This is a genomic window from Bradyrhizobium sp. 159, from assembly GCF_023073795.1.
Lineage (GTDB): Bacteria > Pseudomonadota > Alphaproteobacteria > Rhizobiales > Xanthobacteraceae > Bradyrhizobium.
Map to the genome: position 1 here is coordinate 1 of NZ_JADPKE010000018.1, position 113,991 is coordinate 113,991.

General features: G+C 63.2%; 111 protein-coding genes and 3 pseudogenes. 43 read left to right on the forward strand and 71 right to left on the reverse strand.

Annotated features, from left to right (window positions below; translation table 11 throughout):
- Positions 1-126: 126 nt before the first annotated feature.
- Positions 127-1,464 carry an ATP-binding protein gene (locus tag IVA96_RS02390; protein ID WP_247281424.1) on the reverse strand — a complete coding sequence of 446 codons (1,338 nt, stop codon included), beginning with the start codon at positions 1,462-1,464 and terminating at the stop codon, positions 127-129.
- 1 nt (position 1,465) lies between these two features.
- A complete protein-coding gene (locus IVA96_RS02395) occupies positions 1,466-2,140 on the reverse strand; it encodes a response regulator transcription factor (RefSeq protein WP_247281423.1) in 675 nt (224 codons plus the stop codon).
- Positions 2,141-2,364: 224 nt separating this feature from the next.
- Between IVA96_RS02395 and IVA96_RS02400 the strand changes: the two genes are divergently transcribed.
- Positions 2,365-2,601 (forward strand): hypothetical protein, encoded by a 237-nt coding sequence (locus IVA96_RS02400; RefSeq protein ID WP_247281422.1) that lies wholly within the window; start codon positions 2,365-2,367, stop codon positions 2,599-2,601.
- A gap of 38 nt (positions 2,602-2,639) precedes the next feature.
- Here the strand turns inward: IVA96_RS02400 and IVA96_RS35540 are convergent, their stop codons facing one another.
- Positions 2,640-2,762: a hypothetical protein gene (locus IVA96_RS35540; protein WP_256464563.1), complete on the reverse strand. Its 123-nt coding sequence runs from the start codon at positions 2,760-2,762 to the stop codon at positions 2,640-2,642.
- 165 nt (positions 2,763-2,927) lie between these two features.
- Here IVA96_RS35540 and IVA96_RS02405 point away from each other — a divergent pair, with 165 nt between their 5' ends.
- Both IVA96_RS02405 and IVA96_RS02410 read left to right on the forward strand, forming a co-directional pair.
- Positions 2,928-3,467 carry a TRAP transporter small permease subunit gene (locus tag IVA96_RS02405; RefSeq protein WP_247281431.1) on the forward strand — a complete coding sequence of 180 codons (540 nt, stop codon included), beginning with the start codon at positions 2,928-2,930 and terminating at the stop codon, positions 3,465-3,467.
- Positions 3,464-5,068, forward strand: a complete 1,605-nt coding sequence (locus tag IVA96_RS02410; protein ID WP_247281421.1) for a TRAP transporter large permease subunit — start codon at positions 3,464-3,466, stop codon at positions 5,066-5,068. Before IVA96_RS02405 ends, IVA96_RS02410 begins: the two co-directional genes overlap by 4 nt.
- Before the next feature lie 590 nt (positions 5,069-5,658).
- Here IVA96_RS02410 and IVA96_RS02415 read toward each other — a convergent pair.
- The 4 genes from IVA96_RS02415 to IVA96_RS02430 all read right to left on the reverse strand — a co-directional run bounded on the left by IVA96_RS02415 (position 5,659) and on the right by IVA96_RS02430 (position 7,539).
- Complete coding sequence (locus IVA96_RS02415) at positions 5,659-5,880, reverse strand: hypothetical protein (protein ID WP_247281420.1); 222 nt, start codon at positions 5,878-5,880, stop codon at positions 5,659-5,661.
- A gap of 167 nt (positions 5,881-6,047) precedes the next feature.
- A complete protein-coding gene (locus tag IVA96_RS02420) occupies positions 6,048-6,410 on the reverse strand; it encodes an SPW repeat protein (protein ID WP_247281419.1) in 363 nt (120 codons plus the stop codon).
- Between the two features lie 92 nt (positions 6,411-6,502).
- Positions 6,503-6,988 carry an Hsp20/alpha crystallin family protein gene (locus tag IVA96_RS02425; RefSeq protein WP_247281418.1) on the reverse strand — a complete coding sequence of 162 codons (486 nt, stop codon included), beginning with the start codon at positions 6,986-6,988 and terminating at the stop codon, positions 6,503-6,505.
- Between the two features lie 98 nt (positions 6,989-7,086).
- Complete coding sequence (locus IVA96_RS02430; RefSeq protein WP_247281417.1) at positions 7,087-7,539, reverse strand: Hsp20 family protein; 453 nt, start codon at positions 7,537-7,539, stop codon at positions 7,087-7,089.
- Between the two features lie 494 nt (positions 7,540-8,033).
- Between IVA96_RS02430 and IVA96_RS02435 the strand changes: the two genes are divergently transcribed.
- From IVA96_RS02435 to IVA96_RS02455, 5 genes are all read left to right on the forward strand, one after another.
- Positions 8,034-8,513 (forward strand): sigma factor-like helix-turn-helix DNA-binding protein, encoded by a 480-nt coding sequence (locus IVA96_RS02435; protein ID WP_247281416.1) that lies wholly within the window; start codon positions 8,034-8,036, stop codon positions 8,511-8,513.
- A gap of 16 nt (positions 8,514-8,529) precedes the next feature.
- Positions 8,530-9,645 carry a glycosyltransferase family 4 protein gene (locus IVA96_RS02440; RefSeq protein ID WP_247281415.1) on the forward strand — a complete coding sequence of 372 codons (1,116 nt, stop codon included), beginning with the start codon at positions 8,530-8,532 and terminating at the stop codon, positions 9,643-9,645.
- 227 nt (positions 9,646-9,872) lie between these two features.
- Positions 9,873-10,187 carry a co-chaperone GroES gene (gene groES / locus IVA96_RS02445; RefSeq protein ID WP_247281414.1) on the forward strand — a complete coding sequence of 105 codons (315 nt, stop codon included), beginning with the start codon at positions 9,873-9,875 and terminating at the stop codon, positions 10,185-10,187.
- A gap of 38 nt (positions 10,188-10,225) precedes the next feature.
- On the forward strand, positions 10,226-11,845 hold the full coding sequence (groL, locus tag IVA96_RS02450) for a chaperonin GroEL (RefSeq protein WP_247281413.1): 1,620 nt from the start codon (positions 10,226-10,228) through the stop codon (positions 11,843-11,845).
- A gap of 241 nt (positions 11,846-12,086) precedes the next feature.
- Entirely contained in the window at positions 12,087-12,377 is a 291-nt protein-coding gene (locus IVA96_RS02455; protein ID WP_247281412.1) for a hypothetical protein, read from the forward strand.
- A gap of 226 nt (positions 12,378-12,603) precedes the next feature.
- On the opposite strand, the gene IVA96_RS02460 is transcribed toward IVA96_RS02455, so the two are convergent.
- From IVA96_RS02460 to IVA96_RS02480, 5 genes are all read right to left on the reverse strand, one after another.
- Entirely contained in the window at positions 12,604-12,969 is a 366-nt protein-coding gene (locus IVA96_RS02460; RefSeq protein ID WP_247281411.1) for a hypothetical protein, read from the reverse strand.
- Positions 12,970-13,353: 384 nt separating this feature from the next.
- On the reverse strand, positions 13,354-14,442 hold the full coding sequence (locus IVA96_RS02465; protein WP_247281410.1) for a TRAP transporter substrate-binding protein: 1,089 nt from the start codon (positions 14,440-14,442) through the stop codon (positions 13,354-13,356).
- Between the two features lie 163 nt (positions 14,443-14,605).
- Positions 14,606-15,694, reverse strand: coding sequence for a TRAP transporter substrate-binding protein (locus IVA96_RS02470; RefSeq protein ID WP_247281430.1), 1,089 nt, complete (start codon positions 15,692-15,694; stop codon positions 14,606-14,608).
- A 203-nt stretch (positions 15,695-15,897) separates the two neighbouring features.
- Positions 15,898-17,034 (reverse strand): Mrp/NBP35 family ATP-binding protein, encoded by a 1,137-nt coding sequence (locus tag IVA96_RS02475; RefSeq protein ID WP_247415267.1) that lies wholly within the window; start codon positions 17,032-17,034, stop codon positions 15,898-15,900.
- Between the two features lie 52 nt (positions 17,035-17,086).
- Positions 17,087-17,524 carry a VOC family protein gene (locus IVA96_RS02480; RefSeq protein ID WP_247281429.1) on the reverse strand — a complete coding sequence of 146 codons (438 nt, stop codon included), beginning with the start codon at positions 17,522-17,524 and terminating at the stop codon, positions 17,087-17,089.
- A 196-nt stretch (positions 17,525-17,720) separates the two neighbouring features.
- On the opposite strand from IVA96_RS02480, the gene IVA96_RS02485 reads away from it, so the two are divergent.
- The 5 genes from IVA96_RS02485 to IVA96_RS02505 all read left to right on the forward strand — a co-directional run bounded on the left by IVA96_RS02485 (position 17,721) and on the right by IVA96_RS02505 (position 22,594).
- Positions 17,721-18,593: an NAD(P)-dependent oxidoreductase gene (locus IVA96_RS02485; protein WP_247281408.1), complete on the forward strand. Its 873-nt coding sequence runs from the start codon at positions 17,721-17,723 to the stop codon at positions 18,591-18,593.
- A 122-nt stretch (positions 18,594-18,715) separates the two neighbouring features.
- Positions 18,716-19,996: a sodium:proton antiporter NhaD gene (gene nhaD, locus IVA96_RS02490; protein WP_247281407.1), complete on the forward strand. Its 1,281-nt coding sequence runs from the start codon at positions 18,716-18,718 to the stop codon at positions 19,994-19,996.
- Positions 19,997-20,167: 171 nt separating this feature from the next.
- Positions 20,168-21,763, forward strand: coding sequence for a HAMP domain-containing sensor histidine kinase (locus IVA96_RS02495; protein WP_247281406.1), 1,596 nt, complete (start codon positions 20,168-20,170; stop codon positions 21,761-21,763).
- 44 nt (positions 21,764-21,807) lie between these two features.
- Entirely contained in the window at positions 21,808-22,011 is a 204-nt protein-coding gene (locus IVA96_RS02500) for a DUF1289 domain-containing protein (RefSeq protein ID WP_247281405.1), read from the forward strand.
- A gap of 28 nt (positions 22,012-22,039) precedes the next feature.
- On the forward strand, positions 22,040-22,594 hold the full coding sequence (locus IVA96_RS02505) for a TIGR02281 family clan AA aspartic protease (protein ID WP_247281404.1): 555 nt from the start codon (positions 22,040-22,042) through the stop codon (positions 22,592-22,594).
- 6 nt (positions 22,595-22,600) lie between these two features.
- Here the strand turns inward: IVA96_RS02505 and dusA are convergent, their stop codons facing one another.
- On the reverse strand, positions 22,601-23,593 hold the full coding sequence (gene dusA, locus IVA96_RS02510; RefSeq protein WP_256464562.1) for a tRNA dihydrouridine(20/20a) synthase DusA: 993 nt from the start codon (positions 23,591-23,593) through the stop codon (positions 22,601-22,603).
- A gap of 274 nt (positions 23,594-23,867) precedes the next feature.
- Between dusA and IVA96_RS02515 the strand changes: the two genes are divergently transcribed.
- Positions 23,868-24,728 carry an alpha/beta hydrolase gene (locus IVA96_RS02515; RefSeq protein ID WP_247281402.1) on the forward strand — a complete coding sequence of 287 codons (861 nt, stop codon included), beginning with the start codon at positions 23,868-23,870 and terminating at the stop codon, positions 24,726-24,728.
- Positions 24,729-24,834: 106 nt separating this feature from the next.
- Here IVA96_RS02515 and IVA96_RS02520 read toward each other — a convergent pair whose 3' ends face one another.
- The 10 genes from IVA96_RS02520 to IVA96_RS02565 all read right to left on the reverse strand — a co-directional run bounded on the left by IVA96_RS02520 (position 24,835) and on the right by IVA96_RS02565 (position 35,635).
- Positions 24,835-25,140 (reverse strand): Rieske (2Fe-2S) protein, encoded by a 306-nt coding sequence (locus IVA96_RS02520; protein ID WP_247281401.1) that lies wholly within the window; start codon positions 25,138-25,140, stop codon positions 24,835-24,837.
- Positions 25,141-25,177: 37 nt separating this feature from the next.
- Positions 25,178-25,882 (reverse strand): ABC transporter ATP-binding protein, encoded by a 705-nt coding sequence (locus IVA96_RS02525; RefSeq protein ID WP_247281400.1) that lies wholly within the window; start codon positions 25,880-25,882, stop codon positions 25,178-25,180.
- Complete coding sequence (locus IVA96_RS02530) at positions 25,875-26,657, reverse strand: ABC transporter ATP-binding protein (RefSeq protein WP_247281399.1); 783 nt, start codon at positions 26,655-26,657, stop codon at positions 25,875-25,877. Before IVA96_RS02530 ends, IVA96_RS02525 begins: the two co-directional genes overlap by 8 nt.
- Positions 26,657-27,703 carry a branched-chain amino acid ABC transporter permease gene (locus IVA96_RS02535; RefSeq protein ID WP_247281398.1) on the reverse strand — a complete coding sequence of 349 codons (1,047 nt, stop codon included), beginning with the start codon at positions 27,701-27,703 and terminating at the stop codon, positions 26,657-26,659. Before IVA96_RS02535 ends, IVA96_RS02530 begins: the two co-directional genes overlap by 1 nt.
- Positions 27,700-28,572 carry a branched-chain amino acid ABC transporter permease gene (locus tag IVA96_RS02540; RefSeq protein WP_247415273.1) on the reverse strand — a complete coding sequence of 291 codons (873 nt, stop codon included), beginning with the start codon at positions 28,570-28,572 and terminating at the stop codon, positions 27,700-27,702. The genes IVA96_RS02535 and IVA96_RS02540 overlap by 4 nt, the downstream gene beginning before the upstream one ends.
- Before the next feature lie 125 nt (positions 28,573-28,697).
- On the reverse strand, positions 28,698-29,852 hold the full coding sequence (locus IVA96_RS02545; protein ID WP_247281396.1) for an ABC transporter substrate-binding protein: 1,155 nt from the start codon (positions 29,850-29,852) through the stop codon (positions 28,698-28,700).
- Positions 29,853-29,929: 77 nt separating this feature from the next.
- On the reverse strand, positions 29,930-31,129 hold the full coding sequence (locus IVA96_RS02550; protein WP_247281395.1) for a 2Fe-2S iron-sulfur cluster-binding protein: 1,200 nt from the start codon (positions 31,127-31,129) through the stop codon (positions 29,930-29,932).
- Entirely contained in the window at positions 31,126-31,962 is an 837-nt protein-coding gene (locus IVA96_RS02555; RefSeq protein ID WP_247281394.1) for an FAD binding domain-containing protein, read from the reverse strand. Before IVA96_RS02555 ends, IVA96_RS02550 begins: the two co-directional genes overlap by 4 nt.
- The gene (locus IVA96_RS02560; RefSeq protein ID WP_247415276.1) at positions 31,959-34,349 is read right to left on the reverse strand and encodes a xanthine dehydrogenase family protein molybdopterin-binding subunit; all 2,391 of its coding nucleotides are present in this window, start codon (positions 34,347-34,349) and stop codon (positions 31,959-31,961) included. Before IVA96_RS02560 ends, IVA96_RS02555 begins: the two co-directional genes overlap by 4 nt.
- Positions 34,350-34,357: 8 nt before the next feature.
- Positions 34,358-35,635, reverse strand: a complete 1,278-nt coding sequence (locus IVA96_RS02565) for an amidohydrolase/deacetylase family metallohydrolase (RefSeq protein WP_247281392.1) — start codon at positions 35,633-35,635, stop codon at positions 34,358-34,360.
- Between the two features lie 156 nt (positions 35,636-35,791).
- On the opposite strand from IVA96_RS02565, the gene IVA96_RS02570 reads away from it, so the two are divergent.
- The 3 genes from IVA96_RS02570 (at position 35,792) to IVA96_RS02580 (ending at position 38,609) form a co-directional block, all read left to right on the forward strand.
- On the forward strand, positions 35,792-36,286 hold the full coding sequence (locus IVA96_RS02570; protein ID WP_247281391.1) for a MarR family transcriptional regulator: 495 nt from the start codon (positions 35,792-35,794) through the stop codon (positions 36,284-36,286).
- A 289-nt stretch (positions 36,287-36,575) separates the two neighbouring features.
- Positions 36,576-37,994 (forward strand): cytosine permease, encoded by a 1,419-nt coding sequence (locus IVA96_RS02575; RefSeq protein ID WP_247281390.1) that lies wholly within the window; start codon positions 36,576-36,578, stop codon positions 37,992-37,994.
- Positions 37,995-38,156: 162 nt separating this feature from the next.
- Positions 38,157-38,609, forward strand: a complete 453-nt coding sequence (locus IVA96_RS02580; RefSeq protein WP_247281389.1) for an acetamidase/formamidase family protein — start codon at positions 38,157-38,159, stop codon at positions 38,607-38,609.
- A gap of 42 nt (positions 38,610-38,651) precedes the next feature.
- On the opposite strand, the gene hydA (IVA96_RS02585) is transcribed toward IVA96_RS02580, so the two are convergent.
- Genes hydA (IVA96_RS02585) through IVA96_RS02605 form a run of 5 tightly spaced genes read right to left on the reverse strand, consistent with a single transcriptional unit; the run spans position 38,652 to position 43,429 of the window.
- Positions 38,652-40,061 carry a dihydropyrimidinase gene (hydA, locus tag IVA96_RS02585; protein ID WP_247281388.1) on the reverse strand — a complete coding sequence of 470 codons (1,410 nt, stop codon included), beginning with the start codon at positions 40,059-40,061 and terminating at the stop codon, positions 38,652-38,654.
- 11 nt (positions 40,062-40,072) lie between these two features.
- Positions 40,073-40,804, reverse strand: coding sequence for an aspartate/glutamate racemase family protein (locus tag IVA96_RS02590; RefSeq protein WP_247415280.1), 732 nt, complete (start codon positions 40,802-40,804; stop codon positions 40,073-40,075).
- A 9-nt stretch (positions 40,805-40,813) separates the two neighbouring features.
- A complete protein-coding gene (locus IVA96_RS02595) occupies positions 40,814-41,590 on the reverse strand; it encodes an ABC transporter ATP-binding protein (RefSeq protein WP_247281386.1) in 777 nt (258 codons plus the stop codon).
- Positions 41,590-42,441, reverse strand: a complete 852-nt coding sequence (locus IVA96_RS02600; RefSeq protein ID WP_247281385.1) for an ABC transporter permease — start codon at positions 42,439-42,441, stop codon at positions 41,590-41,592. Before IVA96_RS02600 ends, IVA96_RS02595 begins: the two co-directional genes overlap by 1 nt.
- Positions 42,425-43,429: an ABC transporter substrate-binding protein gene (locus IVA96_RS02605; protein ID WP_247415283.1), complete on the reverse strand. Its 1,005-nt coding sequence runs from the start codon at positions 43,427-43,429 to the stop codon at positions 42,425-42,427. The genes IVA96_RS02600 and IVA96_RS02605 overlap by 17 nt, the downstream gene beginning before the upstream one ends.
- Before the next feature lie 198 nt (positions 43,430-43,627).
- On the opposite strand from IVA96_RS02605, the gene IVA96_RS02610 reads away from it, so the two are divergent.
- Together IVA96_RS02610 and IVA96_RS02615 are read left to right on the forward strand one after the other, a co-directional pair.
- Entirely contained in the window at positions 43,628-44,338 is a 711-nt protein-coding gene (locus IVA96_RS02610; RefSeq protein WP_247281383.1) for a GntR family transcriptional regulator, read from the forward strand.
- A gap of 2 nt (positions 44,339-44,340) precedes the next feature.
- Entirely contained in the window at positions 44,341-45,090 is a 750-nt protein-coding gene (locus IVA96_RS02615) for an aspartate/glutamate racemase family protein (RefSeq protein ID WP_247281382.1), read from the forward strand.
- 95 nt (positions 45,091-45,185) lie between these two features.
- Here the strand turns inward: IVA96_RS02615 and IVA96_RS02620 are convergent.
- The 9 genes and pseudogenes from IVA96_RS02620 to hydA (IVA96_RS02660) form a co-directional block, all read right to left on the reverse strand.
- A pseudogene (locus IVA96_RS02620) lies at positions 45,186-45,278 on the reverse strand (ABC transporter permease); the annotation flags it as partial.
- A 215-nt stretch (positions 45,279-45,493) separates the two neighbouring features.
- Positions 45,494-47,155, reverse strand: a complete 1,662-nt coding sequence (locus tag IVA96_RS02625; RefSeq protein WP_247281381.1) for an ABC transporter ATP-binding protein — start codon at positions 47,153-47,155, stop codon at positions 45,494-45,496.
- Positions 47,152-48,012, reverse strand: a complete 861-nt coding sequence (locus IVA96_RS02630) for an ABC transporter permease (protein WP_247281380.1) — start codon at positions 48,010-48,012, stop codon at positions 47,152-47,154. The genes IVA96_RS02625 and IVA96_RS02630 overlap by 4 nt, the downstream gene beginning before the upstream one ends.
- A complete protein-coding gene (locus IVA96_RS02635) occupies positions 48,009-49,040 on the reverse strand; it encodes an ABC transporter permease (protein ID WP_247281379.1) in 1,032 nt (343 codons plus the stop codon). Before IVA96_RS02635 ends, IVA96_RS02630 begins: the two co-directional genes overlap by 4 nt.
- Positions 49,041-49,068: 28 nt before the next feature.
- Entirely contained in the window at positions 49,069-50,688 is a 1,620-nt protein-coding gene (locus IVA96_RS02640) for an ABC transporter substrate-binding protein (RefSeq protein WP_247281378.1), read from the reverse strand.
- 115 nt (positions 50,689-50,803) lie between these two features.
- Positions 50,804-52,240 carry an NAD(P)/FAD-dependent oxidoreductase gene (locus IVA96_RS02645; protein WP_247281377.1) on the reverse strand — a complete coding sequence of 479 codons (1,437 nt, stop codon included), beginning with the start codon at positions 52,238-52,240 and terminating at the stop codon, positions 50,804-50,806.
- Positions 52,237-52,998, reverse strand: a complete 762-nt coding sequence (locus tag IVA96_RS02650; protein ID WP_346347879.1) for an SDR family oxidoreductase — start codon at positions 52,996-52,998, stop codon at positions 52,237-52,239. The genes IVA96_RS02645 and IVA96_RS02650 overlap by 4 nt, the downstream gene beginning before the upstream one ends.
- Position 52,999: 1 nt before the next feature.
- On the reverse strand, positions 53,000-53,992 hold the full coding sequence (locus IVA96_RS02655; RefSeq protein WP_247281375.1) for an NAD(P)-dependent oxidoreductase: 993 nt from the start codon (positions 53,990-53,992) through the stop codon (positions 53,000-53,002).
- A gap of 12 nt (positions 53,993-54,004) precedes the next feature.
- On the reverse strand, positions 54,005-55,474 hold the full coding sequence (gene hydA, locus IVA96_RS02660; protein ID WP_247415289.1) for a dihydropyrimidinase: 1,470 nt from the start codon (positions 55,472-55,474) through the stop codon (positions 54,005-54,007).
- 168 nt (positions 55,475-55,642) lie between these two features.
- On the opposite strand from hydA (IVA96_RS02660), the gene IVA96_RS02665 reads away from it, so the two are divergent.
- A complete protein-coding gene (locus IVA96_RS02665; protein ID WP_247281373.1) occupies positions 55,643-56,305 on the forward strand; it encodes an aspartate/glutamate racemase family protein in 663 nt (220 codons plus the stop codon).
- A gap of 16 nt (positions 56,306-56,321) precedes the next feature.
- On the opposite strand, the gene IVA96_RS02670 is transcribed toward IVA96_RS02665, so the two are convergent.
- From IVA96_RS02670 to IVA96_RS02715, 10 genes are read right to left on the reverse strand one after another with little or no spacing between them, the layout of a single operon-like run.
- Entirely contained in the window at positions 56,322-56,966 is a 645-nt protein-coding gene (locus tag IVA96_RS02670) for a flavin reductase family protein (protein ID WP_247281372.1), read from the reverse strand.
- Positions 56,967-56,985: 19 nt separating this feature from the next.
- Positions 56,986-57,912, reverse strand: a complete 927-nt coding sequence (locus IVA96_RS02675; protein ID WP_247415291.1) for an N-carbamoyl-D-amino-acid hydrolase — start codon at positions 57,910-57,912, stop codon at positions 56,986-56,988.
- 22 nt (positions 57,913-57,934) lie between these two features.
- Positions 57,935-59,308 carry an amidohydrolase family protein gene (locus IVA96_RS02680; protein ID WP_247281370.1) on the reverse strand — a complete coding sequence of 458 codons (1,374 nt, stop codon included), beginning with the start codon at positions 59,306-59,308 and terminating at the stop codon, positions 57,935-57,937.
- Positions 59,305-60,888 carry an ABC transporter substrate-binding protein gene (locus tag IVA96_RS02685; protein WP_247281369.1) on the reverse strand — a complete coding sequence of 528 codons (1,584 nt, stop codon included), beginning with the start codon at positions 60,886-60,888 and terminating at the stop codon, positions 59,305-59,307. Before IVA96_RS02685 ends, IVA96_RS02680 begins: the two co-directional genes overlap by 4 nt.
- A gap of 20 nt (positions 60,889-60,908) precedes the next feature.
- Positions 60,909-61,799 carry a polysaccharide deacetylase gene (locus IVA96_RS02690; protein WP_247281368.1) on the reverse strand — a complete coding sequence of 297 codons (891 nt, stop codon included), beginning with the start codon at positions 61,797-61,799 and terminating at the stop codon, positions 60,909-60,911.
- Positions 61,786-62,601, reverse strand: coding sequence for an ABC transporter substrate-binding protein (locus IVA96_RS02695; RefSeq protein WP_247281367.1), 816 nt, complete (start codon positions 62,599-62,601; stop codon positions 61,786-61,788). Before IVA96_RS02695 ends, IVA96_RS02690 begins: the two co-directional genes overlap by 14 nt.
- 14 nt (positions 62,602-62,615) lie before the next feature.
- Positions 62,616-63,380, reverse strand: coding sequence for an amino acid ABC transporter ATP-binding protein (locus tag IVA96_RS02700; RefSeq protein WP_247281366.1), 765 nt, complete (start codon positions 63,378-63,380; stop codon positions 62,616-62,618).
- Entirely contained in the window at positions 63,377-64,234 is an 858-nt protein-coding gene (locus IVA96_RS02705; protein ID WP_247281365.1) for an amino acid ABC transporter permease, read from the reverse strand. Before IVA96_RS02705 ends, IVA96_RS02700 begins: the two co-directional genes overlap by 4 nt.
- Positions 64,231-65,055, reverse strand: a complete 825-nt coding sequence (locus tag IVA96_RS02710; RefSeq protein WP_247281364.1) for an ABC transporter substrate-binding protein — start codon at positions 65,053-65,055, stop codon at positions 64,231-64,233. Before IVA96_RS02710 ends, IVA96_RS02705 begins: the two co-directional genes overlap by 4 nt.
- 36 nt (positions 65,056-65,091) lie before the next feature.
- Positions 65,092-66,048, reverse strand: coding sequence for an N-carbamoyl-D-amino-acid hydrolase (locus IVA96_RS02715; RefSeq protein ID WP_256464561.1), 957 nt, complete (start codon positions 66,046-66,048; stop codon positions 65,092-65,094).
- A 156-nt stretch (positions 66,049-66,204) separates the two neighbouring features.
- Here IVA96_RS02715 and IVA96_RS02720 point away from each other — a divergent pair, with 156 nt between their 5' ends.
- Entirely contained in the window at positions 66,205-67,092 is an 888-nt protein-coding gene (locus tag IVA96_RS02720) for a LysR family transcriptional regulator (protein WP_247281363.1), read from the forward strand.
- 89 nt (positions 67,093-67,181) lie between these two features.
- On the opposite strand, the gene IVA96_RS02725 is transcribed toward IVA96_RS02720, so the two are convergent.
- From IVA96_RS02725 to IVA96_RS02780, 12 genes are all read right to left on the reverse strand, one after another.
- On the reverse strand, positions 67,182-68,120 hold the full coding sequence (locus tag IVA96_RS02725; RefSeq protein WP_247281362.1) for a dihydrodipicolinate synthase family protein: 939 nt from the start codon (positions 68,118-68,120) through the stop codon (positions 67,182-67,184).
- Positions 68,121-68,138: 18 nt separating this feature from the next.
- Positions 68,139-68,945, reverse strand: a complete 807-nt coding sequence (locus IVA96_RS02730; protein ID WP_275974750.1) for an amino acid ABC transporter ATP-binding protein — start codon at positions 68,943-68,945, stop codon at positions 68,139-68,141.
- On the reverse strand, positions 68,942-69,673 hold the full coding sequence (locus IVA96_RS02735; protein ID WP_247281361.1) for an amino acid ABC transporter permease: 732 nt from the start codon (positions 69,671-69,673) through the stop codon (positions 68,942-68,944). The genes IVA96_RS02730 and IVA96_RS02735 overlap by 4 nt, the downstream gene beginning before the upstream one ends.
- A 19-nt stretch (positions 69,674-69,692) precedes the next feature.
- Positions 69,693-70,529, reverse strand: a complete 837-nt coding sequence (locus IVA96_RS02740; protein WP_247281360.1) for an ABC transporter substrate-binding protein — start codon at positions 70,527-70,529, stop codon at positions 69,693-69,695.
- A 121-nt stretch (positions 70,530-70,650) separates the two neighbouring features.
- Positions 70,651-70,953 (reverse strand): DUF4286 family protein, encoded by a 303-nt coding sequence (locus IVA96_RS02745; RefSeq protein WP_247281359.1) that lies wholly within the window; start codon positions 70,951-70,953, stop codon positions 70,651-70,653.
- Between the two features lie 11 nt (positions 70,954-70,964).
- Positions 70,965-71,918: a dihydrodipicolinate synthase family protein gene (locus tag IVA96_RS02750; RefSeq protein WP_247415295.1), complete on the reverse strand. Its 954-nt coding sequence runs from the start codon at positions 71,916-71,918 to the stop codon at positions 70,965-70,967.
- On the reverse strand, positions 71,915-72,346 hold the full coding sequence (locus IVA96_RS02755; protein ID WP_011086090.1) for a MaoC/PaaZ C-terminal domain-containing protein: 432 nt from the start codon (positions 72,344-72,346) through the stop codon (positions 71,915-71,917). The genes IVA96_RS02750 and IVA96_RS02755 overlap by 4 nt, the downstream gene beginning before the upstream one ends.
- A gap of 3 nt (positions 72,347-72,349) precedes the next feature.
- Positions 72,350-72,757 (reverse strand): MaoC/PaaZ C-terminal domain-containing protein, encoded by a 408-nt coding sequence (locus IVA96_RS02760; protein WP_247298328.1) that lies wholly within the window; start codon positions 72,755-72,757, stop codon positions 72,350-72,352.
- Positions 72,758-72,768: 11 nt separating this feature from the next.
- Positions 72,769-73,932, reverse strand: coding sequence for an acyl-CoA dehydrogenase family protein (locus IVA96_RS02765; protein WP_247281356.1), 1,164 nt, complete (start codon positions 73,930-73,932; stop codon positions 72,769-72,771).
- Positions 73,929-75,119, reverse strand: coding sequence for a CoA transferase (locus IVA96_RS02770; protein ID WP_247415298.1), 1,191 nt, complete (start codon positions 75,117-75,119; stop codon positions 73,929-73,931). Before IVA96_RS02770 ends, IVA96_RS02765 begins: the two co-directional genes overlap by 4 nt.
- Before the next feature lie 14 nt (positions 75,120-75,133).
- The gene (dapA, locus tag IVA96_RS02775; protein ID WP_247281426.1) at positions 75,134-76,042 is read right to left on the reverse strand and encodes a 4-hydroxy-tetrahydrodipicolinate synthase; all 909 of its coding nucleotides are present in this window, start codon (positions 76,040-76,042) and stop codon (positions 75,134-75,136) included.
- Between the two features lie 63 nt (positions 76,043-76,105).
- Positions 76,106-76,345: a hypothetical protein gene (locus IVA96_RS02780; RefSeq protein WP_247281432.1), complete on the reverse strand. Its 240-nt coding sequence runs from the start codon at positions 76,343-76,345 to the stop codon at positions 76,106-76,108.
- On the opposite strand from IVA96_RS02780, the gene IVA96_RS02785 reads away from it, so the two are divergent.
- The 6 genes from IVA96_RS02785 (at position 76,248) to IVA96_RS02810 (ending at position 81,849) form a co-directional block, all read left to right on the forward strand.
- A complete protein-coding gene (locus IVA96_RS02785) occupies positions 76,248-77,324 on the forward strand; it encodes a LacI family DNA-binding transcriptional regulator (RefSeq protein ID WP_247281425.1) in 1,077 nt (358 codons plus the stop codon). The genes IVA96_RS02780 and IVA96_RS02785 overlap by 98 nt on opposite strands.
- A 3-nt stretch (positions 77,325-77,327) precedes the next feature.
- Entirely contained in the window at positions 77,328-77,696 is a 369-nt protein-coding gene (locus tag IVA96_RS02790) for a hypothetical protein (protein WP_247281354.1), read from the forward strand.
- Between the two features lie 12 nt (positions 77,697-77,708).
- Positions 77,709-78,851, forward strand: a complete 1,143-nt coding sequence (locus IVA96_RS02795) for an acyl-CoA dehydrogenase family protein (protein ID WP_247415300.1) — start codon at positions 77,709-77,711, stop codon at positions 78,849-78,851.
- A gap of 16 nt (positions 78,852-78,867) precedes the next feature.
- Positions 78,868-80,451, forward strand: coding sequence for a CoA-transferase (locus IVA96_RS02800; protein ID WP_247281352.1), 1,584 nt, complete (start codon positions 78,868-78,870; stop codon positions 80,449-80,451).
- Between the two features lie 9 nt (positions 80,452-80,460).
- Positions 80,461-80,943, forward strand: a complete 483-nt coding sequence (locus tag IVA96_RS02805) for a MaoC family dehydratase (protein WP_247415303.1) — start codon at positions 80,461-80,463, stop codon at positions 80,941-80,943.
- 69 nt (positions 80,944-81,012) lie between these two features.
- Positions 81,013-81,849, forward strand: a complete 837-nt coding sequence (locus IVA96_RS02810) for a transporter substrate-binding domain-containing protein (protein ID WP_247415304.1) — start codon at positions 81,013-81,015, stop codon at positions 81,847-81,849.
- 2,586 nt (positions 81,850-84,435) lie between these two features.
- On the opposite strand, the gene IVA96_RS02815 is transcribed toward IVA96_RS02810, so the two are convergent.
- On the reverse strand, positions 84,436-84,774 hold the full coding sequence (locus IVA96_RS02815) for an H-NS histone family protein (RefSeq protein WP_247279952.1): 339 nt from the start codon (positions 84,772-84,774) through the stop codon (positions 84,436-84,438).
- 548 nt (positions 84,775-85,322) lie between these two features.
- Here IVA96_RS02815 and IVA96_RS02820 point away from each other — a divergent pair.
- The 8 genes from IVA96_RS02820 (at position 85,323) to IVA96_RS02855 (ending at position 97,957) form a co-directional block, all read left to right on the forward strand.
- On the forward strand, positions 85,323-85,520 hold the full coding sequence (locus IVA96_RS02820) for a PilZ domain-containing protein (protein WP_346015531.1): 198 nt from the start codon (positions 85,323-85,325) through the stop codon (positions 85,518-85,520).
- An 81-nt stretch (positions 85,521-85,601) separates the two neighbouring features.
- On the forward strand, positions 85,602-85,772 hold the full coding sequence (locus tag IVA96_RS02825; protein ID WP_247279951.1) for a hypothetical protein: 171 nt from the start codon (positions 85,602-85,604) through the stop codon (positions 85,770-85,772).
- Positions 85,773-86,299: 527 nt separating this feature from the next.
- The gene (locus tag IVA96_RS02830) at positions 86,300-86,575 is read left to right on the forward strand and encodes a hypothetical protein (RefSeq protein ID WP_247279950.1); all 276 of its coding nucleotides are present in this window, start codon (positions 86,300-86,302) and stop codon (positions 86,573-86,575) included.
- Positions 86,576-86,832: 257 nt separating this feature from the next.
- Positions 86,833-89,604, forward strand: a complete 2,772-nt coding sequence (locus IVA96_RS02835; protein WP_247415308.1) for an AAA family ATPase — start codon at positions 86,833-86,835, stop codon at positions 89,602-89,604.
- A gap of 1,347 nt (positions 89,605-90,951) precedes the next feature.
- Positions 90,952-93,108 (forward strand): FAD-dependent oxidoreductase, encoded by a 2,157-nt coding sequence (locus IVA96_RS02840; RefSeq protein WP_247415310.1) that lies wholly within the window; start codon positions 90,952-90,954, stop codon positions 93,106-93,108.
- Positions 93,105-94,046, forward strand: a complete 942-nt coding sequence (locus IVA96_RS02845; protein ID WP_247279947.1) for an acetoacetate decarboxylase family protein — start codon at positions 93,105-93,107, stop codon at positions 94,044-94,046. The genes IVA96_RS02840 and IVA96_RS02845 overlap by 4 nt, the downstream gene beginning before the upstream one ends.
- Before the next feature lie 57 nt (positions 94,047-94,103).
- Entirely contained in the window at positions 94,104-96,128 is a 2,025-nt protein-coding gene (locus IVA96_RS02850; protein WP_247415312.1) for an NAD(P)-binding protein, read from the forward strand.
- 1,205 nt (positions 96,129-97,333) lie between these two features.
- A complete protein-coding gene (locus IVA96_RS02855; RefSeq protein ID WP_247415314.1) occupies positions 97,334-97,957 on the forward strand; it encodes an HWE histidine kinase domain-containing protein in 624 nt (207 codons plus the stop codon).
- Here IVA96_RS02855 and IVA96_RS02860 read toward each other — a convergent pair.
- The 3 genes and pseudogenes from IVA96_RS02860 to IVA96_RS02870 all read right to left on the reverse strand — a co-directional run.
- Positions 97,863-98,765 carry a hypothetical protein gene (locus IVA96_RS02860; RefSeq protein ID WP_247415316.1) on the reverse strand — a complete coding sequence of 301 codons (903 nt, stop codon included), beginning with the start codon at positions 98,763-98,765 and terminating at the stop codon, positions 97,863-97,865. The two genes, IVA96_RS02855 and IVA96_RS02860, sit on opposite strands and share 95 nt — an antisense overlap.
- A gap of 519 nt (positions 98,766-99,284) precedes the next feature.
- On the reverse strand, positions 99,285-100,964 hold the full coding sequence (locus IVA96_RS02865; RefSeq protein WP_247415318.1) for a cytochrome b5 domain-containing protein: 1,680 nt from the start codon (positions 100,962-100,964) through the stop codon (positions 99,285-99,287).
- 196 nt (positions 100,965-101,160) lie between these two features.
- Positions 101,161-101,509 (reverse strand): annotated as a pseudogene (locus IVA96_RS02870) (transposase); the annotation flags it as partial.
- Between the two features lie 357 nt (positions 101,510-101,866).
- Between IVA96_RS02870 and IVA96_RS02875 the strand changes: the two are divergent.
- The 8 genes and pseudogenes from IVA96_RS02875 to IVA96_RS02910 all read left to right on the forward strand — a co-directional run bounded on the left by IVA96_RS02875 (position 101,867) and on the right by IVA96_RS02910 (position 106,848).
- The gene (locus tag IVA96_RS02875; RefSeq protein ID WP_247279943.1) at positions 101,867-102,148 is read left to right on the forward strand and encodes a hypothetical protein; all 282 of its coding nucleotides are present in this window, start codon (positions 101,867-101,869) and stop codon (positions 102,146-102,148) included.
- Between the two features lie 37 nt (positions 102,149-102,185).
- Complete coding sequence (locus IVA96_RS02880; protein WP_247279942.1) at positions 102,186-102,416, forward strand: hypothetical protein; 231 nt, start codon at positions 102,186-102,188, stop codon at positions 102,414-102,416.
- A gap of 144 nt (positions 102,417-102,560) precedes the next feature.
- Positions 102,561-102,800: pseudogene (locus IVA96_RS02885) on the forward strand (hypothetical protein); the annotation flags it as partial.
- 61 nt (positions 102,801-102,861) lie between these two features.
- Positions 102,862-103,041, forward strand: a complete 180-nt coding sequence (locus tag IVA96_RS02890; RefSeq protein WP_247279941.1) for a hypothetical protein — start codon at positions 102,862-102,864, stop codon at positions 103,039-103,041.
- Positions 103,042-103,082: 41 nt separating this feature from the next.
- Positions 103,083-103,253, forward strand: coding sequence for a hypothetical protein (locus IVA96_RS02895; protein ID WP_247279940.1), 171 nt, complete (start codon positions 103,083-103,085; stop codon positions 103,251-103,253).
- 815 nt (positions 103,254-104,068) lie between these two features.
- On the forward strand, positions 104,069-104,392 hold the full coding sequence (locus IVA96_RS02900; RefSeq protein ID WP_247279956.1) for a low affinity iron permease family protein: 324 nt from the start codon (positions 104,069-104,071) through the stop codon (positions 104,390-104,392).
- 1,061 nt (positions 104,393-105,453) lie between these two features.
- Complete coding sequence (locus tag IVA96_RS02905) at positions 105,454-105,888, forward strand: hypothetical protein (RefSeq protein WP_247279955.1); 435 nt, start codon at positions 105,454-105,456, stop codon at positions 105,886-105,888.
- Positions 105,889-106,557: 669 nt separating this feature from the next.
- Positions 106,558-106,848 (forward strand): hypothetical protein, encoded by a 291-nt coding sequence (locus IVA96_RS02910; protein ID WP_247279939.1) that lies wholly within the window; start codon positions 106,558-106,560, stop codon positions 106,846-106,848.
- 895 nt (positions 106,849-107,743) lie between these two features.
- Here the strand turns inward: IVA96_RS02910 and IVA96_RS02915 are convergent.
- From IVA96_RS02915 to IVA96_RS02950, 8 genes are all read right to left on the reverse strand, one after another.
- Positions 107,744-108,922, reverse strand: a complete 1,179-nt coding sequence (locus IVA96_RS02915) for an MFS transporter (protein ID WP_247279938.1) — start codon at positions 108,920-108,922, stop codon at positions 107,744-107,746.
- Between the two features lie 241 nt (positions 108,923-109,163).
- Positions 109,164-109,586: a hypothetical protein gene (locus tag IVA96_RS02920; RefSeq protein ID WP_247415321.1), complete on the reverse strand. Its 423-nt coding sequence runs from the start codon at positions 109,584-109,586 to the stop codon at positions 109,164-109,166.
- 91 nt (positions 109,587-109,677) lie between these two features.
- The gene (locus tag IVA96_RS02925; RefSeq protein ID WP_247279936.1) at positions 109,678-110,022 is read right to left on the reverse strand and encodes a DUF1236 domain-containing protein; all 345 of its coding nucleotides are present in this window, start codon (positions 110,020-110,022) and stop codon (positions 109,678-109,680) included.
- A gap of 233 nt (positions 110,023-110,255) precedes the next feature.
- A complete protein-coding gene (locus tag IVA96_RS02930) occupies positions 110,256-110,561 on the reverse strand; it encodes a hypothetical protein (RefSeq protein ID WP_247279954.1) in 306 nt (101 codons plus the stop codon).
- A gap of 285 nt (positions 110,562-110,846) precedes the next feature.
- On the reverse strand, positions 110,847-112,025 hold the full coding sequence (locus tag IVA96_RS02935) for a PHB depolymerase family esterase (RefSeq protein ID WP_247415323.1): 1,179 nt from the start codon (positions 112,023-112,025) through the stop codon (positions 110,847-110,849).
- Between the two features lie 5 nt (positions 112,026-112,030).
- Positions 112,031-112,450, reverse strand: a complete 420-nt coding sequence (locus tag IVA96_RS02940) for a CopG family transcriptional regulator (protein WP_247415325.1) — start codon at positions 112,448-112,450, stop codon at positions 112,031-112,033.
- 247 nt (positions 112,451-112,697) lie between these two features.
- Positions 112,698-112,892: a hypothetical protein gene (locus tag IVA96_RS02945; RefSeq protein ID WP_247415326.1), complete on the reverse strand. Its 195-nt coding sequence runs from the start codon at positions 112,890-112,892 to the stop codon at positions 112,698-112,700.
- Positions 112,893-112,970: 78 nt separating this feature from the next.
- Entirely contained in the window at positions 112,971-113,426 is a 456-nt protein-coding gene (locus IVA96_RS02950; RefSeq protein WP_247278115.1) for a GMC oxidoreductase, read from the reverse strand.
- Positions 113,427-113,991: the final 565 nt, after the last annotated feature.

The window sequence follows — 113,991 nt, forward strand, 5'->3', positions numbered from 1 at the left end:
TCCATCGGCCGCTCCTTCCAACTCAGGAGCCACCTTCAGAATCGATTTCTGCCCAATTCGCAATGCCTTACAGAGAACGCTCACATGCGATTCCCCTGCCCCTGAGGGGGAGGGTGAAACGTCAGTTCAGCCCGCCAACCTGAATCGCAGCGTGAACTCCGCGCCGCCGCCGGGGAGATTCTCCACCGCGACCGTCGCGGCGTGATCGTCCGCGACGCCGCGCACGATCGAGAGGCCCAGGCCTGCACCGTCGCTGCGCTGGCGGTCACGGCGCCAGAAGCGCTGGAAGATCAGCTCGCGCTCGGCCTCCGCGATGCCGGGACCGCGATCGCGCACCCGCACTGAGCCGTCCTCGCCCACCTCGACCTCGACGGCGGTGTCCCTCGCCGTGAACTTGATCGCGTTTTCGGCGAGGTTGAAGACTGCACGCTGAAGCATCTCCGAATTGCCGTGGATCATGACGGGCGCGTCGCTGCCCCGCAGGGCGATGTCCTTATGCTGCGCGATCGCAAACGGGGCGATCGAACCGACCACCTCGGCACAGACGGCGCGCAAGTCAGCGGTCTCGCCGGGGTCGAGCACCAGCGTGTCGAGCTCGGCGATCTCCAGCAGCTGGGCGACGATCCGGCTCATGGCTTCGATGTCGGCATGCAGCGCCTGACGCGCCGCGCCGTCGCCAAGCGTCTCGATCCGCGTGCGCAGGATCGTGAGCGGCGTACGCAGTTGATGAGCCGCGTCGGCCGTGAACTGCCGCTGCACCCGAAAGCCGTCCTCGAGGCGGTCGAGCGCCTGGTTCACTGCCGTGACGAGCGGCATGATCTCGCGCGGGATCTGCTTCGTCGGCAGGCGGATGTCGGTGCGCGCCGGGCCGATATTGCTGGCCTCCTCCGAGGCCTTCCACAATGGCGCGATCGCGCGGCGGAAGATGATGATGTCGGTTGCGAGCAGGACCAGAAGGATGGGGATGGTGATCCACCCGACCCGTCGGAAGAAGTTCGAGACGATGTCGTCGATGATGACGTCGCGATGCGCGAGATCCTCGGCGACCTGGATGCGCACCGTCTTGCCGTCGATGACCCGGGTGACGCCAGCGCCGGAAATCGTCTCGGGCGGCCGAAGAGCCGCGGCTGCGGCCCGCCGATGCGAGGAAAACAGCAGCCGGCCTTCGCCATCGCGAATGTCGTATTGATAGCGGCCGTAGGCGTCCGAATAGAGCCCGCGCAGACTGTCGGGCAGGTTGAACGTCAGCGAGCCGTCCGGCTGGGTGACGATGCGCTCCGCCAGCACCTCGGCCTGGGCGCGCATGCCGTCGTGGTGCAACTGGTCGATCTCGGAATTGAGCAGCCAGAACAGCACGAGCGGCAGGACGATCGCGACCATCGCGACCGCCACGATGTGCAGGAAGACGATCCGCCAGATCAGCGATTTGAACGTGAGCGATCTGACATGGCCTCCGGCAGCCACGCTATTTTTCCTCGGCCATGAGATAGCCGACGCCGCGGATGGTGTGGATCACCACCTTGGCGCCGTGTTCGGTGAGCTGCTTGCGCAGCCTGGAGACATAGACCTCGACCGCGTTGGAGGCGACCTCGCCTTCGAGCCCGAAGATGTGATCCTCGACGTTCTTCTTCGGCACCACCCGGCCCTGCCGGCGCAACAGGATCTCCAGCACCGACGTCTCGCGCGCGGAGATGATCCGCGGCTGGTCGTCGACGAAGATCTGGCGGCTCTCGGTGTCGTAGACGAGATTGGCAAGGCGGAGCGAGCGGCCGAGCAGCTGGCCCGGCCGGCGCAGGATTGCCTCCAGCCGCGCCACCAGCTCCTCCATCGCGAACGGCTTTGTGAGATAGTCGTCGGCGCCGCTGCGCAGTCCGGTGACGCGGTCTTGCACGCCCCCGCGCGCGGTCAACACCAGGACCGGCAGCGGCTCCATCTTGAGGCGCAGCTCGCGCAGCACTGCCAGGCCGTCGCCGTCGGGCAGGCCGAGATCGAGGATCATCGCGGCATAGCTGACGCTGCTCACAGCTTCGCGCGCCTCGGCTGCGCTGCCGACGATGTCGCTCTCATACCCGGCAGCCGCCAGCCCGCCGGCCACGAGCCGCGACAGCTCGGCATTGTCCTCGACGATCAGAAGGCGCATCAAATTCCCGCCGATTGTTCCGGTATCACCGCACGGCTCGCGCCGCATCTGCGTTCTTTTCCAGCATTCGCGGCGCCGCGGCCAGCGAAAAAGCACCGGGGCGGCGGGTCGGCCTTCTGTCAGGTTCGCGTAAGCTTCAATGACCGGTCCTTGCATCAAGGAGAAGGCTGTTTGCTAATTTGACAGATACCAGCAAGTTTCTCTCAGACTAAAGGATGAACTTAATGAGCAATCCTGTGAAAACCGAAAGCGAACTCATCGCCATGGCGAAGGCCGAGTTGAAGGTTCATGCCGACTGTCCCGATGGAATGACCATTTCGATCCTCCGCGATGGCAAGTCCTGGGAGTTTCGAGCCAGTGCGGACCGAGCCACCTCAGATCGGCCCGGCTACCCCGAATGCGTTGCCATGCTTGTCCAGATCGGCGATCACCTCAGCAAGCAGTACGACGTCCAGCGCTAGACGGACCTCGACGTTTCGAACACACGCGCAGGGGAATCTCAGAACACCTGTTCGATCGCCATCACCAGACCGGCCGCGAACTTTTTTAGTGGCCGCTGCGGCAAATTGTCTATTTTTCTGTTGACCGGAAAACTGCCGACGATAAAGGTGCCCTGCTTCACGCGCGCCCGCGACCTGCACAGGTCTCGCTGGAAATCGAACAACAAGAACGAGCGGAAGCATCAGGAGGGTGAACTAGCTCCGGCGCAGATGTGGAAGGCTGCTGATGCAGCACCATGATCCTGCTCGTTTGGGGTCAGCACTCAGCGAGCGGGGAAAAGATATTGATGCGCCCATTGTTGGCGATAAGTGCAGCTATCGACTGGCTGAACGAGAAGATCGGTAACGTCTGCAACGTTCTGGTGCTCGCGGCCTGTCTCGTCAGCGCTGCAAATGCGATGATCCGGTACGCCTTCAGCTACAGCTCCAACAGCTGGCTCGAAACGCAGTGGTATATGTTCGCTGTCGTCGTGATGTTCGGCGCGTCCTATACCTTCAAACGTAACGAGCATGTGCGTGTCGAAATCATGTACCTCATGCTTTCCGAGCGCGGCCAGTTATGGCTCGACCTGATCGGGACATTGGTTTTCCTCGTCCCGGCATGCCTGCTCCTCAGTTACCTGTCATGGTCGATGTTCTACAACTCGCTCGTCATCGGCGAAATGTCCAATAATGCTGGCGGCCTCCTCCGATGGCCAATCAAGCTTGCGCTGCCGGCAGGATTCTTCATGTTGGCTCTGCAAGGTGTCTCAGAAGTCATCAAACGAGCAGCGGCTCTGCGCGGCGAAGTCACCATCGATGCGAAATACGAGCGGCCGACCCAATGATCACAATTGAGATGATGCCGCCGCTGATGTTCGGCGGGCTGGTCTTGGCGATGCTGATCGGCTTCCCTGTCGCCTTCACGTTGGCCGCTCTCGGGCTTTCGTTTGGATTTCTCGCGATCCACGAAGGATTCTTCGGATTCAGCTTCCTCCAGGCAATCCCGGAGCGCATCTACGGCAGCGTGCTGGCCAACGAGCTGCTGCTGGCAATTCCATTCTTCACGTTCATGGGCGCGATCCTCGAACGATGCGGCCTCGCAGAAGATATGCTGGATTCGATGGGGCAGTTGTTCGGCCCCATTCGCGGCGGTCTCGGCTATTCCGTGATCATCGTCGGCTTCATCCTCGGTGCCATCACCGGCACGGTGGCCGCGCAGGTGATCGCAATGGCGCTGATCTCGATGCCGGTCATGATCCGCTACGGCTACAACATGCGCTACATCACCGGCGTGCTTGCAGCGTCCGGCACCATTACCCAGCTGGTGCCTCCCTCGCTGGTTCTGATCGTGCTCGCCGACCAACTCGGGAAGTCGGTCGGCGATATGTATCTGGGCGCCTGGGGGCCTTCGATCCTCCAGATCGCCCTCTTCGCGGGCTACACGTTTGCTCTGAGCCTGATCAAGCCAGGCCATGTCCCGGCCGTGCCTAAGGAAGCGAGGACGCTCAAAGGTTGGGCGCTCTGGCGCAAATGCCTGCTGGGCATCATCCCATCCGCTGTTCTGATCTTCGTGGTGCTCGGCACCATGATGCTCGGCCTCGCCACCCCGACCGAGGCGGGCGCGATGGGCGCCGTCGGCGCGATCGTCCTTGCCGTTATCCATCACAAGGATTTCAGCTCGGCCGGTCACAGGGTTTTGCTCGTCGGCGTCGCCGCTGCTGGTGTCGGCACCATCATCGGCATCTACTTCACGCCTAACCTGCCGTTCAAGATTGCCTTCGCAATTGCCTATCTGGCAGTGGCCTGGGTCTGCATCGAGGCGATCAGGATTCCCGACCTGCGCACCCTGGTTAAGCAGGGTTATGAGACCACCATGCGCATCACCTGCATGGTGACCTTCATCCTGATCGGATCGACTTGCTTCTCGATCGTTTTCTTGGGTTGCAACGGTGGTGTCTGGCTGGAGCACATGCTGACATCACTGCCGGGCGGCGTGTGGGGCTTCCTGATCTTCATCAATTTGTTCATCTTCTTTATCGCCTTCTTCCTCGATTTCTTCGAGATCGCCTTCATCATCATCCCGATGATTGCGCCGATCGCACACAAGCTGCTGACTCCCATCGTCGGTGCCGATGCTGCCTTGATCTGGTTCGGCGTCATGCTCTGCGTCAACATGCAGACCTCCTTCCTGCATCCCCCCTTCGGCTTCGCTTTGTTCTACCTCCGGGGCGTGGCGCCAAAAGAAGTCAAGAGCTCAGACATTTATTGGGGTGCAATGCCTTGGATCGGCCTGCAGGCGATCATGGTTGCCGTTGTCATCGCCTTTCCAATAACGGTGACTGGGCTGCTGGACGCGCCGACGAAGGTGGATTTGGACAAGATCAAGATCGAGATCCCGGACATCGAACTGCCACCGCCACTCGATTTCGGCCAGCCGAAGAACTGACCGGCCTCGCGCTTTGGCTAGTCTAAGGCGTCGACCTGCATCAGCATAACCAGCCAGATGCTGCTCCGGACGCGCACGGCGACGTCGGGCGAGTAGAAGAACACTGCCGCCGGTGCACGCAGGTCCAGAGCCGATCGGTCCAGATCTTGCCACTTTTCACTCCTCAGCGTTTCAATCGGCCACCAGGAGCCGAGCGCCTCGAATACCGTCGAAAATGAAAAATGAATTGGACCGCAAGAGCCGCCAGGACAACGCCGGCAAGTCTCGCCAGCACATGTTCAACGACGAAGTTCAGATCCGCAATTGGGCCTGCGGCCGGTATATTTATTGAGCGGTCCTTTGCGCGGCCTTCTCAATCCTTCTGGAAGAGAATAATCATCCTGGGGACCGTCGTGTCCCGAGGCCCCGGGCGGCGCCTTCTGCGCGACGATCGGCGGACGTGGTTGCCGCAGCGCATCCTCGTTCGCTGTGCTGAGTGAACGGCTTTTCTCGCGCAAGCCGCCGGCGAACAGGCTCCTTGCCCAAGAGACCATTCCTGCGAAGGACGCGTATTTTGGCCAACCCTCCATGATCAGCACGCGCAATCGTCTTCAGGCAGCGGTCTGCTTCCGCGCGGCCTCCATTCTTCGGAACAGCTCCAGCCACCGCTGCTCTTTCGGAGAGAGCGGTAGCTCGGAATGTCGCCAAGTCGGCTTGCCATCTAGCGGAAGCTGAGCATCCAAAAGTTCGAATTCGGTCGTCTCCTCAGGGGTAAGGCCTGCAAGGACCCGGCGACGCTTCTTGTCGAGCGTGTACAAACGCGAGGTCAGCACGATCTCTCCGCTTGGCCCAACGGTCGACGGAGACAGTATTGGCGTGTTCCCTTTCACTTCAGCACCATCATGGTTCATCTCGCGGCAACGAGCTTGGCCAGCAAAATGGCGCACTCGCGCAGGTCAGTTGCGAAGGGAGGCTGCCGCAGCATCCCCTCGCCGAGCATTCACGCTGTCACACGTGGATGGCCCTGATGCAGTTGCCAAACTCGCAGAGCCGCAACAGCGGCGACGAGGATTCCGGCGATGACGTGGAGCGGTGTCACCGTTGCCTTGGCCGAGAAGTGCAGCACCCAGGGTGATACGGCGACCCAAACGCCGGCGGCCAGAGCTATCCACTCCTGCCATTCGGCGAATATCGCCAGCGCCGCAACGGCCAGCGCAGCGATCAGGATGCCGCTCAACCAGGCATTCCAGTTGGTGGGACTTTCAGCGGCGAACCCGAAGGCCCACGGCGAGATGAACAAGCCGAGGCCGATCACTAGGTTGACCCCATCGGCGATCATGTCCTTTTTCCAGATGGTGTTCATGTTGCAACTCCTTACATTCGCTCCTTTCCCTCACTCTCTTTGCACAGGCCAGTCCGGTGACGGGCGAAAGCGAACTCCCGCCCGTCCCGCGGTTACTTGCCGTTGATGGCGATCCGTTTCACCTTGTGCTGCGTGGTCGGTAACTTCGGCAGCGTCACGGTGAGCACGCCATTCTTGAAAGACGCCTCGACCTTGTCCTGATCGACATCGTCGACCGGGACGGAGCGCTCGAAGCGTCCGTAGTAGCGCTCGCTGAAGCGGCGCTCCTTGTCTTCGGTCTCGCTCCTTTTTTCGCCGCTGATGGTCAACAGGCCGCCCCTCAGTTCGACGTTGACGTCCTTCTCCTCGAGACCGGGGACCTCGGCGGTGACGTTGACTTCCTTCTCCGTCTCTTTGACTTCGATGTTCGGCCATCCGGTCGCCTGGGAGCCAAACGGAGTGACGTCGAACGTGCGGAACGCATCATCGAACAGCCGATTCATCTCGCGATGAAGCGCGAGGAACGGATTGGCTTCGCTGCGGTGCGGACTCAGATCGCGGGAGCCGTTATTCCGGGGAACGAGATCGCGTAGGGGCATAGCTTTCCTCCTTCCTGTTTCTTCATGCTCATTTGACAAAATTCAGCCGCGCGCGGCCACGCCGCGCAGGCGGTTCGACGGCCCCGAACGGAACTCCGTCAGGCGGTCTGCTTCCCTTCGATTTGCTGGTTGTCGTTGCCGGCGACTTCGATCGCGATACGGCGTGGCTTCATCGCCTCCGGGATTTCCCGAACCAGAGCGATCCTCAGCATGCCGTTTTCGAACGTCGCATCCTTGACCTGAACATAGTCCGCCAGGTTGAAAACGCGGCGGAACGGCCGCAGGGAGATTCCCTGGTACAGGTAGTCTTGATCACCTTTGCTGGGCTTGCGCCCCTCAACCGTAAGCATTGATTGCTCGGCGGTGATGGTGATCTCCTCCGGGCTGAAGCCCGCCAGTGCCAGCGTGATCCGGTACTGGTTCTCACCGGTACGCGCGATGTCGTACGGCGGATAATCGTCGTCCGCATTCGCCGCGTCGTTGACGAGGTCGAACAGACGATCGAAGCCGACGCTCGAGCGCCAGAACGGGGGCATTTCGTAAGTTCTCATAACCACATCCTCCTTGGAGCAACATGGATAGGAGCAACGCCGGTTTTCCGACGGCCTTGACCGGACCCTGACGGCGTCCGGCGCCACACATGTGGCACCCAAGAGCTAGAACGGTGCGGGTCGTTTTCAAGGGCGCCATGCGCGCTCGAATTGTATTTTTGCCGTCCCGACCCCGGCTTCGGTAGATTGTGTGCTTCGCATCAACCGCCGCTGCGGACGGCCACCTTCGCCCTGCGCAATCAGCCCCATGCTCGGCCGGCCCACACCTTTTGAGCCGCCACGGGAGCTCCCTAAATCGAGGCCGTCAAGGCCATTGTCGGATTCACCGCCTGCACTTCGCTGCTCACATGGGCCCGGCCGCAGCTCTTATTTCTCGAAGGAACAATTCGGAAGATACGACATTTTGTGAGCGCCGCCGGCATGACGCGCTTGGGCGCCGCTTCTGGGCCCAGGCGCATGCTGGGGGAGCTCACCCACTTTGCTCTGAGGAGGAATTGGAAAATGAGCATCCTGTCCGTCCGATCGAATCTGCCCGCGACCTGTCGCCGGAGCAGGCCGAATATATCACCGACAAACTGAAAGTAGCCTCGCCTGAGGTCGTCGAGATGAACGGCTGGATACGGGGTGATACTTCGCTCAACCTGCCCACGAGGCGGGAGGACGGGGCCGAGGAAATCGAGGACCGGCTGATCGATCCGGCGCCCGACCCGGAGACGCTGCTGTCGGAGGCGGAGGATCGTAACCGGGTAAGAAGCGCAGTGGGGGACGCGCTCGCTCTCCTTGACCTCCGTGAGCGCCATATCGTCGGGGCGCGATTCCTGGCCGAACAGCCGAAGACCCTGGAGGAGCTTGCCGGCACTTCCGGCGTATCGCGCGAGCGCGCACTGCAAAAGATCCGGAGCGCGATGCGCTCCCGTTTGCATGGAGCTGCGCGCCGTCCCGATCGTCCCGATCGGGGCTGGCGCAGCGGTTAATCGCGGAGGGAAGAAGATGAAGATTGCGCAGATTGCCCCGCTGTTCGAGAGCGTCCCGCCCCGGCTTTATGGGGGAACGGAGCGGGTGGTTTCGTGGCTGACCGAGGAGCTGGTGCGACAGGGTCACCAAGTGACGCTGTTCGCCAGCCAGGACTCCATTACCTCGGCCGAGCTCGTTCCCTGCACCACTCGTGCGCTGCGCCTCGATCACGACGTGCAAGATGCTATTCCCCATCCGATGGTCATGCTCGACAAGGTGCGCGAGCGCGCGGATGAGTTCGACATCCTGCACTTCCACACCGACTATCTGCATTTTCCGCTGTTCCGGTCCGAGCGCGGCCGGACGCTGACAACGTTGCACGGCCGGCAGGATCTGCTGGACCATATGCCGTTCTACCGCCGATTTTCCGACATGCCGCTGGTTTCGATTTCGAACGCGCAACGGGCGCCGCTCTCAGGCGCGAACTTCGTGGCGACGGTGTACCACGGCCTTCCGCTCGATCTGCACACCCCAAGCTTCAGCCCGACAGGCGGCTATCTAGCGTTTCTCGGCCGCATCTCACCGGAGAAACGTCCCGACCGCGCTATTGCAATTGCGCGGGCGGCGGGGCTTCCGCTCAAGATAGCTGCCAAGGTCGACAAGGCCGATGAAGCCTATTTTCGCGGTGTTATCGCGCCGATGCTGAACGAGCCGGGAATCGAGTTCATCGGCGAGATCAATGAGAGCGCCAAAAGCGAATTTCTCGGCAATGCGGCAGCGCTGCTCTTCCCGATCGACTGGCCGGAGCCTTTCGGCCTGGTCATGATCGAAGCCATGGCCTGCGCCACGCCGGTGCTCGCCTTCCGTTGCGGATCGGTCCCGGAAATCGTCGACGACGGACTAACCGGCCGTATCGTGTCCGACGTCGATGAGGCGGCGCGGGCCATTCCCGGATTGCTGGCGCTCGACCGCAAAGCCATCCGCGCCCGGTTCGAGGGACGTTTCTCGTCCGCGCGCATGGCGACGGAGTATACCCGGATCTACCAGAGGATGCTTCGCAGCCTTACCGCCAGCTCCGGCTATCGGCACTCGCTGCGCGTCCGGCCGACCTCCACGGACACCGCTCCGGGAGCGCCGCCCACGGCCGCGTAAAAAGATATTTGAAGGGACGGACCTGCGGCACTGCGGAAAGCCGGCAAGGGCGCCGCTCCGTCCCGCCGTGTCACGACACGTCGTCGCGGAAACTTCTGCCGGCGGTGTCGAAAAATTTTTCATAGCCCCTCTTGACCTCATCTTTGCCGCGCCTAGGTCGATTTTGCCGGACGGCCGGTTGCGGCCCCGATTTTTATGACATCGCTGAATTGTAGGGGAGGATGTGCATGCATTTCCGTCCATTGCATGATCGCGTGCTGGTGCGACGCATCGATGCCGAGGAGAGGACTGCCGGCGGCATCATCATTCCGGACACGGCGAAGGAAAAGCCGCAGGAAGGCGAGGTGATCGCCGCCGGGCCGGGTGGCCGCAACGAACAGGGCCAGCTGGTGCCGCTCGACGTGAAGGTCGGCGACCGGGTGCTGTTCGGCAAATGGTCCGGCACGGAGGTGAAGATCGACGGCAAAGAGCTTCTCATCATGAAGGAGAGCGATCTGCTGGGCGTGGTCGAGAAGGCCGCCGCGACGAAGAAGGCCGCGTGAAGCGCTGACACTCATTGAACGGCAAAGGAGAGAACGTCATGGCTGCCAAGGACGTCAAATTCTCGACGGAAGCCCGCGACCGCATGCTGCGCGGCGTCGATACGCTGGCAAACGCCGTCAAGGTGACGCTCGGACCGAAAGGCCGCAACGTGGTGCTGGAGAAATCGTTCGGGGCGCCGCGCATCACCAAGGACGGTGTCACCGTGGCCAAGGAGATCGAGCTCGAAGACAAGTTCGAGAACATGGGCGCGCAGATGGTGCGCGAGGTGGCGTCGAAGACCAGCGATGTCGCTGGCGACGGAACGACGACTGCGACCGTGCTGGCGCAATCGATCGTCAAGGAAGGCGCTAAGTCGGTTGCAGCGGGCATGAACCCGATGGACCTCAAGCGCGGCATCGACCTCGCAGTCGAGGCGATCGTCAAGGACCTCAAATCGCACGCCAAGAAGGTCACGGCGAACGACGAGATCGCCCAGGTCGCGACGATCTCCGCGAATGGCGACACTGAGATCGGTCGCTTCCTCGCCGAGGCCATGAAGAAGGTCGGCAACGAAGGCGTCATCACCGTGGAGGAGGCTAAGAGCCTCAACACGGAGTTGGAGGTGGTAGAGGGCATGCAGTTCGATCGCGGCTATGTGTCGCCCTATTTCGTCACCAATGCCGAAAAGATGCGGGCGGAGCTCGAAGACCCGTACATCCTGATCCACGAGAAGAAGCTGTCCGCACTGCAATCGATGCTGCCGCTGCTCGAGTCGGTGGCGCAGTCGAGCAAGCCCCTGCTGATCATCGCCGAAGACATCGAAGGCGAAGCGCTGGCGACGCTGGTCGTCAACAGGCTGCGCGGCGGGCTGAAGATCGCAGCCGTCAAGGCGCCGGGCTTCGGCGATCGCCGCAAGGCGATGCTCGAGGACATCGCGATCCTCACCGGCGGCACGATGATCGCCGAAGATCTCGGCATCAAGCTCGAGAACGTCACGCTCAACATGCTCGGCCGGGCCAAGAAGGTGGTAATTGACAAGGAGAACACGACCATCGTCAATGGCGCCGGCGCCAAGAAGGACATCGAGGCGCGCGTGGCCCAGATCAAGCTGCAGATCGAGCAGACCACCTCGGACTACGATCGCGAGAAGTTGCAGGAGCGGCTTGCCAAGCTCGCGGGCGGCGTGGCCGTAATCCGGGTCGGCGGTGCCACTGAAGTCGAGGTCAAGGAGCGCAAGGATCGCGTCGACGACGCGATGCATGCGACCCGCGCCGCGGTGGAAGAAGGCATCCTGCCGGGCGGCGGAGTGGCGCTGTTGCGGGCGCTCAAGGCGCTTGAACGCATCAAGACCGCCAACGCCGACCAAAAGGCCGGCGTCGACATCGTGCGCCGGGCAATCCAGATGCCAGCCCGCCAGATTGTCGAGAATGCCGGCGAGGACGGTTCGCTGGTGGTCGGCAGGCTGATCGAGAACGGCGACTACAATTGGGGCTTCAACGCCGCGACTGGCGAGTACCAGGATCTGGTGCGGGCCGGCGTGATCGACCCGGCCAAGGTGGTTCGCACAGCCTTGCAGGATGCTGCGTCTATCGCCGCCCTTCTGATCACCACCGAAGCGCTCGTCGCCGAGAAACCGAAGAAGGCGGAAGCCCCAGCCGCGCCGCAGATGGACTTCTAACTTAGCAGTAACGGACCCACGTCTCGATCAGGAAAGGAGACATCGACGTACGAGGAGCGGTCAGATGAGCAGAGATCGTCAGCAAAGGCTGCGTAGAAACGGAGCGGCGGCCGTGCACTGGCTGATGTTCACCCTCAGCTGCGCCACGATCGCCTGGATCAGTCTTTTTCGAACGATAGGAGGATGACATGGTCAGCGATCACATCATTATATCTCCGCTCGGGCGGAGAAACCCCGGGTAGTGCTCGCGCAACCCCTAGCCCGCCGGATACTCGCGGCGTCGATCGCTGCGATCCTCCTGCTGCCGTCGCTGGCGGCTTGGGGAATGGATCGTATGCCGGGCAAACCCGTTCCAGCCGACGCGTTCGAAAAGAAGATCGCGCTCCCACCGATTCCTCATCTTGAGTCGATGCCATGGATGAAGTGGAACGCTGGCGTGAATACCAAGGTCGATAGCTTGATGCCGGCGGATACGCCTTCATCCTTCATGCTGGCGCCGCGCGAGCGCCCGGCGCCATCGTTCGGCTCTTGAACCCGAACATCCCCGGCGTCGGTGAACTCCGCGCCTGAGTTTGCTTGCAGCCTCGATGCTAAGATCACTGGCTGCAGCGGCCCTGAAATTCCCCCTGCGGGACGGGAGCCTCGTGCTTGCCTTCCCCCCGAGAATCCTCGGGGTATTGTCGCCTTATCCTCGAAGCCGGCCTTCTCGGGCTCGATTGGCTCATGCCGAGCGCAGAGGACGCGGCAGGCGTTGTTCACTAAGGCATTGAACCCTTGCCTCGCTTGGCGTGATGTTCCTGAAATGCTGTTCTGAGTTCCGCTAGTTCGTCGTTTGTTGCACCAAGCTCCGCTTCCGCACGACTTGCCAGCAAATCCAGGTAAACGATCGGCCGATCGAACTGGCTCGCCGTGAAGTCGTACCTCACGCCTTCGATCCGGTTGTAAAAATGGTCCGCGGCAGGCAGCGGTGTCTTCAGCAACTGGCCGCCGAACAGTTCATGAATGAGCAGCGCAGTGACATTGCATTGCCCGGCCGCCGGATTGTCCGCGCTCCATTGGCTGGCCGTCGACGACGACCATGCTTTTCGCAGTGCGTCTTGAATTTCATCGGGATCAAAGCTCATGGGTCATTTCCGCAGATCGGCGCGACCCCAAATTTCGGATTATACGATTGTCGCTTTTTGCCACTGTTTTGCCCGACGAGTCAAACGGGCTCCGTAATCCACAGAATCGGAACAGCGAAGCCGGATCCGTCGCTCGGCGTCCCTAACGCTAGTTTCGCTCCCAAAATCGCGGCGCGGACCCAGCTGCCCGCCGATCGTCTCATCCCGCTAATTAGCTCGACATATCAGCGTATTGGCAGCACCGACAGGCAATCCCGCTATCACCCCTCGTCTACTGTGCATGGGGTTGTTTTCGCTGTTTTTGTTTGGACGTGCTTCGGAACGCCGCAACGACAACGCCCCGGAGCCTTCGCTCCGAGGCGTTGCAGGCAACACGCAGCGTGATCAGCTCTGGGAGCGCCGGGCCATGAAGATGTCGTAGCCGACCTCGGCGACCTGGAACCAGGCGTAGCCGTCGCTTGTGAACTTGGCGAGGGAATCGTGGACCTTCTTGAAGTTGGCGTTGGTCGCGCCGACCTCGGCGTGCAGCTCCTTGGCCGCCTTGTAGCAGGCATCCATGATCGACGGCGAGAAGGCGTGCAGCTTGGTGCCGCCTGCGAGCAGCTTCTTCAGCGCCAGCGGATTGGCGTTGTCGTAGCGCGCCATCATGTAATTGTTGGCGTAGTGGCCGGCCTGCTCCAACACGCTCTGGTAATATTTCGGCAGCGCGTTCCACTTGTCGAGGTTGACGAAGGCCAGCAGCATCGGCCCGCCTTCCCACCAACCGGGATAGTAGTAGTGCGGCGCGATCTTGTAGAAGCCGAGCTTCTCGTCGTCATAGGGACCGACCCATTCGGCGGCGTCGATGGTGCCCTTCTCCAGCGCCGGATAGATGTCGCCGCCGGCGAGTTGCTGCGGCACGACGCCGAGCTTCTGGAGCACACGGCCGGCGAAGCCGCCAACGCGGAATTTCATGCCCTTGAGATCGTCGGGCGTGTTGACCTCTTTCCTGAACCAGCCGCCCATCTGGCAGCCGGTGTTGCCCGCGAGCAGCGAGACGACGTTGTAGCCCTTGTAGAACTCGTTGAGCACGTCGCGCCCGCCGCCCAGCATGTACCAGGCCTGGTTGATGCGCATGTTGGGACCGAACGGCACGGCTGAGCCGAAGGTGAAGGTCGGGTCCTTGCCGAAATAGTAGTAGGACGCGGTGTGGCCGATCTCGCAGGTGCCATTCTGCACGGCATCGAGCACCTGGAGACCCGGCACGATCTCGCCGGCGGCGAAGATCTGGATCTGGAATTTGTTGTCGGTCGCTTCAGCGACCATCTTGCACATCATCTCGGCGCCGCCAAACAGCGTGTCGAGCGATTTCGGCCAGCTCGTCGGCATGCGCCATTTGATTTCCGGCATGGACTGCGCGATCGCAGGCGCGGCGAGCGTGGCGGCACCGGCCGCACCAAGTCCCGTGACCTTGATGAAGTCTCTTCTCTTCATGATTTCCTACCCTGATGGATCTGATTGTGGGCCTTCTTGTCGAGGCTTGGGGACAGCATGGAACATCGCCGGGCCGAATGCCATCCCGATCGCACTGCGGCAAAGAAAAAGCCCGGCCTCGCGAGCGAGGCCGGGCGATCCGTCTTACGACTTAAGCCGTAGATCAGCCGCGGGTGCGGGAGCGGATCATGAAGCTGTCGTAGGTATATTCGGCGACCTGCCACCACAGATATTCGTCGGAGCGATAGGCCTGCATGGCGTCGATCGACTTCTTGAAGTCGGGGTTCTTGGCCGAGACTTCCGCCCAAAGCTCGTTGGTCGCCTTGAGGCAGGCTTCCAGCACCTCGTTGGTGAAGGGACGAAGCTGGGTGCCGCCGGCGACGAGACGCTTCAGCGCCGCCGGGTTCTGCATGTCGTAACGCGCGGCCATCCAGGTGTTGGCGTTGGCCGTCGCGTTGGTGAGGATCGCCTGATAGTTTTTCGGCAGCGCATTCCACTTTTCCAGATTGGCGAAGGCGTGGACGGTCGGACCGCCTTCCCAGAAGCCTGGATAATAGTAGTACTTGGCGACCTTGGCGAAGCCGAGCTTCTCGTCATCGTAGGGACCGACCCACTCGGCCGCGTCGATGGTGCCCTTCTCCAATGCCGGGTAGATGTCGCCGCCAGCGAGCTGCTGCGGCACCACGCCCACCTTCTGGAGCACCTGCCCGGCAATGCCGCCGATGCGCATCTTCAGGCCGGAGAGGTCGGCAACGGTCTTGATCTCCTTGCGGAACCAGCCGCCCATCTGGGTGCCGGTGTTGCCGCAGGGGAAGCCGACCACGTTCGACTTCTTGAAGAACTCGTTGGCGAGTTCGTTGCCGCCGCCCTGATAGAGCCACGAATTCTGCTGGCGCGCATTGAGGCCGAACGGCACCGAGGCGAAAATCGCGAAGGTCGGATCCTTGCCGACATAGTAGTAGGACACCGTATGGCACATCTCCACCGTGCCGCTGGAGGTCGCATCGAGCGCCTGCAGGCCGGGGACGAGTTCGCCGGCCGCAAACACCTGGATCTGGAATTTGTTGTCGGTCATCTCGGCGACATACTTGGCCACCTGCTCGGCGCCGCCATAGATGGTGTCGAGCGACTTCGGGAAGCTCGAAGTCAGGCGCCACTTCACCTCAGGCGAGGATTGCGCGATCGCCGGCGAGGCCACCGCGGTTGCCGCCGCGCCCGCTGCCGACACTTTAAGAAATTCACGACGCTTCATCTTCATCTCTCTCCTTGCTGGGGCGTTTCCCCTCAACTTCTCTTTTGCCGCCGCTCATTCCGGCGACGCGTGAAGGCCGCGTCGAACCGAAGGGGCTTGACTGCCGTGGGCGTTTAACACGGAAGCCCCGCTTGCGGAACGCGACAATGGCATGACGGGACTCTACGAAAGTCGCATGTCCCAGGAGCTTGCCGACGACCGGTTCAGGCCGCGGCGATGACACCCTTGAGCTGGTCCCGGACCTGGCCTGCAATGGCGCGGTAGATCGCCGCATGAGGTCCGTCCGGCTCGCTGTCGACGACAGGATTGCCGGCATCCGAGGTGGCGCGAATCGCCATGTGCAAGGGGATCTCGCCCAGGAACGGTACTCCGAGCTTCTCCGCCTCGTGCCGCGCCCCGCCATGGCCGAATATGTCCGACTTGGTGCCGCAATGCGGGCACTGGAAGTAGCTCATGTTCTCGACGATGCCGAGCACGGGCACGTTGACCTTCTTGAACATGGCAAGCCCCCGCCGTGCATCGATCAGAGACAGGTCCTGCGGGGTCGAGACGATCACGGCGCCCTTAAGCGGCACGTTCTGAGCCAGCGTGAGCTGGGCATCGCCGGTGCCAGGCGGCATGTCGACCACCAGCACGTCGAGCTTGCCCCATTCGACGTCGCGCAGCATCTGCGTCACCGCCGACATCACCATGGGGCCGCGCCAGATCATCGCGGTCTCCTCCTCCACCAAAAAGCCGATCGACATGATGGCGAGGCCGAAGCGCCGGAGCGGAATCATCTTGCGCTCGTCGTTCAGCTCCGGCTTGTCGCGCAGGCCGGTCAGCCGCGGCACCGAGGGGCCGTAGATGTCGGCGTCGAGCAGCCCGACCTTGAGGCCGAGGTCGCGCAGGCCGAGCGCCAGATTGAGCGCGGTGGTCGATTTTCCCACCCCGCCCTTGCCGGAGGCCACCGCGATCACGGCGGCAACGCCCGGGATCTCAGACTGCCGCGCCATCGGCGATTGGCCGGCCTGCGGCGGCTTATGGGCGTGGGCCGGCTGCACGCCGGGCGTGCCGCGGCTCGGCTGCGGTAGTGGCGGCGGCGCGGAGCCCGGCTTGCGCTCCGCGGTCAGCGCCACCATCACGGTGGTGACGCCGGGAATGGCGCGCACAGCGGCTTCCGCTTCGGCCCGGATGGACTCCCAGGCGCGCGCCTCGGCGGCATCGACATTGATCGAGAAGAACACCTTGCCGTCCGAGGCGCTGATTGCGCTCAGCACATTGGCGTTGGTGAGCGCGACCCCGCGCGGCGACTTGATCCGGCCAAGGCTGTCGAGAACCTGTTGCTGCGTCACGCTCAAAGCGCATCTCCTGATTTCAAGATGCCCCATTAGAGCGGAAACGCCCAAAAGGCTACTGCCTGCCGATATCGTCAGCCATCTCCGCGGGCGCGGCTCCCTGCTCCCGGGCCGCCTCGTAGTTCAGCTCGATCATGACCCCGTTGGGATCGTGGACGAAGATCTGCCAGAGGTCGCCGCCGGGCACCTGGCGGGACTCGAACTTCATCCCCTTGGATGCGAGCCGCTGCTTCATAGCGTCGAAGCCGCGGCTGACGAAGGCGACATGGTGGACAACGCCGGAATCCGGCTTTTGTGGCTCGGCGGTCGGAGAAATATCGACGAGGTGCACCACCGGCTTGCCCTCGCTGTACATCCAGGCGCCCGGAAAGGCGAAATTCGGCCGGGCACCATTTTCCAGGCCCAGCACGTCTTCGTAGAAGCGGACCGTCTCGGCCAGTTTCCGGGTTCGGATGTTGAAATGATCGAGCACGCCCACGCTCACGCCGCCCAAACCCATGTCCATGCCTTCGCTCCCTTTTTTGAAGTCCTTGAGGTCCGCCATCCTAGCACAGGGGACCGCCAAACGAAGCCGTTGCCCTCAGGCCTCAAGGGTTTATGGTGCGCCCCAATCCGCCCTCACGGCGGAACCAGGCTCCTGCTCGCCCGGCAAGAACCGTAAAACCCAAACTACGGACAAGGTCTCATACATGGCAAAAGTCGCTTTCCTCGGTCTTGGCGTCATGGGCTTCCCCATGGCCGGACACCTCGTGAAAAAAGGGGGCCATGAGGTCACCGTCTATAACCGCACCGCGGCCAAGGCGAAGGAGTGGGCGGACAAGTTCGGCGGCAAGACCGCAGCGAGTCCGAAGGCCGCCGCTGAAGGCCAGGATTTCGTGATGTGCTGCGTCGGCAACGACAACGATCTGCGCGCGGTCACAACCGGCCCCGACGGCGCGTTTGCCGGCATCAAGAAGGGTGCGACCTTCGTCGACCACACCACCGCCTCGGCGGAAGTCGCGCGCGAACTCGATGCGGCCGCGACCAAGGCCGGTTTCAGGTTCATCGATGCACCGGTCTCCGGCGGCCAGGCGGGCGCCGAGAATGGCGTGCTGACGGTGATGTGCGGCGGCGCTCAGGACGCCTATGCCGGCGCCGAGCCGATCATCACGGGGGCCTATGCGCGGATGTGCAAACTGCTCGGGCCCGCCGGTTCCGGCCAACTGACGAAGATGGTCAACCAGATCTGCATCGCCGGCCTCGTGCAGGGTCTCTCCGAGGGTATCCACTTCGCCAAGAAGAGTGGCCTCGACGTCGCCGCAGTGATCGAGACCATCTCGAAAGGGGCCGCGCAGTCCTGGCAGATGGAAAATCGCTACAAGACCATGAACGAGGGCAAGTACGATTTCGGGTTCGCGGTGGAATGGATGCGCAAGGACCTCTCGATCTCGCTGGCTGAAGCTCGCCGCAACGGCGCCAACCTGCCTGTCACGGCGCTGGTCGACCAATTCTACTCCGAGGTGGAGAAAATGGGCGGCAAGCGCTGGGACACGTCGAGCCTGCTCGCGCGTCTGCAACGCTGAGGATCATCTTGACGGCTTGCTGCCGGGCGGCACTGCGACCGTCCCAGACCTCGACGCCGCCGGCACTGCGACGAGGTCTGGCAAGCACATTGAGCTGAAGTACAAAGTTCGGGGGGACTGACTTGCTGAGCGTGATAGCCGCCGTTTTCATCGTTGCGTATGCTGCCATCGCGCTCGAACACCCGCTCGGCATCAACAAGAGCGCTTCGGCTCTCCTGGGAGCGGGCCTGCTCTGGACCATCTATGCGCTGTCCGTCGGCGATGCATCCCTTGTCAACCGCCAGCTCGACGAATCCGTCTCCGCGACCGCCCAAATCGTCTTCTTCCTGATCGGCGCCATGACGATCGTCGAGGTGATCGACGCCCACAACGGCTTCGAGGTCATCACGTCCGTGATCCGCACCACGAAGCAGACCACGTTGATGTGGATCATCGGCTTCGTGACGTTCTTCCTGAGCGCGATCCTCGACAATCTCACGACAACCATCGTGATGATCTCGCTGATCCAGAAGCTGATCGGCCACAAGAACGACCGCCTGCTCTTCGCCTCCCTCATCGTCATCGCCGCCAATGCGGGCGGCGCCTGGACCGTCATCGGCGACGTCACGACGACGATGCTCTGGATCGGAGGGCAGATCACCCCCGTCAGCATCATGCAATCGGTGTTCCTGCCGTCCCTGCTCAATCTGCTGGTCCCGCTGCTCATCGTTGGCTACTCCGTCAAGGGGAAGGACATCATCCCGCCGCCGCAGCGGGAAGCGCAGGCTCTCAAGGTCGAGGTGTTCGAGCGCAATCTGATGTTCTATCTCGGCCTCGGTACGCTGGTCGCCGTTCCTGTGTTCAAGGCCGTGACGCACCTCGCACCCTTCATGGGGATCCTGTTCGGGCTGGGCATTCTCTGGCTGGTGGGCGAGATCGTTCACCGCCACAAGGACGAGGATGCGCGTCGCCCCCTCACCCTCGTCCATGCGCTAACGCGCATCGACATGAGCTCCATCGTGTTCTTCGTCGGCATTCTCATAGCCGTCGCGTGCCTGGAGCACGCCCACGTCCTGGAGGTGCTGGCTAAATGGCTCGACACAACAGTCGGCCGTCTCGACATCATCGTCATCCTACTCGGCCTATTGAGCGCCATCATCGACAACGTGCCGCTCGTCGCGGCGACGATGGGCATGTACAATCTGGCGCAATATCCGCCCGACAGCTTCATCTGGGAATTCATCGCCTATTGCGCCGGCACCGGCGGCTCGATCCTGATCATCGGCTCGGCCGCAGGGGTCGCGGCGATGGGGCTCGAGAAGATCGAGTTCTTCTGGTACGCCCGCCGCATCGCGGGTCCCGCGCTCGTGGGCTACCTCGCGGGTGCACTGGTCTACATCGCGCAGCACTCGCTGCTGCATTGATCTGCCCGTCATGACGCCCGTCGCCAGCGCCGGTTCCCATCACGGAAGGCGTTTCTTAATCAGGCGTTAACGTAATTCTTTAGCTCCTTAAGGCACCTCTTAAGGATTTCTTGCCAGAGATAGACAATGCAGAAGGCCCGCGTCCGGCGTGGGCAGGAATCGTGTTGCTTGATGAGTAACCCCGCTGAAAAGCCCGAGGTTGTGCAGCTTCCGGCCGAGCCGGTGAGCGCTCCATCGGCGAGCAGCCGCAGGGCTGCGGCGCAGCGGGTACGCGAGGCACGCGACAAGTTAACGTCGACCAGCGGAACCCGGCCGGCGTTCGACGCCGAGATGTTGCGTCAATATGCCCAGACGCGGCTGTCGGCTTCCTATGTCGTGATGCTGCTGGTGGTCGCCACCGGCGTGCTGTTCGGGCTCTGGATGCAGCCGATCCCGGCGGCGGCCTGGACCGCGGGCATGCTCTGCATCCACAGTGCGATGATCCGCAGTTGCCGGCGGTTCCTGACAGAGGCCACCTCTCCGGCCGCGACGCGCGCATGGCGAACGCGTTTCGTCGTGCTCGACCTGCTCTATGGCCTGTGCTGGATGGCGATCCTGATCCACCCCGTGCTCGACATGGTCACGGAAACGCTGATGATGTTCCTGATGCTGCTGGTGATCGCAGTATCGAGCATGCTGGCCGCCAATCTGCCGATCGCTGCCCTTGCCGCCACCGCGCCGGTCGCGGTCGCAATGGCGCTGAGTTTCGTGATGACCGGCTCACTGGACAATTACGTCCTGGCGGCACTCGCGCTGGCGGCCGAAGGCTATTTCGTCCTGCTGGCTCACCGCCTGCACTCCTCGACCTTCGCCACGCTCGAGGCGCGCGCCGAGAAGGACGCGCTGATCGGCGAACTCGAACAGGCCAAGGCCATCTCGGACGAAGCGCGCCACCGCGCCGAATCCGCCAACGTCGCCAAGTCGCGCTTCCTTGCGCAGATGAGCCACGAACTGCGCACGCCCCTGAACGCCATCCTCGGCTTCTCCGAGGTGATGAAGAGTGAGATTTTTGGCGCACACGCGGTGCCCGTCTACAAGGAGTACTCGGCGGACATCCATAATTCCGGCGTGCACCTGCTCAACCTTATCAACGAGATCCTCGATCTATCGCGGATCGAAGCCGGCCGCTACGAGCTGAACGAGGAAGCAGTGTCGTTGGTCGGCATCGTCGCCGACTGCCATCATTTGATGAAGCTGCGCGCCTCGAGCCGTGGCATCACGATCCACGAAGTGTTCGAGCAGGCCATGCCGCGGCTCTGGGCCGACGAGCGCGCGATCCGCCAAGTCGTGCTCAACCTGCTCTCTAACTCGATCAAGTTTACGCCGCAGGGTGGCGAGATCTGGCTCAAGGCGGGATGGACCGCTTCGGGCGGACAATATCTCTCGGTGAGGGATTCCGGCTCCGGAATTCCCGAGGACGAGATCCCGGTCGTGCTCGCCTCGTTCGGCCAGGGCTCCAACTCGATCAAGTCGGCCGAACAGGGCGCAGGCCTCGGCCTGCCCATCGCCAAGAATCTGATTGACCTGCATGGCGGCACGTTCACTCTGAAATCGAAGCTGCGCATCGGCACCGAGGTGATCGTCACCTTCCCGCCGGAGCGCGTGATGAGCGCGCTGGCGCCGCTGTCGGATGATTCTCCGCCGCTTCAGCCCGAGAATTCGCTCGTTCCCGACGAGAAGCGCCGGCCGCGCCACAAGCCGATCATGAGCGCAGGCACGGGCTCTTAACGAGATGCTTGCAGAAATGCCCGACGATCCCTCACAATATCCGCATGAGCAAAGAAACGCCGTGCGTCGCCGTCTGCATGATCGATCCCAAGACCAAGCTTTGCTTCGGCTGCGGCCGGACCTTGCCGGAGATCGCGCGCTGGCACGCCATGCACAGCGCGGAACGGCTGGCGATCATGGCGCTGTTGCCCGCGCGCATGAATCAGGCAGGACTCGCGCCGATCGCAGCATTGCCGAAGCGTACCTGATCGGCACGAACGCCTCTGGAGGCGCGCCATGATCCGCTTCCTGCTCGTTCTCCTCATGCTCGCCGGCACCGCAGGCGCCGTCGTCGCCTATGGCGATCCCGATCAGATCGTGCGTGCCAGTCACAAGGTTTCCCACATCTTCCGGGCGCAGACCGCCGCCCCGGCCCCCGCCGTGCATATCCCGCGCGGCCAGGGTGGCGAATTTGCGCTGCGAGCGAAGATCAACGGCGTCACTGCGCCGATGGTAATCGATACAGGTGCAACCTCCGTGGTGCTGACCTGGGAAACCGCGAAAGCGATCGGACTGCCGCTCGAGATGCTCGAATACGACGTCGACCTGGAGACCGCGGGCGGCCACACCAAGGCGGCACGGCTCACGCTAGACCGTCTCGCCGTCGGCAAGCTGGTCGAGAAGTCGGTGCCGGCCCTGGTCGTGCAACGCGGCCAGATGAAGACCAATCTGCTCGGCATGAGCTTCCTCGACCGCCTGGAAAGCTGGGGCGTGCGCGCGGACACGCTGATGCTGACAGGTTTTCCGGAGCTCCAGAGCAGCCCCCGACGCTCCCGGATCGCGGCCGACTAGACAATTCTACGCCGCCTCCGCTGGCGCGCGTGCACCGACATGAGCGATCGCCTCGCGCAGCACGTCGAGACCGGCGCCCGGCTTCACCCCCTGCTCGGCAAGATGGCGGCGGAAGGCGCGCGCGCCGGGCACGGCGTGGAACGCGCCGACGAAATGCCGCGTAATTGCGTGCAGCCGGGTGCCGCGCGCGAGCTGCTCTTCGATATAGGGCATCATCGCCTCGAGCGCGTCCTGCATGGACGCGTGCGGCGCCGCCTCGCCGAAGATGTCGGTATCGACGCTGAGCAACCGCCACGGCTCCTGATAGGCGGCGCGGCCGAGCATCGCACCGTTGACGTGGGCAAGATGCGCCTTGGCCTCGTCGATCCCAGAGATGCCGCCATTGATGATGACGGGCACAGCAGGCATCGTGCGCTTGAGCCGATAGACGCGATCATAATCGAGCGGCGGGATGTCGCGGTTCTCCTTTGGCGACAGGCCAGTGAGCCAGGCTTTGCGGGCATGCACGATCAGCGCATCGCAGCCGGACGCCACCACCGCACGCGCGATCGTATCGAGCGCCACTTCAGGGTCCTGGTCGTCGATCCCGATACGGCACTTCACCGTGACGGGAACGGCGACCGCGCGCTTCATGGCCTGAACGCACCGGGCCACTAGTTCCGGCTCCGCCATGAGGCAGGCGCCGAACCGGCCGTCCTTGACGCGATCGGACGGGCAGCCGACATTGAGATTGATCTCGTCATAACCAAATCCTTCGCCGATCCGCGCGGCCAGCGCGAGGTCGTGCGGATCCGACCCGCCAAGCTGAAGCGCCACCGGATGCTCGCACGCGTCGTACCCAAGCAGCCGCTCCCGGTTGCCATGGATAATGGCGCCGGTGGTCAGCATCTCCGTATAAAGCAGCGCCCGCCGCGTCAGATGACGGTGGAACACCCGGCAATGCCGGTCAGTCCAATCCATCATGGGTGCCACGGAAAAGCGATAGTCTTGCGAATTCAAATGCTATTCTTTCATCGAACCGACAGCATGGAGGTGCCCTCGCACCCGAACCAGCATTTTGTGTGGCGTGGCGCGTATCCTTCGCCTGAATGGGCGTCTGATGCAACCGCAACAGTAACGTGGGGCCGACAAGAGAAGGCAACAATGATCCCGCATGGCATAGTCCGAGGCAGCCTCGTCCAATCTGAACACGGCTGGTCCAACACCTCAATTGTCGGTGAATAGCCGGCCCAAATTGGACAAGGGTGCCATCCAGGGCCGTATCGGAGTGATTATGATTGAGAATGCTCATTCGACAGGTCGACCGCTCGATCCCCGTTCCGCATGGTCCGGGCTGTCCCAGGCAGAACGCGACGCCGCCTACGACAACAACGCCGCCGTCAAGAACAGCACGGCCCTGATCGCCGAACGGAACGAAACCTCCAGCCGGCTGCGAAGCACGCTGAAATCCCATCTCGATCTGGCTTACGGTCAGCGGGCGAACAACAAGATCGATCTCTACCCGGCCGCCGGGCCTGAGGCGCCCTGCCTGGTGTTCCTGCATGGCGGCTATTGGCAGCGCAATTCGCGCGAATTGTTCGCCATGCTCGTCGAAGGCATCGCCGCCCATGGCTGGTCGGTCGCCATTCCCGGCTATTCGCTGGCGCCCGAGGTGTCCCTCACCGACATCGTCGCCGAGATCCCGCGGACGCTCGACTGGATCGCGGCGCACGGTGCCTCCTACGGCATTGCCGGACCGGTCGTGCTGTCGGGCTGGTCGGCAGGCGCGCAGCTCGTTGCGATGGCGCTGGATCATCCGCGCGTCCATGCAGGGCTGGCGCTATCGGGCGTCTACGATCTCGCGCCGATCCGCGACACCTGGCTCAACGACGCACTGAAGCTGACGGACGAGGAAATCGCCAGGCTCTCGCCGCTTCGCCTGCCCGTAACAAACAAGCGGCTCGATATCGCCTATGGCAGCAGCGAGCTACCGGCACTGGTGCTGGATTCGATCAACTTCCATGAGAAGCGCGCGGCCGCGAAAGCGCCGGGACAACTCATCCAGGTCGCAGGCGCCGATCACTTCACTATTCTGGAGGCGCTGCGGCGGCCTGACGGCATTCTGGTGGAGGCCGCGCAGGCGCTGCTGAACTAAAACTGCGAAAACAACCCCATGCACAGTAGAATGCCGTTGTTTTCTCAGGACTAATTTGCACCACCCATGGATTTGACACGTCGGGCAAAACACCGGCACAATGCCATCATCGCTCTGACTGTCGCATCCCCGTATCAACCCAGACCTGCTCACCCGTGATCCGCACCGGGTAGAGCCGCAATGGCGGGCTCGGCCAGCCCGCAGTGATGGCCCCATCACGCAAATCGAATGACGCGGCATGGCGCGGGCAGAACAGCCGCCCCGCCTCCACGCGCCCCCGACCAAGGTCTGCCTGTTCGTGCGGGCACACGCGGTCGCACGCGACGACATCGCCCTCGTTCCAGATCACAAGCATGTCCCGCCCGGCGACGCGGACGATGGTCACGGCCTTGAGCCGGTCGAGATCACACACCGCAATGCACCCCCGCTGATCCGGAGAGACAGCCGGATCATCCACCGAGATAGGCCTTCCGCACATGCTCGTTCGCGATCAGCTCGGAACCTGCGCCTGACAGCACGATGCGGCCATTCTCGAGCAGATAGGCGTGGTCGCACATCTCGAGCGCGGCGAACGCATTCTGCTCGACCAGCAGCACCGTGGTGCCGGCATCACGGATACCGCGGATGATTGCGAAGGTGCGCTCGACGATGTTCGGCGCGAGCCCGAGCGAGGGCTCGTCGAACATGATCAGCCGCGGCCGTGACATCAGCGCGCGCCCGATCGCCAGCATCTGCTGCTCGCCGCCCGACAGCGTGCCCGCCGCCTGCCGGCGCCGCTCGGCGAGCCGCGGAAATTCCGCGTAGATGCGGTCGCGGTCGGCCGCGATCTCGCCCGAACCACGACGGAGGTAAGCCCCCATGTCGAGATTTTCCTCGACACTCATGTGCGGAAATACGCGCCGGCCTTCCGGACAATGTGCGATCCCGCTGGCAAGAACGCGCGGCGGTCTCGCCCCGGTGATGTCGATGCCCTCGAACCGCATTTGCCCTGCGCGCGGCGGCACGAGGCCGGAAATCGCGCGCAGCGTCGTGCTCTTGCCGGCACCGTTGGCGCCGATCAGGGCGACGAGCTGGCCAGCCCTCACGTCGAGCGAGATGCCGCGCAGCGCAGTGACGCCGCCATAGCCGCACACCACGTCGCGGATCTCAAGCACGCCCCGCTCCATGTCCGAGATAGGCCTCGATCACGGCCGGATCGTTGCGAATCATATCCGGGGTTCCCTCGGCGATGATACGGCCATAGTTCAGCACCACGATGCGGTCCGAGACTGTCATCACCATCGGCATGTCGTGCTCGACCAGCAGGATGGTGATGCCACGGTCGCGGACGCTGCGGATCAGCTCGACGAAACGGTGGGTTTCCGAGGCGTTCATGCCCGAGACGGGCTCGTCGAGCAGCAGCATCGAGGGCTCCGCCGCCAACGCCAGCGCGACACCGACAAGGCGCTGCTCACCGTAGGACAGCGAGCCAGCCGCATCATGGGCGCGGCGTTCGAGGCCGACCCATTCGATCAACTCGCTCGCGCGCTGCCGCAGCCTGCGTTCCGAGGCGCGCGCGCCCGGCAGCCCGAGGATGGCATCGAGCAGCCGGACCCGGCCCTGACGATGCAGACCGATCAGGAGATTGTCGTAGACGGTGTCGTTGGGAAACACGCTGGTGCGCTGAAAGGTGCGTATCAGGCCGAGATCGGCGATCTCGTGCGGCTTCAACCCGGTCAGCGTCGCCCCCTGATAGGTAACCTGGCCTGCGCTCGGCCTCAGGAAACCAGTCATGACGTTGAAGGCGGTGGTCTTGCCGGCGCCATTCGGTCCAATCAGACTGACGATCTCGCCCTCACCGACCGTAAAACTCATGTCGGAGATCGCGACCAGCCCGCCGAAGCGGACGGCGACCTGCTCGATGGTCAAGGCAATGCTGCGCGCGGTCATCACGCCGGCTCCTTGGCACCGGTTTCGGTGAGCGCGACTGATGCCAGCGCCGGCGCGCCGCTGCGCCGTCGGATGAAGCGCTGTGCGAGCGAGGGCACGATGCCACGGGGCAACACGAACAGGATGGCGATCAGCACGCCGCCATAGGCGATCCACTGCGCCTCCGGCGCCATCACCGGCCGCAGTGCGACCGGCAGCAACCCGAAGATCAGACCACCGACGACGGGCCCGGCCAGCGAGCCCTTGCCGCCGCTGATGACCATGATCACCATGGTGACGGTGTTGATGAAGGCGAATACTTCAGGATCGATGATCCGGATGTAGTGCGCATAGAGGCTGCCGGCCGCGCCCGCGATTGCGGCCGAGATCACGGCTGCCAGGGTCAGCGTCCTGGTGACGTCGATGCCGACAGAGACCGCCAGCGTCTCGTTCTCCATCAGCCCCCGCATCGCACGGCCGAAATGGGAATGAACGAGGCGGGCGATCAGGAGATAGGCGACGAGGGCCACGACCAGCACAAGATAGTAGTTCTGCATCTTGGTGCGCAGCGTCAGCTCACCAATCCCGGGCAAGGACAGCGCGATGGATGGAATGTTGGTCAGCGCCAGCGGTCCCTGCGTCAGCTCGACCCAGTTCAGCGCGACCAGCCGGACGACCTCGGCAAAGGAGATGGTCACGATGACGAAATAGGCGCCGCGGACGCGGAAGGAGAGCAACCCGACGAAATAGCCGCACATTCCGGCGACCAGGATGGCCAGCAAGGAGCCTGCAATCGGCGGCCAGGGTGCGTGAACCAGGCGGACGTCTCCGGGCAGACCGACGTCGAAGCCGAGCGACGTCAGCGCGCTGACATAGGCACCGATGCCGAAGAAAGCGATGTGGCCGAGGCTGAGCTGGCCGGTGAAGCCTAGCAGCAGATTGAGGCTCATCGCGCCGATGACGAAGATTCCGGTCGTGATCAGCGCGTTCAGGAGATAGGGATCGCGCAGCCAGAGCGGCACCGAGGCCAGGGCCGCGACGGCGAGAATGGTGACGGCGGCTCTCATCCAACCCGCTCCGCGCGCGCAAACAGGCCGGTCGGCCGGAAGATCAGGACCGCGATGATGATCACGAAACCCATGGCGTCGCGGTAACCCGACGAGACGTAGCCTGCCCCCAATTCCTCGGCCAGCGCCAGGATGAAGCCACCGATCACCGCGCCCGTGATATTGCCGAGGCCGCCAAGGATGACGATGGCGAAGGCCTTGACGGCGGCCAAATCGCCCATTTGCGGGAAGATCACGTAGACAGGCCCGAGCAGAGCGCCGGCGGCGGCGGCAAGGCTGGAGCCGATCGCGAAGGTCGAGGTGTAGATCATGTCCACGTTGACACCCATCAGCGAGGCCGTGTCGTGGTCCTGGAACGTCGCCCGCATTGCACGTCCCAGGCTGGTCTTGTTGATCAGGAGGTACGTCACCAGGATCAACATTGCCGCCGCGGCGAGCACAAACAGGCGAAGCCAGGATACTGACACCGGTCCGAGCACCAGCGGCGCTTCGGGAAACGGCGTGGCCACCGATTTGGCGACACCGCCCCAGATCCACAGCGTGCCGGACTGCATCGCGATCCAGGCGCCGATCATGACCAGCATCGTGGTGTCGATGTCGGAGCCGCGCAGCGGTCGCAGCAATGTCAGCTCGATGGTTGCCCCGAGCAGCCACCCGGCAAGCACCGCGACCGGCAATGCCAGGAAGAAATTCAGCCCGAGCTGCTGCACCACGATGAACATGATGTAGGCGCCGAACGTGTAGAGCACGCCGTGCGTGAAGTTCACGACGTTCATGATGCCGAAAATCAAGGTTAGTCCGATGCCCAGCAGCGCATAGGTGCCGCCGAGCACGAGCATGTTGACCAGATGCTGAAGGAATTCGCTCAAAGCCGTTCCCGAATAAATCGCACATGACGGGGGCAGTGATGTACCGCCCTCGCCGTCGACGAAGCGCGTTATTGTTTGAGCATGATCTTGCCGGAAAATGGCTTCACACTTTTCCGGATCATGCTCTAGAGCGTCTTCAGCTCGACCTTGCCGTCGTTGATCTCGATGAGATAGACGTTCGGCTGGCTCTGCCCGCTCTCCTTGCCCTCCGGACCAGACTTGCGGAACACGATGTCGCCGTTCAGCCCCTTGATATTGATGTCCCAGAGCGCCGCCTTGATCGCAGCCGGCTCGGCCTTGCCGGCCTTCTCGACCGCCGCCGCCGCAGTGCGGATGCCGTCATAGCCGCGAAAACTCTCGGTGCAGCCGGCGAACTCGAAACCGCGCTTCTTCCATTCCGTGATGAAATAGTTGGTGGCTTCCGGATTCGGCGTCTTGTCCGGGAACCACGGCAGGAAGGTGGTCAGATGCATGGTGCCATTGGCGGCGGCACCGGCCTGGGCGATGATCTGGTCCGGGTTCTGCGAGCCGCCGGTGGTGATGATGCGCTTCTTCAGGCCGAGCGCGGCCGCTTGCTTGAAGATCAGGGTCAGCTGATCGACCGCCGTCGTGACGATCACCGTCTCGGAATCCGAGCTCTTGATCTTGGAGAGCTGCGCGCTCATGTCCTGCGCGCCCTGGTCCATGGTCTCGACGAGGCCGATGCTGATGCCCTTGTCCTTCATCATCTTGCTGAAATCCTCGGCAGTGCCCCGGCCCCAGTCGTTGTTGATGATGAGGAAATCGACCTTCTTGAGCGCGAGCTTGTCGACGATGCCCTTGAACGCGGCGGCCTCAACCGCCGAGGGCGGCGAGATCCGGAAGACGAAGGGATTGCCCGTCGTCGTGATCTTGCCGGAGGACGAGGTTTCCACCACCATCGGGGTCTCGTATTCCATCAGCTTGGGCATCACCGCGAGCGTCAGGCTCGAGCCCCAGGCGCCCATCAGCACCGGCACCTTGTCGCTGGTGATGAGTTTTTCGGCGACGGCGGCAGCTTCCGTCGGGTTGCTCTTGTTGTCCTCGATGACGAGCTCGATCTTCTTGCCCAGGATGCCGCCCTTGGCGTTGATCTCGTCGGCGGCGATCTTCGCGCCGTTGACGACGTAGGTCCCGGAGGCCGCGAACGCGCCGGTAAGCGGCTCATTGACGCCGATCTTGATGGTCTGCGCCCCTGCCGTGCCGCCGAACAAGGCCGTCGCAAGCGCGAAGACCGGAACCAGTCCGAGTGCTCGTGTCATGTTGTCTCTCCAAATCGCACGATGTTGATGTCCAGGGTCGTCCAAGACTTCGTCACTCCACAGCGCCGGCACGCCGATCATTCCGCGCCACCTTTTCCAGTGAAGGCGCGGCCAAACATGCGCGCCAGCCCGGCGCGCGAAACGTCCGAGACAATCGACCAGCCACTGAGCTCTGCCGCGGCCACCTGCCCCGACGGCGCGCCGGCCATGTGGCGGTCGAGATTGCCCGCGAACTCCGCAACGAGCCGCTTGGCGAGATCCCGCACCAAGCCGGATCGGCCGACCTGCGCCAGCATTCCCGTGAGCGTGTACCCGATCGAGAGCTCGACCGCGGTCGCCGCGCCGCCTTCGAGCGGAAGCAGGCGATAGCGGATCTCTCCTTGCGTCGCCGAACGGCTGCGCTGGTCGGTGCCTACGCCGACGATGCGTCCCGATAGTGTTGCGGGATCGCGTTCGACGCGCGCGACGCCCTCGAAGGACGCCGCGATCGGCCCGAGCTTGACGCTGATCATGCCCTCCACGCGCTCCGGCGTTGGCGGCGCCGTGAGCGAGACGCCAGGCAGGCAGGATGCAATATCGGCGATGTCATCGAACATCGCGAGCACCTTTGTGGGTGCGTGCGGCAGCGTGAAGCTCTGATCGAGAACGGTCGCCGGAACGAAATCGGAAATTCTGACCGGTGCGGCGCCGTCTGATGCCGGCACTGAGACCCGCGGCGCAGGCTCCGGCTCGTCGCCGCCGAACATGGCTCGTCCCGATCCGGCAGGGCCGAGACTGGTCCGGCCGCCATCGGCAAGCGGCGCGATGTTGCGTGCACGCCTCGCCTCGATGACGGACTGGACGGCCCGCACAATCCCGACGTAGCCGGTACAGCGGCAGAGATTGCCGCTGAGACCGACACGGATGCGCCGCTCATCGGCATCGGGCAGACGCAGCACCAGGTCGCGCGCCGAGACCAGCATCCCAGGGGTGCAATAGCCGCACTGGAGGGCATGCTCGCGGGTGAAGGCTGCGCGCAACTCGGTCGTGACCTCGTCCTCATCGAGCCCTTCGATGGTGGTGATGTCGGCGCCCGCGCAGGTCACCGCATAGGTGATACAGGAGCGCGCCGGCACGCCGTCGAGCAACACGGTACAGGCGCCGCAGACGCCGTGCTCACAACCGAGATGGGTGCCGGTCAAGTCCAGCTTATCGCGGACGAAATCGGCCAAGCTGGTCCGCGGCTCAGCCGAGACTTCGACCGCACGGCGATTGACCTGAAGCGCGACCGTCGTCATGCCGTCGCCTCCAGGACGGCGCGCTTCAACACTCTGACATGGATGTGACGCTGCGCGGCGTCGTCGATGCCGGCTTTGGTCAGAAGGTCATCCGCGACGCGAGCGTCGAAGCGCTGCTTGTAGTCGGCCACGATCCGTCCGCCGAACAGCTCGGCGGCATCGGTGACGACGATCGGCGTCGTATCAATCGCACCGATCACGACGCGCGCCGAGGCAGCAACTGGATCGATCAGTACCGCGCCGATGGCGTGGGCGAACTCGCCGGTCTTGCGGCAGCTCTTAGCATAGCCCCAATGGGCCGAAGCCGCGCGTGACGGGACGTGAATCGCCTCGACGATTTCCCCCGCATGCAGCGCCGATTCCAGGGCGCCGACGACGAAGGCCTCGATCGCCATCGTGCGAGCGCCGGCAAGGCTGCGCAGCGTCACACGCGCACCCAGGGCCGCGAGCGACGAGATCCAGTCGGCGGCGGGATCGGCATGACTGAGCGAGCCGCCGATCGTGCCGCGGTTGCGTACCGCGCGGTATGCGATGTTGGCGGCGACGCCGCGCATGGCGCCGCGGGTCACGTCGGCCGTGCGCCCGTCCTCGATGTCGGCATGGGTGATCAAGGCGCCGAGCACGAGTTCGCCGCGAGAAACCTCGGCCCGCTTGAGCTCAGCCAGGCCGGAAATGTCCACGATCAGCTCCGGCTGCACCAGCCGCAGATTGAGCATCGGTCCGAGCGACTGGCCGCCGGCGATGATCTTTGCCGAACCGCGGCTTGCGGCCAGCATCGACAGCGCGGCGTCGAGATCGCGCGGACGCTCATAACTGAAGGGTGCCGGTTTCATGCCGCGCTCCTTTCGGCCGCGCGTGCAGCCAGCACGGCTTCGACAAGGCGATGCGGCGTGATCGGCGACTGCATCAGCTCGACGCCGAGCGGACGCAGCGCGTCGTTGACCGCGTTGGCGATGGCGGCCGGCGGCGCAATCGCGCCGCCCTCGCCGATGCCCTTCACGCCGAACTGCGTGTAAGGCGACGGCGTCTCCATGTGGTCCAGGCGCGCCGCCGGAACCTCGGTCGGGCCCGGCAGCAGATAGTCGGCGAGCGTCGTCGCCAGCGGCTGGCCGGAGGCATCAAATGGCATCTCCTCGTAGAGCGCGGTGCCGATGCCCTGCGCCAGACCGCCATAGATCTGGCCGTCAACGACGAGCGGATTGACCAGCACGCCGCCGTCTTCGACGATCACATAATCCAGAATTTCGACTACGCCGAGATCAGGATCGACTGCGACGACGGCCGCATGCGCGGCATAGCTGAAGGTGCCGCTGTCGCGCACCGGCTTGTAGCCTTGCGTCACCTCCAGCCCGCCGGCATCGACGTCGGCCGGCAAGTCTTGCGGACGGCGATACCAGGCGTGGGCGATCGCCCTCAGGCTGACACTGCCGTTGACGCCACGTACCTCGCCGTTCTGCAACACCACCGAGGCGGGGTCATGCTGCAACAGCTTGGCGCCGATGCGCCTTGCGCGTTCGCCGAGCTCGCGGCAAGCCGTCGCCACCGCGCCGCCGGCCATCACCATAGAGCGTGAGCCCCAGGTTCCGGTCGAATAGGGCGTCATCGCGGTGTCGCCGAGGACGATGCGGATCTTTGCAACGTCGACGCCGAGGATCTCGTGCGCGACCTGGGCAAGCGTCGTTTCCATGCCCTGCCCATGCGAATGCACACCGACGCGCAATTCGAGGCCGCCGTCCGGCGTCAAGCGTGCCGAGGCCTGCTCGTGACCTGGCACCATGGGGATGCCCCAGCCGGAATAGACCGACGTGCCGTGCGCCGCCTGCTCGCAATAGATGGAGACGCCGACGCCGATGCGGCGTCCGTCAACCTCGCCCAGCCTCTGTTTGGCACGAATGGAGTCGATGTCGATGGCGGCGAGCGCGCGCCGCATCGCTTCGGGGTAATCGCCGCTGTCAAAGTGCTTCCTGGTGATGTTGTCGAACGGCATCTGTTCCGGCAGCACCAGGTTGCGCAGCCGCACCTCGCCTGGCTCGAGCCCGGCTTCGGCCGCCACGAGATCAAGCATCAGCTCCAGCGCGAAGCAGACGCCGGTGCGCGCGACGCCGCGATACGGCAGGATCGGGCATTTGTTGGTAGCAACCGAGAAGGTGCGGCAGCGATAGGCCGGCATCTTGTAAGGGCCGGGCAAAATGCTCGCGACCTGCGCGGCCTCGAGACAGGCCGAGAACGGATAGGACGAGTAGGCCCCGGAATCCACGGTCGCCTCGCAATCGATGCCGCGCAGCGTGCCGTCACGGTCCGCATAGACCGTGATCCTGTAATGATGCTCGCGGCAATTGGAGCTGGCGACGAGATGCTCGCGGCGATCTTCCAGCCAGCGCACGGGATGGCCGTTACGCATGGTCAGCCAGGACAGGCAGACCTCTTCCGGCAGCAGAATGCCCTTGTGGCCAAAGCCGCCACCAACATCGGGCGAGATGACGCGGATCTGGCCCTCCTCCATGCCGAGGGATTCGGCAAGGCCGCTGCGGGTGATGTGTGGCATCTGTGCCGCGGAATGCAGCGTGAGCTGATCGAGCCGTCGGTCGAAGGTCGCAACCACGCCGCGGCCCTCCAGTGGCGACATGCATTGCCGCGCCGTCGAGATCTCGCGTGTCACCTTGATCGGCGCATCGAGCGCGGCGGAGATGTCGACCTCGTAATTAGTCTCGAGGAAGACGTTGTCGCCCCAATGCTCATGCACCAGCGCCGAGCCGGGCTCGCGCGCCTTCAGCATGTCGGTGACCGCGGACAGCTCCTCCAGATCGAGCGTCACGGAGGCCGCGATATCCTCGGCCTCGGCGCGCGTTGGCGCAAGGCACATCGCAACGAGCTCGCCGACCTGGCGCACCTTGCCGGTGGCGAGCACCGGTTGTTCGGATATCTTGAAGCCCGGCAGCCCCGATACCGCGCGGATCGGCTTGATCCCGACGAGATCGGCCGCCGTGAACACGCTGCCGCGATAACGCTCGGGCACGTGGATGCCGCAGATGCGCGCATGCGCCATCGGACTGCGCACGAAGGCGACGTCCTGAAGGCCCGCGAGCCTGATGTCGGCGACGTATTGGCCGCGGCCGCGCATCAGGCGGTCATCCTCCTTCCGCGGCAACCGTGCGCCAACGCCCTGCCCGGACTTGCAAGGAAACTCTCGCTCGTTGCGCACGCCGGCGTTCTCCCTCACCAACGGCCTTATGCCGCGACGGCCTGCGGCAGGATCGGTGCGACCGCGTCGAAGCGCGTGCCGGCGCGCAGGCAGAAGGCCGGCTGCAGCAGGCGGTCGGCGATGATCTCGTTCTTCTCGTTGTCCTTCAGGACGAACCGGCCGTTCTTCTCCGTGAGCACGGAGATGTCGGCACCCATGCCGACCTTGAGCGCGCCGATCTCCTCGCTGCGGCCAAGCATCTTTGCGGGATTGGAGGTGACCATCGGCACTACCTGCTCCAGCGACAGACCGAGCGCCATCATCGAGCTCATTGCCTGCACCAGACTGAACTTGGCCTGTCCTGCGAACGGATGGTTCTCCTCGTCCTCGTGCTGGTCGGGCGTTCCGGCCGGCGCGGGCACATGCGTGTTGTAGCCGTGAATATCGGCGCCGAGCGTGGTCGGAATGATGCCGGCGGCAATCGCCTTCTTGGCGAGCCGGTAAGAGAAGTGGCTACCGTGACCGACATCGACCTTCAGGCCGCGGTCGAGCGCGGCCTGAATCACCGGATGCACCTCACCCTCGCGGTTGACGAAGCCGCCGGGATGACGCGTGAACGGATGAGCGAGAACATCGCCTTCACGCAAGAGCGGGATCACGCGCGTAAGAATCGTGTCGGCATCCTCGCCATTGGCGCCGCTTTCGGGCAGGCCCCAGAGCTGGCCGAAATGCACGTAGACCGGAAGATCCGCGCGCCTGCCGATCTCCGCCGCCATCTCGATGACGCGAATGCCCCAGCGCGCGAAACCGCCGATCTCGGCATGCGCCTTAATGCCGCGTACAATGTCGAGATTGGCCGTCGCCGCCTTGACCGCGGCGTCAATGTCGACGCCATCGGGACTGTAGAGCTGCGGATAGAAGTGCCCTTCGAGGCCGCCGACGAGGTAGGCGGACAGAAAGGCATAAACTCGTGAGGCCGCGGGCTCCGCGATGAAGTGACGAAAACCGGGCAGCGTCATGCAGGACGGGCCGCCCTGGTCGACCAGCGTCGTCACGCCCGACTGCACGCCGACCATGTCGGGATTCATGCCGAAGCGGCCGGAGACATATTGATAGACATGGGCGTGGGTGTCGATCAGCCCGGGTAGCACCAGCTTGCCGCCGACGTCGACGACCTCCTTGGCGCTGGTCGGCAGAATGTCGGACGCGACGGCTGCAATCCTGCCGTTGCGGATAGCGAGGTCCTTGATGCCATCAACGCCGGAAGCCGGACAGATCACGCGACCGCCTCGCAGCAGAAGGTCGAAGCTGGCAGTAACGGACATGGGCGCTCTCCTCTCCTTGAACGAGCGACAGCATCGCCCAATTACGAAGCATGCTTCGCATTTTGGATGAAGCAAACTCCGTGCCATGATCCGGAGGTGGCGAGCGGGTTCGAATCGAGCTAAGCGCGGCAGGGATTTGGATTGGGAGAGCGTGCATTGCGGCAGGCGAAGACACGTCGCGGCGGGAGCAGGCACCGCCCTTGGCCCTTGTCGCAACGACCCGGATATCTGATCCGCCGGCTGCACCAGATTCACGTAGCACTGTTTCAGGAGGCCTGCGGCGCGTTCGAGGTCACGCCGCTGCAATACAGCCTTCTCACGGCATTGGCGGTGCGTGAAATCGCCGATCAGACCACTTTGGCGGCCGATATAGCCCTCGACCGCACCACCACGACCGGCGCATTGAAACGTCTCGCGGCACGAAACCTGATCGAGCGCGCGGTCAACAAGGACGATCGACGGGCGCGCCTGTGCCGATTGACGCCGGCCGGCGCAGCCTTACTGGTCAAGATCGAGGGCGCGGCGCGACGAGCGCATCGGGCAACGCTGGGGGATCTCAGCGATCGGGAACAGGCGCAGTTCATCGAAATGATGCAGCGCATCGTGGCCGGCCACCCCAGTCGCGACAGTGCCACTGCCTTATTCGATTAGACGCAGTTGCTGCGCTTTTGAGTTGGGCTGCTCAATTTATCATCGTACCCGCTGCTCAGCCATGCAACGTCCCTTGCCTCTCGCCCACTGGCTCGCGCAGAGGATCGCCACCTCGTAGTTCCGGCGGCCAACTTACACGTGAGGTCGAGGCGCGCTTGAGAATCCAACAGCAATCCGACGCAAGCGAGGCTCCATCCGGCATCGATGCAAGCCCTGCTCCGGCCGGCCACAACCGATGGCACGATTTATGCTGCGAGGATGCGAAGCGTGCTTCGTATTGGGGGATGTCATGACGGATTCCGAACTTCGCGCTGATCTTCACAGCATCGAGCCAATTCCCGATGCGGACCGGGACTCAACCGGGCCGCAGCAGATGTGGATCTGGGCCGGCGCCAACATCGCGCCGGTGAACTGGGCGCTCGGCGCGCTCGGCATCATCCTCAAGCTTGGCCTGATGGAGACGATCGCGGTCATCGTGCTCGGCAACATCGTCGGCTGCGCGATCTTCGCGACCTTCACGGTGATGGGGCACAAGACCGGCGTCAATCAGATGGTGCTGAGCCGGTCCGCGTTCGGGGTCCGCGCCGCCTATCTGCCGAGCATCCTGATGTTCCTGATGACGCTGGGCTGGATCGGGGTAAACACCTATTTCCCGGTGAAGGTGTCGATGGGCATCCTCGGGCAGTTCGGCATTCCCGACACTTGGGCGGTCGAGATCGTCGTCATCACGCTGGTCATGGCCGCGCAGGTCCTGATCGGAATCTACGGCTTCTACGCGATACGCACCTTCGAAAAGTACACGGTACCGCCGACCATCGCCATCATGGTGCTGATGAGCGTGTTGGCATGGACGCGCCCGGGTGTCGTCAACTGGAACTTGACGACCTCGCTGCCTCCGGGTGCACATCTGGCGATGCTGACGCTGCTGACGACCGCGATCGGGGTCGGCTGGGGCATTTCCTGGGTGACCTGGGCCTCCGACTATTCGCGCTTCGTGCCGCGCAGCACGTCGTCGAAGGCCGTGTTCTGGTACAGCTATGTCGGCATGTTCGTGCCGACGGTCTGGCTCGGCATCCTCGGCGCGACCATCGCCTCGACGACGCTGGACACCGATCCTGCAAAAATGGTCAGCGCGGTGTTCGGCGGGCCCGTCAGCATCCTCGTCCTGCTGATGGTGCTGCACGGCCCGATCGCCACCAATATCCTCAACGTCTATTCGGCGACATTGGCAGCGCTGAGCGCGGGGCTGAAGTTCTCGCGCTTCTGGCTTACCGTCATCGTCGGCATCGCCGGCTATCTGGTTACGCTGTATTTCATCTTCGCGCCGTCTTTCGCAAAAGCGTTCGACAACTGGATGATCAGCCTGCTCTTATGGATGAGCCCGTGGGCCGGGGTGGTGCTGGCCGACTTCTTCATCAAGCGGAAGGGCAAGATCGACATCGCCGAGCTCTATCGCTCGCCGGAGACCAGCGCCTATGGCGACATCAACTGGGCCGGCATGATCGCCTTCCTTGCGGGCCTCGTTGCCGGATGGCTGGTTGAAGACGGCCTCGTCGGCGCGCTGCAGGGGCCAATCTCGATCAACCTGCTCGGCGGTGCCGACCTGAGCTGGCTATTCGGCATCGGGGTCTCGGGCTTCGTCTATCTCGGGCTCGGCAAGCTCTCGACCTCACCCTCCTCCATCGTTGCGAGCGGCGCAGGCAGATAGCAGCGGCAGTGACGGTCGATTCATGGACTACGTTCTGCGATCCATTCCCGGAAACATCCAGTGGGGGCTCTGGGACGGACGACCGCGCGCGTAACCCTGGGGAGAGGAGCTGCCGCTATCCACGGCAATTTCGGCGTCGCCTCGCCGCCGGGCTGAGGCCGGATGTCCTCGAAGGAGCCGCGGGCATTCGGCGGCAACATGGACAACAAGGAGCTCGGCGCTGGCAGCACGCTTTACTTTCCCGTCTTCGTGCTGGGCGCGCTGTTCTCCGCCAGCGACGGCCATGCGCTCCAGGGCGATTGCGAGGTCTGCCTGACGGCGATCAAGGCCGCGCTCACCGGCACCGTCGAATTCCACGTCCGGCGCGATCTTCGCCTCGCCTCCCCGCGCGCGGAAACCGCAGTCGACTGGATCGCGATGGGGTTCAATGAAGACCTCGAGGATGCGGCCAAGGCGGCGCTGCGCGACATGATCGCGCTGATCCGCGAGAGGAGCGGCCTCAGCGCGCAGGACGCCTATACGCTGTGTTCGATCGCCGCCGATCTCAGAGTTACGCAGATGGTCGACGGCAACAAGGGCGGCCACTGCGTCCTGGCAAAATCCCGCATGCCCTGACCGCGTCCTTCGCTCGACCAGGCGCCGCGAGAGCGCGCCTGGTCAGATCAGGCTCGACTTGCCGCGGCTCAGCACCTCACCCGAGCCTTTGTCGCCGACGATCTCGCCCTGGTCGTACACGATCCGGCCGCGGGCAATGGTGGTGACGGGCCAACCGGTGACATCAAAGCCTTCCCAGGGCGTATAGTCCGAGCCGTGGTGAAGATCGGCCTGCTGAATCTTCTTCTTGAGCTTGGGGTCCCACAGCACGATATCGGCATCGAAGCCGACGCCGATCGAGCCTTTGCGCGGATAGAGGCCGTAGATGCGGGCGTGGTTGGTTGCGGTCAGCTCGACGAATTTTTGCAAGGTGATGCGGCCCTTCGAAACACCTTCCGAGAACAGGATCGGCAGCCGGGTCTCGACGCCGGGAATGCCGTTCGGGACCCAGCGGAACGAGGTACGAGCGTTCGGCGTCAGCTTGCCCTTGGGATCGTCGTAGCGGAACGGGCAATGATCGGACGAGAAGGTCTGGAACACGCCTGATGTGATGCCCTCCCAGATCGCCTGCTGGCTTTCGACATCGCGTGGCGGCGGCGAGCAGACATATTTCGCGCCCGTAATGTCCATGTTGAGGCCCTTCATGTCATCAGCCGTCAGCGTGATGTATTGCGGGCAGGTCTCCGCATGCACCGGCAATCCGCGCTGCTGTGCCCAGCGCACCTGCTCCATCGCCTCGCGGCCGGAGACGTGCACGATCATGATGGGAACGCCGATCACCTCGGCATGGCTGATGGCGCGATGCGTCGCCTCGCGCTCGACGGCCTGAGGCCGCGAGGCGCCGTGATAGTAAGGGGCAATGTGGCCCTCGCGCTCGAGCTTATTGGTGAGGAAACGGATGGCGTCATAGCCCTCGCAATGGACCATCACTAGCGCCTGCTCGCGGCGGGCGACCTCGAAGACCTCGAGCAGCTGCTTGTCGCTGAGTACGAGGTCGTCATAGGTCATGAACACCTTGAAGGAGGTGTAGCCGTCCTTGACCAGGGCCGGCAGCTCCTGCCCGAGCACCACCGCGGTCGGATCGGAGATGATGAGATGGAACGCGGTGTCGATATAGCATTCGCCTTCGGCGAGCTTGCGGTAGTTCTCGACGCAGGTGCGCAGCGAGGTGCCCTTCTCCTGTAGCGCGAAGGGCAGCACCATGGTGTTGCCGCCGGCAGCCGCCGCGCGCGTCGCTGAGGCGAAGTCGTCGGCCATCACCACGTCCGGGCCAGAGGCTTGCGAGATGTGGACGTGGCTGTCGATGCCGCCCGGCAGTGCCAACAGGCCCGTCGCGTCGATCTCGCGCGCGGCACCCTCGATGCGATCGGCAATGCTGACGATGCGGCCGTCGCGAATGCCGATATCGGCGCGAAACTCGTCGCTGGCGGTCACGATGGTGCCGCCGCGAATGGCGAGATCGAACTGCATCACTTGCGCCTCCGTCACTTGATGACCGCTGATGTCTGGAATATGCGGCCCCACCCCGCAAGGGCCCTGATGTCGCCGCCGGCGAGGCCGAGAGTCCGCCACAACGTGACCGCGACCGAGTCGAGAACAGCGACATCCAATTCCCGTTCGAGCGAGGCCGCAAGCGCCGCACCATCGAGATTGGTGCAGAGGATGACGATCGCATCTGCCCCCTCCGCCGCCACGGCGCGAATCATGTCCGCAATGGTCGCCGGCGCGACCTCGCCAAAGGAGAAATTGTCGCGCAGGCCGAGGTGCCGCTCGGCGTGCGGGATGATCCCCTCCTCGGCCCAGACGTCGGCGATGCGCCGCTGCACATCGTCCGTATATGGCGAGACCAGGCCGACGCGCTTGGCGCCGAGCGCGCGGGCGGCATCGATGCAGGCGAGCGTCGACGTCGTCGCCGGCTTGCCTGTGCGAGCCGTAATCGCCTCGCACAGGCTCCGGTCGCGGCCGACGCCGAGCCAGCTTGCGGAAGTGCCATTCCAGGCAATCGCGTCGACCTTGGCATCGGCCAGCAGGTCCGCGGCCGGCAGCATCACCGAGGCATCGAACTGGCTCAGCGCAGCGGCGTCGAGCGCAATCTCGGTGACGCGAAAGCGCGAGAAATGTGCGGTGACATCAGCCACGCCATGCAGCATGGCGCTGGTGACGGGCTCGAGCACCGAGTTGGAGGACGGCGTGATCATGCCGAGACGCTTGCGCATGGCGATACCTTACGACGCCTGCGCAAGCCGCGTCGACTCCTCCCGGATCAAAGCCAGGATGTGGCGCTTGGCGTCGTTGAATTCGGGGCTGGTGATGTCACGCGGTCGCGGCAGATCGAAATTGACGGCCTCGCGGATCCGGCCCGGCCGCCTGGTCATCACCACGATCTTGTTGCCGAGCACCAGGGCCTCGTCGACGCTGTGGGTGACGAACACGATGGTGCAGCGGCGCTTCTGCCAGATCGCGACCAGCTCCTCCTGCATTTCGAGCTTGGTCTGGGCATCCAGCGCAGCGAACGGCTCGTCCATCAGGATCACGCTCGGGTTCATCAGCAGCGCGCGGGCGATGCCGACCCGCTGGTTCATGCCGCCCGACATTTCGGAGGGATGATGATGCTCGAAGCCGCGCAGGCCGACGAGATCGATGAACTCCATGGCGTGGTCGTGGCGCTCGGTCTTGGCGACGCCCTTCAGCTTGAGGTGGAAGGCGACGTTGTCGATCGCCGTCAGCCACGGCATCAGCGTCGGCTGCTGGAACACGACACCGCGGTCCGAGCCCGGGCGCTCCACCTGCTTGCCGTCGACCAGCGTGCGGCCGGAGGTCGCCTGCTCGAATCCGGCGATGATGTTGAGGAGGGTCGACTTGCCGCAGCCGGAAGGGCCGAGCAAGCAGACGAAGTCGTTGGCCTCGATGTCGAGATTGATGTTGTCCAGCGTCAGCAGGTCGCGACCGCGCCGCTTGTCCGAGAACACCTTGACGATGTTGCGAAGCTCGATTGCCGCCATCAGCGCGCCCTGCCCTGCACGGTGGTCGTCTGCTGCCAGCGCAGCGTGCGCGCCATGATCGCCTTGAGCCCGAGGTCGGAGAGATAGCCGAGCAGCCCGATCGAGATCATCGCAGCCAGCACGATGTCGTAGCGCAGGAAGTAGTAGGAATCCCAGAGCACGTAGCCGAGGCCGCTCTTGACCGCGACCATCTCGGCCGTGACCGTCAGCATCCAGGCCGAGCCGACCGCGATACGTAGCCCTGCGAAGATCGAGGGCAGCGCCGCCGGCAGCACGATGTCGGTCAGCATCTGCCGGCCATTGGCGCCCATCATCGCACCGGCGCGGACCAGATTGTGATCCACGGTCTTCACGCCATGGATGCTGTTCATCAGCACCGGGAAGAAGGCGCCGAGGAAGACCAGGAAGATCGCGGGCTTGTCGGCGATGCCGAACCAGATGATGGCCAGCGGGATCCAGGACACCGGCGGGATCGGGCGGAGCATCTGCAGCGTCGGCTCCAGCGTCTTCTCGAACAAGCGCGACCAGCCGATCGCGACGCCCGCGAGGATGCCGAGGAGGCTCGCCAGCGCAAAGCCGCCGAACACGCGAAGCGCGCTGGCAAGCGCGTCGCGCAGCCAGTGCCCGGAATAGGTCTGCGTGGTCTCGTCGAAGCCGAACACCCAATCGCCGAGCGCATGCAGCACCGCGCTGGGCGCCGGCAGCAGCGCGGGCGGAAGCATGCCGCTGCGGGCAAAGGCCTCCCAGCCCGCGATCAGCAGCGCAGGCACAACGAGGCGTTCGAGCCCCTGGAATGCCCGCGTCAGCCGAAACGCCGGCCTGACCGGCGAGACGTCAGTAACCGAGGTCATTCTTGGCTTTTCCGGTGGCCTGCTCCAGGAACGAATAGTCCATGTTCTTCTCCGCGTCCGCGGAAACGTCCTTCGAAATGTATTTGAGGTCACGCATCATCGCGGCAATCGCCAGCGTTTGCGAGCGATGGATCGCGGGATCGGGCGAGGCATTCTTCAGCGCCTCAGTCGCGACAGTCTTGTCGAGGCCGGTGAGCTTGTTGATGGCCTCGACCCATGGCGCCTTGTCGGCGATCAGCTTGTTGTCGAGCTCGACCACGGCGCCGACGACGCCCTGGACGCCGGCGCGCTGACTCGCGATCACATCCGAACGCGTGACGATCAGATTCGTGAGATTTCCCGCAGCCTGCTCATACGGCAGCACAAAATGCTTGCCGGCGCCGGCGAGCCGGATCTGTGAGGCGAACGGCTCGACCGAGCAGATCATGTCGACCTCGCCGCGCTGGAGCGCGGCGAGATGATCTGACGGATTGGGGATGTTGATGAACTGGATGTCCTTGTTGGGATCGACGCCCTGCTTGAGGAATGCGCCGCGCATGTGGATGTCCTGGGCATTACCGCGGGACGCCGCGATCTTGAGCGGCTGACCGTCGCCCTTCGCCTTCGCAACGGTCGTCTTGAACGTCGCCCAGTCCTCAGGGGGAAGGTTCAGTTTCACGGAGGAGAGGCATTCCGAGCCGCCATTGATCTGGCCTGAGACGGCGACGACGTCGAAACCTTTGTCGAGCGCTGTGATGTAATGGAGATAGGTCACCTGCGCGACGTCGATGCTCTTCGAGACCAGGGCGGTGAGCACGTCATTGCCGGAGTTGAAGCCGGTGGCCTCGACCTCGACGCCCTTCGCCATCCCCGGGATCAGCGACATCGGCAGGCAGTGCGCGCATTTGGCGTAGCCGAGCTTGATCTTCGCGGCTTGCGCGGAGGCGAGATCGCTTCCGCCAAGCATTGCCGCCATCACCACGAGGCCCAGTCGCAAACTCGTCCGCATCACCTGCTCCGTTTCGAATGCGCGGGATCTCGCGCGTCAGAAACGATCATCCGCCGCCCTTAGCCACAACGCAATCCAGTTTCTGCATGCTGCATACAATTTGCGCGCTATGCCATTGTTTTCAGCGAGATGCGTCGATATTTTGAGCAGGCCAAAGGGCCGGAAACGGCTAAGATCAACGTGAGAAGTGAGGCACGCGTGCAGCCAAAATCGGAAGCGCCAAAGGGACGAAAGTCGCCCAAACTCAAGCGGACGGGCCTGCACGAGCGTGCCGCGGCGCGGATGCGGGCGATGATCATTCGCGGCGAGCTGCCACCGGGTTCGCAAACCCAGGAGACGAAGCTGTCGAAGGAGCTCGGCGTGTCGCGCACCCCCTTGCGCGAGGCGATGAAGGTGCTGGCGGCTGAAGGCTTGATCGAGCTTCGTCCCAATCGCAGCCCGCGCATTGCCGATATCGCGGTGGACGGCATCTCGGAATTGTTCGAGGCCCTCGCCGGCATCGAGCGGCTCGCCGCCGAGCTCGCCGCGGAGCGCGCCACCGAGCGCGACCTCGCCCGCCTGCGCACGCTTCAGACCCGCATGGAGGGTCATCACCGCAACGGCAAGCTCGACGATTATTTCACCATCAACGGCGAGATTCACAACACCATCGTCCGCATGGCCCGCAACACACCGCTGCGCGAAGCCCACGAGACGCTGATCTCCCGCGCCGAGCGCGCGCGCTATCTCGCGCTCGGCGCGAACAGGCGCTGGAGCAATTCGGTCGACGAGCACGCGGACATCCTGGCCGCGCTGGAGGCACGCGACAGCGAAGCGGCCGGCCGCCTGCTCGGCGCCCACGTCGCGCGCACCGGCACGGCGCTGCTCGAAGTCCTCGCCGCCTCTCAGGCCAAACGGACGGCGGCATAATCATGAAGCTGCTGCTGCTCAACCCGAACACCAGCACCGAGGTCACTCAGTTGATGTTGGGAGTCGGGCAGCGCGCCGCTTCCTCCGGCACCGAGCTGATCCCCTGCACCGCGACCCGCGGGGTGCCCTATATCGCCACGCGTACCGAAGCGCAGATCGGCGGCGCCATTGCGCTGGAGATGCTGGCAGAGCAGCACATGAAGGTGGATGCCGCAATCATCGCGGCATTCGGCGATCCCGGCCTGTTCGCGGCGCGCGAGACCTTCGACATCCCCGTGATCGGCATGGCGGAAGCCGCCATGCTGACCGCCTGTATGGCCGGACGCCGCTTTGCCATCGTCACCTTCGCCCAGGCCCTGGGCCCTTGGTACGAGGAATGCGTCCGCGCCCACGGGCTGTGGCAGCGGTGCGCCGGCATCCGCATGCTCGATGCGCCGTTTCAGGCGATCTGCGAGGTCGGCACCGAGAAGGAAGACGTGCTGGTCGAGCTCGCCCAGCGCGCCATCATCGAGGACGAGGCCGATGTGCTGATCTTCGCCGGCGCCCCGCTCTCGGGCCTTGCCGAGCGCGTCGCCGAGCGGATTCCGGTCCCGGTGGTCGATCAGGTCATCGCCTCCGTGAAACAAGCCGAGGCGCTGCATGCGCTGCGCCTGCGCAAGGCAACGGCGGGAACCTATCGCCGCCCCGCCGCCAAGCCGACCATCGGCCTTGCCGACGCGCTCGCCGCCCGGCTCGAGCATCGCGACCGCTAGGGGAGCTTCGGCCGGCGATACGAAAACCCCAATTCGTTCTCGAGGATACGGCCGAAGGCAAACAAGCGGGATTCGCAGCCCGGCGGCGCGATGTTCAATCCTTCCTTGCCGAGCAGCGGAATCCAGGAAATCATCCTGATGATGTTCGAGGTCCAGAACGGCACGGTGCAGAGCAGGAACAGGCCTAATGGCTCAGCTCTCTGCACTTCATGGCGGCACGCGGCTCAGGAAGGCGGCAGGACTTATGAACCGATCGCAATGAAGAGAAGATTCTCCGGACTTTCGTTTTTGCGAATTATTCTAGTCTGAGCCCGCCTTTCGAAAAAGTTCCTCGCTCCTACACGATCAAGCATCCGCTGCCTGGCTCTTGTCGGGCGATATAGCCATGAATTGGAAGTGGAAATCAGGCGGGCAGAAGCGAAGCAGGCGACCCAATGTGTGGGATAGCTTCGACCAGCTCGCGCGTGTAATCCGTCTGCGGATTGGCAAACAGAGCGAGGCTCTCGCCCTGCTCGACGATGCCACCGGCGCGCAGCACGATGGTCCGGCTGCACATCATGCGTACCACGTTGAGGTCGTGACTGACGAACAGGAAGGCGAGATTGTCCTCGCGCCGAAGCCGGTCGAGCAGCTGCAGCACTACGGCCTGCACCGAGACATCGAGCGCCGCAGTGGGCTCGTCGAGCACCAGCAAACGCGGCCGACACGCAATGGCGCGGGCGATGCCGATGCGCGCCTTCTGGCCACCCGACAATTGATGCGGGAAGCGGGACAACAACTCACGCGGCAGGCCGACGCGGTCGGCGCACTCCTCGACCCGGGACCGCAGCGCGTCGCCGGGGCGCAGGCCGGTGAGCCTCAGCAGCGGATGAGCAATGCAGTCGAACGCGGTAAAGCGCGGATTGAGGCTCTCGTGCGGATCCTGAAAGACGATCTGGATTTCCTTGCGTAGCGGCGAGCGATGAAAATCACGCGCCGGCAGCTTTGCGATCGAATAGCCGTCGAACAGGATATCGCCTGCGCTCGGATCGATCAGCCGGCAGATCATGCGGGCGGTGGTGCTCTTGCCGGAGCCGGACTCCCCGACCAGGCCGACGCTCTCGCCCGCCGCCACGGTCATCGAGAAATCCGCTACCGCAGCGGCGCCATCGTCAAAACGCTTGACGACGTGCTGGACGTCGAGCAGCGGCGGCGTGCCCGGCGCGGGCGTCGGCCGGTCCTTCACCTCGACAACCGGCAGAGCTTCGTCGGCCGGCACGAGGTCGCCGACACGCGATGTCGCGGTCGGCGACGATGCCACCAGTCGCTTGGTATAGGCGTGCTGCGGCGCCCGAAACAATGTCTGCGGCGCGCCTTCTTCCACGAGCCGCCCCTGCTCCATCACCACCACGCGCCGACAATAATGTGCCGCAAGACCAAGGTCGTGGGTGATGAGGATTGTCGTCATGCCCCGTTCGGCGACGATGCGCGCCAGGAGGTCCATCACCACCTTTTGTGTCGTCACATCGAGGCCGGTGGTCGGCTCGTCGGCAATCAGAAGTGATGGGTTGCAGGAGATCGCGATCGCGATCATCACGCGCTGGCACATACCGCCGGAGAGCTCGTGCGGATAGGCATCCAGCCGCCGGTCGGGATCGCGGATCTGCACCGCGCGCAGCAACTTCAGCGCCTCGGCCCGCGCCTCCTGCTTCGAGAGCCGCCGATGCGAAAGGACGGCGTCGGCGATCTGGGCACCGACGGTGCGGATCGGATTGAGCGCGGCGCGCGGATTCTGGAAGATCATCGCCATGTTGGCGCCGTGCAGGTTGCGCAGCTCCGCCCCCGATGCGCGCGTAATGTCCTGGCCCCTGAACTTGACACGACCGGCGGTGATGCGACCCGCTTTGTCGAGCAGGCCCGTGACCGCGAAGCCGGTGACTGATTTGCCGGACCCGCTCTCGCCGACGAGGCCCAGCATTTCACCCGGCTGGAGCGACAGCGAGACTCCCCGCAGCGCCTCGACGAGCCCGCGCCGCGTCGAGAACGTCACGCCGAGATTGTCGATTTCGAGCAGTGGCGACATCATGTGCGCATGCGCGGATCGAGGATATCGCGCAACCCGTCGCCGAGCAGGTTGAAGCAGAGCACGGCCAGCATCAGGGCCAGCCCCGGAAACGACACCAACCACCACCTGCCCGTCGAGATGAAGCGCGCGCCCTCGGCGACCATGATGCCCCATTCCGGCGTCGGCGGCTTGACGCCCAGGCCGATGAAGGAGAGGCCCGCGGCATTCAGGATCGCCCAGCCGAGATTGAGCGACATCTGCACCGCCATCGCCGGCAGCACGTTGGGTAGCAGGAAGCGCAGCACGACGGAGACATGCCCATCGCCGCAGGCGCGCGCCGCCTCCACCCAACCGAGATTGCGGCGGATGTTGACCTCCGCGCGCGCGAAGCGGATGTAGAACGGCAGATTGATGATCGCGGTCGCGATGACGATATTCTCGACCCGGTTGCCGAGCGCTGCGACCATGGCCATGGCGAGCACGAAGAGCGGAAAGGCCATCAGCACGTCGACGAACCGGCCGACCGCGCGATCGAGCTTGCCGCCGACATAGCCGCAGAGCGAGCCGATCACCGTGCCGATCACGAAGGACACGCTGACGGCCGTCACGGCGATGGCGAGATCGAGCCGCGTGGCGACGATCAATCGGCTGAAGACATCGCGGCCGAGCTGGTCGGTGCCGGCCCAGTGGAGTGCGCTCGGCGGCTGCAGCGCACGCGGCACGTCCGAAGCGACGGGATCATAAGGCACCAGCATGGGGCCGAAGATTGCGACCAGCGCCAGCAATATCGCCGCCGCGGCGGCAATCGCGGTAACGAGGTTACCGCGCAGCACCCACACGGTGTGACGCAGCCCCGACCATGTTGCTGTCAGGCTCATACGACCGTCGCCCTGGGATCGGCGATGCCGTAGAGCACATCGACCAGGAGATTGACCGCGACGAAGATGCTGGCCATCAGCAGCACGAAGCCCTGCACCGGCGCATAGTCGGAGACCAGCAGCGCATCGAGCGCGTAGGACGCAACGCCCGGCCAGGAGAACACTTTCTCGACCAGCACGTTGGCACCGAGCATGGTCGAGAACACGATGCCGGCGATGGTGATCACGGGCAGGATTGCATTCCGCAGCGCATAGGTCACCACGATCTGCCAGCGCGACAGGCCGATCGAGCGCGCGGTACGCACGAAATCGCTTCCGAGCGACACCAGCATCGAGGCACGGGTGATGCGGGCGAGCGGCGCGATCACGAACAGCGCCATCGTGAAGGCAGGCAGCATCAACTGACGCGCCGCGGCCCACCACCCCTCGACGTCACCCGCGAGCAGGAAATCCACCATCAGGAAGCCGGTGCGCGCCGGCGGCACCGAGGCGAAGACGTCGATCCGTCCGGTCGGATCGGGGGCAAGACCCAGCAGATAGTAGAACACGTAGATCAGCAGCAGTCCGGAGACGAAGGTCGGCACGCAGACGCCGAGCGAGCAGAACAGCCGTACGCCGTGATCGATCAGCGAGTTCGGCCGCAGCGCGGCCAGCACGCCGAGCGGCACCGCCGCGATCAGCGCGATCACGAGCGCGGTTAGCGTCAGCTCGAGCGAGGCCGGCAGCCGCTGCCGCAGGTCCTTGGCAACCGGCTGCCCCGTCATCATGGAACGGCCAAGATTGCCGCGGCCGACATCGTAGAGATAGATGCCGAGTTGCTCCGGCAGCGACCTGTCGAGCCCGAGCTGCCTGCGGACGACTTCGATCTCCTCGTTGCCGGCACTGGGACCGGAGGCAAAGAACACGGCGGGATCGCCTGGCAGCACCCGCATCAAGAGGAAAGTGAAGACCAGCACGCCGAACAGCGCCGGCAGCGACGAGAGAAACCGCCGCCCGGTCCGGATCAAAGTCGCACCGATGGTGCCCATGCTCTTCGCCGCGCTCCCGGCTCCGCTGCTATTTGCGGCTCAGGTTACGATAATCCACCTGGCGGGTGAATTGATAGACATAGCCGTCGAGATTGGCGGCCATGACCGCGTCCTGCGCCGGTTGCCAGAGCGGGACCTGGAACATCTGCTCGAAATGGATGGCGTTGAGCTCCTTGCCCTCCGCCTCGTACTTCGCCTTGTCCGGCTCGAAGCGCGCTGCCTGCGCGATCTCCTCCAACTCGGCATTGTCAGTGGACGAATAGTTCCAGCGCTGATTGCCGGTGTAGAAGTTGCGGTAGAAATAATCGGTCGACGGCAGCCAGGCGACGATGCCCTCGGTGAAGAAGGGCAGCTTCTTCTCGTTGATCGAGGTCGACATCTGCGCATCCGGCAGCTTCTGGATGTCGACCTTGATGCCGATCTTCTCCAGCGATTCCTTGACCAGGGCGGCCATCGGTTCGGCAGTCGCGGCCTGACCGACGTTGAAGCTGAAGGTCGTGGCGAAACCTTCGGGCACGCCAGCCTCCTTCAGATAGGCCCGCGCCTTCTCCAGATCGAGCTTGACCGGTTGCGGGATCGGATAGCCGCCGCTCGGCGGCCTCCCGTCGGCCCAGCTGGCACCGAACAGCGGCGCGCCGCGGCCGAACAGCGCCGCCTTGAACATGTCATCATAGGGTAGCGCCGCGGCGACAGCCCGGCGGACGTTGACGTTGTCGAACGGCGGGATCTTGTTGTTCATCGAGATGAAGGTCACCGCATTGTATTGCGGCGTCGAAATCACCTTCAGCTTGCCTTTGGCCTCCAGCGCCTGGACGTCGCTGGCCTGCAGATCGATCACGAGGTCCGCGTCGCCGCGCTCGACCAGATTGGCGCGCGTCGCCGGCTCCGGTACCGACTGGATGATCAGCCGCTTGAAGAACGCCGGCTTGTCCGGCGAGCCGCGATTCCAGGCCTCGTTGCGCTTGGCGATCGCCTGCTCGCCCGGCTTGAAGGTTTCGACGATATAGGCGCCGCTGCCCGCCTCGTTCTCCTTCAGCCAGCTCAGCGCCCAAGGATCCTCAGGCGTCGCATGCGATTTGGCAAGCTTGGAATTGATGATGATGGGATAGACGGTCGCAAGGTTCGGCAGCGCCAGCTTGTCGGGCCGCGGCAATGTCACTTCAAGGGTCAGTGGATCGATCACCTTGAACTGGTCGGCGCTGGTCAACGATCCTGTCAGCAATTGCGCCTTGCCGAGTACCGGCGCGGTGACGCAGCGGTCGAGCGACCACTTCACGTCTTCTGCAGTAACCGGCGAGCCATCGTGGAACTTGGCGTCGGGACGAAGCTTGAAGGTGAGCTTCAGGCCATCGGGGCTGACGCTGAAGGACTCCGCGAGCTCGCCATTGATGGTATCGAGATCGAACACCCATTTGCCGTTGAGCTGTTTGCGGCCGAACGACACCAGCCGGTCATAGCTGCTCATGCTGAGCGCGAAGGCTTCGCGGGTCGAGCCGGGAATGTTGGGATCGAGCGTGTTGACCGTTGCCGCCGTCACGTAGCGCAAGGTCTCAGCGCGGCTCTGCGCACGGGCCGCGGGCGCAATCAATGTCGCCGAAAGAAGAACGGCGGACGCCGAAATCAGATGCCTGGAAATCACGGGGTACATCGCCTCTGTCCTTTGTTAGGCCGCGCACGCCCGAAATGGCAGCAAATCATGTGCCAGAAACCGGCAGTTCGGCATGCTTCTTCGTCGCAGTGGAATGCATACACGCTCGCCGGCATCACGCGCTCCCCTCCGCCGCCGCGGGGGTGCGCCGGATCATAGCTTGAGGGACATCATAGGCCTGGAATGCCGCCCAGTGCTTGTCGATATCGGCGCGGAACAGGTCGCGCGTGAGGCCGTGGACCAGCTTCGGCACCGCCGTCGTCATCGCATTGATCGAAGAGCCGGACGGACCAAAGCTCATGGTCGAGGCGATGGCGAACAGGTGAATGCCGGAGATCCACGGTGTTCGTCCAACCGCGCGCTCGCAGAAGGCATAGTCGTCCGACAAATAAGGAAAGGCGCCAAGGCGCGGGCTCTGTTCCTGCGCCGGCGGCGTGTAGCAGTCGGCCCAGCGCGCGATGTTATCGGCGCATCGCTTCAGCTCGGGGCGACCGGCAAAGTCCATCATGACGCCGGTGGCGCAGATGATGAAATCGACCGCGATCTCGCCACGTGGCGTGCGCAGCAGCACGCTGTCAACAGTCTCCCGCGCTCCCTCGACAGGTGCGCCCTCGTGCAGATGGAACGTCGCGTGCCGGGCGCAGCGATCATAGGTGGCTTGCGGAAATCCCTCGCGCAGCTCGAGCACCGCGCGCATGAAGCGCCAGCGCCAGGAATCGTCGAGCTCGGAGAAATGCCTGAGGAAGCCGCGGAAGGTCAGCCATCGATAGGGCTGCACCAGCTGGATCGCAGCGCGCCGGCACAGCAAATGCACGGCGCCCGCACCTGCCTCCAGTGCCATCGCTGCGTTATCGAAGGCCGAGGCGCCCGCGCCAATCACCGCGACGCGCTTGTCGCGTAGCGCGGTAAAATCTGTCGGCGCCGCGCAAGTAACGCATCGCGACGCCGGCAGATGGCGCAATGGTTCGGGAATGCTCCAATCGCCCATACCTTCCTGTCCCGTCGCGAGCACGATCTTGCGGGCGTAAAGCACCTCCTCGCTATGAGCAGTCCTCACTGTTACCCTCAGTAGGCCGTTAGCATCGGGTGCGATATCGGTCACCTCGCAGCCATTGTGCACCGGTAAACCGAGCACCTTCCGATACCACGACAGATAGGCCGCCCAATATTCGCGCGGGATCAGACCAAGATCGCGCCAGCTCTCCATTCCGAATTTGGCCTCGTGCCAGGCCTGATAGGTCAGGCTCGGCAGGTCGAGATCAGGGCCGGTGTAGTCCTTCGGACTGCGCAGGGTCGGCATCCGCGCATAGGTCAGCCATGGGCCTTCGCAACCCTCATCCGCCTTGTCGAGCACGAGGATGTTGGTGACCTGCGAGCGCTGCAGGCCGAAAGCCGTCGCAAGTCCGGATTGACCAGCCCCAACAATGAGCACGTCCAGAGCGCGGCTGCCATCGGGAGCCGTCATCGGCGTCAGCCAGGGCATGCCCGGATGCGCCGTCTTGGCAAGATCGGCGCGGACCTGAACTGCAAGTGCTGCAAGGCCATCACTCATGCCGCAAGCCACCCGCCATCGACTGGAAGCACCGTGCCGGTGACGAAGGAGGAATCGTCACTGGCGAGATAGAGCGCCGCCGCCGCCACCTCCTCGGCGCGGCCGAATCGCTTCATGGCATGACGCTGCCGCGAGGCCTCGCGCACCGACTCGGGATCGACATGGCGCGCAAAACTGCGGCGCAGCAGCGGCGTGTCGATCGCACCGGGCGCCAACGCGTTGACACGGATGCCATCGGTCGCGAAATCGATGGCCATGGTGCGGGTCAGGCTGACGATGGCGCCCTTGGCCGCAATATAGGCGCTGTTGCCCTTGCCGCCAGCGATTGCCAGCTGCGACGCCAGCGTGATGATGGCGCCCTTGCCTTGCCGCTGCATGATCGGCACCACCGCGCGCGTCCACAACCAGGTGCCGCCGACATTGGCACGGAATACCGCGTCCCAATCCGCCGGTGCGGTCGTGATCACGGTACCACCGCAGGAGAAGCCGGCAGACGTCATCAGCACGTCCAGCCTGCCGCCGCCTGTTGCGACACTTTCGACGGTGGCCCTTGCAAAATCGGCGTCGCCGACATCGCCAACATGGACGCTGCCGCTGCCACCCTGTTCGCGAAGCATCGCCAGTGTTTCGGCTGCGCTGTCAGCATCGCGATCGACCAGCGCGACGAAGGCGCCTTCGCGGGCGAACAGAACGGCGCTGGCCCGGCCGATCCCGGAGCCGCCGCCTGTGATGATCGCCATCCTGCCCGCCAGCTTCATCTCAGGCGCCGCCTCGATCATGATCATGCAACCAGCGCCGCATATGCTCCGCTGACTCCTCACAGCCAAATTTGGCGCGCCATCCGAATTCGTCGGCCATGCGCTGTACCGACAGCGGCGCCCGGGTCGGGCCGTGCACCGTCACGGTTGGTGTCTCGCCGGAGACAGCCACGCGGCAAACGAAACCGCTGTCCGGGTCGGCAAGAGCTTTATCAGCAAAAGCCTTGCCCCAGGCCTCGGCGGTGAACGTCACACCGCTCGAGATATTGTAAAGCATGTGGCGGGGCCGGGCGGCATCGAGCAGCACGGCGACAGCGGCGGCGACGTCGGCGGCATAGACCCAGTCCCGTGCACCGGGTTCGCTGAGCAACGCCGGCGCGCCCCGCCGCACGCAATCCACAATCAGCGCCTGCGGCGACGGCGTGTCGCGGACACCGCCTGCACGCTCGTACGGGCCAAAAACGCCCGAGAGCCGGACGCTGATCACATCGGCCTGCCAGAGGTCGGAGAGCCGCGCCACCACACGCTCAGAGCCGAATTTCGTGATCGCATACAGCGATTGCGGATCGCAGGGCGTCGTCTCTTCGAGCAGGGGATAATGCCGGCCGCTCGCGCCATAGCTTGCAGCGGACGACAGGTTGATCACACGCTGCACCTTTGCCTTGCGCGCAGCGGTCAGGATCGACACCTGCGCCAGCAGATTGACCGCCAGGATGCGCTCCGGCTCGGCGGCATCGCGCGCCGCGCCTGCCGTGATCGCGGCGCCAAGCACCACGGCATTGCATCCCGGTCCGACTGCGGCCTCAACCGCGCTGCGTTCGGTCACGTCCCCTCGCAGCACCCGCAAGCGTTCACCGTAGGGCGCAAAGGCGCAGCGCGCCTCCACCGGCAACTCGGCCTGATCGAACAGTGTGACCGCATGGCCGCGGGCAAGCAGCAGCTCCGCGATATTGAGCCCGACAAAGCCTGCGCCACCGAAGATCACGACGCTCATCTCGCGGTCCGCTCACAATAGCTTGGCGCCAAAATTCTGCTCCGGGTTCATGTCCGAGACCAATCGACCAGTCGGTTTCGCGGCCTCGCCGCCGCTGCGGGCCAGGAAGCGGCCGGAGCCCGGCGAGGCGTTCAGCCTTCCGCTTTCGACAATGACGCGGCCGCGGGAGAGCACCGTCACCGGCCAGCCCTGCAGCGAACGGCCGGCGAACGGGGTGTAGCCGGCCAGATCGTGCATCATCGTGTCGGTGACGGTCACGCGGCGATCGGGATCCCAGATCGCGATATCGGCGTCAGCGCCGACGGCGATCGAGCCCTTGCGCGGATGCAGATTGTAGATCTTGGCCGGCGCGGTCGCAGTCAGCTCGACGAATTTCTCGAGGCCAAGCCGTCCCTTGGAGACCATCGCATCGAACAGCAGCGGCAGCCGCATCTCGAGGCCCGGCAGGCCGTTGGCCACCTGCTTGAAGTTCGGGTTCGGCCCGGCGCGAAGCTTGCCGGTCTCGTCGAACCGATACGGCGCATGATCGGAGGAGATGGTCTGCAGATCGCCGAGCGATAACGCCTTCCACAGCGCCTCCTGGTCGTCCTTGCGGCGCGGTGGCGGGCTGCACATCCATTTGGCGCCTTCCGCGCCCGGCTTGTCGAGATCGTCGGCGGTGAGGAACAGATATTGCGGGCAGGTCTCGGCAAACACTTTCAACCCCTGTCCGCGGGCATCGCGGATCGTCTGCGCGCCCTCGGCGGTCGAGACGTGGAAGATCATGATCGGCTGGTCGACCAGGGCCGCCATGCCGATCAGGCGGTTGAACGCCTCTGCTTCCGAAAAGCGCGCATGGCTGATCGCGTGATATTTCGGATGAGTGTAGCCGCGCGCGAGCAGCCGCTTCACCATCCAGGAGATGATGCCGTGATTTTCCGCGTGCGCACACAGCATCGCGCCGCCCTCGCGCGCTGCAACGAGAATGTCGAGCAGCGGCTCGTCGTCGATCTTCAGCCGGTCATAGGTCATGAAAATCTTGATCGAGCCGTGACCCTGACGAATCAGCGTCGGCAGATCGCGCTCCAGCGTCTCTTTCGTCGGGTCGGCGATAATCATATGGAAGGCGTAGTCGATTACCGCGCCCTTGCGCGCCAGCGCATGATAATCCTCCAGCACCTGCGGCAGCTGCATGCCGACATGCTGCGCGGCAAAGGAAATGACCGAGGTGGTGCCGCCGAAGGCCGCCGACGTCGTGGCACTCTCGAAGGTGTCGGCATTCATGATGCCGGCGGCAGACAATTGCTCGATGTGACAATGGCTGTCGACACCGCCCGGCAGCACCAGCCTGCCGCGCGCGTCGATCTCGCGCTTGGCCGGGCCGAGCCCGCGCCCGATCGCAGCAATGGCTTCACCTGTGATTGCCACGTCGGCCTCGAACACGTCGGTGGTCGTGGCGACGCGCCCGCCGCGGATGATCAGGTCATAGGCGGGTTCGGTCATAACGGTGTCTCCTTGCGAAACTCTCGAAGTCCATTGGCGTTGCGCAGCTTTGCGGCGCGCCCTTGCGCCCTGCGCATGACCGCTTCATGCTGTCCATGGCATAGTGATTGCCTTTGTTTCGCATCGTCAAGCTTCGCACCGTCAACACTGCCCAAGCAGGAACCTCCCATGCCCCGACCGCGCATCATGGTCATCAACCCGAATTCCAACCGCGTGGTCACGGCCGGCCTTGCCGAAGCGCTGAAGCCGCTGGCCTTTGCCGACGGTCCGGAGATCGTGTGCGAGACCTTGGTCGAAGGACCCTACGGCATCGAGAGCCAGGCCGACGCCGAAAGCGTGGTGATGCCGCTGCGGCGGACCCTCGCCGGCGACAAGGAGTCGGCGGCCTTCGTGATCGCCTGCTACAGCGACCCCGGCCTGCATGTCTGCCGCGAGGCCACCACGCGGCCGGTGCTGGGCATTGCCGAATGCGGCGTGCTGACCGCGCTGACCCGCGCCGAGACCTTTGGCGTGATCGCGATCGCGCAGCGCTCGATCCGCCGGCATATGCGTTATCTGCGTCAGATGGGCCTGTTGGAGCGGCTGGCCGGCGAGCGCCCGCTCGACATGAGCGTGGCGGAAACCGCATCGGGCGAAGGCACGCTCGCCAAGATGATCGCGGTCGGCCGCGCCCTGAAAGAGGAGGACGGCGCCGGCGCCATCGTGATGGGCTGTGCCGGCATGGCGCGCCACCGGAAGCCGCTTGAGGAGGCGCTCGGCATTCCCGTGATCGATCCGACCCAGGCCGCCGTCACCATGGCGCTCGGCGCCGTGCAATTCGGCGCGCACTGAGGCACTGATTGACGGGCTAGCGTGCCTCACGCGCCCGCCTCGCCTGCCAATCGTCATAGCTCTCGCGGTCCATCGCGAACATGTCGCGCTGGGTCGAATAGAGATTGCCGAACAGGCGGCCGATCGGCTGATAGGTTGCCATGTCGACATACATCCGCGCCGGATCGAGCAGCCCTTCGCGCGCATGCAGATGCAAGACCTCGCCAACCAGCAGCTCGCGCCCCGGGCCAAACGCGAGCGAGACCTGCCGCCGGCATTCCAGCGCGAAGGGCGCCGCAGCCAGCCGCGGGACCTTGACCTCGGCACTCGCCTCCGTCGCCAGGCCCACGGCGGCGACCTCGCTCTCGCCGGAGGGAAAATCCACCGCGCAGTCGTTCATCGCTTTCGCCAGCGTCTCGTCCACCATATGCACGACGAATTCGCCGGTACGGTGGATGTTGCGGGTGGTGTCCTTGAACCGGCCATCGGGATGATGCTGCAGGCCGAGCACGATCAGCGGCGGGTTCTCGGAGAACACGTTGAAGAAGCTGAACGGCGCCGCATTCAGCGCGCCGTTGTCGTCTACCGTGGTGACAAAAGCGATCGGACGCGGCACCACCACACCGCACAAGAGCTTGTAGCGGTCGCGGGGCGCAAGGTCGCGAAACGACAGGCCGATCATCGGGCGCGTCCTCCGCAGTTCATGGCGGCGGCACCGCGCCGGTGCGGCCAGCGATCAGGCCGTAATGCTCGGTGCGGCGGTGCGCGGCGAAATTGAAGATCGTTTGCTTGCCGAATGCGGTGGCATCGAGATCGCAGGGATGAATCAGAAGCTCGTCGTCCTCCGTCCCGGCCTCGGCGACAATCTCGCCGTCGGGATTAACGATGATGCTGCCGCCGATCAGGGGATGGCCGTCCTCATTGCCGGCCTTGGCGACCGCGATCACCCAGCAGGAGTTCTGATAGGCGCCGGCCTGCACCGACAGGCGGTTATGGAACAACCGCTTCTCTGGCCCTTCGTCGCCCTTCTGCGCGTTGACCGACGGCGTGTTGTACCCGATCAGCACCATCTCGACGCCCTGCAAGCCCATCACGCGATAGGTTTCCGGCCAACGGCGGTCGTTACAGACCGCCATGCCCATGATGCCGCCGAGATTGCGCCAGACCGGGAAGCCGAGATCGCCCGGCTCGAAATAGCGCTTCTCAAGATGCTGATGCGTGCGCTCCGGATCGAACTCGGCATGCCCGGGCAAATGGATCTTGCGGTATTTTCCGACGATGTTGCCGCTGCGGTCGGTCAGGATGGCAGTGTTGAAGTGATGTCCGTCAGGCGTCAGCTCGGCATAGCCAAAGCTCATCGCCATCTCGTGGCGAGCCGCGCGCTCGAACAGCGGCCGCACAGCGTCATTGGGCATCTCTTGCTCGAACCAACCATTGGCATCGGCGCGGTTTTCCAGGTACCAGCGCGGGAAGAACGTGGTCAGCGCGAGTTCGGGATAGACGATCAGATCAGCACCCTTTGACTTGGCCTCATCCATCAGCGCGATCATTCGCTTGACGACGACATCGCGCCCGTCAGCGCGCTGGATCGGACCCATCTGAGCTGCGGCGACGTTGATCATGCGCATGGTTGTTGTTCTCCTTGCAAACTCAGCCGGCGAACGCGGCCTGCGCTTCCGGCAAATCCCAGATCTTGCCAATTGCAACAGCCCCTGCCGCGGTGATTGCAGCCTCGTCGCCGTGAACATAGCGGCCGGCGTCAATCAGCACACGGCCATCGACGATGACCTGATCGATATTGGCGCGGTTACCGAGCGCGATCAGCGCACGACGCGGATCGAACAGCGGCTGCAGATGCGGATGGGTCATGTCGATCACGGTCAGGTCGGCCGTCGCGCCGGGCGCGATCGTGCCGAGATCAGGGCGCTTCACCAGCGCAGCTGCGGTCACCGTCACCGATTCGATCAGGTCGGGCGCGCTCGCGACCTCGGCGCGCTGCAGCGCGAGCTTCGAGATCATCGACGCCGCATTCAGCTCGCCGAGCAGGTCCATGTTGTAGCCGTCGGTGCCGACTACCGTCCGCACGCCATGCTCGGCAAACCGGCCGAATGCGGCGGTCACGCCGGATCGGGCGAACACCCGCGGGCAGTTCAGCACCGCCGCGCCGCGCGCCGCCATCAGCTTCAGATCCCTGTCGGAGCTTGCGATGCAGTGCGCTGCGAGCAGATCGGGCGCCAGCAGGCCGAGCCAGTCGAGATATTCGGCCGGCGTGCGGCCGTCGTAGCGCTTGCCGATGGTTTCGACCTCGGCCCGGCTTTGCGCCAGATGGGTCGTGATGGGCACACCGAGCTCGCGGGCGCGCTCCGCGCACACCTTGAGCAGATCCGGGCCGCAGGTATCGGTCGCATGCGGACTCATCGCGAGGCCAATCCGGCCCCCGCCACAACCGTTCCAACGCTGATAGAGCGCGTTCCAAGTGGCGAGATCGGCCGCACCATCGTCGCCGGCGTACCTGACAACACCGTCCGGGCCAGCCTTGGCGTCTGACGTCGAGAACAGATAGGGCGCGCCGTAGAAGCGGATGCCCATCTCCTCGGCGGCGTCGAACATCTCGGGAATCGTGTTGCGGAACGGCTCCATCACCGTGGTCGCGCCGCCCTTCAGCAGTTGCAGGATGCCGAGCCGGGCCACCGCAAGGCGCTCTTCAGGCGAGAGCAGGTCGGCTCCGCGCTTGGTCAGCGGCAGCAGCACCGTATAGACGATGCTCTGATTGTTGCGCCGGCCGTTGCCGTCCTCGGTGTGGCTGCGCGCTACCGCCTCGCTGAAGCAATGATTATGCAGGTTCATCAAGCCCGGCAGGATGAAACGTCCAGGACGGTCACGGACCTCGGCGGCGGATGGCCGGTCCTTGCTGATCGCGGCGATCGTCTTGCCTTCGATCAGCACCCAGTGATCGCGCAGCACATCCTGCGCGCCGTCGCGGCGAGAGAGAACGTAGCTGCCGAAGATCGCGATGCTGCTCATGATGGACGCACGTTCCAGAAGACCGCAGTGCCGTCGAGGATGCCGGTGATGCTCTTGCGGTAGGCGGTCGGTTGCTTGTACAGGCCGATCGGAAAATACGGGATCTCCTCGAACGCCAGCGCCTGGATATCGTGGCAGATCCGCTGCTGCTCCTCCAGCGAGGACGCGGCCAACCACTGGCTGCGCAGGCCGCCCATCTCCTCGCTGCTATACCATCCGGCGACCTTGCCTTCGCCGCGCAGATTGGTGTTGCCGGCCGGATTGAGCCAGTCTATCCCCTGCCAGTTGCCGACCGCAGCACTCCAGCCGCCCTTGTCGATCGGGTCCTTTTTCAACTGGCGCTGCAGCACGACGGCAAAGTCGAGCGCGTGGTGTTCGACGTTCATCCCGGCTCTCCGCAGCATGTCGGCGGCGACCTGGCCAAGCGGCTTTTGCGCGGCCGAATTGCTCGGCGACAGCAGCACAACCTTTTCGCCATTGTAGCCGGCGGCAGCCAGTTCGGCCTTCACCTTAGCCATGTCGCGCGGACCGCGGAAGACGTCGAGGCCGACGTCATTGGCCATCGGCGTTCCCGGGGCGAAATAGCCAATCGGCGAAAGCTGGTAGGCCGGATCGACGCCTGCGACGGCGGTCATGAAGTCGGCCTGGTCGATCGCGCCCAGCAGCGCACGGCGGATCGCCGGATTGTCGAACGGCGGCTGCAGATGATTGACGCGAAGCATGCAGGCATAGCCGCGGGGATCGAGCACACGCGTCTCGACCTCGTCGGACTGCTTCAGCACCGGCAGCAGATCGTGCGGCGTGGTTTCCTGCCAATCCTGCTCGCCGGTCTGCAGTGCTGCGACGGCAGTCCCCGGATCCGGCGTCGTCGTCCACACCACGCGATCGTAATGCACGATCTTGGGACCGGCGGTCCAGTCGGGCTTGCCGTCCTGGCGCGGTTGATAGCGCTCGAATCTTGCATAGGCATTGCGCACGCCCGGCACGCGCTCATCCGCGATGAAACGAAACGGTCCGCTGCCGATCACTTCGGTGATCGGCTTGAGCGGATCCTGGTTCGCAAACCGCTCGGGCATCATGAACGCGGCATGCACCGCGGCCTTGCCGAGTGCCTGTGGCAGCAGCGGAAACGGCCGACGCAAACGAAAACGGATGGTGCGGTCATCGGGCGCGGACAGTTCCTCTGTCGCCGCCATCACTTCGCCGCCGAACCCGTCGCGCGAGGCCCAGCGGCGAATGCTGGCGACGCAGTCACGCGCCAGCACCCGCTCGCCGTCATGCCAGAAAAGCCCGTCGCGCAGCGTCAGGTCCCACTGCTTGGCGTCACTGGAGACGACATGGCCCGACACCATCTGCGGCGAGACTTCCAGCGCCGCATTCATGCCATAGAGCGTGTCGTAGACCATGAAGCCGTGGTTGCGCGACACCTGCGCGGTGGAATAGATCGGATCGAGGAAAGCCAGATCGATCACCGGGATGAAGCGCAGCGTGGTTTGCGATTGCGCGCGCACGATGCCCGGCAAGGAAAAGGCAGGCGCCATCGCGGCCGCGCGAAGCAGCGAGCGGCGGGAGAACTGCATCGAAGACGCGCCCATGCTCATCAGCGCGACTGACCCGCGGCTTCATGCTTCTGGAAGTTGCCTGCGATCGCCTCCCCGGTCGTGATCCACACGTCCGCGCAGGATTTGGCGTAGGTGAGAAACTCGCGCAGCAGGCGCAGCCGCATCGGACGGCCGCTGCACTGCGGATGCAGCACGGTCGTCACCATCGCGCCCCAATCGCGGACCTCGTCGAGTTCGTCCTTCCAGATCGAGAGCACATGCTCCTTCGGAAAGATCGAGCGCGGGCTGAAGCGTGCCGAGAGGCCGTGCATCCAGTCATCATAGCTCGCCGTGACCGGAAGCTCGATCGTGCCCGGGTTGCCGTCGGCGAGGCGGTGGCGATAGGGCCGGACGTCATCGCGGAACGAGGACGTATAGACGATGCCATGGCGTACCAGCGCCGTGCGCAGCTCCTCGGTGAACTCACCATAGGGCGCGCGGTAGCCGATCGGCTTGACGCCGAGCCGCCGCTTCAGCGCTTCAAAGCCCCGCTCCAGCTCGTCCTCGATCCAGGGATCTCCGGGGTCGGGCAGCAGATGGTGATAGCCGTGGTGGCCGATCTCATGACCGGCCTTGAGGATGGATTCGGCCATTGCCGGATGCGCATCGACCGACCAGCCGGTGACGAAGAACGTCGCCTTCAGGTCGAGTTGATCGAGCAGCTCCAGCAACTTCGGTGTGCCGACCCGCGCCTCATAGCCGCCATAGCTCATGGTGATCAGGCGCTGGGCGTGCACGGCGTCCTTGCTGGTCCAGGCGCTCTCAGCGTCGACATCGAACGACAGGAACATCGCCGACCCCCAAGGCTTCGGCCAGGGATAATTCGGTGCCGGGTCCGCGGTGTTCGCCGGGACGAGCGGGATGCTCTGGAGTGCCTTACTGTCCAGCATTGATGGTCGCCTTCTCTACGCCGTTGTCGTTCAGTTTCCACTTCACAAGCAGGCTGCGGTAGGTGCCGTCGGCGATCAGCGCGTCCAGCGCTTCCACAAAGGCCTGCTGCAACGCCTTCTCCTTGACCGGCAAGGCGATCCCGGTGAACTGCGCCGCGATCGCCTGCCCGACGGGCGCATAGGCGCCGGGCTCCTGGTCCATGATGTAGAGCAGCGTCTCGCTGCCCTGGACGGCCGCGTCGATCCGACCCTGCTTCAACTGCGTGCGCGCGTCAGCGGAGCCTTCGGTGCCGACGACCACGATCGCATTGCCGCCGCAATGCGCCGTGCTCCACGCCGCGATCTGGTCCGGGAACATGGTGCGGCGGCTGGCGCCGACCTTCTTGCCACACAGCGCCGCCATGTCCTTGAACTCGGCTGCACGGGATTGCTGCACAAAGAACTGCGGGCCGCTGCGCAGATAATCGACGAAGCTTGCCGCCTCATGACGCGTGGCATAATCGGTGAAGCCGGACAGGATCGCGTCCACCCGCCCCGACGAGATCGACGGCATGAACTGCGCAAAACTGGTCTCCTCCCACTCCAGCTTGATGCCGAGCTTGCGGCCAAGCGCCTCGCCCAGGTCGATGTCGAACCCGGCCAGCGCGTTGGTGACGGGATCGCGGAACTCCATCGGCGGATAGTTCGGCACGATTGCGACCTTGATAGTGCCCCGTTTCGTGATCTCCGCAGGCAGCTCGATCGCAAAGACCGGTCCGGCCATGATCAATCCAACTAAGCCCGCAACAACCAGCCTGATCATCAAAAGTGCCCCCATCAAATCACTGCCGCCAGAAATGCCCGCGTACGTGCCTCGCGCGGCGCCCCGAGAACGTCGGCGGCGCGCCCGGATTCCACAATCGCGCCATGATCCATGTAGACGACGCGATCAGCGACCTCGCGGGCAAAGCCAAGCTCGTGCGTCACCACCATCATGGTCATGCCGCTCTGCGCGAGCTCCTTCATGACAGCCAGCACCTCGCCCACAAGCTCGGGATCGAGCGCGCTGGTCGGCTCGTCGAACAGCATTAGCATCGGCTTCATCGCCAGCGCCCGGGCGATCGCCACGCGCTGCTGCTGGCCGCCCGAAAGCTGCGACGGATAGGAGTCCGCTTTCGTCGCAAGCCCGACGCGCCGCAGGAGCTCGATTGCCTCGGCGCGCACCTCGCCCGGGTTGCGGCCCTGCACCTGCACCGGTCCTTCCGTGATGTTCTCCAGCGCAGTCTTGTGCGGAAACAGGTTGAAGCGCTGGAACACCATGCCGGTTTTCAGCCGCTGCCGCGCGATCTGCCGGTCGGTGAGGCGGCGCAGCTTGCCGCCCTCCTCGCGGACGCCCAGCATCTCGCCATCCAGCCAGATACCACCGCTGTCGATCACGGTAAGCTGGTTGATGCAGCGAAGCAGCGTTGTCTTGCCAGAACCTGACGCACCGATCAGACACAGAACCTCGCCGGGCCACACGTCGAGCGAGACATTCCTGAGAGCCTGGAACTCTCCAAAGGCCTTGCTGACGGAGCGGATCGCGACGAGCGGTTTCGTCATCGGTTGATCCGTGCCGTTCCACGCGCAAAATGGCGCTCGAGCAGCATCTGCAGAGGCGTCAGGATCGATACCACCAGCAGATACCAGCAGCCGGCGACGATCAGAAGCTCGATGACGCGCGAATTCGCATAGTAGATATTCTCGGCGTTGTGCAGCACCTCGGGATACTGGATCACGCTGGCGAGCGAGGTCGCCTTCACCATGCCGATGAACTCGTTGCCGAGCGGTGGAATCACCACCCGCATCGCCTGAGGCAGGATAATCCGCCGCAGCGCCCGCAGCCGCCCCAGGCCGATCGCCTGCGCCGCCTCATACTGCCCGGCGTCGACCGACAGCATGCCGGCGCGCATCACTTCCGACGTATAGGCACCCTGGTTGATGCCGAGCCCGAGCAGCGCTGCGAGGAACGGCGTCATGACGTCAACGGCCCGCGCCGTCCACAGGCCGGGAATACCGATGGTCGGAAACACCAGCGCGAGGTTGAACCACAGGAGGAGTTGCAGGATCAGCGGCGTGCCGCGGAACAGCCAAGTGTAACCTGCAGCAACCGACTTCAGCACCGGATTGGGTGACAGCCGCATGATCGCCGCGACCGCGCCGAGGACGATGCCGAGTGCCATCGCGAGTACCGCCATCACCATGGTGTTGACGATGCCCTGGAGGATCACCTTCGCGGTCAGGAAGCGGCTGACATAGGACCATTCGATCTGGCCATTGGCAAAGGCGCGAGCGATCGCCGCAAGCACAACGACGATCGCGGCCGCAGCCAGCCACCGCCGCCAGTGGATCTCCCGCGCGATCTGCATCTGCGAGAGATCAGGAAAGCCTTCCGCCAGCGTCGGCGCCGCCCTCATTGCGGCGCCGCATTCATCAAGGGCTTGGAAACCGCGTTCGCGCCCAAACCGAATTTCTCGAGGATCTTCTTGTAGGAGCCGTCGGCGATCATCGCCGCCAGATGCTCCGTCACCACTTCGCGCAGTGCGACATCGTCCTTGCGGAACATGATGCCCTGATAGCCGATTGCAAAGGGCTCGCCGACGACACGGTATTTGCCAGCCTCCTGCGCCTGCGCAAAGGGCAGCGTCTCGCCGCCCTGAACTGCAGCGTCGATGCGGCCCTGCTTGAGCTGGTTGCGCACGTCGATCGAGTTCTCGCCCGGAACATACTGAATGGCCGGCTTGCCGGCGGTCTCGCAATTCTGCTTGCTCCATTTCTCGATCTCGATCGGGAAGCTGGTGCTGCGGGTGGTGCCGACCTTCTTGCCGCAGAGGTCGGTGGCGGCGGTCGCCTCATGGTCGGCCAGCACGAAGAACTGCGGTCCGGTGGTCAGATAGTCGATGAAGTCGGCGGTCTCGCGCCGTGAGGCGCGGTCGGAAATGCCGCTGATGATGAAATCGGCGCGCTTGGTCTGCAGCGACGGAATGAGCTCGGCGAACGGCGTCTCGCTCCAGACGATCTTCACGCCAAGCCGCCTGGCAAGCTCGTTGGCGAGATCGATATCGAGCCCGACCAGCTCGTTGGTTGCGGGATCGCGATACTCCATCGGCGCGTAGGTCGAATTAACAGTCAGTTTCAGCGTACCGGCCTGCTTGATCTCTGCTGGCAGTTCGGCTGCCGAGGCGACGGCCGCAGCAGCGAATGCGGCGAGCCCGAGGAAAAGCGAGAGGCGTATCATGTCAGCTCCTTTGCCAACGCTGCAACCGGCCGCGTATCAGTCCATGTCGAGAAGCGCCGGCTCGATGACGCCGGCGCGTTCGGTGATCGCCCGGTATTGCTCGGGCCGCCGGTGGGCCGCAAAATTGAACATCTTGTCCTTGCCCTGACGGCAGAGATCGAGATCGATGTCGGCGACGATGACTTCGTCGGCGAGGGTCTTCGCCTGTGCAACGATCCTGCCATTCGGATCGACGATGCAGGAGCCGCCGATCAGGCCGGAGCCATCCTCGTCGCCCGCCTTCGCCACCGCAATCGCCCAGGTCGCGTTCATGTAGGCGTTGGCCTGTGCGACGAGCGTCGAATGGAAGGTGCGCAGCGCGGCATCCTCGCTGGTCCCGCCGTTCGGATCGTAGGCCGCGGAGTTGTAGCCGATGCACACGAGCTCAACGCCCTGCAGGCCGAGCATCCGCCAGGATTCCGGCCAGCGGCGATCATTGCAGATCATCATGCCCATGATCGCGTGTCCCCACGCCGAACCCGTGCGGAAGGCCGGAAAGCCGAGATCGCCATACTCGAAATAGCGTTTCTCGAGTTGCTGATAGCGCGCGCCCGCCCGCGGCTCGACCGAGCCCGGCAGATGCACCTTGCGATAGCGGCCGATGATCTCGCCGACGTCGTCGACCAGGATCGCGCAATTGTAGCGCCGGCCATCTGCTGTCAGCTCGGCATAGCCGACATAGAAGCCGACGCCGAGCGCGCGGGCGCGGTCGAACAGCGCTTGGACAGCCGGGTTCGGCATGCCGCGCTCGAAATACTGATCGAGCCCATCGCCTTCGAGCAGCCAGCGCGGAAAGAACGTCGTGAAGGCCAGTTCGGGAAACACCACGAGGCGCGCGCCTTGTTCAGCCGCCGCATCCAACAGTTTCAACATGCGATCGAGCGTATGCGCGCGGGTGTCTGCTCTTTGCGTCGGCCCCATCTGGGCGGCGGCAGCACGAAGGACGCGGGTCAAACATTGCCTCCAAATCTAGCGGACTGCTGCCTCGTTAGGCGAACCGATTTTACGTTCGGCAGCACACTTTCCGCAGTGCATTACAAGAAAGCTGGACAGCATTGGCAATCACTCGTGCTATGATATTTTCGGCCAGACTATAACGGGCACGAATAGATGAACCTGCGTCAACTCGAAATTATGCGTGCGGTCGTTCGACACCGGACAACGGTCGCAGCAGCCGAGGAGCTGTCGCTCTCACAGCCAGCGATCAGCAACGCGCTGAAGGCAATGGAGACGCAGGCGGGCTTCGCCTTGTTCGAGCGCGTCAACAACCGCCTGTTTCCGACCGCGGAGGCGATGGCGCTCTACAAGGAAAGCGAGACGATTTTTGCGCTGCATGCCAAGCTGGAAAACCGCGTCCGTGACCTCAGGGAATGTCGCACTGGGCATCTGTCGATCGTCGCAACGCCGCCGCTGGCCTACAGCATCATCCCGCCCGCATTGTCGGTCTTCCTGCGTCGGCGACCGCAGACGCGGATGTTCTTCGACGTACGCCGCTATGAGGGCATCATCGACGGACTGCTGAGCCGGGTCGCCGAGCTCGGCTTCGTGCTCGGCTTCTCGCATCATCCAGGCATCGCGCATGAAGTGGTCCGCGCCGGCGAGATGGTCTGCGTCATGCCGCCGCAGCATCCGCTGGCGGACCGCGCGGTGATCACCGCGTCCGATCTCGTCGATCTACCCTTCATCGGGCTCGAGCGTGGAACACAGTTGGGTGAGGCCGTGCGCGCGAGTTTTGCTTCGGCCGGCGCTTCATTCCAGCCGACCGTCGAGGTGCGATACTGCAACACCGCCTGCGTGCTCGCCGCGGCAGGCATCGGCGCGGCGGTGGTGGATCCATTCTCGCCGCACCAGGCTGGAAATCAAGAGCTGGTCATACGCCCCTTCCTTCCCAAGACACCTGCGCTGGCATACATGCTGTGGTCGGAAGCGGAGCCGATCTCGCGTCTTGCAAGAGTGTTCCTCGATGAAGTCCGCCGAGCAAGCCGGCAGCTTGAATGATGAGGGCATCTTACTGCTGACTGCACAAGCCGACGTCGCACCTGGTCAGGCCGCCCGACTACGCGCGAAATCGTTCTGACGTACCGCCATCATCCGTGTCCGGCGATCCGCAAGGCAAGGTCGAGTGCCCGCAACTCATCCGGCGTCGCCGGCGGCTGCGGCGGCCGCACCGCGTCGCATGACAGACGTCCGAGCAGCTTCAGGCAGGCTTTGAGCCGCACCGTTGCCCGTCCTCCGGGCGGATCGCGGTAGATCGCACCTGCCAGGGGATACAGCTTCTCGTGCACTGCGCGAGCCCGCGGCCAATCGCCAGCCTCCGCCGCGATCCAGAGGCTGACCACTAGTTCCGGAACGACACAGGCGAGACTGACTTGGCTGCCGGCCGAGCCGACGAGATAACTCGTCAGCAGGTGCTCATCTCCCGAGCCGAGCACGACGAAGTCCGACCGCAGCTTGCGGATCAGCCTCAGATTCTGTTCGTAGGCAGCGACCTCCCAGCTGCCCTCCTTGATCGCGACGAAGCGAGGATCGGCGACGAGCTGCTCGAGCAGCGGCGATGCATAGGTCATCGCACCCGCACCGACCGGCGCGGCGTAGAGCATCAGCGGCACGGTCGTGGCATCGCGGATATGGCGGTGATGTTCGATAACACAGCCGTCGGCGTGACCGAGCGCCCAGCTATTGGGCGGAAAAACCAGCAGACCGTCCGCACCCGCCTGCTCCAGCGTGGCTGCCTCTCGCGCAGCCTCCGGGCTGGATTCATGATTGACGCCAGAGACGATCAGGCAGTCCTTCGGAGCGTGCTCGCTCGCCAGCTCCACCACGCGCTGCTTTTCAGCGAGGGACAGCACGAAATTCTCGCCGGCGTGGCCGTTGACCAGGAGTCCATTGATGCCGGGCGTGGACGCGACCGAGGCGAGATGCGCGGCGAGCTTTGCCTCATCGATCTCGAAATCGGGCGTCATCGGCACGATCGTCGCAGCATGAATGCCGCGCAGCCGATCTGCGAACGACCGCGAAATTGTCATCCCGCCGGACATCGCCGTCTAGTGAATGATCTGGTCGAGGAACGTCTTCGCCCGCTCGGATTTCGGATGGTTGAAGAAGTCCACCGGCGCAGCCTGCTCCACGACCTTGCCCTCGTTCATGAACACGATGCGGTCGGCGACCTCGCGGGCAAAGCCCATCTCGTGCGTCACGCACAGCATGGTCATGCCCTCCTCCGCGAGCTTTTTCATGGTCTCCAGGACTTCCTTGACCATCTCAGGGTCGAGCGCCGAGGTCGGCTCGTCGAACAGCATGATCTTGGGACGCATGCACAGCGCGCGTGCGATGGCGACACGCTGCTGCTGGCCGCCCGACAGCTGGCCGGGGAATTTCTCGGCCTGGTCCGGAATCCGGACCTTGGTGAGGAAATGCATGGCAAGGTTCTTTGCCTCCGCTTCCGACATGCCATTCACGGTCATCGGCGCCAGGATGCAATTCTCCAGCACCGTCATGTGCGGGAACAGGTTGAAGCTCTGGAACACCATGCCGGTGTCGCGCCTGACCACATCGATGTTTTTGCGCTGGCGATCGAGCTCGACGCCGTTGACGTAGATCAGGCCCTCGTCGTGCTTCTCGATGTGATTGATGCAGCGGATGAGCGTCGACTTGCCCGAGCCGGACGGACCGCAGATCACGATCTTCTCGCCTTTGGCGACCTTGAGATCGACCTCATTCAACGCGGTGAAGTCGCCATAGTGCTTGTAGACGGCCTCCATCCGGACCGCAGGCACCTCACGGAGCTGCGGTTGCGCTGTTGCACCTTCGACGCCGCTCCCCATAGCGGTATTCATCGATGTCTCGCTCATGCGCGAGCCTCCACGCTCGCCTGCACAACCGGCCCCCTCGCGTCGAGGCGCCTCGACTTCGCAGCACTCGACCGACCAAAGTGCTTCTCCAGCCGGCGTTGAATCGCATCCCAGACCGAGGTGAGGATCAGGTAATAGGCGGTTGCCGCCGCATAGACTTCGAGGATTTGGAAATGCTCCTGCATCAGCATGTCGCTGCGGCGCATGAGCTCTTCCACCGAGATCACGGAGGCGAGCGAGGTCGCCTTCAGTAGCGAGTTGATGGAGTTGCCGAGCGGCGGGATCATCAACCGGAACGCCTGCGGCAAGGTCACGCGGCGGAACGTGACCCAGGGCGACAGGCTGAGCGCCCAGGCGGCCTCGCGCTGTCCTGCCGACACCGCCATGAAGCCGCTGCGCACGATCTCGGCGAGATAGGCCGCCTCATTGAGGATCAGGCCGACGAGTGCGCAGGTGATCACGCTGAACTTGATGCCCAGCTGCGGCAAGCCGCTGTAGATCACCACCAGCTGGATCAGCAGCGGCGTGCCGCGGAAGAACCAGATGTAGAAGCGCGCAGCGCCCGCGAGCGCCGGATTGGACGACATGCGCAGCAACGCGACGCCCATGCCGAGGATCAAGCCGCCGACGACCGCCGCCACCGTCAAGCCGATGGTAACGAGCACTCCCTTCATCAGGAAGTAATTGAAGAAGTAGCTGACGGCGGCCGTCGGACTGAAATGGCTCATCGGCTCGTCTCCGTAGATCTCAGGCCGGACCCGGGCCGGCGATCGCAAGCGGCTGGTCGGCCGGCATGCTGGTCAGGCCGAACTTGTCGAACAGCGCCTGGTAGCTGCCATCGGCCCGCATAGCGTTCAGCGCCTTGACGACGGCATCGACCACCATCTTGTTACGGAAGCCGAGCGTCGTGCGCGCGGTGCCGAGCCCGCTCAGCACTTCCTTGACGCGGCCCCGGCTGGTGAGATCGCGCGCCACGCTATCCACGAGCAAGGCGTTGTCGACCTGTCCCGCCAGCAGCGCGCTGACGACGTTGGTGGCAGTGGGAAACGTCCGCATCTCGACGGCGGCTCCGCCTTTCGCCACGCTGGCATCGCTGAGCTTCTTGAGCCAGTTCATCTGGTAACTGCTGACCTCGACGGCGGATGATTTTCCGATCAGATCATTTTCGGTAGCAATTTTTGTGCCGCTGTCGGGGGCCACCACGACAGAGATCGCCTGGATCGCGTAAGGCACCATGTACATCAGCTTGGAACGCTCCTCGGTCCAGAACATCCCGGTATCGATGCCGTCGATGCGGGTCGCGTTGAGGGCGGGAATCATTGCCGGAAAATCCATCCGGACGAGTTCGACCGGAAGACACAACCGCTTGCCGAGCTCGGCGGCGAGCTCGACGTTGAGGCCCTGCAGCTGGCCGTCCTTGTCGACGAATTGCTGCGGCGGATTGGTCGGGTTGATGGAGAGCTGCAACTTGCCGGGCGCGATCAGATTGTCGTCGGTGATTGTGGGCGTACAGGCGGCATGCACCGCCGTGGATGCGAGAACGAGTGCGGCAACAGCACCCAAGCGAAGCAGTGTCGAGACCATGGATACCTCCAGTAACACGCCAATAACTGATGCAGTTCCTCGCCCGGAATTCCCCTCGACGTTTCTTGGATGCGGCCGGCCGGATCTCGCGACACGGCAGGCAGCGTCGTCTTCGATCTGCTCAAGCCGGTCCCGACATCGGCCTGAGCTGGATGCGCATGAAGTTCTTCACCAGGGATTCGAACGGACCGAAGCCCTTTACCCTCAGGAATTCCGGCGTCTCGAATGCCCATCGCCCCGCGACTTCGTACATCGCGGCGTATTTCGGCCCGTCGCCGATGGAGACGAAGCGCTTTGCCGAGAGCCAGCCGGGACAGGCGAGCAGATCGGGGAAATGCCTCTGCTCGTACCAGGCGTTGAACGCAGCCTCGTGCTCGGGGTCGATGTCGACCCGCACGATATGGATGAAGGCTTCGTCCAGCATCGTCTCGTTCCTCATGCCGGACGGATGTCGCCGGCTGCGCGCGCCACACCGACCGTCGTTACAATGGCATCGCACAGCGCAGGTAGAACCGGCAGCAGCGGCGGCCGCGGATCGGCATTGCGGATCAGGCCGAGCGCCTTGAGCCCGACCTTCATGCGCGTGTGCATGTCCATGATCGGCGCAGGCCCGTAAATGGCGCGGACGATCGGATAGAGCCGCTCGTTGACGGCGCGCATCGCCTTGAGGTCGTCGGCGAGCGAGGCCTGCCAGAGCGCTGCGAACAGATGCGGCGCGAGGCTGACGAGGCCGGAGAGAATGCCGTCGCCGCCGACGGCGAGCTGCGGCAGGAACCAGTTGAAGTTCGACGGCAGGATCGCCACGGATGGATCGGCCAGCTTCACCGCCCGCCGGTTCTCGTCATAGGCCAGCATGGTGTCGCTGCCCTCCTTAATGGCGATGACCCTGTCGAGCGCGGCGATCTTGGCCAAGGTCTCCGGCGAGTAGCCAAATCCCGATGCGAGCGGATACTGGAAGATCGACACGGGAATTCCGATCGCGGAGGCGACCGCCTGCACGAAAGCCATTGGCGTGCGCGAGGTCGCCGACGCTCCGCCGCCGAGCGGTGCGGGCGGGAACAACACCGCGCAGTCGGCACCGGCAGCCTCCGCGAGCTGTGCCTGATGGATCACTTCCGCGGTGGAATGCGCGATGATGCCGGCCAATAGCGGCTTGCCGCCGATCTGCCGGCGCGTCCGCTCGATCACCGCCTGACGCTCGTCATCCGAGAGCGATCCAGCCTCGCCGGCATGTCCATTGACGAACACCGCCGCGATGCTGTCAGGGCAGGCGCAATAGTCCAGCACGCGGGCATAGCCGTCCCAGTCGATCGAGCTGTCGTCCCTGAAGGGCAGCACGGTCGCGACCGTGACGCCACGCAAATCCGGTTTCTTCATCGCCTTGCTCATGACGGTTTCCGCCGCGGAAATTTCAGGCTCGCGCGCGCCTTCAGCACTTCGAGGCCACCTTCGTTGCGCGCGCTCGCTTCCCAGATGATGGTGCGGGTCTCGTCGTGCTGCTCGGCGATCCAGACGTCGAAGGTGAGCGTATCGCCGTAGAACACGGGACCGGTGAACCAGAACCGGTCCTCCACCGACACGCCGATAGTGCCGACCAGCTCGCTGGTGAGGATGCTAGTGCAGAGTCCCGCAACCATGATCCCCGGCGCCAGCCTGCGGCCAAAGCGCGTCGCGCCGGCATAGACCTCATCGACATGAACGGGACCGAAATCGCCGGTCGCGGCGATATAGAGCGCGCCATCGGCCTCGGTGATGGTCTTGCTCAGGCTGACCCTGTCATTCACCTTGAGATCGTCGAAGGATTTCGGCTCGTACATGGCTTAGGCCCTGGCAAAGGGAACCAGCGTCGCGGTGCCGTCCACCACGGTGGCACCTGAGGGCGACAGCGTGCAGGTGACGCGACAGACCGCGTCGTCGCCGTCAACCGAAACGATCTCGGCCCTGGCCTCGACGGAGTCGCCGACGATCACGGGCGCGGCAAAATTCAGCGCGATGCTGCCGATCCGCCGCGTGGGACCACCGAGCTGGCTGAGGCACGTCGTAGCGAGACCTCCGACCGCGAGTTCGAAGGCGATCATATTCGACGCGCCAGCTTTCTTGGCGCGGACGGCATCGACATAGAGAGCGCCGAGATTGCCGCTAATGCCGGTGAACATCGCCTGCTCGGCCACGGTCATGGTCTTGCGGAAGGCGAAGGCAGCGCCGGGCTCAAGAGGTGCGTGGGACATCGATCGTTTCCCTAAAGCTGCAGGCCGTTCTTGATGGTGCTGCGCGCGACCAGCATGCGGTGAATCTCGGAGGTGCCGTCATAGATGCGGGTGACTCGGGCATCGCGATACATCCGCTCCAGCGGCAAATCCTTGCTGAACCCCATGCCGCCGAACACCTGGATGGCGCGGTCGACCACGCGGCCCTGCATCTCGGAGGCCGCAACCTTGATCATCGAGACCTTGTCTCGCGCATCCTTGCCCTGATCGATGTCCCAGGCGGCGTTCATCACCATCATCTTCACGCCGAAGATCTCGGTGGCGGAATCCGCGATCAGCTTCTGCACCATCTGGAAATCGCCGATCAGCTGGCCGAACTGGCGCCGCTCGCCGGCATGCTTGCGCATCATCTCCAGCGCACGCTGCGCCATGCCGACAGCGCGGGCGCCGATATGGGCGAGCCGGATCTGCAGCACGCTTTGCATGATCAGCTTGAAGCCGCCGCCGACCTCGCCGAGCACGGCCGCTTTCGGAATGCGGCAATCCTCGAAGCTCAGTTCGGCATGGCCATAGCCGCGATGGCCCATCATCGGCTGGGTGCGCGCCACCTTGAAGCCCGGTGTGCCGCGATCGACCAGGAACAGGGTGATGCCGCCGCGGGCACGCTTCTCCTTGTCGGTCAGCGCCATCAGAATCACATAGTCGGCGATGTCGCCGTCGCTGATGAAATGCTTGGTGCCGTTGAGGACCCACTGGTCGCCATCGGGCTGGGCGGTCGTGCTGATTGAGGCGGCGTCGGAACCGGCGCCAGGCTCCGTGATCGCCATGGCGCAGATCTTGTCGCCCTTCACCGTCGGCAGCAGGTAGCGCTCGATCTGGTCGCCCTTGCAGGCCATCAGCATCGGATAGACCTGGCCGAACACACGGCGGATCAGCGCGTCGGACGTCTTGCCGAACTCTTCCTCGACCAGGCAATGTTCGACGCAAGTTAGCCCGCCGCCGCCCACATCCGTCGGCATGTTCATGGCGTAAAGGCCGAGCTTCTGCGCCTTGGACTTGGTGACCGCCAGCGCGTCGGCCGGCACTTTGGCCGTCTGCTCCACGACGTCTTCGAGCGGCTGCACCTCCGTCTCGACGAAACGGCGAACGGTGTCGACCAGGAGACGTGTCTCCTCGGGCACGGAAAAGTCGATCATCGCGCCACTCCCACGGCCTTGCCGGCGATCATCGCATCAATGTCGGCTGCGCCGTAACCGATCTCGCCGAGCACTTCGCGGGTCTGCGCACCGAGCCGTTGCGGCACCAGCCGCACCTCCGGCGTCCGGCCGTCATAGCGCGCGGGATGTGCGATCATCCGGATCGGCGCGCCGCCTGCACTCTCGGCACTCTTGAACACGCCGAGATGCTTAAGCTGGGGATCGGTCTCGAGGTCGCGATAATCCTGCACCGGCGCGTGCCAGATGCCCGCGGCTTCCAGCGCGGGCAGCCATTCCGCCGTCGGCTTCTGCTTCAGCCTGATAGCAACGATCCGCGTGATCTCCTCGCGCTTCGAGAAACTGTCGCCCTCGCCGAATTGCTTCAGCTCTTCGCTATCCAACGCGACCGCGAGCGCTTTGGGCGTGGCCATCGAGATCGCCATATGACCATCCCCCGTGGCGTGAACGCCGTAAGGCCCGGGGCTGAACCACGCCGCGATGCCGGCCGGGCCGCGCGGCGTCGGCGACGGCGCGCCGTTTAGCCATGCCGTCAGCGGCTCGACCTGGAGATCCAGTGCGGCCTGATAGAGGTTGACCTCGACGAGCTGTCCCTTGCCCATCTTCGTCCGGGCGAACAGCGCCGCGAGGATGCTCATGGCGTAGAGCGAGGCGGCATGCTGATCGACGATGACGGCACCGACCGCCGTCGGCTCGCCGTCGGCGCGTCCGGTCCGCATCGCAAGACCCGACATCGCTTGAAGCAAAAGATCCTGGCCCGGACGATCCTTGTACGGCCCCTCCGATCCGAAGCCGGTGGCAACCGCATAGATCAGGCCGGGGTTGATCTCCTTGAGCGTGTCGTAGCCGAGGCCGAGCTTGGCCATGGTGCCCGGCCGAAAGTTCTCCATCACGACATCGGCGGTGGCGACCAGCTTCTTCACCGCCGCAACGCCGTCGGGATGCTTGAGATTGACCGCGAGGCTGCGCTTGTTGCGCCCGGTCGCCAGATGATTGACGCTGTCACCCGCAATGAAATGATTGGCGACCGCCCAGTTGCGCTGAAAGGCGCCCTCGATCGGTTCGACCGCGATGACGTCGGCGCCAAGATCGGCCAGCGTCTGCGCCGCCAGCGGGCCTGCGAGATAATGATTGAAGCTGAGGATCTTGACGCCGTCGAGCAGGTTCATCCGTTCACCTCAGTTTAAGCAGCCGCAACCGGCGCACCGCGCCATGCGAGATCGAAGGTCTTGACCAGGGCGCGTGCGGCCGCATCCTGCGCAGCCGGCAACGGCAGCCGCGGCGGCCGCGGATGGCCGGCTGCAAAACCCATGTGGCCGAGCAGCGCCTTGCTGCCGGCGACGTAGGCCTGGCCGCCGACGAATTCGATCACCGGCAGGTATTTGAGATAGAGCTCGCGCGCTTCCTTGATCGCGCCGTGGTCGGCGACGAAGCTGAAGATGCGAGCCATCTCCGCGGGGACCACGTTGGAGGCCACAGCCACCCAGCCTTGCGCGCCCTCGACGAAGGATTCGAAGCCGAGGATGCCGCCGAACACCGTCATCCTGTCACCGCAGAGGCGGATGATGTCGCGCACGCGCGTCACCTCCAGCGTCGAATCCTTGATATAGAGACAGTTGTCGATCTCGGCGATGCGCGCCACGAGCTGCGGCTTGAGATCGACATTTGCGGTTGCCGGATTGTTGTAGACCATGATCGGCAGCGCGATCGCGTCGGCCACCGTCTTGTAGTGATGGACCAACTCGTCGTCGGTCGGCGTCGAATAGAACGGCGGAATGATCATCACGCCGTCAGCGCCCAGTTTTTCGGCACGGCGACTGAGGCGAACCACCTCACGCGTATCCTCCGCGCCGGTGCCGATCAGCACGGGGACGCGCCCCGCCGCCTGGCGAATGACGACCTCGGCAACCAGCGCCTTCTCGTCATCGTCCATGGACAGGAACTCGCCGGTCGAGCCGAGCGGGATCAACCCGTGAATGCCCTCCACGATCTGCCAGTCGACGAAGGCGCGCAATGCCGCGACATCGACCTCGCCCGCTGCCGTGAACGGAGTGATCATGACGGTGTAGGTGCCGCGGAACGTCTTCATCAGGGAACTGCCGGGTACTCGGGTGGATTCAGGCGATGGATGCCGCCTGCGGAATAACCGCACGCCTTATGCAATCGTTTGCATAAATGTTTCTGCATTGGGCAACACCATCCATTTTTTAAGCTTGATTGGTGTGGAATAAGCTCTTAGCGTTTCTGCAATCGTTTGCAGTTTATCGGCAGGTTTGATGAGCGTCACGCTCAAAGATGTGGCACAGGCGGCCCGCGTTTCAGTCAGCACTGCTTCCCGAGCGCTGACGGGAACCGGCCTGACCAGCGAACGCACGCAGCAGCGGCTGGTGCGCATCGCGCGCGAGCTCGGCTATCGACCGAACCCGATCGCACGCGGATTGAAGACCGGACAGTCGCGGCTGGTGGCGCTTCTCGTCCACAATCTCACCAACGCCTCGTTCCAGGTGATGGCCGAAGTGGTGCAGGCGCGCGTGAAGGCGCTGGGTTATCAGATGCTTCTGTGCATCGGCGGCGACGATCCGCAGCAGGAGAGCGACACCCTCACCACGCTGGTCGACCACCGCATCGACGGGCTGATCGTGGTGCCGACCGGCAAGAACGGCGCGCAGCTCAAGGCGCTCTCGAAGGACGTGCCCATCGTCTGCCTGGTGCGGCGCGACGACGCGACCGATCTCGAGACCGTGCTCGCCGACGATCCGCAAGGCGCATATCTCGGCACGCGTCACCTGATCGAGCTCGGGCACAAGCGCATCGGGCTGATCGTCGGCCGCCAGGACACCACGTCCGGCCGCGAACGGTTGTCCGGCTATGTCCGCGCCCTGCGCGAGGCCGGCATCGTCAGGGACGACACATTGATCCATGCCGGCCATTTCGAGCCCGAGACCGGCGCGACCTCCGCCCGCAAGCTGCTCGACCTTCCCCGCCCGCCCAGCGCGATCTTCGTCGCCAACCACGAGGCAACGCTCGGCGTGCTGCGTGTCACCGCGGAACGGAAGATCGTCATTCCCGACGATCTGTCGCTGCTCTGCTACGAGGACATGCCGTGGTTCGAATGGCATCGCCCGGCGATCAGCATCGTCGACAACGGCGCGCGGGATCTTGCCAATCTCGCCGTCGACCGGCTGCTGCATCGCATGGACGCCAAGGGAAATAGCAAGGGCAACGGCAATGACGGCGTCCGCGAATATCGCGTCGGTGCCCGGCTGATCAAGCGCGACTCCTGCCGCCAGATCGAAGCCCCGGCCCCTGCGAAATCCGGCAAGTTCAAATCGTCTTCATCCAAATCATCTGCGGCCAAATCCGCGAAGGTCTGATCGATGCCGTATGTCGAAGTGCTCGCCCCGCAAGTCCCGTCCCAGCGCAAGGCCGCGGTGGCGCGCTCGGTGACCGACGGCCTGATGTCGGCGTTCGGCGTCGCCGCCGATACAGTCACACTCTATTTCCTGCCGATTGCGCCTGACGACTACGCCCATGCCGGCACGTTCGGCGCGCAGGCTACCGGCCAGCGCATCCTGCTCAAGGTCCACGCCTTCCGCCGCAGCGAGGCTGAGCGTCGCGCCGCCGCCATCGCGCTAACCCGCGGCGTGTGCAGCGCCTATGGCGTGCCGGGCGACGACGTCGCGATCTATTTCCTCGATCGCGCCCGCAGCGAAGTCTCCCACGATTCCAAGCTCGCCAGCGACTGACGGGAGCACGCCATGGACCGCTTCTACAGCCAAGACCAGAAAGCCCTGCGCGAGACCGCCCGCCGCTTCGCCGAAGCGGAGATCCTGCCGCGCGCCGCCGCGATCGACCGCGAGGACCGGTTCGACCGCGCGCTCTACAAGGGCATGGCCGATCTCGGCCTGTTCGGCATCTGCCTGCGGGAAGGCGCCGGTGGCGCGGGTCTCGATGCGATTGCTGCCTGCATCGCGATGGAGGAGCTGGCGCGCTGCTCCGGCGCGGTCGCTAACGCCTTCGCAATTCCCGTCGAGGCCGTGCTGTTCTTCGACCATCACGGCACTGAGGCGCACAAGGCGCTGATCCCCAAAATCCTCAACGGCGACATCATTCCCGCGACCGCCGTCTCGGAACCCGACCACGGCTCCGACGTCGCGGGCATCCGCACCAACGCGGTGCGCGATGGCAATGGCTGGCGGCTCAATGGCACCAAGGCCTGGGTGACGCTCGGCGGCGTCGCCGACCGCATCATGGTGTTCGCGCGCACCGGCGCAGATGCGGGCCATCGCGCCATTTCCTGTCTTCTCGTGGACGGCACCTTGCCCGGCATCGCCCGCGGCAAGAACGAGGAGCTGCTCGGCATGCATGGCCTCGACGACTGCCAGATGACCTTCTCAGACGTGCGCCTCCCCGCCGACAGCGTGATGGGGCCGGAGAACCAGGCCTTCAAGATGGCCATGAGCAATTTCAACTTCAGCCGGCTCATGATGGCCTCGATGGCGCTCGGCATGGCGCAGGCGGCGTTCGAGGACGCCACGACTTACGCAAAGGACCGCAAGCAGTTCGGCCAGGCCATCATCGGCTTCCAGGCCGTACAGTTCATGCTCGCGGACATGTCCACCGACATCGCCGCCGCGCGCCTGCTGATCCACCACGCCGCGCGCCTGCACGATGCCGGCGAGTCGATCGCCAAGGAGGCGGCGCAGGCAAAGCTGTTCACCACTGACATGGCGATGAAGCACGTTTCCAACGCGCTGCAGATCCACGGCGGCAACGGCTATTCGCGCGAGTACCGCATCGAGCGCATCTTCCGCGACGTCCGCCTCGCCCAGATATACGAAGGCACCAACCAGATCCAGCGGCTGATCATCGCCCGCCAGGTCGAGAAGGAGGCCGCGTGATGCGGGAAGCGCGCTCATGCTGAGCATCATCACAGCGGCAGAGGCCGCCGGTCTCATTCGCGATGCTGACACGCTGATCGTCGGGGGAAATGGCGGCACGGGCGCTGCCGAATCGATCCTTGAGGCGCTGGAGCAGCGCTTCCTCGGCGGCCAGGGTCCGCACAATCTGACGCTCATCAACATCACCGGCGTCGGCGCCGTCACCGAGAAGGGTCTCTGCCATCTCGCCCATGAAGGCCTGATCGCGCGCGTAATCGGCGGCAATTTCGGCCTCCAGGTGCCGTTCATGCGCCTCGTCCGCGACGAGCTGATCGACGCCTACAATTTCCCGCAAGGGGTGATGAGCCAGCTCTGCCGCGCCATGGCGGCAAAGCATCCGGGCGTGCTCACCCATGTCGGTCTCAACACCTACATGGACCCGCGGCAGGATGGCGGCCGCATGAACAAGCGCACCACAGCGCCGCTGGTGGACCTGCTCGAGTTGCATGACCAGTCGTGGCTGCTCTACCGCGTGCCCGCCCCGCCCGATGTCGCCATCATCCGCGGCACGTCCGCGGACGAGGACGGCTATATCAGCATGGAGCACGAGGGCACCACGCGCGAGGATCTCTCGATCGCACAGGCCGTGCACAATGCCGGCGGCACCGTGATCTGCCAGGTCAAGCGCATCGTGAAGCGCGGCTCGATCCATCCGCAGATGGTGAAGATCCCGGGCTTCCTGATCGACCACATCGTGCTCGAGCCCGAGCAGATGCAGACCTACGGCACCGCCTACGACCCCGCACGCTGTGGCGAGACGCGCGTCCCGGTGGCGATGATCACGCCCGATCCGCTCACCGAACGGCGGGTGATCGCCCGCCGCGCCGCCTTCGAGCTGCGCCCTCGCGACGTCGTCAATCTCGGCGTCGGCATCTCCGCTATGATCCCCAATGTCGCGGCCGAGGAAGGCATCTCGGACCTGATCACGCTAACGGTGGAATCCGGCGTGGTCGGCGGCGTGCCCGGTCACGCCCGCGAATTCGGCACCGCCATCAATCCACGCGTCATTCTCGATCAGGCCTATCAGTTCGACTTCTATGATGGCGGCGGCCTTTCTTGCGCCTTCCTCTCTTTCGCGGAGGTGGACGAAGCCGGCAACGTCAACGTCACCCGCTTCGGCGAGCGCCGCGACGGCTCCGGCGGCTTCATCGACATCACGCAGAACGCCAAGCGGCTGATCTTCAGCGGCACCATGACCGGCGGCAAGTTCGACATCGGCGTCGAGAACGGCCGCCTGGCGATCCGTCGCGACGGCGCTTTCCGCAAATTCGTGCCACAAGTGGGCCAGATCAGCTTCAGCGCGTCGCTGGCGGCACAGCGCGGCCAGCATGTCAGCTACGTCACCGAGCGCGCCATGTTGGAGCTCGAGAACGGCAGCGTGACCCTGACCGAGATCGCGCCGGGCGCGCGGCTTGAGGAGGACATCCTCGCCCGTATGGATTTCAAGCCGCGCATCAGCCCGCAGCTGAAAGACATGGATCCGCGCATCTTCCGTTCGGGCCCAATGGGCATCGCGCAGAGCTTCAAAGCCCTGCCGGCGCGGCCGCGCAAGGTCGCCTGAGGGATCAGCATGGACGCGAGCGCTCCGATCAATCTCGGCTACGAGGACATCGCGCTCGGCGCGGAGTTCGAGACCGCCGTGCACACCGTGACTGAGGCAGATATCGCGGTCTTCGCCGACGTCACGCGCGACCATCATCCGCTTCATATCGACTCAGGTTACGCGCGCTCGCGCGGCTTTCCAGCGGTCATCGGCCATGGCCTGTTCGGCCTGTCGCTGATGGAGGGGCTCAAGTCGGAGCTGAAACTGTACGAGGAGACCTCGGTCGCCTCGCTCGGCTGGGACGAGGTGAAGTTCAAGGGCCCCATCGTCGCCGGCGACACCTTGCGTGTCCGCTTCCGCTTCGTCGAGAAGCGGCCGACCAAAAATCCGGAGCGCGGCATCGTCGTCGAGACGCTCGACCTCCTCAACCAGCGCGACGAGGTGGTGACCGCGGCGCGCCACATCTCGCTCATCCTGACCCGGCAAGCCGACGCGACGGTGGAAACATGACGAGACATTGAAGAAAACGCGGACCGGAGGACGGCTCCTCTGCACCCACGCTTTGATTGGAGTATTGAGATGCGATATCGAAAAACCCTCTCCGCCCTAGCTCTGCTCATCGGCCTGTCCCAGGCGGCCGGAGCCCAAACCTGTACGCCGAAGGTGCCGGCGTCGAGCCTGATCGAGGCGCCGAAATGGCAGATGTCGATCAACCCGACGCTGCCGCCGCAGCAATTCGTCGACGACAAGGGCGAGCTGCAGGGCCTCAATGTCGAGCTCGCCCGCGAGATCGCCAAGCGCATCTGCGTTGAGGCGGTTTTCCTGCGCATGGACTTCCCGCCGATGATCCCGGCGCTTCGCTCCGGCCGCTTCGACGCCATCAACACCGGCCTGTTCTGGACCGAGGAGCGCTCGAAGATGCTCTATCTCGTGCCTTACGCGCAGCAGGCGATCAGCATCTACACCGATCCCTCCTCCAGCCTTAAGCTGGAGAAGTTCGAGGATCTCGCCGGCCGCATCGTCGGCGTGGAATCGGCGACCTATACCGAGCGCAAGGCGCGCGAGTTCAGCACCGCGATGGAGGCCAAGGGCCTCAAGCCGGTCGAACTGCGTACCTTCGCCACGGTGACCGCGACCTCGGCCGCGCTGCGTGCTGGCCAGCTCGAAGCCGCTCTCAACATCAACGAGACCGCGAACGCGCTCGAGCAGAAAGGCATCGCAAAGATCTGGGTCCGCGACATCGCCGGCACCGACATCACCTTCGCCTTCCGCGACAAGCTGCTGGCGCAAGCCGCAGCAGATGCGCTCACCGCGATCCGAGCCGACGGCACCTACGACAAGCTGTTCGACAAGTTCGGCATGACCAAGCTGAAGGCCACGACGTTCGCCATTCGCGGGGATGGGCCGACGAATTGACAAGCTCGCGCTATCTCATGTGTGGCAGCGCACATATGATCGACCTACTGCCGCTGATGGGAGAACAGGAGCATCTGCCTGCTTACTCGTTGGTCGCGGGAAACGCGACCAACCCACACCCCAGGAACGGTTTGATCTCGGGTGGATCAGCACGCCCACGCCATTACGCGCCGATTGAGTGTCAATTTTCATATTCGAGAACTGAGGTTGCTCGTCAGCCTCGCGTAGTCTGCCGTCACTCTCGAAATCTTGCGTTGCACTTGCACCACTGAAGTCCGCTCGTCCGCTTAAGAGAACTTGCTCCTCATTGGCTGTCGCAAGATTTTATTGGCTGTCGCAAGATTTTTCTTGATCTCCCGGTGCACACGTTGTGCACACGCCGCCTTCTAACCAATTGAAACACTCGAACTCTCGCTCCAATCCATCACGGGGGCAATGCAAAATCGATGCGCTAACAGATTGATGTTATTTCGCTTTATCGTCTCGTCTGGTATAGCTGATGTTCGGGCCGACTAAAGTTTTCAGGCTAACAGTTGAGGCATTCTCCTTTCGTTTCAAGTGCTTATTCAGAGGGCTTCGTAGCCCCGTGGAACATGGCACGTCCGGTCGGTACAGCATTGCTGTACTAGATGAGGTCGTGCAGTACCACGCTAGTTCGAATCCTCCTTACCAATCCCGTTTCCTTCGGCCGCAAAGTAACGTGCCGCTCTGGCCAGGCCTAGGGAAGAACAAGTACGGTCGTAGTGTTGGCGGCGGTAGAGCAAGCAAACTTGCGGGCTGCGGTCCGCTGGTAGGCGCGTGCGTTATCAGGACAGCAGGTTGGCGAAAGCTTCGGCCTATACTGAGTTCGAAGAATGAGCGCTGCCCTCCGAAGGCAAAGATCGCCCATTCGAATTCCGCCGGAGCTCGAGGTCGATGGCTCAACAGTCCTGGCTAGATCGGGTGAAACTGAATTGCAAAAACCCGGGCCCGCGCCCTGCAGTGTGTGCCGCACGAATGGATGGCATGCCTCTTCGTCGCAGCCGTTCACGCCTAGGGCGTCGAGATCAATCCACCAGGCGTTGCAACTATCCAGCGGTTGCCCCAACGCACGATAGAGTCGATCCGCCCGATGCCGGGGACCACGTCGCCCCGTGCTGCCATTCGAATCCCATCGGGCCCTTCGAGCACCGCCGTTCCACCGCGAACGTCAAGGACTGCCCACCCCCTAATAGTCGTTGGTCTTGTCTCGGGGACCGACATGAGCGGCCCCGCAGACCCAAGCGAGCCGGTCACAGACATGTCCGCCTCGCCGGCCGAAGAAGCTTGGTTCGAAGCTTCCGCCGATTGCGCCCCACTCGACGCTTTGGCCAAGGGCTTCGGAGCAAGGCTCGCGCTTGTTGTGGAGGGCTGACCTACACCAGGCGGTGTTCGCGAGTCCGAGGCTGATGCTACCTTTCGGGCGCTTTCGATCCTGCCGCCTGACTTTGTGTCCGGCATGCGGCGCGAAACGGTCTCTACCTGAGCAATTGGGTTGAGAGGCGAGATAGTTGCAGGACCGTACCAAGCACCAGCCCATCCCAATCCGAAGCCCCCAGCCAAGGCGGCCACGACGAGCCAAAAAGTGCGTTTTGCAAGGCCGCTCGGCGCCAATAGCGCCAGGACCTCATCTCGATTGGAGGTCGAGAAATCTGATTGGTCGAGAGTGACGGGCCGGGTCGCGACCTCGCAACTGCCTTGATCCGCGACAGTCTCGAACCTTTCCAAGGTATTGGCATGATGCAGTTGCATGCTCGGGTCCCTTGTGGTCCCCAATGATCGTGCCGGGAACTAAATCAACCCTTAACAGCCGATGCATCTCGGCACGAATAAATCAGCGGCGCATCACACGCAGAAGACCAAAGGAGTGATGTCTGGCGGCCCCCGGAGCGACCAAATGACGGTGGGACTGTGTTTTGCAAGCGCGTCCGCTTCCGAACTCGGCATCAGCGCGTTGATCGCTCCGACTTCGGCGGCCCCATCCCGGAGCTCCATAGCCGCTTGCCCACGCTAGCCAAGTCGATGTTGCGCAGTTTCTCGCGGTCGCGCCAGTGGCTAACGATGCGTGCCCTCGCCCGATCCTAGCAGAACTTATCGTAAGTCGGATCGAGTGCGCACTTTCGTTCGACCTACAAATGCGCGGCGTTGTCGCGCTGGTGTAGTCGCTTCATCACTTACTGTGGGTGCCGCGATCGAGTCCTTGGGCCATTCGACGGATGTCTCCAGCTTCGTAGAACGTCCGCTCGCGTCTAGAGCCTGTGTATTGGTGTCCACGCGTCCAAGCTACTGGAGTGCGGGGACATACATACGAGCGCCAACATGTCAGTTCGGCGTATGCTCGCGTCTCGGCGATGACCTCAGAAAGCAAACCCTACCGGCTCGCACGGGCGTTAGAGCGAGACGTTCCACCGCCAACGCAAGCCGTGGTGAATGAAGATTGCCCGATAGGGCTGTTCGATGCTGCGGCGCTGGCCTTCGTGTTCTTTCAGTCGGAGAAGCCAAACGGATGCCAGACAAGGAAAGGATGTGGGGTTGGCCTTCTTTCCAACGCGGTCGCGCCCGCAGCGCTCAATTGGTCTGCCGCTTTTGAACCGAAGTCTGGTCGATTAGGAAGTCGTCCAACTTCCCGCCGCCTCGAAGCTGCGGCCGCAGCCAGCGAGGCAGCCTGCCGCGACCCGACCATGTCTCCGCCGGGTTCCTTGGATTGCGATATTTGGGACGAACGGGCGGGTATGGACGGCGCTTACGATCGAACCTTGTGGCCTCGTCAGCGAGTCCAATCTTGTGGAGCCGTTCCTCCAATTTTGCTTTTTGCACTAACATTTTCTGAGTAAGGCTGGCGGTGACCTGCTGATGAAATCTCCAGAGCTCGTCAAGGGAGAGCGAATTGAAATGGGCGGCGTTCATGGCTCGATCCGAATTCTTGGGAGAAGGCCCAGCAAACAAGTCGGGTGTATTCGTATCGCTCTATTTTTCATCGTCTCCTGTTTATGTTCGGCAAGGCCATGCCGATCCGGAATTGAGAATTGCGACAATGTCCTCAGTGCTCATATTTCGGCAGCCATACAAGGCGAAATCTGAGACAAGTCCCTCATGCCAGAGACTGCCCGGCATTGGGCCGAACGTCGCCGCTCTGTTGTCGCAGGTTCAAGCTCTCGACATTCAAACAACAGATGACATTCGCTCGGGCTGTCTTGATTTATGAGCTTGCGAGTAGCTGCATCCGATTGATGGTGGGACAGACACAACTAAATGAAGCGGCCAGAAGACGGCTCTACTGGCTCAGTCGGCGAAGATCGAGTTTGCTTATTGCAGAGACGCGCAGGAAGGCGGCGCATTTATTTGGAGAAACTGATTTGAAATTAGGGATTGCAGATGATGGAAAACAACCGAAAAGCTCACCGTGTTCGCTTTGAACACAAGCATACGGTCAGCATCATGGGTGTCCACGGGACGTGGCGGCGAAGCTGACCCTTGTCGATGCCTCTGCAATGGGTGCCAAGCTTGAGGTTGACGGCTCGACAGATCCCCTGAAAGCACAGGAATTCTTCTTGGTTCTGTCCTCCACGGGTCTGGCATTTCGGCGCTGCGAGCTAATTTGGGTGGATGGTTCTCACGTCGGAGTTCAGTTCGTCACAGAAGACAAAGAGTAAACCGAACGCAGAGAAACGTCTCGTCGGTTCACAATGAGACTTCAGATTTATCCATGCTCGCTCAGACGACTGACAGGCTTGTTGTCGACGATTCTTCAGGATGAATTGGCGTTGCGCGGCGTGCATTCATTGACGCCATCCGACTATCACGAGATCATAGAGCAGTTGATCGAACACCTTAGAGACCTGGAGCTTAACTTCGCCGGCCGCGAGTTGGCTGGGAAACAGCCGAGTAGCCTCATGCCGGACTGACACCGGGCATTTCGGGATTGGCTGCCTCGGACGTCGCGCTGCAGAGTCTAGAGTTGCTTTCCAATTCTATAAACCAAACCCGCGGCCGATTCGCGGATAAGCCTGACCGCGGCCTCAGTATTACGCCCCCTGAAGAGCGCTCCATCAACCTGAGAAAAGATGCCCAGGTTGCCAAGAATCCGTCGACGATAGATTTAACGAGATTACCGCGATGCTTCTTTACGATCCCGCTTGCCATTTGGTGGTGTTGGTCCAACAACCGACGCCATGCTAGGTCGCCCATCCTGGCTGCGCTGCGGGTCGAATCGACGATGTCGGTGAATAGAATCGTGATCAAAACTCGCTCGAAATCATTCGATAAATTCTCATGATCTCCCGTGATGAATTCTTCGATATCGCCGAGAAGTGCCTCGGCATCGCCGAACCAGAAGGCATGTCCTCCGTTTGAGTATTCAATGTATTTGGCATTCGGGATGCGCTCCGCCAGATCACGCCCCGCTATCGTCGTGAAAGCTGGAGATCGAGCCTTGAGGATCGTATCCCATTCCGAAAGCCATATCGTCGAGCTCGACGACGGCTCACGCTGGCAGGTGTTCCCTGGTGACGTCGACATCACCCTCGGCTGGACGCCCGAGACCGATCTCAGGCTGACCCGCATCGATGGCGATGTAAGCGACCAGGTTCTAGTCAGCAACGATGATGACGGCCGCGTCCGGGTTCTGCCCGAAGGCGCGCTTTGGCCGAAGGACCACGTCAAGGCGAAACTGGGATCGACGCGCAGGAGCAGGCGGGCGACAAAATGACGGCGCGCCATTCGCGACAGGATCCCATCAACCCGACGGCTTCGAAGACATTGCGAAAGCAAGTGAATTAGTCGCTTCCGGCGACATCGATGACGTGATTCCGAGAGGTGCCCAATTGTTTGTTTACACCGCCGAAGCTGAAGGTTAGCATTGGAACAACCAGACGTAATTTGCCGATATGTGAAGCCCTTCACGGTCAGACGCGCTTCGGTAGTGCATTGATACAGTGAATGATCCCGCACCTCGGGAGGGCAGTTTTGTCTACTCCCCTTTTGGACCAGCGGCTCCAAGGCTTCGCCTCGAACTTACTCTATCAGGAGCTGGCGGACGGAGATGACGCCGAAGGCTTTCGCTTTCGCGACATCGACGGAATCGTTCTCTTCGTCGACATCGTCGACTCCACGTCCATGACCGATCTGGTGGCCGCGTCCGGTCCCGATGGCGCCGAGCGGCTCGGGGACGTCCTCAACGACTATTTCCGCTGCGTGATCAACATTGTGCTGGCGCATGGCGGCGACGTGGTGGGCATTGATGGCGACGCCGCGATCGCGCTTTGGCGCGCCGCCGGATCGACGAGCACCCCGGCCGTCTCAGCCGCACGGGCTGCAATTGGCCTGCGCGAGGTCCAGCTCCATTGGCCGGTCCAGCCGCCCGCCTCGCTTCGCCACCGAGTGACGCTGGTCGCCGGCAAATTCACCTCGGTCATTCTTTCCGGCAACAGCGGGCGGCGCTTTCATGTTCTCGCCGGCGAGCCGTTGCGCACGATCAGCGCGATCTCGCACGAGGTCGAGCCGGGCGAGGTGATCGTCGACGATGCGGTCGCGCAAATGCTCGGCGCCGCAGCGAAGCTCGAACCGATTGGCTCTCACGGCGAAGCGATGCACGCCGCGGCACGCCTCGACGCCTTGGTCGACACGGGGCCAGCGGATCGCGGCCCGGCGCCTGGTCCGATTCCGCTCTCGTGGTCCACGCCAAAATCGTTCCTGCCGCGCGTGGTCGTCGCGCGCGGCCAGTCCGATCTCGTAGCCTGGCTGACCGAATTCCGGGCCGTGAGCCTTATCTATGTTCGGCTCAGCGCACCGGAGCTTCCCGACGGCTCCGCCCAGGCTCGGCTGCAAACGATGTTCGAGGTCGTCGCGAAAGCCGCGGAGGCGCTCGATGTCGAAATTCTGCGGGTGGTCGCTAACGAAAAAGGCGTCATCGCACTCATCGTCTGCGGCTTGCCGTCCTTCGGCTCGGAAAGCAATGCGGCTCACGCGGTCGGGATCGCCGAACGCATTCGTGAGGACGCCTCGAAGCTCGGCATACCGCACTCGCTCGGCGTGGCGACGGGCCGCGTATTCTGCGGCCTGGTCGGCAACGCGGCGCGACGCGACTACGTCTTGAACGGACCCGTCATGAACTACGGCGCGCGGCTCATGCAGGCCGCCGACGACGACGTGCTCTACGATGCCGAGACGGCCCGCGCGGCGAGCGGGCGGTTCGCCTTCTCGCCAGCCGAGGAAATCTCGGTCAAGGGGCGCGGGCGTCCGCTTGCCGTACACCGCCTTTCGCAGGCATTCGCGGCACCTGCGCACTCGCCCGCCGGGCAGAAAGCGCTCGTCGGGCGCGATGCCGAATATGCGGAATTGACGCGAGGGCTCGGCAGTGGTGAAGGCGGCCTCGTCGTTCTGGAAGGCGAACCAGGCGCTGGCAAATCCCGATTGCTCCAGGCCTTGCGTGAGGCGGCCGAACGCAGTCGCCACACGACGATCGTCGCTGCCACGCACGTGATCGAGCGCGCGACGCCCTACTACGTCTTCCGCAATTTCGTGCAGCAATTGCTGCGCGAGCCCGGCGACCGCGAACCCGTGAGCCCGCCTCTGCTGCGGACACGACTTCACGAGGCGCTTGCCGAAACTGACCTCATCGAGAAGGCGGCCTTGATCGAGGACGTGATGCCGCTCGGATTGCCGAGCAGCGAACTTGCTGCCCAGATCAAGGGCGCGGCGCGACAGGCGGGCATAGAGGATATCATCGTTGCGCTCGCCGCCCGAAGAATGGCGGATCGGGCCCCTTTGATCCTGCTCGACGATTTGCACTGGATCGATGCGCTGTCGGCGGACCTTCTGCTGGCGCTGGCGCGCAGATTGCCCCGGCTGCTGATCGTGGTGACGTCGCGGCCGTTCGATGCGACGGAGGCGCCGCACGGCGGACGGGTCATCCAGCGTGCGTCCCGCCGCATCCCGGTTACACGGATTGACTCGAAAGGCACGACGCAGATCATCTGCGATCTCCTGAACGTCATGTCCGTCCCACGCCGGCTGGTCGATTTCGTCTACGGACAGTCGCAAGGCTTGCCGATCCATATCGAGCAGCTCGTGCTTTCGCTGCAGGAGCATGGGTTGATCGAAGCACGGGAGGGGAAATGTCTCGTGCATGCGTCCGATCTCAGAGCCGCCGCGGTGCCGCAAAAGCTCCGTGACCTGGTCGTCGGACGCATCGACCATCTTGGTCAGGCCGATCAGCTCGTGGCTAAGGTTGCGAGCGTCATCGGCCGCGTTTTCGACATGGACACATTGCGGGCGATCTATCCGCTTCCGAGCGAGGCGCGCAGCCTCGAGATGAGCGTGCGGCGCCTGGCCCTCGCGGGCATTCTGGAGCCCGCATCCGGAGGAGACAGCGCCGCGCATGCCTTCCGCCATGTGATCATTCAGGAAGCGACATACGAGCTCCTGAGCTATGCGCAACGACGATCGATCCATCTTCATCTCGTCGAGCAGATCGAGCGGCGGCGCGCGGAGGCGCTGGAGCCGCACTATTCGGAGCTCGCCCATCATTGCGAGCACGCGGGCGAGACGGCGAGAGCGGTCGAGTTTCGCCTGTCGGCGGCGAGCCTCGCCGTGCTCCGCTCTGCCAATGATGACGATGCATGTGGAGCGCGCCGACCGTCTGGCCAGGACCGCACGGCTGGCGCTGACCGACGCCCAGCGCTCGACCTTCGCGTTCCTGAGAGGAGAAGCGCTCCACGCCTTGGCGCGCTTCGGTGACGCCGAGGGCTATTTCCGGGAATGCATGCGGCTGAACAGGATCAAGAGGCCGGAGACCCCCCTCCAGATGAGGCTCTCCACGATTCGGCAGCTCGCTCGACAAGCCGCGCACCGAGTCGGCTTGATGCGAACGCCATGCGATGAAGTTACCCGCCAACGGGAGCGGCTGTCCGCCCTTCTGCATACACGCCTCGCCGAGCGCGCCTACTTCATGTGCCAATCCACCGAGCTGGAGCACGATACGCTCGCGGCGTTGAACCAGGCCGAAAAAGTTGGTGCGGTCTCGGAGACGATCGGCGGATACGGGGCGCTCGCGATCGGACTTGGAACGACGCGCCTGCATGCGCTGGGCCGCTACTATCGTCAACGCGCAATCGACGAATCCAAACGTGTCGGAGAATTGCGGGACCAGGGTTTTGCCCGTCTCTATGGCGCGGTCTACTCGCTGCACACTTGTGACTGGGACGAGGCGCGTACGCTTCTGCAGGATGGCGCCAAGCTGTTCGAGCGGCTCGGCGACCGGTTTCGCCGACAGTCGTGCCGCGCGGTGCTCGGGTATATCGCGATGGCCGCCGCGAACTACCGCGAAGCGCGTGCCATCCTCAGCGAGTTCGGATGGGACGCGGAGGGGGCCGAAACGAATGCGGTGCGGATCTGGTTGCTCGCCGGTCAGTCGGCACTCGATATGCTGGAGGGCCGCCCGCCTGCTGCCGCGGTGCGACGGATGGAAGCGGTGCGGGAGCTCGTTCTCTATCCGGCCGAACGCCACCTCTGCGACGGCGTTGCCGCTGCCGCTCGTCTCAGGGCAGGCGACATCGAGGGCGCACGGCGCGGTGCCGACGAGGCATTGCAGAACCTGGCCGCCGGCTTCTGCACGATGGGCTCGGCGTACAACAGCGTCAGCAGCGTGGCTGCCGTGTTCCTCGAACTGCTCGAGCAAAGCCAGGCTGACGGCAAGCGCGACGACGGCTTGCATGCGCGCACGGCCGAGGCGTGCCGCGCCGTATCGGCCTACGCAGCGCGGACGCGGATATGCCGCCCGCGCGCGCACGTGCTCGAAGGCCGCTTTGCATTGGCCTCGGGACGGCAGAGCCGAGCGATCCGTCAGTTCCGCCGTGCGCAGGGTTGGGCGCGACGATTGCAGATGCCGCTTGAGGAGGCATTGGGTCATCTCGGGCTCGCGCAAGCCCTGCCCGACAACGCCGCGCGCGAGCACCACTACGAACAGGGAATGTCGATGCTCGATGGCCTGGGAGCCCGGCCGTGGGGCTACGATTTAATGACGGCTGCAGCAGTCAAGCGCGAGGGTCACTCAGCCATCCGGGCGTAGCATGAGAGGAAAGATCGATGGCGAAGCAGAAGATCGCGATTCTCGGCGGAGGCATGGCCGGGCTGAGCGCGGCCTATCACCTTACCAAGACCCACGCTCTGCGCGATCGATACGAGGTCGCGGTGTACCAGCTTGGTTGGCGGCTCGGCGGCAAGGCAGCAAGCGGAAGGGACGATCTGGGACGCAATCTCGAGCACGGCCTTCACGTCTGGTTCGGCTGCTACGAAAACACCTTTCAGATGCTCCAGGAGCTTTATGCGGCGAATCCGCCCGGCGGCATGCTGACGGACTGGACGGCCGCCGTGAAGCCGCAAAGCTACACGCCGATCGGCGTTTACGACAACGGCCGATGGACGTACTGGCCACTGACCTGGCCGACCAACGATGGAACGCCCGGTGACGGCACACTCCTGCCGAGCTGGGGCCAGATGATGCAGATGGTCGCCGGCTGGATCGCGGAGGCGATTGAACGTCGCCTGCAGCAACCGGCCCCCGCAGAGGCGGTCGCTGCGGCCGGCTGGCTGCCGCCCACCGGAGCCCTGGCGCTGTCGTCGGATACTGCGACACCGGCGGGTGCGGTGAGAGCGGCGCAGAACCACCTGCGTGCTCACGGTTCAGATCTTCGCAAGCTGACCGAACAGGACATGAAAGAATTTCACGACCTCGTCCGGTGGGCGCGCGATGCGCTGGCCGGACGGAAGTTCGTGGGTGAACAGAGGGCGGAATTCGTGGAGGCATCTCCACTCGATCACCGCATCCTGACCGAAGTCCTCGATATCTTCGCAGCAACCTCTGCCGGCATTTTCTGGGATTTGGTCGTGCCGGACCGTCCCCTCGAAGCGCTCGACGGCTACGACTTTCGCGCCTGGTTGATCAACCACGGCGCCAACCCCACGATCGTTAACACGTCCTCGGTCATTCGCGTCCTCTACGACACCTTGTATCAGTACGAGGACGGTGATGTGTCGCGTCCATCCTACGCCGCGGGCTCCGGGCTCGGCGTCATCATGCGTCTGATCGGAACCTACAAGGGCGCCATGATGTGGGACATCCAGGCCGGCATGGGCGAGGTGATCGTCGCGCCGCTGTACGAGCATCTTGTTTCGTTGGGCGTGAGCTTCAAATTTTTCCGCAAGGTGACACATCTCGGCTTGTCGCCGGACGGGACGCTGATCCAGACGATCCGGATGGACAAGCAGGTGGAGACGATCTCCGGCGACTACCAGCCCACCTACGATCTTGCGGATGGATTGACTGTCTGGCCGGCCGAGCCGCTTTGGGAGCAACTCGTCGACGGCGCCGAGATGAAGGCCGCAAAGGTCAATTTTGAGAGCTATTGGTGCGATCGGCCGCCCGTCGGACCACCCGAGGAGCTTCATCTCGGAACGGATTTCCACATCGCGGTCCTTGCGATCTCGCTCGGCGCCTACAAGCCCCTGAATGGCGCTGACGCCAGCATGTGCGCGGAGCTGATCGCCAAGAACGGAGCGTTTGCCTCGTACGTTCAGAATGTCGGTGTCGTGCCGACGCAGTCGGTCCAGCTGTGGTGCGACCCGACCAGTGCCGGCCTCGGCTGGACCACCGGCAAAGCCGCGACCGTTTCAGGGCCCGAGTATCTAAACATCTGGGCCGACATGACCCAGGTGTTGCCGTTCGAAACCTGGCAGGGGCCGAGGCCGCAGTCCCTGCACTATCTCACTGGAACATACAAGACGACGCTATTCCGGCAGCCCTCCTCCAATACAGGCGTTCCCGCCCAGGCCCATGATGAGATCCGGACCCAGGCGATCGCGTGGCTCAACGAGTCGTCCTACGGCCTGTGGCCACTCGCTGATCCCAACGGCGCCTTCGATTTCGACGTGCTGCACGTGACGGAGCCGGCCGTCGGCACAGCACGTTTCAACCAGCAGTTCTGGCGCGCCAATATCGACCCGACCGAATGCTGCACGCTGTCGGCAGCGGGAACGACGCAGTATCGGCTGCATCCCGACCAGACCGGCTTCAACAACCTCATCCTTGCCGGCGAGGGCAGCCGGCACGGTTTCAACACCACGGCAATCGAGGGAGCCGTGATGTCCGGTGCGGCGGCCGCGCGCGCGATCAGCGGCGCCCCTGCTCACATTGTCGGGTACGACTTCCTGCAACGCCGGCCATCGCAAGGACCAGGAACATGACAGAGGTACCCTACATATCGTGGATCGGACACGGCGCGACGTGTCTGTCAGCTCCCGACACCTTCGCCGATGCCACGATGAGCCTCTTCAGCATCGAGACCGACACCACCGCCGTTCAGAACCTCGTGGATGCGCTTCTCAATCCCGTAGCTCCCGGACGGGTGCGCTACGCCCCTGCGCTGTCCGCCGCGATCTTCAGCTTCAGCGACAATGCAAGATGTACCTCGACGGTCGATGCGATCGGCTTCATGCCCGGGCGCGAGACCATGATCCTGGTGCCGCTCTGGGAGTTTCATGGCACCAATCCGCTTCCCAGCCGGCTGGTGTTCTGGGCGCCCTATATCTTCATTGACTACACGATCGGCCTTGTCACCGGGCGCGAGGTCTGGGGATGGCCGAAAGCTTTCGCGCGCATCGGCGTCGACACCGATGCGCCGGGCGCGGGCTTTTCTTGTCGGACCACGGTGTTCCCGGTCCTCGCGCCGACGACGCCCGCGCAGGACGTCGTTCTCTATCGTATCTTCAGGACCAACGAGGGCGCCAAGTCCGAACCTTGGGACAGCGCGGGGGCAGCAGCCCGCGGCGCGGTGCGAGGCTTGCTCGACGGGATCGCCGAAGATGCCCTCCAGATGCTCACCCGCCAGCCGGAAATTTCGTGTGTCGTGCTGAAGCAATTCCGTACGTCGGACGATCCGACGATCTGCTGCTATCAGGCAATCGTCAACTCGCCGATCGCAGTGACGAATTTCGCCGCTGGGGGCCCGCTGTTCGACAGTTTCACCGCCGAGATTGCCACCTGCGAAAGCCACAGGATCGTGTTCGACTTGCTCGGGACGATGCCAACATCCCCGACCACACGCCTGCCGATCAGGTTCGCCGGTTGGGCAAGGATCGATTATACAGCGCTTCCCGGCAGCGCCGTGATCGTTGCAACGTAGACGAGCTCAATTGGTTTTGGCAGCATCGGTGCACCGATGCTGCATGGAGGATAAGCCATGCCCCACGGATCGCAAATCAACGTCGTGATCATCGGAGGAGGACCGGCGGGACTCGCCGCGGCCTTTTGGCTAACGGCGCCGGAGCAGAACGATCGCTATCGGGTCACACTCTACACCCAGGGCTGGCGCCTTGGGGGAAAATGCGCCAGCGGGCGTAATTACAGCGAGCACGACCGTATTGAAGAGCATGGGCTCCACATGCTGATGGGCTGCTATCACAACGCGTTTGCGACGCTGCGGGCGTGCTATGAGGCCTGGCATCCTGGCCCGGGCAGTCCGCTCTCCACCTGGGAGCAGGCGTTCATCCCTCAGCGCAAGATCACCCTCATGGAGCCCGACGGTCGCGGAGGAGCCTGGGAGCCATGGGACTTCGCCAACCTGCCTCGATCTCCAGGTGAACCTGGCGACGGTCTCGGCGCAGATCCGATGGCCGCGCGGGCCCTGGCGGAAGGGCCTGTGGATGCCATGCATCGGCTGGTAAAAAGGCTGGCCGATTGGCTCGAGACGTCGGTTGGCCTCGATAAGCTGATCAAGGGCGGCAAGGCCGCGATTGCCGCATTGCGTGCTCCCCTGTTCGAACCAACGGATGAAAGAACGAAAAAGAAGCTCAATGACCTCGAGATCGCCAATAAGCAACTGAGAGAGGCGATTGGCAACAAGGGCTGGCAACCGGCCGGGCACGATGCCGAGCAAAACGAATCGTTTCAGCTGGCATCTGGAGCCATGAGCCGGCTCCTCATTCTTGCCAACCTCGGCGTGGCGACAGGCCTCGGCTATCTCCGGGATATCGCCCACAGCGGCGAGGCCGCCTACGACAAGCTCAACGCACAGGACTTTCGCGCATGGCTGGCGACGTGCGGTGCGTTCGACGAGACGCTGGCCTCAGCTCCCATTCGCGCGCTCTACGATCTCGCCTTTGCCTTCCGGGACGGTCTGGCCGGTAACATCGATAATGGCTCGATGGCCGCCGGCGTCACCTTTCGCTTTGCAATGGAGCTGACCTTTGGCTATCGCAACGCCCCGCTGTGGAAGATGGCAGCAGGAACGGGTGACACCATCTTCACGCCATTCTATGAGGTCCTCGAGGCGCGGCAGCCGGGATGCGTGCAGTTCTTCAGCCGGCTCACCGACATGACCGCGGCAAACGGGCGCATTCAGTCCATCGAGATCTCGATCCAGGCCGTGACGGGGGACGGCACGCCCTACAGGCCGCTGGTACCGGTCAAGAACCTGCAATGCTGGCCGAACCAGCCGGACTGGGATCAACTCAAGGACGGCTCTGTCTTGCGGGGCTGCAATTTCGAATCCAGCTTCTGCACGGCATCCGCCGGCACGCGACCGCTGCAGGTGGACCAGGATTTCGATCTCGTCATCCTTGCCATTCCGCCCGCGGCGATCACCAAGACCCCGGCGTCGTTCACGCAAGGCAGCGCGCGATGGCAAGCCGCGCTAGGAGACAGCCGGTCCGTGGGAACCCAGTCGTTGCAGCTCTGGATGGGCCCTCCCATCGCCGGTCTGGGCTGGCCGCTTGGGCCGACCGTGCTGACCGCTTTCGCTGAGAACTACGATTCCTGGGGAGACATGAGTCATCAGCTGCAGACGGAATCATGGAGCTGTCCAGACGCACCGCAGACGATCGGCTATTTCGTCGGCTGTCTCCACGTGCCGCAGCAACCCGCGCCTACCCCGGATTCGATGCAGCAGGCAGCGAACCAGCAGGCCGATCAGTGGATCGCACAACACCTGCCCATCCTGTGGCCGGGCTACGGCGCGGGCCAGCAAACCTGCCGCTGCGTCGCGGCCAATTTCGACGGCTCGGACCTCTATGTGCAGACGCCGAGCGGCACGAATGTTGCGAGCCGCTTTTCATCCGCGGATACGGCAGACTTCGCAAACCTGTATGTCGTCGGCGACTGGACGCGCACGCGCTTCAGCGGTGGATGTTTCGAGTCAGCGATCGAATCCGCAATGCTCGCCTCCCGCGCGATCAGCAACTTTCCCACCCACATCAAGACAACGTAGGTGGCAGGAGCCGCGCTGAGGCGCGGTCCCTCAAACTCCGGCAGGCGTGCCGTGGCGACGATGATCGGCACTCGGTCGCGCCAGGGCCAGCCCTCGACCACTGTTCGATCGGGCTCGAAAATCTCGACCTTGAGCGGGTGGCAGGCGGCAACATCGCTGGAATGGCTGGCACCGCAGTCGCCGCCGGGACAGGCCGACAATGCGCCGATACCGATCTACAACCTCGATTTCTCGCTCATTCCCCGTGACGCTCGAGGAACTCGAAGCCGCGCAGGAGCGCGAGTATTGGTCGATGGTGGGCGATCCGCGATAGTAGGTACCGTGGCGTTGGCTCGTCACCAGACGTCCTTTGGCGATACGGAGATGGCCTTCTTGCGCGACAGGCATACCCAGCATCGCGCAGTTCGCGCGCCGCCTTGGTCCGAAAATCGGAAACTCCTAGCGCCTTGAATGCGGCCGTATCTCTCACTCGCTCCTCGACGTTCCCAGCCCGCCGTGCCGGACAGATACTCCGCACAACACCCCCAGGCTTCCTGCGCAGTAGCAGGCGTGTTGACGAACCGCCTGGTTGCGGCCGTTCCGGAACAGTCTGACGTGTTTCTGCTGGGCCATCTTGTTATCCCAAAAGTCCGACGCTCGGCTAATTCGATGTCGTTTCGCGTTCGATGTGATCCGCACTAGCTAATGTCAGTCCTATGATCTGAGCTGGCAGCCCTCAAGCCAATCCCAAGATTTTCGGATACACATTCAAACAGCCTATCTGGCCCGAAACGGCGCGCCAAATTCGGGTGTCGTTTCGCGTCGATCGCTTAGCGGCACGCAAGCGGGCGTCATCGAGCTTCGACCTAAGGTTCTGACGGCCGTGTCGGCCGTCCATCTCATCCTTCCTTTTCAATGGTGTCGTTTCGCGTTCGATCTGGATCATTCGCGTTCAATTGGAGTCTGTCGGGCCGATCCAGCGGTTGAACTTTGGGCGCCTAAGCTATGGCGCTTAAAGAGATTTCTCGATGTGATCCAAACTAAGTCGTGACAGTTTCCCATGGTCCGGGCTGGCAACACTCAAGCCAATCCTAGGATTTCGGATACACTTCCCCACAACCCGGAAATCGCTGCCCCTCGGCGAATCTGACGATTGAATATCCGGCGAGAAAGGGCTGTCACACCAATGATTTTCTCTCCAAACTTCGGCGCACATCCTACAACGCATGCGCGATCTCCTTGAGGGTCTGCCCGCAGCGATCTACACCACTGATGCCGACGGCCGTATTAAATTTCTTCAATCGGGCCGCAGTCGAGATGGCGGGGCGGACGCCCAGCCTGGCGATAAATGGTGTGTAACCTGGAAACTCTATTGGCCCGACGGTCCGCCTCTGCCGCACAATGAATGTCCGATGGCAGTGGCGCTGCGTGAAAACCGCCCGGTTCGCGGGGCCGAGGCAATTGCTGAGCGTCCAGACGGCAGACGCGTGCCGTTCATTGCTTATCCGACTCCGCTCCGCGATGCGGAAGGAAACTTGGTCGGCGCCATCAACATGCTCGTCGACATCAGCGAGCGCAAGCAGGCAGAGAATGCTCAAAAGGTGCTCATCGACGAGCTGAACCACCACGTGAAAAATACGCTTGCCACGGTGCAGTCACTCGCCAGTCAGACGGCTCGCCATGCCACCGATCTGCAAGAGTTTCTGCCGACGTTCACAGGACGGCAGTTAGCTCTTGCCCGTGCCCATGACCTTCTCACGACACCCAAGTGCCAGCAGCCGGGTCTTTGGGGCTTAGGCGCAAAGCGATCTCAATCGGAGAAAACGCTTCACCCGCGCGTCCCGCCGTAACAAGTACGATCCCCTTGGATGCATACGCGACGGGCGAATTGGGATCGATTTCCAAAGCTGCGTCATGTTCAGGTAAGGCTTCCTCAGGATTTCCGTAGTTCAGGATGTTTCCGTTGGCTACGTGCGCGTTTGCGGTCGCCGGTCGTTTTGCAAGAACTTGATCTATTAGCTTGATCGCCCTCTTTTTGTCCTCGACTACGGATGGTGACCATCCGTAGATCACGCCATCCGCTATGCACAACGTCTTGCCGATGATTGCATCAACGTTCTCCGGATCGAGGCGCAGTGCGCTATCGAACAGGTCGTTTGCCTCTGCATTCGTTAACTTGCTCCGGGGGCCATAGCGCTTCGCCCAGCCGCGCATGCTGAAATCCACAGCGTCTGGATTGGTTGGCCTATCCATTTGGCTGCGCCGGCTTTCAGCCTGGATGAGCTCGACGTTGAGGGAGCGGGCGAGCCGAGCCGTGACCTGGTCCTGCAAGGCAGTAAGGTTTGACCGATCGCCGTCAAAGCGGTCCGACCAGACGTCACGACCAGTCGACAGGTCGGAAAGTGATACGTTCATACGGACCCGATCTCCGGCCCCCTGCACCGCGCCCTGTACCGCCCATCGGATACCAAGGTCCTTGCCGAGCGTCTTCAGATCGACCTGCTTATTCTTATAGGTGAAAGCCGTCCCGCGCCCGATCACGAATGTCTCGGGCATTTGCGCGAGATCTGTCGTCAGATCGGTCGTAATGCCGTTGGCGAAATAGTCCTGCTCCGCATCGTTGTTGAGATTTGCAAATGGTAGGACAACGAGGGACAATCGGGGCGCAACGTCGGGCCGGATCGTAGCCTGTTTCTGCGTTTTTTGGCTCTCCGGAGACACGTCTGTGCGGAGCGTCTTTGTCTGGTCTGGGACCACAAGCGGCCTTCGTGGCACCGTCCGCCACCTGTTCGCTCGGGACCCGAGAGCCGACGCTGCTTAAGGGCAGCTATGAGGTCACCAGCGGCGGTCGAGGGAAGCGCCCGGCGTGCCCGTTCCAAGCCAGACAGCTGACGTACTGCCAGCCGGACCGCTATTCAGCTCAGGGCCCCTAAGCGGAAATCGCAACGAGCCGCACTGTCGAGCTTGGCTGTCGGGGATCTCAACCCGATCCACTCACGAAGTTCTTCAGCGGCATCGCCGGCGGGTTGTGCTGATCCACCCGTTTCCATTTCCCTGCACAGTTTAGCAAATATGTTGACTAAAGCGACCCTCGCGTCCCAACCCCCGTCCTCACTGGCGCATGGCTTATGGTCAACCCTGAAGTCCGATTTGGGTCGGCGAGCTAGTGATGGCCAGTCACGCAGGTGTTGGAGCGTCGACGAGGTCGCCGATACAGAAATGAGACATGTGGGCGACAGCTTCAGGACTGTGATAGTCACCGAATTCGGCAGTAGCTTCCTTGCCGGCATACATGCGGGCGATTCCTGCGCCACCGGGGTGATGGGGTGCCCACTCCGTGATATCGTAGACTTTTCCCCGGATGATGACCCAGCAGTCGTCGCGCGTTTTGTGCAGGGCGACTTCTTCGCGCGTGACCGGGCGTGGAGCCCTGGCGGGAGCAGCCGGTGTCCAGAACTCGCGGGTGATCGCGGGGTAGTTGGCCTTTGCGGCGCGGCGGAAGTCCCACGGCCCCAATCTCTTGGGAGGCAATTCGGCGCCGATGTTTCGGGCATCGTACGCATAGATCCAGGAGTCGTCCTCACCGCCCCGCTTGTCGTGGGCAAATGCCGGGCTCACCCGCTCGTCGATCTTTTCGAGCAGAGCCTTCTGCTCAGCGGTGTCCTTGGCCCGCAAATGATCGAAGGCGAACTTGGAGCCGAGCTGGAATCGGGTCGCGCGATAATGCCGCACGCGTTCGTAGTGCAACAGTGCTGTGGCCACGTCGCGGCCGTGCAGGGTGAACGCGCAAGCGAGCGCGGCGGCGTCCTCGAAGGACTGCGCGGCGCCCTGGCCGAACGTCGGAAGCATCGGATGCGCCGCGTCGCCGAGCAGACAGATACGATCTTGCACCCAGGTTTCGAGGGCGTCACGATCGTAGAGGCCCCATTTCGTAGGTCGAACGATCGCGCCCGCCAAAGCGAGCAGATCGTCTCTGCTGGGGTGCCCAGTAAATGCTTCAGCCACATCGCGAACGATCTCCTCGTGTCTGACAGGAAACCAGTCGCCCTCCTCCTGCTCGAATGCGGCAGAGTCCGGCTCATAGCGGGCGATCCACACGTTCAACAACTCGCCCCGGCGCACCCAGTACGTTGTCGCCCCGCTCCGCTCGCTCCGGTGCCGGTCCATGCTGAAGGAGTGGATGGGGTTGTGGTCCAGCGGGCTACCGTCAGTCTTGCGGAGCGAGGCGACCACCGCCCGCGGAATAAGTCCACGGAAGCAGGTCACCTCCGTCCACCGCTTGGGACGCGGGTTCGGCCACGCCAGCTGCAAGGTGGCGGAGTTGATTCCGTCGGCGCCGACGAGAACCTCTCCCGCGGCGCTTCGACCATTCGAAAAACTCGCCGTCACCTCGCCCGCGGTCTGATGCAGCTGCGTCAGCCGACAGTCCATGTGCACGGTGATCGGGCACGGCGCCCCGCTTTCGGGACCGAACTCGAACACGCGCTTGTACAGACACATCAACAGGTCAAGCCTGTGCATGTGATGGAAGCCGGCGCCGTCGCCCGCGGCGGTGACATGATCGAACGGCCTCTGCGTCACCGTCCCATCGGCGTTGAACTGCCTTGTCGACTCCAGAATTGCGGCCCGGCCACCGTCGATCACCCCGTCGGGGCCCCTGGGATCCCCGCCATCCAGGTCAACGCCCAGCCAACGACATATTCGCGCCCCGTTGGGCGGTACGTTCAACCCGGCGCCTGCAGTGCTCGGCACCTTGGTTTGCTCGTAGACATCGACCGAGGCGAAGACGCCGGACTGCCGCAGCGCCAACGCCGTCATCAACCCGCCCATTCCTGCGCCGATGATCACTGCCCGCATCTGTCGCCCTTGCCAAGTAAGCGAACGCACCGATTACCCAGCTCGTGGCGGAGCACGGTGGGTGCCGCTCGAATTAACTCGAGAGTAGCTTCGGGTTGACCAGCAATAAAGCAGCTTCTGGCGGAACCGGACGTGCTAGCTTCACAATCGCCAACGAGCCCGCAGTAGCATGCTCGAGCTGCCTATCGGGATAGGGTTGCTCGACCGTCTTGGTCGGCACGAACCGCATGTTAGGTCTCGTGACCGCCTCGCAAATCGCCTCTGCGTCCTTGGTGTCGTTCTTCTGCCGCTTGACGTAGGGCTTCACGTACGCCGGAGGCATCAAGCGCACCGTATGCCCCAACGCCTGCAGTTCGCGGGACCAATAGTGGGATGGCGCGCAAGCCTCCATCCCCACCAGGCACGGCGGGAACTTCTCAAAAAACGACAGCATGAAACGGCCCTTGAGTTGGCGCCGAATCACCACCTGGCCGGCTGCATCGACGCCATGCACTTGAAAGACCGACTTTCCAGATGTCCAGACCGATCGTCGAAATTAACTGCATGCGCTGCTCCTCCGAATCGTGGGAGCCTCAAACGGCGCCCAATCATTGGCACTCTCGTGCCCGTGGAGGAGCCGTCCACAGCATCAGAAGCGGAAGTTTCGCACGTAGTGCAGTCTCATTTTTCTGGCGAACACACGAACGATCATTCGAGCAAACCCGCCACTCGAAATCCGTGCGCTCCAAGGCCGTTCGGACCCAATCGCATTGACCGAATGCGATATCGACAGTTGCCGACTACACCATCGACGTCGCAACGGTGCAAACACCTTGCAGCGCAGCTACGGAACAATATTACATCTGAGAGATTCCAGGAACGAAACGGGTCGTCAGTCTTTCTCTGGGCTTTGGGAGGTGGCCATGACTTCTCAGACCATAGAAGGCGCGTGTGCGTTCGCTTGGCGGAATTACTTGCTGTTCCACAGCGGCATCAGCGAGAACGATAATAGGCGTTCTGCCCTCTATCGCTACGTCGCCAATGTTCGTGATTCGGGTCGAGATGATTTCGATCTCTTGCAAATAGCGGCCGTCGCGTACTTAAAAAAACTGGATGAACTGCACGACGACCGACGTGCGAGGCTCGCGGCAGATCAAGTCTTGGCTGAATGCTTAGAGTCACGCAGGGCACAACCCACCACATAGCTTACGGCGAGAACATCAAAACGAGGGAGAGAAACGCATGGCAGACGAGACCGCTAACGAAAACCGTTTCGCGCGCGACCAACAAGGTCCCATCAGCGCAGCGACTGCAATCGGTATGAATGCCTTGAAGGCAACTATGCACTTTCAAGTCTCAATGCTGAGGATGTGGGCCGACAGTATTGAGAGGTTGGCGGGCAATTACGAAAAGGGGTTGGAAGAAACCGCGACCGCCGTACAGGAACAGTCGAACAAGGAACGTGCCGCGTAAATCAACGCAACGGAGTCCACGAGCGTCGTTCGGCGACTCGGCAGGTTGCTTCCGGTTTGCCCGATGAACCGACAACAGAGACGCCGCCCGGACCTTGCTTGTACCGGTCGCTCTCATATTCGGGCAAATTCCTATTCAATATATGGCGGACTTGGCTGGCTAGAGGTAGAGTGCGCCCGCTGTAAGACCCGCGCCAGTCTCCCGCTAGAGGCCATCCGCCGGCCGAAAGATACGCCGCTCTGGAAGCTGGAAGCTTCCCTCAGATGCCGACCATGTCGCACCGCCCGGTACGCGCCACCTCCCCGCATGGTCAAGCTAACCGAGACAAGGCAGATCACGCCTTGTAAGTGGGTCCATCCCCCAGGAGCGCTAGTTTGCCGCTGAACGTCCCCACGCCAAACCGGAAGCCGCCGCCCGAAAGCTCGTCCAGCTCGCCGCCAGTGTCGTGCCCGTCCAGGACGGCCGCATCCATATTGAAAAAATCAACGCACCGTTCCTCCACACGCTCAAAGCCAGCGGCGAGGAGGTCGGTGCCGGCCTAAAGTTCGCTATTGAGCGCGGCTGGCTGCATCTGCACGAGAGCGGGACCTATGTTCGGCTCCGCAGCGGCGGCGACATGATATAATCTTCTGGCGGCCTGATCGGGAACCACAAGGAGACTGATCCATGGCGAAGGAAATCAAACAGTTTCGCAAGCAAGCTGAAAAGGCTGCGCGCGCAGCAAAGTCGGCTGCAGATGCCGGGGTGTCCGAGGAACTGCAGGCACTAGCACGCGCGTTCCAAAGCCAGGCCGACGTCCTGAAATCGAAAAAGCGAGCAGGCAAGAAGCAACGATGAGGCGGCCTTACTACGCCTCTTCCCTTTGAAACGGCTGGTAGGCCCGGGGGTCCTTGTTTATGCGGTTTCCGGATTGCATCAGATCAGCGAGTGTGGTTGCGGCTCGATCTATTCTGCGAACGGCTTCTGCCTGTTGGAGGCAGAAGCGAGTCATACTGAGGTCACGCCGCGCGGCCTGGACCTCGTGCAACACATGATCGAGTGCCTCCCCAACATTGTTCTTCTCAGCGGGTTCTGAACCGATACCGGCCGCGGCGCGGCGCACGGGCGTGCGTTGATCAGCCATTGGATCACTCTACCAGATGATGCTCGTCGTCAGGCGTCCCTGTCCACAGTCGGGACGGGTCCTGCTTTGTAGCGAACCCGCCCGCTGTGGCCGATCTACGGCTAATGTATGGAGTGCTGCCGCCATTCAAGGAACACAGGTTCCTTCTGTGCACGGTATCAGGAAGGTCGCGTGTGCCTGCCGCCGCGAAAGAAATGCGGCCTCAGCACTATATGCGTTGAGGGGGCGATGCCGAGGCCGCTGGAGGTGCTTGGCGCGGATCGACAAGGGAATCGAGCTCGACGGATTCGTTCTGCTCGCTTCTGAACATTGGAACCACGAACTCGATTCGCAATCGCCTACCTCAACACCTATTTTCCCCGCATGCGCATGGCGTATGAGCTCTGCCTGGCGGCCAGCGGTAAGCAGGTCTCGTCAGGACTGGACTGAATTCGTGAGGTGAAGCACGACGGCTACCGGATGCTTCCGGGAGAACGAGCGAGCGCGCCTCCTCTCTCGAACCTACAAAAGCAGCGGTACGTTGATCGCCATGGCCCCGAGCGAAGTCCGAGCCTGGTTGACCAATATCGGCGTGCTTGCCGCGCGACCAGGCGCGTTCGCCGTGTTTCTCCTTTATGCCGCGCTTTGGATCATCTTCGGCAATGGACGGGACTGGCACTCGCTTGCCACGCTTGCGACCTGGGGAATGACCCTCGTGATCCAGCGCGCCGGGCACCGCGACACACAGGCCATTCATGCGAAGCTCGACGGACTCCTGAAGGTTCATGACGATGCCAAAAACTCACTTATGAATATCGATGACAGGGACGCCGAGGAAGTCGAGCGAGAGCGAGCACAGGTCCGTACGTCGTGAGCTAATGATGCACTCGAATCACGTTGACCGCTCTTCCCTTCAGGTTCCAGAATTAACCCGCCACCGCGGCATCAAGCTTAACTGCAGACTTTGATTGCAGCGAAGCTGCGGAGCGCTAGCTTTTTATCGCCGGACATTGCCCTTGGTCCGGGTCCCCAAGTGTCGAAGCCGTCGCGCCACCATACTCGTCGCGGTGGCTTCCGCTGGGCTGTAGGCCTCTCGCGCGAGTTTCATTTGAAAAAGGCAGTCAGACCGCGAAACCATCGATCTCATTGAGATGCGTCGGCAACTCACGGCCCTGCGCTCGCAACACTCGGACAACCTTGCGATAGCATCGCTACTGAACCGCTTCCTCGTGAAGGTTGCATTCCTCTCAGAGCCTAAAGACCCGGAGCATGAACAGTATCTCCGATCTAAGTTTGCACAGACGCTGAAGAAGGTAGAGGCGATCACCTCGCGCAGGCCAGCAGCGAAGCGATCAGCGACCATGAAGCCGCCCAAGTAACTCATTGCGCTTGTCGGCGGCTGCGCCGATGCAAAATGCAGTCGCGAAGTCGTCCTTCGCGCACTGGCGCCTTCGCGGCCAAGCTCAGCTCGAGCCAGCGTTGGGGAAGCCACTAACTTGTAGCAAGTGGCCGTAGTAATTCATGCCGACGCTCAGACACTCAGCTGAAATCTATGCAGCTCTAACTACTTGCACTGGGGAGTGTAGAGGAGCGGATATCCGCAGACATTGCAAGATGAGTCTGCAGATGCTGTTATCGCGCTCACTGTCGTAAGTGCGTCGCGGAGCATACATTGAGAGCGTGACAATTGGAGTCGAATTGGACCACGATTCAATGTTGGCTACTGCCATTGTGGTGTCAGCAGAGGCGCGCCCTACCCTGGCTAGCCTGCTCGGCCGGCTTCAACCGCGGCCAGAAGCCGACTAGTTGATAGGGTTCGCGTTTGAACTCTCCCGCGCCGTCATTATTGTGACTGGATTGCCAATTGCCGTTCGCGCGGCGCGGATGCTGTCGATGAACCAGCTTCGCGGCCGCGTTCAAACCAAGCGGACCACCATGTCCTCTAGCTCCAACACCAATATCGCCAAGAAAGCTCGCACGAAGGCTGAGGCGGATTTCGCCACTTGGCTCATGATGGCCAAGCTCGGTGGTTTCGATGACCTACCGTCCAACGCCCAAAGCTTTCTGACCAATTATCGAGCCCGGCTCGAGATCATGAGCGAGGTCGAGTCCACGGCCCTGGCCGTTCGCGAAGTATACAGCGCTTATTACAGCGAGATGGGAGGTGTAGGCGCAGCTCCGGAACCAAAGGCTCGGACGCCAATGACACAGAGCAAAGTCGTGCGGTCACAGAGACGGCTCAGAGTTCAACCCGGTCAGTCGCCTGCACGCCATTCGACGGGGCCAATGACTCGAAAATCGGTGCCGGCACTGCTGATCTTCGCGAGCATGGTAGCACTGATTGCCGCTTTCATATTCCTAGCGCATTAAAATCGCCTGCCGACGTTTGCGATGTCCGATTCTCGCCCGATAGGGAATAATGGCATAAATCGTGTGCCACGGAGAGCCGACGTGGCAACGGTTTTAGCGTTGTTCACTTCAGGGCCATCTGCATTGGCTTCGTGTCGAGAGACGAGCGGCGCAAGGGCCATATCAAAGCGGGCAGCAAAATCCCCGTAGCGATCCCCACAAAGTCGATTTCACGTTCAGGCTTCGCGGCGTGGAGTCGGGAAGGACGAAGAGGGTTGACCCTAAACCGTCTTCGCGTCGGGAGGAGCCGTCCACAGCATCAATAGGCGACCTTCTACTCGGTCTATTACGCGGACAACTGAACCTCTATCCCCGGCCTCGCCCGCAGCCGCAGCCAAATCGGGGGGGACCGTCAGAGACTTAAACAGAGACGAAAGCGGAAACAACATTGCTATGTCCCCACTCGGCGTTCCAATCGAACCGTCGAATGATGGCGCCAATTCATTGAATACAGCCGAGGGCAGCGGCTCTTGATCTCCTTCATCTGCAATGTGAGCATACGCGCGCCGAGATGACGCCTCATGGTCATCGTCGCGAAGTGTGACGAACATTATAGAGTTGCTGAATCGAAAAATGGGATGGTCCCCCCGCGCTGCAATCGAGCAGCCGCAAAAACCAGGGATCACGACAATGAAATCTTCTCGCCTCGCTCTAGCTCTAGCCGCCGCGCTCAGCCTAGGCGCCTTTGTTGGCTCTGCACAAATCTCTCCAGCCTCGGCCGGCCAGTGGGACTGGTTAGGAAATAAGCCATATGTCGACTGCGTGAAACGCGCTGACATGGCGCGCGTCGAAGCTCAGCGCGTGAGCTCAACGCCAGGAATCGCTGAAGCCATCCAAAAGAAGGGTGTAAATGATTGCAACCGTCTATACTATCCATCCAACGCCAACTCTTCTCACACGCTCGGCAAGCGCAAAGGGTGATACAGACACTCGCACCAAATCGGCCTTGAGTGCAGATCATGATGCGACAGAGACAATCGCATCATGATTTTTTCCCTTGCCCAGATGAGCTGCAGGCTCAACGTGGAGAACATTGCGACCTTCGCAAATCGCGTGGGCGGTTGGATGAGGCAAGAAGGATCCGACAAGTGCTTTGAAGTCGCACGATGCTTGACACACCTTTCCAAGGCTGTGGACCGACACGTTCACGCCAGCGGCGCTCAAGTGACCGATAGCGGCCGCGCCAAAACAGAAAGGTGGCAACGTGGGGCTTCGCCTACTCGGCTTGAAGGTTGCCGAGGCAGGGATCGCCTTGGTTTCGGTCTCGAATACGCTTGGCGTTTACGGGCAAGAGCGGTGGAAGTGGATGACCAGGCTGGAAGCCGCTTTGCGAATTCGTCGCTCTTCTTGGTGAGCGCCGCGGTCTGGCGCGCGCAGTTCTGCCGACGAGTACGAAGCGGCGTCAATGTCCACAGTAAAGCAAGTATCAGAGAGTGTGCGGGAGGTGGGGCGCAACGTTCGAGAATCTCTGGAGCAAGGCCAACAGTACAGCGCGTGGTCCCAAATTGTTCGTGACGTGGTCAGGGAAGCTCCTCTAGCTTCGCTGGCCGTCGCTTTCCTCATCGGGTATGTCATCGCGCGGCGGTAACGCCGCTCAGCTAAGAGAGTAACAGGTAGGTTCTGGATGCTGTGCAACTCGGAGTGACGCGCCCGCCCGATATAAGTCTCGCGCTTGATCGGCATTGGACTGGTCGCCACAAGCGCCTCCTGCCAACTGGCGCCTTTTCGTCACCTGGCGATATTCGCAAGCGTAGCGTCGTGCCGCGCGCGCTGCGCCGATAAAGATGCCGGTGCGCCGGCAGTTGGACCTGTTGGATCAAACGGGGCCGCATCGCGCCCTTTGGTCGGCAAAGCCGTACCAAGCCAACGGGAGGGCCAATGCACAGAGAGCTGCCATCGGCAAGAACGCAGCTCCTGCATATCGAGCATAAAGAATGCCGGACAGCGATATCAACGCAGCGGTAACGAGGCCTGAACCAAGGGCATAAAGGGCTTGGGCGGTGGCGGCTACCGTCGGGGAGACAACTGCCCTCATCATGTCCATGCAAGCGAGATGGAGCAGCGCAAAGGTCAACCCGTGTAAGGGCTGAATCATTGAGAGAAGCACAATAGAAGTCGTCGCTCCCTCAATCAGCCAACGTATGATGCCGGCCGCGGCTGCTAAGATGGCCGCACCACGCACGCCAAACCGTTCAATCAACCGAGGACCAACGAAAAAGAAGACCAAAACTTCTGCCGCCACCGCTTCCGACCACAGAACGCTTATGACGGAAGTTCCTATTCCAGCGTCGCTCCACCGAATGACGGCAAATGCGTCGTGCATCGAGTGACTTCCATAGACCAAAGCGGAAACCAAAATCAGGATCCGAAATCGCGGGATCGCCAAAAGAGCACCTACCTCACCGAAGGCCAACGATGCCGGCGGCGCAGGTGGAGCGGCTTGAGCGTTAACAGCGGGCATAAACACCGTCGCGCTGGCCGCTGCGATCAGTAGGCTGGCATTCATCCAGATAACCGGCATGAGGTCAGCAGGACCGATCAGTTGTCCAACGACGATCGTGCCCACGACGAAGGCGGCCGAGCCCGAACCCCGTATCCAGCCGTATTCAAATGGCCTTCCGCCCATTTGAGGTTTCGCTGCATTCACTGACAACGCGTCCGCAATCGAGGTCGTCGGAGCAAGTGCCGCAGCCTGAGCCAACGCTAGAACAAGCAACCACCAAAATCCATCTGCCCAGACCAAGGCAGCTGCCGCTCCGGCCGCCAACACGGCACAGCTTGCGAGCACAAGGCGCAATGAACCGAGGACGTCGGCGAGCCTTGCAAGACACGGACCGGAGACAAGCCGCACCAACATTGCCGCAGCGAGGATTGAACCGATCTGCTGAGGCGTCAGAGCTCTCGTCTCGAAAAGCTTAGGCCAGAATGGCGATGCCGCACCGAACGCAGCGTACAGGGCGCCGTAAAGAGCAATATAGGCGATTGGTCCAGCCACAGCCTAAAGCCACTGAAATCGGTTTCGCCGGTGTTTTACGCCAAGCTCTCCACCCAACTTGCAACACCGTTCATTGCACCTAGTCGATCTGCCTTTTCAAGCTCTTCTACTATCGCTCGTATCCGGTCGTGCGGCACCGCTGGCATCATCCCACTGGTGACTCCGGCCCATCTGGAACGGAACGAGGGCCGCGCACGCGGTGGGCGCGGCCTTTTCCTGTACCCGGGATCAATCGTCCCGCTCACCACCACCCGCCGGAAAAGAGGTCGTACCATTCGAAGGCCAGCCGTGGCTCGGGCGGTCGGCTCGACGATTTCGCCAACCGCTTTGCATGCGGACGCGCCTCAGTAGATGTGCGGGCACGCGGTTCTTTCTTGATCTGGTGGGGAGCTGCAGCAGGCATGGCGGCCAGGGCCTCCCGCATTGCCTGGTGCGGTACTTCGGCCGTCGGCTCGGCCTGCACCATCTCCGGAACATCGGTGCGCGGGCGCGTGTCGAAGACGATCTTCTCCGGAAGGCTCCTTGCCGAGCTGATCCGGATGGTCGTCCTGTCGGGGTCGGCCGCGCCTGCGCGCTCGACTGGCGCCGGCAGGTACCGGTCCGCTGCGAAGAGCAGCGCCAGCAGCAGCCCGCTCAGGAACGCGAAATAACGGATGATCGGCATGGACAGCCGCTTGCAAATGAAGGGAATCGATTTCGACGGTCCGGACGTGGCTGAAGGCGGGCCGCTTCCTTCAGCGGCCCGCCTTCGAGGACTACTCCACCTCTTGGACCACGGTGCGCGTCGACGGGTCCACCAGCATCACGCGCTCGCCGGAGTAGACGTAGCGATACTTCGTAAGAGAGGGCCCCCATTCGGCCGGCACGGACTCGAGCTCGAGCTCGCGCGGCACGGGCGAGCCGACCACGATCTTCTCGCGGCTCTCTACCGGACGGATCTTGTGTTCCGTCACGTAGCTCCGGATCTTCGTGCGGTATTCCGGCTCGATCTGCACGGCCGCGGCGTGGCTCGTCCCGGTGGTTGTGACCACCGTGGACTGGGCCATCGCGCCCGTCGAGATCAGCGCGGCGGCCGCGCACGTCAGCATCAGCTTCTTCATGCATATCTCCTCGCCGCAGCATGCAGCCTGCATGAACCCGCGAATGGTGGCAAGGTTCCGGACGCGCGGCAGCACGATTGCCGCTTTTGCCCGCGCGAGCACAGGATGATACGGAGAGGCTAAGCCTCACCCCGTCGCCATCGGCGCGGCACTCGACGTAGCGGCGCACCTCATGGGTGTGGTTGTGGCGACGACCCTCGCATACGGGACAGCACGTCGCGCGCGTCGGAGCCCTAATCCACGCGCAGCTTACGAAAAGGCGCAAAAATAGCCGTGCGAACCGAGGTGACGGCATTCCACAACTTGGCGAACCACGGAAGCGTCAAAAGCTTCGGCTTGACGATCACAAAGAGCCTTTCGACGACACACAGGCTAAGGAGATAGCAGGCGACGATCATCGCGGTCCCGGTGATCCAATGGCCTTTGCCGGCAACCGCCAACGCAACAAGCTTCAACGGTTCGACCGTCGCCGTGGGTACTGCCAATAGAAGGAGCGACGGATAGGGGCCGAGGTTTTTGATCGTTCGCTTCAGGCCCATCACGGGTGCTCCTACCCCACTAACTTCCCGTCATGCGCGATGTTCCGACTTTGGAACGTCTGCCACATTTCCCCGCACCGCGCGCCGGGCATCAAATATGAGCGCGCCAGCACCGATTTGAGTGCCCGGGAAGACGTAGCGCGATCGGCGCGAGCGTCCGTTGGACGCACGCGCTCAATCGAGGTGAAGATCACGGCCAGTCGGCTTCAGCAAACTTCAATCCGGGCCGGGCCAATTCATTCTGCAATCGCTCTGCTTGCTCTAGTGGCATCAACCTGATGCCGACTAAGTCGGGAGCGATTGCTCGAGAAAGAAGCGAAGCATCTCCCTGCTTGCATCCGGGCCGCTTGGATCCGTGTAGGATCCCGCCGGACTTCCTCCCGACCAAGCGTGGCCTGCGCCGTGAACATTCCAGTGTTCGGAGACCGCGCGCCCGCTCACGTCGGTCAGAATGGTGCGGGTATACGCGTGCCCGTGTGGCACTTTTCCACCGATGACCTTCGCATTGAAATCCGACGCATTACCCGATTGTTCGGCGATACGGTCGCCGTTGTTCGGATGCACCGTTGTGTCTCGGTCGCCATGGAAAACGATGGTCGGCACCTGCGGTCCGCGATGGGAAATGATAGAACGGGCTCCCTGCCGCATGGCGACAAGAGCGGAGGGAAGATCACTGGCAGCTCCGCAAACCAAGCCCGAATGGATGCCAACGGCGGCGTAGAGGTCGGGGTGCGTCGCAGCCATGATGGCAGCCGCCGCGCCGCCGGCGGACAGCCCCGCTACGTACACGCGCTTTGGGTCGATCCGATGATCCTGCATGACCTGGCGGGTGATGCCCGCGATAAGCGAAGGCTCGCCGCCATCCCGTTCCTGGTCACCAGTACGAAACCAATTCCAGCATTTCGACTGATTGGCTGCGCTCGGCTGCTCGGGATAGACCACGAAACAATTCCGGGCCAGAAAATTCATGCGTGTGCCGGCCGCGAAATCGTCCGCCGACTGGGTGCAGCCGTGAAGCATGACGACGAGGGGAAGGGGCTCTCCTCGAGAGCGGCTCGGGATGAACAGCTTGTAGGCTCGAACTCCGGCCGCGTTGCGGAATGTGCCGGCAATGAATTGCGTCCCGTCGGGCGCGACATCCGACATGGACGGAGGAGCGCGCAATATCGGGCCTCGCAGACCGAGGCCAGCGAACTCTTGCATGTTGTCCAAAGGCGCGGGCCGTCCGCGCCGCTGCGCGGAAGCGGCCCGCGTGGCTGGGCGCCTTTCCTTCTTCCCGACCACGTCGGCCTTCACCTCGATGGTCGGCGGCTCCAGCCGCGCTGGCGCCGGAGGGCCCGCGCGATCAAACGGTTCTGCGGCAGTTTCACCCCGGAGCATGCGCTGCAGAAGCGCAGTGGCCTCGACCAACTTGCCCGCACGCGTGAGACGAGTGGCCTCATGGATCGTATTTCGATTCAGCATCTGCTTTACCTCGTTCTGTCGGCAAGAGCGGCCTTGACCGCGGGAGTGGCATGGAGGGCTCCGAGCACCGAGACCGACGCGATGGTGGCGCGTGCCAGGTCGGGCGTGACGTCCTGGGCGATGATTGCCAAGCCGAGGACGTTGATGTGCAGCATCTCGCCGGCGCGCTGAGCCGCTTCGAGATCCTGGCGGGTGAAGTTGCGTAGCCCGAGGTCCAAGCTGTGTCTGGCCGTCGACTGCTTGAGAACATCTGCATGCCGCTCGAGCTGATTGCGGATGGCCGTGCGAATGAAATCAGTGCGGTTCGAATAGAACCCTTCCTGCACCATCAGATCGACATGGCCGAGGTCCACGTAGCCAAGGTTGATCGTGATTTTCTCGGTGTCTGGGGCTTTGGGACGCAGGTCGCGAACATTGTCATACATCGAAATTATCCATTGACCATCCCCGTGGATGGCGCCTAGAAGCTATTTGGATGGCTGGCGAGGTTTTACAAGAGGAAGTTTTGCCATCCGACGAGACACTGGAGCCGACGATCAGCCACCACCGAGGGGTCGAAGGATCGGAAACTCGGAGCGGTTCAAGCCGATGAGGCCCCGGTATCGAGTAGCTGCGACACCGCGGCAGCCAACTGGGGCAAAGGCCCTGCCGTCGACGCCCTGCAATTTCCAGTCAGGGCGCGCCGGCGCTCGTCATGTAGACTACGGGAAAGCCAGGCGAGATTTCCCTGATCTGCTGCGCCAGCTCCCACCCAAGCCGGCCCATGCCGCGCTTTCTGGAGCCAACATCAGGTCCGTATCTATTCCCCTTGCGGTGCTGAGTCAGGCAGCGGCAGACCAGGACGATCTCGCCAGTTAGACGTTCCATTTGTCCCCGGTCTCCCTCCAGCATTGGTCGAGTGGGGTAGCGCTTGCTTCTGGTTCTCCCGCGCTCGTCGCGATTTTCTCAGGTCGACTTTCGCAAGAAATCGCCGATTTTCTCCGCAATCATGATCGTGGGAATATTGGTATTGGCCGCGGGCAGGCGCGGCATAATGGACGCATCCGCCACGTACATGTTCGCGCTGCCAATCACTCGCCCCTCAGGATTGACCACCGCCGTGCGGTCGGCGGGATCGCCCATGCGGCACGTTCCGACCGGATGCCAAACGCCGAACACGCTCTGCCGCACGAAGGCTTCGAAGGCGCGGTCGTCCGCGAGCGTCGCCTGGAAGGCGGTGCCGTTGAGCAGCACCAGCCGGATCAGGAGGTGCCGGAGGCCGGCGGGCACGTCGAGCATCGGCCCGAGGATCGAGGCGACGATGCGGTTCGCGGTGCCATACTTCCTCAGGCGCTTGATGAGCGGGGAATAGGAGGCGGGAAAGAAATCGCCGGCCCAGGGATTGAGCTGCGGATGCACCACGAGCCTTGCCAGCAGCCGGACGGCTGCCCCACACGGCCATACCGACAAGAGACCCGACCGAAAACAGCGCGGGCACGAGAGCTCCGAAGCGGCCGCCAGCCCTGTCGTTGAAACAGCCGTTCGCAAGGTAGACCACGGAGAGCAGAACGGCCGTAGTGCGAAACCTAAACACGCAGCCGTCCAGCCTCTCGCGCGGTCGCGCGAGAGACCCGAGATGAATGTCGAACGCTTACCGAAATCTTGAAGAAGGTCATACGACGCTGATCAGCCGCGTTCCGAGAAGCATCAGACGTAGCGGAGACCTGGGAAAAGGGCCCGGCGATCGCCGCCGGGCCGAGTAGAGGGAGGAAACGAGCGATAGGAAATCTCTCGCAAACGCCAAATGCGAAATTCGATCGAAGCAACCCAACGAACGACGTCCAGCAGCAGAACTATCGTACACATCAAAAAGCATTTTCTGCTAAAGTTGATGGCTTTGAGCGCCTTTTCCGGCATTTGCCGCGTCGTTAGATTTCGACAGCACCGCAAGGAATGCGTGCGTGACTTAGCAGGCCCGATACCAGGC

Excerpts from the sequence above, each read along its gene's own strand:
- IVA96_RS02395 (WP_247281423.1), bottom strand. The coding sequence starts at position 2,140 with ATGCGCCTTCTGATCGTCGAGGACAATGCCGAGCTGTCGCGGCTCGTG.
- IVA96_RS02400 (WP_247281422.1), top strand. The coding sequence starts at position 2,365 with ATGAGCAATCCTGTGAAAACCGAAAGCGAACTCATCGCCATGGCGAAG.
- IVA96_RS02405 (WP_247281431.1), top strand. The coding sequence starts at position 2,928 with ATGCGCCCATTGTTGGCGATAAGTGCAGCTATCGACTGGCTGAACGAG.
- IVA96_RS02410 (WP_247281421.1), top strand. The coding sequence starts at position 3,464 with ATGATCACAATTGAGATGATGCCGCCGCTGATGTTCGGCGGGCTGGTC.
- IVA96_RS02420 (WP_247281419.1), bottom strand. The coding sequence starts at position 6,410 with ATGAACACCATCTGGAAAAAGGACATGATCGCCGATGGGGTCAACCTA.
- IVA96_RS02425 (WP_247281418.1), bottom strand. The coding sequence starts at position 6,988 with ATGCCCCTACGCGATCTCGTTCCCCGGAATAACGGCTCCCGCGATCTG.
- IVA96_RS02430 (WP_247281417.1), bottom strand. The coding sequence starts at position 7,539 with ATGAGAACTTACGAAATGCCCCCGTTCTGGCGCTCGAGCGTCGGCTTC.
- IVA96_RS02440 (WP_247281415.1), top strand. The coding sequence starts at position 8,530 with ATGAAGATTGCGCAGATTGCCCCGCTGTTCGAGAGCGTCCCGCCCCGG.
- groES (WP_247281414.1), top strand. The coding sequence starts at position 9,873 with ATGCATTTCCGTCCATTGCATGATCGCGTGCTGGTGCGACGCATCGAT.
- groL (WP_247281413.1), top strand. The coding sequence starts at position 10,226 with ATGGCTGCCAAGGACGTCAAATTCTCGACGGAAGCCCGCGACCGCATG.
- IVA96_RS02460 (WP_247281411.1), bottom strand. The coding sequence starts at position 12,969 with ATGAGCTTTGATCCCGATGAAATTCAAGACGCACTGCGAAAAGCATGG.
- IVA96_RS02465 (WP_247281410.1), bottom strand. The coding sequence starts at position 14,442 with ATGAAGAGAAGAGACTTCATCAAGGTCACGGGACTTGGTGCGGCCGGT.
- IVA96_RS02470 (WP_247281430.1), bottom strand. The coding sequence starts at position 15,694 with ATGAAGCGTCGTGAATTTCTTAAAGTGTCGGCAGCGGGCGCGGCGGCA.
- IVA96_RS02485 (WP_247281408.1), top strand. The coding sequence starts at position 17,721 with ATGGCAAAAGTCGCTTTCCTCGGTCTTGGCGTCATGGGCTTCCCCATG.
- IVA96_RS02495 (WP_247281406.1), top strand. The coding sequence starts at position 20,168 with ATGAGTAACCCCGCTGAAAAGCCCGAGGTTGTGCAGCTTCCGGCCGAG.
- IVA96_RS02500 (WP_247281405.1), top strand. The coding sequence starts at position 21,808 with ATGAGCAAAGAAACGCCGTGCGTCGCCGTCTGCATGATCGATCCCAAG.
- IVA96_RS02505 (WP_247281404.1), top strand. The coding sequence starts at position 22,040 with ATGATCCGCTTCCTGCTCGTTCTCCTCATGCTCGCCGGCACCGCAGGC.
- IVA96_RS02515 (WP_247281402.1), top strand. The coding sequence starts at position 23,868 with ATGATTGAGAATGCTCATTCGACAGGTCGACCGCTCGATCCCCGTTCC.
- IVA96_RS02530 (WP_247281399.1), bottom strand. The coding sequence starts at position 26,657 with ATGACCGCGCGCAGCATTGCCTTGACCATCGAGCAGGTCGCCGTCCGC.
- IVA96_RS02535 (WP_247281398.1), bottom strand. The coding sequence starts at position 27,703 with ATGAGAGCCGCCGTCACCATTCTCGCCGTCGCGGCCCTGGCCTCGGTG.
- IVA96_RS02545 (WP_247281396.1), bottom strand. The coding sequence starts at position 29,852 with ATGACACGAGCACTCGGACTGGTTCCGGTCTTCGCGCTTGCGACGGCC.
- IVA96_RS02550 (WP_247281395.1), bottom strand. The coding sequence starts at position 31,129 with ATGACGACGGTCGCGCTTCAGGTCAATCGCCGTGCGGTCGAAGTCTCG.
- IVA96_RS02555 (WP_247281394.1), bottom strand. The coding sequence starts at position 31,962 with ATGAAACCGGCACCCTTCAGTTATGAGCGTCCGCGCGATCTCGACGCC.
- IVA96_RS02565 (WP_247281392.1), bottom strand. The coding sequence starts at position 35,635 with ATGTCCGTTACTGCCAGCTTCGACCTTCTGCTGCGAGGCGGTCGCGTG.
- IVA96_RS02575 (WP_247281390.1), top strand. The coding sequence starts at position 36,576 with ATGACGGATTCCGAACTTCGCGCTGATCTTCACAGCATCGAGCCAATT.
- IVA96_RS02580 (WP_247281389.1), top strand. The coding sequence starts at position 38,157 with ATGTCCTCGAAGGAGCCGCGGGCATTCGGCGGCAACATGGACAACAAG.
- IVA96_RS02590 (WP_247415280.1), bottom strand. The coding sequence starts at position 40,804 with ATGCGCAAGCGTCTCGGCATGATCACGCCGTCCTCCAACTCGGTGCTC.
- IVA96_RS02595 (WP_247281386.1), bottom strand. The coding sequence starts at position 41,590 with ATGGCGGCAATCGAGCTTCGCAACATCGTCAAGGTGTTCTCGGACAAG.
- IVA96_RS02600 (WP_247281385.1), bottom strand. The coding sequence starts at position 42,441 with ATGACCTCGGTTACTGACGTCTCGCCGGTCAGGCCGGCGTTTCGGCTG.
- IVA96_RS02605 (WP_247415283.1), bottom strand. The coding sequence starts at position 43,429 with ATGCGGACGAGTTTGCGACTGGGCCTCGTGGTGATGGCGGCAATGCTT.
- IVA96_RS02615 (WP_247281382.1), top strand. The coding sequence starts at position 44,341 with ATGAAGCTGCTGCTGCTCAACCCGAACACCAGCACCGAGGTCACTCAG.
- IVA96_RS02625 (WP_247281381.1), bottom strand. The coding sequence starts at position 47,155 with ATGATGTCGCCACTGCTCGAAATCGACAATCTCGGCGTGACGTTCTCG.
- IVA96_RS02630 (WP_247281380.1), bottom strand. The coding sequence starts at position 48,012 with ATGAGCCTGACAGCAACATGGTCGGGGCTGCGTCACACCGTGTGGGTG.
- IVA96_RS02635 (WP_247281379.1), bottom strand. The coding sequence starts at position 49,040 with ATGGGCACCATCGGTGCGACTTTGATCCGGACCGGGCGGCGGTTTCTC.
- IVA96_RS02640 (WP_247281378.1), bottom strand. The coding sequence starts at position 50,688 with ATGTACCCCGTGATTTCCAGGCATCTGATTTCGGCGTCCGCCGTTCTT.
- IVA96_RS02645 (WP_247281377.1), bottom strand. The coding sequence starts at position 52,240 with ATGAGTGATGGCCTTGCAGCACTTGCAGTTCAGGTCCGCGCCGATCTT.
- IVA96_RS02650 (WP_346347879.1), bottom strand. The coding sequence starts at position 52,998 with ATGAAGCTGGCGGGCAGGATGGCGATCATCACAGGCGGCGGCTCCGGG.
- IVA96_RS02655 (WP_247281375.1), bottom strand. The coding sequence starts at position 53,992 with ATGAGCGTCGTGATCTTCGGTGGCGCAGGCTTTGTCGGGCTCAATATC.
- hydA (WP_247415289.1), bottom strand. The coding sequence starts at position 55,474 with ATGACCGAACCCGCCTATGACCTGATCATCCGCGGCGGGCGCGTCGCC.
- IVA96_RS02665 (WP_247281373.1), top strand. The coding sequence starts at position 55,643 with ATGCCCCGACCGCGCATCATGGTCATCAACCCGAATTCCAACCGCGTG.
- IVA96_RS02670 (WP_247281372.1), bottom strand. The coding sequence starts at position 56,966 with ATGATCGGCCTGTCGTTTCGCGACCTTGCGCCCCGCGACCGCTACAAG.
- IVA96_RS02675 (WP_247415291.1), bottom strand. The coding sequence starts at position 57,912 with ATGCGCATGATCAACGTCGCCGCAGCTCAGATGGGTCCGATCCAGCGC.
- IVA96_RS02680 (WP_247281370.1), bottom strand. The coding sequence starts at position 59,308 with ATGAGCAGCATCGCGATCTTCGGCAGCTACGTTCTCTCTCGCCGCGAC.
- IVA96_RS02685 (WP_247281369.1), bottom strand. The coding sequence starts at position 60,888 with ATGCAGTTCTCCCGCCGCTCGCTGCTTCGCGCGGCCGCGATGGCGCCT.
- IVA96_RS02690 (WP_247281368.1), bottom strand. The coding sequence starts at position 61,799 with ATGCTGGACAGTAAGGCACTCCAGAGCATCCCGCTCGTCCCGGCGAAC.
- IVA96_RS02695 (WP_247281367.1), bottom strand. The coding sequence starts at position 62,601 with ATGATCAGGCTGGTTGTTGCGGGCTTAGTTGGATTGATCATGGCCGGA.
- IVA96_RS02700 (WP_247281366.1), bottom strand. The coding sequence starts at position 63,380 with ATGACGAAACCGCTCGTCGCGATCCGCTCCGTCAGCAAGGCCTTTGGA.
- IVA96_RS02705 (WP_247281365.1), bottom strand. The coding sequence starts at position 64,234 with ATGAGGGCGGCGCCGACGCTGGCGGAAGGCTTTCCTGATCTCTCGCAG.
- IVA96_RS02710 (WP_247281364.1), bottom strand. The coding sequence starts at position 65,055 with ATGATACGCCTCTCGCTTTTCCTCGGGCTCGCCGCATTCGCTGCTGCG.
- IVA96_RS02720 (WP_247281363.1), top strand. The coding sequence starts at position 66,205 with ATGAACCTGCGTCAACTCGAAATTATGCGTGCGGTCGTTCGACACCGG.
- IVA96_RS02725 (WP_247281362.1), bottom strand. The coding sequence starts at position 68,120 with ATGACAATTTCGCGGTCGTTCGCAGATCGGCTGCGCGGCATTCATGCT.
- IVA96_RS02730 (WP_275974750.1), bottom strand. The coding sequence starts at position 68,945 with ATGAGCGAGACATCGATGAATACCGCTATGGGGAGCGGCGTCGAAGGT.
- IVA96_RS02735 (WP_247281361.1), bottom strand. The coding sequence starts at position 69,673 with ATGAGCCATTTCAGTCCGACGGCCGCCGTCAGCTACTTCTTCAATTAC.
- IVA96_RS02740 (WP_247281360.1), bottom strand. The coding sequence starts at position 70,529 with ATGGTCTCGACACTGCTTCGCTTGGGTGCTGTTGCCGCACTCGTTCTC.
- IVA96_RS02745 (WP_247281359.1), bottom strand. The coding sequence starts at position 70,953 with ATGCTGGACGAAGCCTTCATCCATATCGTGCGGGTCGACATCGACCCC.
- IVA96_RS02750 (WP_247415295.1), bottom strand. The coding sequence starts at position 71,918 with ATGAGCAAGGCGATGAAGAAACCGGATTTGCGTGGCGTCACGGTCGCG.
- IVA96_RS02755 (WP_011086090.1), bottom strand. The coding sequence starts at position 72,346 with ATGTACGAGCCGAAATCCTTCGACGATCTCAAGGTGAATGACAGGGTC.
- IVA96_RS02760 (WP_247298328.1), bottom strand. The coding sequence starts at position 72,757 with ATGTCCCACGCACCTCTTGAGCCCGGCGCTGCCTTCGCCTTCCGCAAG.
- IVA96_RS02765 (WP_247281356.1), bottom strand. The coding sequence starts at position 73,932 with ATGATCGACTTTTCCGTGCCCGAGGAGACACGTCTCCTGGTCGACACC.
- IVA96_RS02770 (WP_247415298.1), bottom strand. The coding sequence starts at position 75,119 with ATGAACCTGCTCGACGGCGTCAAGATCCTCAGCTTCAATCATTATCTC.
- IVA96_RS02780 (WP_247281432.1), bottom strand. The coding sequence starts at position 76,345 with ATGCGCACCAGCCGCTGCTGCGTGCGTTCGCTGGTCAGGCCGGTTCCC.
- IVA96_RS02790 (WP_247281354.1), top strand. The coding sequence starts at position 77,328 with ATGCCGTATGTCGAAGTGCTCGCCCCGCAAGTCCCGTCCCAGCGCAAG.
- IVA96_RS02795 (WP_247415300.1), top strand. The coding sequence starts at position 77,709 with ATGGACCGCTTCTACAGCCAAGACCAGAAAGCCCTGCGCGAGACCGCC.
- IVA96_RS02800 (WP_247281352.1), top strand. The coding sequence starts at position 78,868 with ATGCTGAGCATCATCACAGCGGCAGAGGCCGCCGGTCTCATTCGCGAT.
- IVA96_RS02805 (WP_247415303.1), top strand. The coding sequence starts at position 80,461 with ATGGACGCGAGCGCTCCGATCAATCTCGGCTACGAGGACATCGCGCTC.
- IVA96_RS02810 (WP_247415304.1), top strand. The coding sequence starts at position 81,013 with ATGCGATATCGAAAAACCCTCTCCGCCCTAGCTCTGCTCATCGGCCTG.
- IVA96_RS02815 (WP_247279952.1), bottom strand. The coding sequence starts at position 84,774 with ATGAACGCCGCCCATTTCAATTCGCTCTCCCTTGACGAGCTCTGGAGA.
- IVA96_RS02840 (WP_247415310.1), top strand. The coding sequence starts at position 90,952 with ATGGCGAAGCAGAAGATCGCGATTCTCGGCGGAGGCATGGCCGGGCTG.
- IVA96_RS02845 (WP_247279947.1), top strand. The coding sequence starts at position 93,105 with ATGACAGAGGTACCCTACATATCGTGGATCGGACACGGCGCGACGTGT.
- IVA96_RS02850 (WP_247415312.1), top strand. The coding sequence starts at position 94,104 with ATGCCCCACGGATCGCAAATCAACGTCGTGATCATCGGAGGAGGACCG.
- IVA96_RS02855 (WP_247415314.1), top strand. The coding sequence starts at position 97,334 with ATGCGCGATCTCCTTGAGGGTCTGCCCGCAGCGATCTACACCACTGAT.
- IVA96_RS02865 (WP_247415318.1), bottom strand. The coding sequence starts at position 100,964 with ATGCGGGCAGTGATCATCGGCGCAGGAATGGGCGGGTTGATGACGGCG.
- IVA96_RS02875 (WP_247279943.1), top strand. The coding sequence starts at position 101,867 with ATGACTTCTCAGACCATAGAAGGCGCGTGTGCGTTCGCTTGGCGGAAT.
- IVA96_RS02880 (WP_247279942.1), top strand. The coding sequence starts at position 102,186 with ATGGCAGACGAGACCGCTAACGAAAACCGTTTCGCGCGCGACCAACAA.
- IVA96_RS02895 (WP_247279940.1), top strand. The coding sequence starts at position 103,083 with ATGGCGAAGGAAATCAAACAGTTTCGCAAGCAAGCTGAAAAGGCTGCG.
- IVA96_RS02900 (WP_247279956.1), top strand. The coding sequence starts at position 104,069 with ATGGCCCCGAGCGAAGTCCGAGCCTGGTTGACCAATATCGGCGTGCTT.
- IVA96_RS02905 (WP_247279955.1), top strand. The coding sequence starts at position 105,454 with ATGTCCTCTAGCTCCAACACCAATATCGCCAAGAAAGCTCGCACGAAG.
- IVA96_RS02910 (WP_247279939.1), top strand. The coding sequence starts at position 106,558 with ATGAAATCTTCTCGCCTCGCTCTAGCTCTAGCCGCCGCGCTCAGCCTA.
- IVA96_RS02920 (WP_247415321.1), bottom strand. The coding sequence starts at position 109,586 with ATGCCGATCATCCGTTATTTCGCGTTCCTGAGCGGGCTGCTGCTGGCG.
- IVA96_RS02925 (WP_247279936.1), bottom strand. The coding sequence starts at position 110,022 with ATGAAGAAGCTGATGCTGACGTGCGCGGCCGCCGCGCTGATCTCGACG.
- IVA96_RS02930 (WP_247279954.1), bottom strand. The coding sequence starts at position 110,561 with ATGGGCCTGAAGCGAACGATCAAAAACCTCGGCCCCTATCCGTCGCTC.
- IVA96_RS02935 (WP_247415323.1), bottom strand. The coding sequence starts at position 112,025 with ATGCTGAATCGAAATACGATCCATGAGGCCACTCGTCTCACGCGTGCG.
- IVA96_RS02940 (WP_247415325.1), bottom strand. The coding sequence starts at position 112,450 with ATGTATGACAATGTTCGCGACCTGCGTCCCAAAGCCCCAGACACCGAG.
- IVA96_RS02945 (WP_247415326.1), bottom strand. The coding sequence starts at position 112,892 with ATGGAACGTCTAACTGGCGAGATCGTCCTGGTCTGCCGCTGCCTGACT.